The organism is Ensifer sp. Root127 (assembly GCF_001425225.1).
Lineage (GTDB): Bacteria > Pseudomonadota > Alphaproteobacteria > Rhizobiales > Rhizobiaceae > Ensifer > Ensifer canadensis.
Genome location: NZ_LMDX01000023.1, coordinates 574,381 through 689,723 on the forward strand (window position 1 = coordinate 574,381; position 115,343 = coordinate 689,723).

At 61.5% G+C, this 115,343-nt stretch carries 97 protein-coding genes and 1 pseudogene (2 of these 98 only partly in view); 50 read left to right on the top strand and 48 right to left on the bottom strand.

Features of this window, described 5'->3' with window-relative positions; genetic code table 11:
* Positions 1–1,824, bottom strand: partial view of a sigma-54-dependent Fis family transcriptional regulator gene (locus tag ASD03_RS24820; RefSeq protein ID WP_057217122.1) — the 5' portion only. It extends 75 nt beyond the left edge of the window; only the first 1,824 of its 1,899 coding nucleotides appear in the window; the start codon lies at positions 1,822–1,824; its stop codon lies beyond the left edge, outside the window.
* Positions 1,825–2,216: 392 nt separating this feature from the next.
* Here ASD03_RS24820 and ASD03_RS24825 point away from each other — a divergent pair, with 392 nt between their 5' ends.
* A complete protein-coding gene (locus ASD03_RS24825) occupies positions 2,217–2,741 on the top strand; it encodes a BA14K family protein (RefSeq protein ID WP_057217124.1) in 525 nt (174 codons plus the stop codon).
* 111 nt (positions 2,742–2,852) lie between these two features.
* On the opposite strand, the gene ASD03_RS24830 is transcribed toward ASD03_RS24825, so the two are convergent.
* From ASD03_RS24830 to ASD03_RS24865, 8 genes are all read right to left on the bottom strand, one after another.
* Positions 2,853–3,800 carry a carbohydrate kinase family protein gene (locus tag ASD03_RS24830; protein WP_057217126.1) on the bottom strand — a complete coding sequence of 316 codons (948 nt, stop codon included), beginning with the start codon at positions 3,798–3,800 and terminating at the stop codon, positions 2,853–2,855.
* On the bottom strand, positions 3,797–4,315 hold the full coding sequence (locus ASD03_RS24835) for an ureidoglycolate lyase (protein WP_057217129.1): 519 nt from the start codon (positions 4,313–4,315) through the stop codon (positions 3,797–3,799). The genes ASD03_RS24830 and ASD03_RS24835 overlap by 4 nt, the downstream gene beginning before the upstream one ends.
* A complete protein-coding gene (locus ASD03_RS24840; RefSeq protein ID WP_057217131.1) occupies positions 4,312–5,052 on the bottom strand; it encodes a BtpA/SgcQ family protein in 741 nt (246 codons plus the stop codon). Before ASD03_RS24840 ends, ASD03_RS24835 begins: the two co-directional genes overlap by 4 nt.
* Before the next feature lie 26 nt (positions 5,053–5,078).
* Complete coding sequence (locus ASD03_RS24845; protein ID WP_156408066.1) at positions 5,079–5,852, bottom strand: GntR family transcriptional regulator; 774 nt, start codon at positions 5,850–5,852, stop codon at positions 5,079–5,081.
* A gap of 21 nt (positions 5,853–5,873) precedes the next feature.
* Positions 5,874–6,737, bottom strand: coding sequence for an ABC transporter substrate-binding protein (locus ASD03_RS24850; RefSeq protein ID WP_057217135.1), 864 nt, complete (start codon positions 6,735–6,737; stop codon positions 5,874–5,876).
* Between the two features lie 32 nt (positions 6,738–6,769).
* Complete coding sequence (locus ASD03_RS24855; RefSeq protein ID WP_057217137.1) at positions 6,770–7,534, bottom strand: amino acid ABC transporter ATP-binding protein; 765 nt, start codon at positions 7,532–7,534, stop codon at positions 6,770–6,772.
* On the bottom strand, positions 7,531–8,457 hold the full coding sequence (locus ASD03_RS24860) for an amino acid ABC transporter permease (RefSeq protein ID WP_025430118.1): 927 nt from the start codon (positions 8,455–8,457) through the stop codon (positions 7,531–7,533). Before ASD03_RS24860 ends, ASD03_RS24855 begins: the two co-directional genes overlap by 4 nt.
* Before the next feature lie 350 nt (positions 8,458–8,807).
* On the bottom strand, positions 8,808–9,653 hold the full coding sequence (locus ASD03_RS24865; protein WP_057217139.1) for a class I SAM-dependent methyltransferase: 846 nt from the start codon (positions 9,651–9,653) through the stop codon (positions 8,808–8,810).
* Between the two features lie 135 nt (positions 9,654–9,788).
* Between ASD03_RS24865 and ASD03_RS24870 the strand changes: the two genes are divergently transcribed.
* Complete coding sequence (locus ASD03_RS24870; RefSeq protein WP_156408073.1) at positions 9,789–11,783, top strand: transcriptional regulator; 1,995 nt, start codon at positions 9,789–9,791, stop codon at positions 11,781–11,783.
* A 57-nt stretch (positions 11,784–11,840) separates the two neighbouring features.
* Positions 11,841–12,500, top strand: coding sequence for a phytochelatin synthase family protein (locus ASD03_RS24875; RefSeq protein ID WP_057217238.1), 660 nt, complete (start codon positions 11,841–11,843; stop codon positions 12,498–12,500).
* 53 nt (positions 12,501–12,553) lie between these two features.
* Here the strand turns inward: ASD03_RS24875 and ASD03_RS24880 are convergent, their stop codons facing one another.
* From ASD03_RS24880 to ASD03_RS24915, 8 genes are all read right to left on the bottom strand, one after another.
* Positions 12,554–13,870: an SGNH/GDSL hydrolase family protein gene (locus ASD03_RS24880; protein ID WP_063997105.1), complete on the bottom strand. Its 1,317-nt coding sequence runs from the start codon at positions 13,868–13,870 to the stop codon at positions 12,554–12,556.
* Between the two features lie 9 nt (positions 13,871–13,879).
* A complete protein-coding gene (locus ASD03_RS24885) occupies positions 13,880–14,629 on the bottom strand; it encodes a glucose 1-dehydrogenase (RefSeq protein ID WP_057217143.1) in 750 nt (249 codons plus the stop codon).
* An 18-nt stretch (positions 14,630–14,647) separates the two neighbouring features.
* Complete coding sequence (locus ASD03_RS24890; protein WP_057217145.1) at positions 14,648–16,972, bottom strand: DUF4962 domain-containing protein; 2,325 nt, start codon at positions 16,970–16,972, stop codon at positions 14,648–14,650.
* 65 nt (positions 16,973–17,037) lie between these two features.
* The gene (locus tag ASD03_RS24895; RefSeq protein WP_057217147.1) at positions 17,038–18,606 is read right to left on the bottom strand and encodes an extracellular solute-binding protein; all 1,569 of its coding nucleotides are present in this window, start codon (positions 18,604–18,606) and stop codon (positions 17,038–17,040) included.
* A gap of 31 nt (positions 18,607–18,637) precedes the next feature.
* The gene (locus tag ASD03_RS24900) at positions 18,638–19,519 is read right to left on the bottom strand and encodes a carbohydrate ABC transporter permease (protein ID WP_057207292.1); all 882 of its coding nucleotides are present in this window, start codon (positions 19,517–19,519) and stop codon (positions 18,638–18,640) included.
* A 5-nt stretch (positions 19,520–19,524) separates the two neighbouring features.
* Complete coding sequence (locus ASD03_RS24905) at positions 19,525–20,454, bottom strand: sugar ABC transporter permease (RefSeq protein ID WP_057217240.1); 930 nt, start codon at positions 20,452–20,454, stop codon at positions 19,525–19,527.
* Positions 20,455–20,462: 8 nt separating this feature from the next.
* Positions 20,463–21,575 carry a sn-glycerol-3-phosphate ABC transporter ATP-binding protein UgpC gene (gene ugpC / locus ASD03_RS24910; protein ID WP_057217149.1) on the bottom strand — a complete coding sequence of 371 codons (1,113 nt, stop codon included), beginning with the start codon at positions 21,573–21,575 and terminating at the stop codon, positions 20,463–20,465.
* 27 nt (positions 21,576–21,602) lie between these two features.
* The gene (locus ASD03_RS24915) at positions 21,603–22,385 is read right to left on the bottom strand and encodes a GntR family transcriptional regulator (RefSeq protein ID WP_025430107.1); all 783 of its coding nucleotides are present in this window, start codon (positions 22,383–22,385) and stop codon (positions 21,603–21,605) included.
* Between the two features lie 211 nt (positions 22,386–22,596).
* On the opposite strand from ASD03_RS24915, the gene ASD03_RS24920 reads away from it, so the two are divergent.
* From ASD03_RS24920 to ASD03_RS24970, 11 genes and pseudogenes are all read left to right on the top strand, one after another.
* Complete coding sequence (locus tag ASD03_RS24920; RefSeq protein WP_025430106.1) at positions 22,597–23,280, top strand: GntR family transcriptional regulator; 684 nt, start codon at positions 22,597–22,599, stop codon at positions 23,278–23,280.
* A 1-nt stretch (position 23,281) separates the two neighbouring features.
* The gene (locus tag ASD03_RS24925; RefSeq protein WP_156408067.1) at positions 23,282–24,721 is read left to right on the top strand and encodes an aldehyde dehydrogenase family protein; all 1,440 of its coding nucleotides are present in this window, start codon (positions 23,282–23,284) and stop codon (positions 24,719–24,721) included.
* Positions 24,722–24,741: 20 nt separating this feature from the next.
* On the top strand, positions 24,742–25,488 hold the full coding sequence (locus ASD03_RS24930; RefSeq protein ID WP_025430104.1) for an SDR family oxidoreductase: 747 nt from the start codon (positions 24,742–24,744) through the stop codon (positions 25,486–25,488).
* Positions 25,489–25,624: 136 nt separating this feature from the next.
* Entirely contained in the window at positions 25,625–27,100 is a 1,476-nt protein-coding gene (locus tag ASD03_RS24935; RefSeq protein WP_025430103.1) for an ABC transporter substrate-binding protein, read from the top strand.
* Positions 27,101–27,258: 158 nt separating this feature from the next.
* Positions 27,259–28,209: an ABC transporter permease gene (locus tag ASD03_RS24940; RefSeq protein ID WP_025430102.1), complete on the top strand. Its 951-nt coding sequence runs from the start codon at positions 27,259–27,261 to the stop codon at positions 28,207–28,209.
* Positions 28,209–29,069, top strand: a complete 861-nt coding sequence (locus ASD03_RS24945) for an ABC transporter permease (protein ID WP_025430101.1) — start codon at positions 28,209–28,211, stop codon at positions 29,067–29,069. Before ASD03_RS24940 ends, ASD03_RS24945 begins: the two co-directional genes overlap by 1 nt.
* The gene (locus tag ASD03_RS24950) at positions 29,066–30,079 is read left to right on the top strand and encodes an ABC transporter ATP-binding protein (protein ID WP_057217153.1); all 1,014 of its coding nucleotides are present in this window, start codon (positions 29,066–29,068) and stop codon (positions 30,077–30,079) included. Before ASD03_RS24945 ends, ASD03_RS24950 begins: the two co-directional genes overlap by 4 nt.
* The gene (locus ASD03_RS24955) at positions 30,076–31,050 is read left to right on the top strand and encodes an oligopeptide/dipeptide ABC transporter ATP-binding protein (RefSeq protein ID WP_082557397.1); all 975 of its coding nucleotides are present in this window, start codon (positions 30,076–30,078) and stop codon (positions 31,048–31,050) included. The genes ASD03_RS24950 and ASD03_RS24955 overlap by 4 nt, the downstream gene beginning before the upstream one ends.
* Before the next feature lie 57 nt (positions 31,051–31,107).
* Entirely contained in the window at positions 31,108–32,499 is a 1,392-nt protein-coding gene (locus ASD03_RS24960; RefSeq protein ID WP_057217155.1) for an amidase, read from the top strand.
* A 605-nt stretch (positions 32,500–33,104) separates the two neighbouring features.
* Positions 33,105–33,835: pseudogene (gene leuB / locus ASD03_RS24965) on the top strand (3-isopropylmalate dehydrogenase); the annotation flags it as partial.
* Between the two features lie 292 nt (positions 33,836–34,127).
* Positions 34,128–34,817 (top strand): phosphatase PAP2 family protein, encoded by a 690-nt coding sequence (locus tag ASD03_RS24970; protein ID WP_025425270.1) that lies wholly within the window; start codon positions 34,128–34,130, stop codon positions 34,815–34,817.
* 62 nt (positions 34,818–34,879) lie between these two features.
* On the opposite strand, the gene ASD03_RS24975 is transcribed toward ASD03_RS24970, so the two are convergent.
* The 5 genes from ASD03_RS24975 to ASD03_RS24995 form a co-directional block, all read right to left on the bottom strand.
* Entirely contained in the window at positions 34,880–36,769 is a 1,890-nt protein-coding gene (locus ASD03_RS24975) for an MFS transporter (protein ID WP_025425271.1), read from the bottom strand.
* Between the two features lie 171 nt (positions 36,770–36,940).
* Entirely contained in the window at positions 36,941–38,194 is a 1,254-nt protein-coding gene (locus tag ASD03_RS24980) for an FtsX-like permease family protein (RefSeq protein WP_025425272.1), read from the bottom strand.
* Entirely contained in the window at positions 38,191–38,880 is a 690-nt protein-coding gene (locus ASD03_RS24985; protein WP_025425273.1) for an ATP-binding cassette domain-containing protein, read from the bottom strand. The genes ASD03_RS24980 and ASD03_RS24985 overlap by 4 nt, the downstream gene beginning before the upstream one ends.
* Positions 38,881–38,883: 3 nt before the next feature.
* A complete protein-coding gene (locus tag ASD03_RS24990) occupies positions 38,884–39,348 on the bottom strand; it encodes a hypothetical protein (protein ID WP_025425274.1) in 465 nt (154 codons plus the stop codon).
* Positions 39,349–39,457: 109 nt separating this feature from the next.
* Positions 39,458–41,209, bottom strand: coding sequence for an alkaline phosphatase (locus ASD03_RS24995; protein ID WP_057217157.1), 1,752 nt, complete (start codon positions 41,207–41,209; stop codon positions 39,458–39,460).
* Between the two features lie 388 nt (positions 41,210–41,597).
* Between ASD03_RS24995 and ASD03_RS25000 the strand changes: the two genes are divergently transcribed.
* Both ASD03_RS25000 and ASD03_RS25005 read left to right on the top strand, forming a co-directional pair.
* The gene (locus tag ASD03_RS25000; protein WP_025425276.1) at positions 41,598–42,632 is read left to right on the top strand and encodes an aspartate-semialdehyde dehydrogenase; all 1,035 of its coding nucleotides are present in this window, start codon (positions 41,598–41,600) and stop codon (positions 42,630–42,632) included.
* A gap of 207 nt (positions 42,633–42,839) precedes the next feature.
* Positions 42,840–43,661: a lytic transglycosylase domain-containing protein gene (locus tag ASD03_RS25005; protein WP_025425277.1), complete on the top strand. Its 822-nt coding sequence runs from the start codon at positions 42,840–42,842 to the stop codon at positions 43,659–43,661.
* A gap of 222 nt (positions 43,662–43,883) precedes the next feature.
* On the opposite strand, the gene ASD03_RS25010 is transcribed toward ASD03_RS25005, so the two are convergent.
* Both ASD03_RS25010 and pdxY read right to left on the bottom strand, forming a co-directional pair.
* Positions 43,884–44,531 (bottom strand): carbonic anhydrase, encoded by a 648-nt coding sequence (locus ASD03_RS25010; protein WP_025425278.1) that lies wholly within the window; start codon positions 44,529–44,531, stop codon positions 43,884–43,886.
* A gap of 69 nt (positions 44,532–44,600) precedes the next feature.
* Positions 44,601–45,482, bottom strand: coding sequence for a pyridoxal kinase PdxY (gene pdxY / locus ASD03_RS25015; protein ID WP_025425279.1), 882 nt, complete (start codon positions 45,480–45,482; stop codon positions 44,601–44,603).
* Positions 45,483–45,764: 282 nt separating this feature from the next.
* Between pdxY and ASD03_RS25020 the strand changes: the two genes are divergently transcribed.
* Together ASD03_RS25020 and ASD03_RS25025 are read left to right on the top strand one after the other, a co-directional pair.
* Positions 45,765–50,558 (top strand): NAD-glutamate dehydrogenase, encoded by a 4,794-nt coding sequence (locus tag ASD03_RS25020; RefSeq protein ID WP_057217159.1) that lies wholly within the window; start codon positions 45,765–45,767, stop codon positions 50,556–50,558.
* Positions 50,559–50,797: 239 nt separating this feature from the next.
* Positions 50,798–52,231, top strand: a complete 1,434-nt coding sequence (locus tag ASD03_RS25025; RefSeq protein WP_057217162.1) for an MFS transporter — start codon at positions 50,798–50,800, stop codon at positions 52,229–52,231.
* 145 nt (positions 52,232–52,376) lie between these two features.
* On the opposite strand, the gene purH is transcribed toward ASD03_RS25025, so the two are convergent.
* From purH to htpX, 4 genes are all read right to left on the bottom strand, one after another.
* Positions 52,377–53,987, bottom strand: coding sequence for a bifunctional phosphoribosylaminoimidazolecarboxamide formyltransferase/IMP cyclohydrolase (purH, locus tag ASD03_RS25030; RefSeq protein ID WP_025425282.1), 1,611 nt, complete (start codon positions 53,985–53,987; stop codon positions 52,377–52,379).
* 134 nt (positions 53,988–54,121) lie between these two features.
* Positions 54,122–55,807: a heparinase II/III family protein gene (locus ASD03_RS25035; RefSeq protein ID WP_025425283.1), complete on the bottom strand. Its 1,686-nt coding sequence runs from the start codon at positions 55,805–55,807 to the stop codon at positions 54,122–54,124.
* A gap of 334 nt (positions 55,808–56,141) precedes the next feature.
* Positions 56,142–57,554 carry an RsmB/NOP family class I SAM-dependent RNA methyltransferase gene (locus ASD03_RS25040; RefSeq protein ID WP_025425284.1) on the bottom strand — a complete coding sequence of 471 codons (1,413 nt, stop codon included), beginning with the start codon at positions 57,552–57,554 and terminating at the stop codon, positions 56,142–56,144.
* Complete coding sequence (gene htpX, locus ASD03_RS25045) at positions 57,554–58,516, bottom strand: zinc metalloprotease HtpX (protein ID WP_025425285.1); 963 nt, start codon at positions 58,514–58,516, stop codon at positions 57,554–57,556. Before htpX ends, ASD03_RS25040 begins: the two co-directional genes overlap by 1 nt.
* A gap of 125 nt (positions 58,517–58,641) precedes the next feature.
* On the opposite strand from htpX, the gene ASD03_RS25050 reads away from it, so the two are divergent.
* Positions 58,642–58,842 carry a DUF1674 domain-containing protein gene (locus ASD03_RS25050; protein ID WP_038575773.1) on the top strand — a complete coding sequence of 67 codons (201 nt, stop codon included), beginning with the start codon at positions 58,642–58,644 and terminating at the stop codon, positions 58,840–58,842.
* 237 nt (positions 58,843–59,079) lie between these two features.
* Here the strand turns inward: ASD03_RS25050 and acs are convergent, their stop codons facing one another.
* Positions 59,080–61,029 carry an acetate--CoA ligase gene (gene acs, locus ASD03_RS25055; protein ID WP_025425286.1) on the bottom strand — a complete coding sequence of 650 codons (1,950 nt, stop codon included), beginning with the start codon at positions 61,027–61,029 and terminating at the stop codon, positions 59,080–59,082.
* A gap of 223 nt (positions 61,030–61,252) precedes the next feature.
* Between acs and ASD03_RS25060 the strand changes: the two genes are divergently transcribed.
* Positions 61,253–61,954 (top strand): DUF1013 domain-containing protein, encoded by a 702-nt coding sequence (locus ASD03_RS25060; protein ID WP_025425287.1) that lies wholly within the window; start codon positions 61,253–61,255, stop codon positions 61,952–61,954.
* A 63-nt stretch (positions 61,955–62,017) separates the two neighbouring features.
* On the opposite strand, the gene ASD03_RS25065 is transcribed toward ASD03_RS25060, so the two are convergent.
* Complete coding sequence (locus ASD03_RS25065; RefSeq protein ID WP_025425288.1) at positions 62,018–62,404, bottom strand: ectoine synthase; 387 nt, start codon at positions 62,402–62,404, stop codon at positions 62,018–62,020.
* A 137-nt stretch (positions 62,405–62,541) separates the two neighbouring features.
* Between ASD03_RS25065 and ASD03_RS25070 the strand changes: the two genes are divergently transcribed.
* Positions 62,542–63,411 carry a LysR substrate-binding domain-containing protein gene (locus ASD03_RS25070; protein ID WP_025425289.1) on the top strand — a complete coding sequence of 290 codons (870 nt, stop codon included), beginning with the start codon at positions 62,542–62,544 and terminating at the stop codon, positions 63,409–63,411.
* Between the two features lie 122 nt (positions 63,412–63,533).
* On the opposite strand, the gene ASD03_RS25075 is transcribed toward ASD03_RS25070, so the two are convergent.
* Both ASD03_RS25075 and ASD03_RS25080 read right to left on the bottom strand, forming a co-directional pair.
* On the bottom strand, positions 63,534–65,441 hold the full coding sequence (locus tag ASD03_RS25075; RefSeq protein WP_025425290.1) for an AMP-binding protein: 1,908 nt from the start codon (positions 65,439–65,441) through the stop codon (positions 63,534–63,536).
* Positions 65,442–65,554: 113 nt separating this feature from the next.
* Positions 65,555–66,214 carry a YggS family pyridoxal phosphate-dependent enzyme gene (locus tag ASD03_RS25080; protein WP_025425291.1) on the bottom strand — a complete coding sequence of 220 codons (660 nt, stop codon included), beginning with the start codon at positions 66,212–66,214 and terminating at the stop codon, positions 65,555–65,557.
* Positions 66,215–66,438: 224 nt separating this feature from the next.
* On the opposite strand from ASD03_RS25080, the gene leuS reads away from it, so the two are divergent.
* The 3 genes from leuS to holA all read left to right on the top strand — a co-directional run bounded on the left by leuS (position 66,439) and on the right by holA (position 70,728).
* Positions 66,439–69,069 carry a leucine--tRNA ligase gene (gene leuS / locus ASD03_RS25085; protein ID WP_025425292.1) on the top strand — a complete coding sequence of 877 codons (2,631 nt, stop codon included), beginning with the start codon at positions 66,439–66,441 and terminating at the stop codon, positions 69,067–69,069.
* Positions 69,056–69,580: an LPS assembly lipoprotein LptE gene (gene lptE / locus ASD03_RS25090; RefSeq protein ID WP_025425293.1), complete on the top strand. Its 525-nt coding sequence runs from the start codon at positions 69,056–69,058 to the stop codon at positions 69,578–69,580. The genes leuS and lptE overlap by 14 nt, the downstream gene beginning before the upstream one ends.
* Positions 69,581–69,693: 113 nt before the next feature.
* Complete coding sequence (gene holA / locus ASD03_RS25095; protein WP_025425294.1) at positions 69,694–70,728, top strand: DNA polymerase III subunit delta; 1,035 nt, start codon at positions 69,694–69,696, stop codon at positions 70,726–70,728.
* Between the two features lie 153 nt (positions 70,729–70,881).
* Here holA and ASD03_RS25100 read toward each other — a convergent pair whose 3' ends face one another.
* From ASD03_RS25100 to hemE, 8 genes are all read right to left on the bottom strand, one after another.
* On the bottom strand, positions 70,882–71,769 hold the full coding sequence (locus ASD03_RS25100; RefSeq protein WP_025425295.1) for a ParB/RepB/Spo0J family partition protein: 888 nt from the start codon (positions 71,767–71,769) through the stop codon (positions 70,882–70,884).
* Between the two features lie 35 nt (positions 71,770–71,804).
* Positions 71,805–72,599, bottom strand: a complete 795-nt coding sequence (locus ASD03_RS25105) for a ParA family protein (RefSeq protein WP_025425296.1) — start codon at positions 72,597–72,599, stop codon at positions 71,805–71,807.
* 15 nt (positions 72,600–72,614) lie between these two features.
* A complete protein-coding gene (rsmG, locus tag ASD03_RS25110; protein WP_025425297.1) occupies positions 72,615–73,256 on the bottom strand; it encodes a 16S rRNA (guanine(527)-N(7))-methyltransferase RsmG in 642 nt (213 codons plus the stop codon).
* A complete protein-coding gene (gene mnmG / locus ASD03_RS25115) occupies positions 73,253–75,136 on the bottom strand; it encodes a tRNA uridine-5-carboxymethylaminomethyl(34) synthesis enzyme MnmG (protein WP_057217164.1) in 1,884 nt (627 codons plus the stop codon). The genes rsmG and mnmG overlap by 4 nt, the downstream gene beginning before the upstream one ends.
* A 95-nt stretch (positions 75,137–75,231) precedes the next feature.
* Positions 75,232–76,557, bottom strand: a complete 1,326-nt coding sequence (gene mnmE, locus ASD03_RS25120; RefSeq protein ID WP_025425299.1) for a tRNA uridine-5-carboxymethylaminomethyl(34) synthesis GTPase MnmE — start codon at positions 76,555–76,557, stop codon at positions 75,232–75,234.
* A gap of 404 nt (positions 76,558–76,961) precedes the next feature.
* On the bottom strand, positions 76,962–78,227 hold the full coding sequence (rho, locus tag ASD03_RS25125) for a transcription termination factor Rho (RefSeq protein WP_025425300.1): 1,266 nt from the start codon (positions 78,225–78,227) through the stop codon (positions 76,962–76,964).
* A gap of 191 nt (positions 78,228–78,418) precedes the next feature.
* On the bottom strand, positions 78,419–78,961 hold the full coding sequence (gene hemJ / locus ASD03_RS25130; RefSeq protein WP_107028047.1) for a protoporphyrinogen oxidase HemJ: 543 nt from the start codon (positions 78,959–78,961) through the stop codon (positions 78,419–78,421).
* Entirely contained in the window at positions 78,958–79,989 is a 1,032-nt protein-coding gene (gene hemE / locus ASD03_RS25135) for a uroporphyrinogen decarboxylase (RefSeq protein ID WP_025425302.1), read from the bottom strand. The genes hemJ and hemE overlap by 4 nt, the downstream gene beginning before the upstream one ends.
* Positions 79,990–80,395: 406 nt before the next feature.
* On the opposite strand from hemE, the gene ASD03_RS25140 reads away from it, so the two are divergent.
* From ASD03_RS25140 to dnaQ, 5 genes are read left to right on the top strand one after another with little or no spacing between them, the layout of a single operon-like run.
* Positions 80,396–81,217, top strand: a complete 822-nt coding sequence (locus ASD03_RS25140; protein WP_025425303.1) for a pyruvate, water dikinase regulatory protein — start codon at positions 80,396–80,398, stop codon at positions 81,215–81,217.
* Positions 81,218–81,248: 31 nt separating this feature from the next.
* Positions 81,249–81,848 (top strand): Maf-like protein, encoded by a 600-nt coding sequence (locus ASD03_RS25145; protein ID WP_025425304.1) that lies wholly within the window; start codon positions 81,249–81,251, stop codon positions 81,846–81,848.
* Entirely contained in the window at positions 81,841–82,701 is an 861-nt protein-coding gene (locus ASD03_RS25150; RefSeq protein WP_025425305.1) for a shikimate dehydrogenase, read from the top strand. Before ASD03_RS25145 ends, ASD03_RS25150 begins: the two co-directional genes overlap by 8 nt.
* Complete coding sequence (gene coaE / locus ASD03_RS25155) at positions 82,698–83,297, top strand: dephospho-CoA kinase (RefSeq protein WP_025425306.1); 600 nt, start codon at positions 82,698–82,700, stop codon at positions 83,295–83,297. The genes ASD03_RS25150 and coaE overlap by 4 nt, the downstream gene beginning before the upstream one ends.
* Positions 83,290–83,997 carry a DNA polymerase III subunit epsilon gene (dnaQ, locus tag ASD03_RS25160; protein WP_025425307.1) on the top strand — a complete coding sequence of 236 codons (708 nt, stop codon included), beginning with the start codon at positions 83,290–83,292 and terminating at the stop codon, positions 83,995–83,997. The genes coaE and dnaQ overlap by 8 nt, the downstream gene beginning before the upstream one ends.
* Positions 83,998–84,054: 57 nt before the next feature.
* Here the strand turns inward: dnaQ and secB are convergent, their stop codons facing one another.
* Together secB and ASD03_RS25170 are read right to left on the bottom strand one after the other, a co-directional pair.
* The gene (secB, locus tag ASD03_RS25165) at positions 84,055–84,558 is read right to left on the bottom strand and encodes a protein-export chaperone SecB (protein WP_025425308.1); all 504 of its coding nucleotides are present in this window, start codon (positions 84,556–84,558) and stop codon (positions 84,055–84,057) included.
* A gap of 80 nt (positions 84,559–84,638) precedes the next feature.
* Positions 84,639–85,145, bottom strand: coding sequence for an FxsA family protein (locus ASD03_RS25170; RefSeq protein ID WP_025425309.1), 507 nt, complete (start codon positions 85,143–85,145; stop codon positions 84,639–84,641).
* A gap of 130 nt (positions 85,146–85,275) precedes the next feature.
* Between ASD03_RS25170 and ASD03_RS25175 the strand changes: the two genes are divergently transcribed.
* The 5 genes from ASD03_RS25175 to gyrB all read left to right on the top strand — a co-directional run bounded on the left by ASD03_RS25175 (position 85,276) and on the right by gyrB (position 90,609).
* Positions 85,276–85,980 carry a Tim44/TimA family putative adaptor protein gene (locus ASD03_RS25175; protein WP_025425310.1) on the top strand — a complete coding sequence of 235 codons (705 nt, stop codon included), beginning with the start codon at positions 85,276–85,278 and terminating at the stop codon, positions 85,978–85,980.
* Between the two features lie 15 nt (positions 85,981–85,995).
* Positions 85,996–87,102: a murein transglycosylase A gene (locus ASD03_RS25180; protein WP_025425311.1), complete on the top strand. Its 1,107-nt coding sequence runs from the start codon at positions 85,996–85,998 to the stop codon at positions 87,100–87,102.
* Positions 87,095–87,664 carry a Smr/MutS family protein gene (locus ASD03_RS25185; RefSeq protein WP_025425312.1) on the top strand — a complete coding sequence of 190 codons (570 nt, stop codon included), beginning with the start codon at positions 87,095–87,097 and terminating at the stop codon, positions 87,662–87,664. Before ASD03_RS25180 ends, ASD03_RS25185 begins: the two co-directional genes overlap by 8 nt.
* Positions 87,661–88,038 (top strand): helix-turn-helix transcriptional regulator, encoded by a 378-nt coding sequence (locus ASD03_RS25190; RefSeq protein WP_025425313.1) that lies wholly within the window; start codon positions 87,661–87,663, stop codon positions 88,036–88,038. Before ASD03_RS25185 ends, ASD03_RS25190 begins: the two co-directional genes overlap by 4 nt.
* A gap of 135 nt (positions 88,039–88,173) precedes the next feature.
* Positions 88,174–90,609 carry a DNA topoisomerase (ATP-hydrolyzing) subunit B gene (gene gyrB, locus ASD03_RS25195; RefSeq protein WP_057206475.1) on the top strand — a complete coding sequence of 812 codons (2,436 nt, stop codon included), beginning with the start codon at positions 88,174–88,176 and terminating at the stop codon, positions 90,607–90,609.
* A 166-nt stretch (positions 90,610–90,775) separates the two neighbouring features.
* Here the strand turns inward: gyrB and ASD03_RS25200 are convergent, their stop codons facing one another.
* Complete coding sequence (locus ASD03_RS25200; RefSeq protein ID WP_025425315.1) at positions 90,776–91,372, bottom strand: nitroreductase family protein; 597 nt, start codon at positions 91,370–91,372, stop codon at positions 90,776–90,778.
* 276 nt (positions 91,373–91,648) lie between these two features.
* Between ASD03_RS25200 and gabD the strand changes: the two genes are divergently transcribed.
* The gene (gene gabD / locus ASD03_RS25205; protein ID WP_025425316.1) at positions 91,649–93,103 is read left to right on the top strand and encodes an NADP-dependent succinate-semialdehyde dehydrogenase; all 1,455 of its coding nucleotides are present in this window, start codon (positions 91,649–91,651) and stop codon (positions 93,101–93,103) included.
* A 109-nt stretch (positions 93,104–93,212) separates the two neighbouring features.
* Entirely contained in the window at positions 93,213–94,019 is an 807-nt protein-coding gene (gene hpaI / locus ASD03_RS25210; RefSeq protein WP_025425317.1) for a 4-hydroxy-2-oxoheptanedioate aldolase, read from the top strand.
* Here the strand turns inward: hpaI and ASD03_RS25215 are convergent.
* Together ASD03_RS25215 and ASD03_RS25220 are read right to left on the bottom strand one after the other, a co-directional pair.
* Positions 94,013–95,101, bottom strand: coding sequence for a D-mannonate oxidoreductase (locus ASD03_RS25215; RefSeq protein ID WP_025425318.1), 1,089 nt, complete (start codon positions 95,099–95,101; stop codon positions 94,013–94,015). The genes hpaI and ASD03_RS25215 overlap by 7 nt on opposite strands.
* A gap of 20 nt (positions 95,102–95,121) precedes the next feature.
* Positions 95,122–96,000, bottom strand: a complete 879-nt coding sequence (locus tag ASD03_RS25220) for a GntR family transcriptional regulator (protein WP_025425319.1) — start codon at positions 95,998–96,000, stop codon at positions 95,122–95,124.
* Between the two features lie 269 nt (positions 96,001–96,269).
* On the opposite strand from ASD03_RS25220, the gene ASD03_RS25225 reads away from it, so the two are divergent.
* The 9 genes from ASD03_RS25225 (at position 96,270) to ASD03_RS25265 (ending at position 106,945) form a co-directional block, all read left to right on the top strand.
* A complete protein-coding gene (locus ASD03_RS25225; RefSeq protein ID WP_025425320.1) occupies positions 96,270–97,775 on the top strand; it encodes an altronate dehydratase family protein in 1,506 nt (501 codons plus the stop codon).
* Positions 97,776–97,815: 40 nt separating this feature from the next.
* Complete coding sequence (locus ASD03_RS25230) at positions 97,816–98,835, top strand: aldo/keto reductase (RefSeq protein WP_025425321.1); 1,020 nt, start codon at positions 97,816–97,818, stop codon at positions 98,833–98,835.
* A 236-nt stretch (positions 98,836–99,071) separates the two neighbouring features.
* Positions 99,072–100,061, top strand: a complete 990-nt coding sequence (locus tag ASD03_RS25235; protein WP_025425322.1) for an ABC transporter substrate-binding protein — start codon at positions 99,072–99,074, stop codon at positions 100,059–100,061.
* A gap of 110 nt (positions 100,062–100,171) precedes the next feature.
* A complete protein-coding gene (locus tag ASD03_RS25240) occupies positions 100,172–101,725 on the top strand; it encodes a sugar ABC transporter ATP-binding protein (protein WP_025425323.1) in 1,554 nt (517 codons plus the stop codon).
* Between the two features lie 39 nt (positions 101,726–101,764).
* Positions 101,765–102,742, top strand: a complete 978-nt coding sequence (locus ASD03_RS25245) for an ABC transporter permease (RefSeq protein ID WP_057206480.1) — start codon at positions 101,765–101,767, stop codon at positions 102,740–102,742.
* 31 nt (positions 102,743–102,773) lie between these two features.
* Positions 102,774–103,796, top strand: coding sequence for a zinc-binding alcohol dehydrogenase family protein (locus ASD03_RS25250; RefSeq protein ID WP_057206483.1), 1,023 nt, complete (start codon positions 102,774–102,776; stop codon positions 103,794–103,796).
* A gap of 331 nt (positions 103,797–104,127) precedes the next feature.
* Positions 104,128–105,402, top strand: coding sequence for a polyhydroxyalkanoate depolymerase (phaZ, locus tag ASD03_RS25255; RefSeq protein ID WP_057217166.1), 1,275 nt, complete (start codon positions 104,128–104,130; stop codon positions 105,400–105,402).
* A 148-nt stretch (positions 105,403–105,550) separates the two neighbouring features.
* Entirely contained in the window at positions 105,551–105,979 is a 429-nt protein-coding gene (locus ASD03_RS25260) for a DUF2852 domain-containing protein (protein ID WP_025425327.1), read from the top strand.
* Between the two features lie 210 nt (positions 105,980–106,189).
* Positions 106,190–106,945 carry a SprT family zinc-dependent metalloprotease gene (locus ASD03_RS25265; protein WP_025425328.1) on the top strand — a complete coding sequence of 252 codons (756 nt, stop codon included), beginning with the start codon at positions 106,190–106,192 and terminating at the stop codon, positions 106,943–106,945.
* Positions 106,946–106,957: 12 nt separating this feature from the next.
* Here the strand turns inward: ASD03_RS25265 and ASD03_RS25270 are convergent, their stop codons facing one another.
* Positions 106,958–107,158, bottom strand: coding sequence for a YqaE/Pmp3 family membrane protein (locus ASD03_RS25270; RefSeq protein ID WP_025425329.1), 201 nt, complete (start codon positions 107,156–107,158; stop codon positions 106,958–106,960).
* 131 nt (positions 107,159–107,289) lie between these two features.
* Between ASD03_RS25270 and ASD03_RS25275 the strand changes: the two genes are divergently transcribed.
* Genes ASD03_RS25275 through ASD03_RS25295 form a run of 5 tightly spaced genes read left to right on the top strand, consistent with a single transcriptional unit; the run spans position 107,290 to position 112,365 of the window.
* Positions 107,290–107,964: a phosphoribosylanthranilate isomerase gene (locus tag ASD03_RS25275; protein ID WP_057217168.1), complete on the top strand. Its 675-nt coding sequence runs from the start codon at positions 107,290–107,292 to the stop codon at positions 107,962–107,964.
* Complete coding sequence (gene trpB / locus ASD03_RS25280) at positions 107,961–109,181, top strand: tryptophan synthase subunit beta (protein ID WP_025425331.1); 1,221 nt, start codon at positions 107,961–107,963, stop codon at positions 109,179–109,181. Before ASD03_RS25275 ends, trpB begins: the two co-directional genes overlap by 4 nt.
* 5 nt (positions 109,182–109,186) lie before the next feature.
* Positions 109,187–110,026 (top strand): tryptophan synthase subunit alpha, encoded by an 840-nt coding sequence (trpA, locus tag ASD03_RS25285; protein ID WP_025425332.1) that lies wholly within the window; start codon positions 109,187–109,189, stop codon positions 110,024–110,026.
* Positions 110,027–110,076: 50 nt separating this feature from the next.
* Positions 110,077–110,994, top strand: coding sequence for an acetyl-CoA carboxylase, carboxyltransferase subunit beta (accD, locus tag ASD03_RS25290; protein ID WP_025425333.1), 918 nt, complete (start codon positions 110,077–110,079; stop codon positions 110,992–110,994).
* Between the two features lie 27 nt (positions 110,995–111,021).
* Entirely contained in the window at positions 111,022–112,365 is a 1,344-nt protein-coding gene (locus ASD03_RS25295; protein WP_025425334.1) for a folylpolyglutamate synthase/dihydrofolate synthase family protein, read from the top strand.
* Positions 112,366–112,601: 236 nt separating this feature from the next.
* Here the strand turns inward: ASD03_RS25295 and trxA are convergent, their stop codons facing one another.
* Together trxA and addA are read right to left on the bottom strand one after the other, a co-directional pair.
* On the bottom strand, positions 112,602–112,925 hold the full coding sequence (trxA, locus tag ASD03_RS25300) for a thioredoxin (RefSeq protein WP_025425335.1): 324 nt from the start codon (positions 112,923–112,925) through the stop codon (positions 112,602–112,604).
* An 86-nt stretch (positions 112,926–113,011) separates the two neighbouring features.
* Positions 113,012–115,343, bottom strand: the 3' portion of a protein-coding gene (addA, locus tag ASD03_RS25305) for a double-strand break repair helicase AddA (RefSeq protein WP_057217170.1). It continues 1,238 nt past the right edge of the window; the window shows 2,332 of its 3,570 coding nt (coding positions 1,239–3,570); its start codon lies beyond the right edge, outside the window; its stop codon occupies positions 113,012–113,014.

The following is a 115,343-nucleotide window of genomic DNA, read 5'->3' on the forward strand; positions in this document are numbered from 1 at the left end:
CGCTTCGGAGATGTTCCAGCCGCAGGATGAGAGCATGATCTCGAGCGCCGTGCCGTCATCGGTCTTTCCGATTTGGGAAAGACCTTCAGTCTTGCCTGTCGCCGTGAGGTGTTCCGGCAGATCGCCGAGTTCAATCCTGTTTTCGTCGCAGACGGCAGCGGCGACCGCGAGAACGTTGTCCAGCTCGCGAATATTCCCGGGCCAGCCATGCGCCTTCAGCGCGGCCAGCGCGTCCGACGAGATGTGCAAAGGTCGCTCCTCGGTGCGGTGTTTTTCGAGGAGTGTCGCGAGCAGCCATTCGAAATCCGCCCGATCGCGAAGCGGCGGCATATGGAACACGACGGCATTCAGACGATAGAACAGGTCTTCGCGGAAGCGCCCCTCCTGCACCAGTTGCTGCAGCGGCCGGTGCGTTGCCGAGACGATGCGCAGGTTCACCGATTTCGGTTCCTGCCCGCCAATCGGCAGGATCTCCCGTTCCGCCACGACCCGTAGCAATCTTGTCTGCAGGGTGAGGGGCATGTCGCCGATCTCGTCGAGGAAGAGGGTTCCGCCGTCGGCCTGTTCTATCAGGCCCTTGCGCCCCTTGGGCGATGCCCCGGTGAAGGCGCCGGGCAGATAGCCGAAGAGTTCGCTCTCGATCAGATGCTCGGGCAACGCGGCACAATTGATCGCAACGAACTTACCCTTGAGGCCGCTGCAGTCATGGATTGTTCGGGCGAGGTGCTCCTTGCCCGAACCGGTCTCGCCCTGGATGAGGACCGGCAATGCGGTCGGCGCGAGTTTGGTGATCCGATCCTGAAGAGCTGCGATCACCGGCACCTGGCCGCCGAGCCGTCGAGAGGGCGAGGCCGTTGCGATCTTGCCGGCCGACCGGCCGACAGGAAACTGCGGTTCGATCGCGTGGGCAAAGAGAGCATTTCCGTCACGCGCGGTCAGAAGCCGTTCCTCAGTCGGCCTGCGACGGGTCAACTCCACCAGGCCATCAACCCCGATATCGAAGAAACGGGACATCGGTTGCCCGATGAGGTTTTGCGGGTCACGCCAGTCGAGCCCGGCCGAACGCGCCAGGATCCGTGCGCCGCCATGGGTCATGCCGATGATGTGGCCGCGGCCGTCGATCGAGATCGCCGCCTCAGGATCGACGTCGAGAAACTCGGGCGCGCGGGCAAAGCGCAGCACCCATTCATGGCGCGTCCGAGCCATCAGGTTGGCGAGCTCGATACGACGCACGGTGGCGGCCACAAGGTGGCGCGCAAGGTTTTGGCTTGCCTTCAGGATTGGAGAGCTGAGCAGAGAAATGTCGAGAACGGCCGAAAGCCCGCCTTCTGTATCGTAGATCGGCGCTGCGGTGCAGGAGAGCGGCGTATGCGTTGTGTCGAAATGGTCGCTCTGGTGGATCGTCAAGGCTTCTCCGGTCTCGAGACAGGCGCCGACGGCGCAGGTACCCGCCCGCGCTTCGGCCCAGTCGGATCCAAGGTAGAGGCCGGCCCGGCGCAGGTTGTTGTCGAAGGAAGGATCGCCCAGAAATTCGACTGTCACGCCTTTCCTGTCGGAGAGCAGCAGAACGTAGTTCTGTCCGGCGACCTGGTTGTAGAGGTTTTCAAGGCCTGACCGCGCGATCCTGATAAGGTCCTCGGCTTCCTGCCGATGCTCGCGAAGGCGCTGTTCAGGCAGGATGTAGGCTTCGCATGTCTGCGCTGGATCCAGCTTGTGCTGATCAAGGCACCGCAGCCACGACTTGACGACAATGTCGTCGCGTCCCGTTGCCAGGCCCTGTCCCACCCGCTCGATCTCGCGGACATGTTCAGAATGTGAAACCATGGAACTTCAATGGCATTGCTGCCACGCTCCTCCATTCCTCCGAACGCGAATGTGTCCATGGCGAAACGGCTTTGTAAAGGGCCGGCGGACATTTCGTTCAGTTTGAGCGCGATCGCCTGGTCGAAAACACAAACTGCGTGCGAACGGGTCTCAGCGCGACCGGTAGCTGTTGAAGCGGGGCACCTTCCAGGGTTTGCGGAGAAGGCAGGCATTCCCGCATTCGAAGCATTTCATTCAAGCGTCCGTGAGCGGAACGGGATGCTTTCCGGCCGATATATAATTCCTCAACTCAAGTTCGATTTTAGGGTAGAATTAGGCCGCGATTTAAAGGACTGCAGTGTCCTTTGCGCGCCGAATTCGACGTGTGGCGCTGCAGAGGAAAGGTGAAGCCAATGAAAAGGTTTGCAATCGTTGCCTTGTCGCTTGCGACTGCGCTGACAAGCGCTCCGCCGGTCATGGCATTTCCCACAATTGCCGCGCCAGGGATTGAGGCGCCGCAAGCCCAGCTGGTTCAGTACAGGCGATATCGCGGCGGCTACGGCGGCTACGGCGGGTACAACCACGGACATCATCACAACGGTGGTGGTGACGATTGGGCTTGGGCACTGGGTGGGCTTGCCGCCGGCGCCGTTATCGGCGGGCTGCTGGCTCAACCCAGATATTATGGCCCCGGTTACTACGGCGGGAACTACTACGGCAATAACTACTATGGCGGGAACTACTATGGCGGGAACTACTACCGGCAGCGTTATTATGCGCCACGCTATTATGCGCCACGCTACTACCGCCAAGTCTACGGCGGCGGCAGTGCACATATGCGCTGGTGCTACGCGCGCTACCGTTCCTATAGGGCATACGACGATACATTCCAGCCCTATTACGGTCCGCGACAAGCGTGCGTCTCACCTTACTATTGAGCGCGGTTGAGGTACGCCGTTAAACGGATTCATCCGCTATCTGGACGGGTTTGGACTGCTGGCAAGCAATCTGTACCGTCGCCCGGGACGATATATCATCGAAATCCGCGCTCAATGGCGCGGCCGGTGCCGGGTTCTGTCATCGCACCAGCGAAGGATTTCGTCGGCGTTGGCCTTGCCGCCGCGGGGACCATGGACGGTGACTGAGCGGGCTGCGGCAGCCACGGCGAAGTTCAAGGCATCGGCAAAGGGTTGGTTCTGTTCAAGACACCAGGTCAGCGCGCCGCCAAAGGTATCGCCAGCGCCAGTCACGTCGACGACATCGACGGGAAACCCGCTAGCGCGCAGTATCGTGTCACCGTTACGCGCCTCTGCGCCCTCGGCCGCCAGCGTGCGCACCACCCAGTCGATGTCATGATCGCGCATCCAGTCTCCGATGCACGACAGGTCTTCATGGCCGAAGGCGGTACGGAAGCCGACCTGGTTGAAGATGACCACCGCCGCACCTTTGAGATAGGGCATGTCCTCAGGCGTGCAGCCGCCGACGTCGAGATCGAAGATGGCGCGGCGCCCGTGCTGGCGCAGGTCGGCCAGAAGTCCGGCCTGTTTCAGAATGCCGCTTTCCGTCCGCACGTGCAGCCGGCGGACACGATAGAGGGTCGTATACATCAATCCGGGCTGACGCAGCGCCGTCAAACTGTCCGGTGACAGCCACATCGGTTGTTCGCCCATCTCAACAGTCAGCACGATGTGCTCGCCATCGACCAGGAAGATCAGGTTGCGCGATTCGGGAATAGCAGGGTCGGTCAGCATGTGGCTGACGCCGACGCCGTTCTCCACGAGGTCGGCAATCAGCCGTTTTGACAGCGGGCTGTCGTTGAGCAATGAGATGAACTGCGTTCGGCCGCCCAGTGCCGCATGTACCACAGCGGCGTTGGCGATAGAGCCGCCGGTTTCCGCCGGCAGTTCGGCGACCATGCCCTTGTCCGCACGGCCCGGCCAGCGATCGGCGGTGTAATATTCGTCGAGCGCCACGTCACCGATGAAAAAGGTTGTCATGCGCTCAGTCCTTCCTGGTTGGCCGCCTTGATCAGGCGTGGTCCGCCAGCCACAGGGACCCAGGGGCTTTCACCGAGGCCACATATTGCCATCCAATAGTAGGGCGCAGGGCCCGAAACGCCGCGGCAAGCGTCGTGCCAGACGCCACGATGCATCACTACCACTTGCCCCGGCGCAATCACGAATGCTTCAAGGTCATCGCGATGCGGTGCCTCTGCGTCGGATGCGGGCGCGACGGCCAGCACGATCGATTGCGATGCGCAGAACAGCGCCTCTTCGGTTCCCAGGTGCCGCTCCATTGTCGCGCAGAGCCATGGTCCGCCGCCGCCGCGCGTGATGCCAAGGTGGCCAGAGCCCTCAATCAGCGGTGCGGCGGTGAACCCGTCGCGCCAGCCGTCGCCCGCTGTCCATATCGCCTTGGGATCTAAATCGTCGGTCAGGTTGTAGGTCGTACCGAACCGCGAAAAGTTCTCGGCGGTCACCGGCCGGGCGAGGACGGCATCCGGAGCGCTCATGCGGCACTCCTGGCAGCACGCACGACGCGCATCAAGCCGGCGACGTGGGCCGCTTCAACCCGGCCGGTGTCCTTATGGTCGTGCTTGAACCAGCTTCCGACGACGGCGCCGTCTGCGTGGGCAAGCTGTTCGGCGGCATTGGCCTCGGTAAGGCCGGCTCCGATCAGTAGCGGTACACCACCCCCGGTTGCGGCACGGAAACGCGCCACCTTGTCCATGTCGGTCGGCCGGCCCGTCGCATCGGAGGTCACCACGAGGCCGTCGCAACGCGAGGCGCCGATGCGCACGTCCTCTGCTTCCGGCCTGCCGGACAGGACCGGTTGATATTTGAACCGCACGCCCCCGAGCAGCAGCGCCGAGACGCCTTCACGGCGGGTGGCAAGGTCTGCGGCGAAGGGAGCATCCGTCTCGGGCGGCAAATGACCGGCAACGGAATCGACCTGGATGAAGGCGACGGGATAGTGTCGGGCAAGTTCAAATGCGCGCGCATCATCGCGTAGCACATTGACGCCGATGCGCGTGCCGAGATCAAGGCCGAACAGCCGCTCCAGCACCCGCTCCACATCCTCGGCGTGGCCGAAATAATTCTCAACTACCAATCCATCGACACCTTCACCCGCCATGATGCGGGCTTCTTCCTCGGCTTGGGCGAGTTTGCCCTCGGGGCTGTCGCCTGCCAGGTGCAACATGCCGAGAATGGGTTTTGGCGTCGTAAAGGTCTCGCCGAAGCGGCTCATGTTCGTTCTCCTGCGTCGCGCCGCCATCAGGCCGGCGCGGTATCACGCCCCCAACGGGTGGCGAATTTCATCTGGACCGCCGGCGAGTAGACGATCGACGTGCGTTCGACCAACCGATCGTCGGCGTCGAGCACATCCCCGCTGGCGCAAAGATAGCCCGGCACGTCGTGTGCCGGAGCAAACACCTCCCGCAAACGGTCGGATGGCGGCACAACCGTCAAAAGCAATTCCGAGCGAATGGGGCTGCGGTCATAGTCGCGGCGCAATACCTCGTAGAGTGATTGCGCCGCGAAATCGTAGCGATCGATGCCTGGATAGAGAGCGAGATCGAGCTGCGACGTATCGACGTTCAGCCAGTTGACGGTCTCGCCGTTGGCAAGCCCGCGAGCACGCACCAGGAACAGTTCACCGTTCTCAACCCGATGCTCCAGTACCCGCGTCGTCGGGCGTTGGCCTTGTCGGCGGGCGAGTTCCGTAAAGCTGCCGAAGTTCCAGATATTGTGGCTGATCGGCCGGTGCGAAACGATCGTGCCCCGGCCGCGAACCTGCTGGACCAGTCCCTCCGACACCAAAAGCGCCATCGCATTGCGCACCGTGGTCCGGGCGATGCCGAACTGGTCACGCATTTGGTTTTCCGAGGGAATGGCTTCCCCCTCGGAAAAATCGCCGCTCAGGATTGCGGCTCGAAGAGCCCGGTAGAGCTGCCGGTAAAGTTGCTCGCTCGAATAGAGATCGAGGCGCAATCTCGACAATCTGTCGTCGGCGGCGATGGGGGCGTCAGGCATGGAGGGATGGGTCAAGGCGGGCTCCGTTTGGCTCCGTTACTTCGTGGTTCCGTTCACCTTGAACTCTTCCACGGCAGCTTCTTTCAAGCCATGACGATCGAGGATCTGTGCATAAGTACCATCCGCCTTCAGCGCCTCGAGCGCTGCAAGCACCGCATCGCGCAAGGGGCCATTCGCCTTGGCAAAGGCGACGCCGTAGTAATTGATCTCGTCGACCTTGCCGATCTGGTAGAACTTGCCCGGTTCCTGCTTCATCAGATCGAGCAGGCCCTCCAGGCCGATGACCGAGGCCTGTGCACGGCCTTGGCGGATCTGCATGATGTGCTCGGCCTGTGTGGGGATCTGGATGACCGTGATCGGCTTGTCGGCAGCACAATTGGTCTTGCCGACATTTTCCGCCCATGTGACCCAGCTGGTGCCCGTCGCCACGGCCACGGTCTTGCCGCAGAGATCGGTTTCAACCTTGATCTCTCCCTGCTGATCGGCCGTGGAATAAAAGACGTTGCCAGTCTTGAAGTAGTCGATGAAATCGAGCTGTGTCTGGCGTTCGACCTTGTCGGAGAAGGCGGTCATGATCATGTCGGACCGGCCGGTGACGACCTGAGGAATGAGCTGCGGGAATTCGACGTTCTGGAACTCGGCCGTCAGGCCGAGGCGCTCGGCGACGGCCTTGGCGAGATCGATGTCGAAACCCTTCAGGTCGGTCGAGCCGGCATCGCTGTATTCCATCGGCGGATAGGCAAGGCTGATGGTGACGTTTAGTTTGCCAGCGGCGCGCACGGCTTCGGGCAGGGCGGCGGCCAGCTTCTCATCGGCCGCGGCATGGCCCCCTCCGGCTACACACAGGCTGATGAATGTGGTGGAGGCAAGTCCCAGAACTATTGGTAGCAGTCGTTTCATTTTCTGTTCTCCCATTTTTAAGCTGAAATTTCTCAGGCCAGAACGCGGCTGAGGAATGTGCGCACGCGCGGATCAACGGGGTTGCTGAGGACCTGTTCCGGCGCGCCGGTCTCGCGAATTTCTCCGTCGATCATCACCACGACGCGGTCTGCCACCTCGCGGGCAAAGCCGATCTCATGGGTGACGACAATCATGGTGGTACCGCCGCGCGCCAGATTGCGCATGACCTCCAGCACCTCGCCGACAAGCTCCGGATCGAGCGCGCTGGTCGGTTCGTCGAACAGCATCACCCGTGGCTCCATGGCGAGCGCCCGGGCGATTGCCACGCGTTGTTTCTGGCCGCCTGAAAGCTGCGACGGATAGCTTTCGGCCTTGGCCGCCATGCCGACCTGCTCCAGCAGATCCATGGCGCGGGCTTCGGCTTCGGCCCGGCGCAATCCGCGCACGACCATCGGCCCTTCGATGACATTGCCGAGCACCGTCAGATGCGCGAACAGATTGAAGTGTTGGAACACCATGCCGAGCTGACTCTGCTGTGCGCGTAGTCGCTTGACGGGCAGCTCCTGTAGGGCGCCGCGATGGAGCGCGTAGCCCATGATCGCACCATCGACCCAGACATAACCGCCGTTTGGCGTTTCGAGATGGTTGATGCACCGAAGGAACGTGCTCTTACCGCTGCCCGAGGGGCCGAGGATGCACAGCACTTCACCATAGGCGACTTCGAGGTCGAGGTTCTTCAATACCTCGTGGCTGCCGAAACTCTTGCGGATACCTACCGCCTTGACCGCGAGACTCATGCTTCCCTCACAGCGGCGAGACGCCGCGCCCGTCCTTTGAACCAGCTTCGATTGCTGGCAGCGGCAGCGGCATCGCGGCCGAAATGGCGTTCGAGATAATATTGACCGATGGAAAGGACCGTCGTTCCGGCGAGGTACCAGGCGGCGCACACGAACAGCAGCTCGATGACCGCGCCGTTGATGAAGTAGATCCGCTGGGCCGCGTTCAGCATTTCGCCCATGGCGATCGTGGCGGCGAGCGAGGAGAATTTCAGCATGCCGATGGCGCTGTTGCCAAGAACCGGCAGGATCAACCGAAGGGTCTGCGGCAGCATAATGCGCCGCATCGTCTGGCCGGGCGTCATGCCGAGTGTGTGGGCCGCTTCCTTCTGGCCGCGATCGACGGACGAGATTCCGCCGCGCACCACTTCCGTCAGATAAGAGCCCTCGTTGACGCCGAGACCAAGAACGGCAGCGACAAAGGGCGTCACCACATCAACCATGCGCTCGTCGACCAGGCCCGGAATGTAGAGACGGGGAAAGACGAGTGCGATGTTGAACCAGATGAGAAGCTGGAGCAGCACCGGCGTGCCGCGAAATATCCAGACGTAAAGCCAGGCGGCAAAGCGCAGGATTGGATTTTCCGAAAGGCGCATGATCCCGAAGGCGAAGCCGAGGACCACGCCAAGTGCAAGCGCGCAGGCCGAGATCAAAAGGGTCCAGCCGAAACCGGTGATGATGACGCCGGCCGTTAGAAACTGCCCGACGACCGTCCACTGGATTTGACCAACCGCAAAGGCGCGACCGATCACTGCCAGCAGGAGGATGACGGCACCACCGCTGATCCAGCGCCAAGGATGGCTCAGACGGCGAATGGGCACGTCCGGACCTGGCAGGTCTGTCAGCGACAGCGTGGGAGTTGCATTCGAGGTTGATCGGGTCATGATGTCCAAATGTAGGGTTAGGCCTACAACTTACTAGATGCGTTCTAGGGAGGAGTCAAGCGGACCGACCGCCGAAGGAAAAACAAGCGTGTTGTCGGGAAAATGGGCACGTGATCACAGGTCGCGTGCACGTCCGCGCGGCTGCTCGATACAGAAGCACCTCATCAGCAGCCAGTTTGTGGCGCTGGGCTATCCAGTGAGAGGGTGAGTGTCGTCGGCGTTACGTTGATCGCTCGCTTGGGAGGTTCATCGATGACATATCGTCGAAAGGTTGGACCGTTTCGATGTACACCGCCGAGCACGGATCGAGACGCGTGCGCGGCGGTGACATGGTTCAACATAGCCTTGACTCAGAGCCTTGTAACAACGACTTCCTGATACTCGCTCGGCACCACCATGGTGCCGCCATCGGCGCGATTGAAGCGTGCAACGAGCGCCAGCAGATCGGTAGCGAGCGCGTCCTGTCCCGCGGGTTCCAGGGCGGCGAAGGTCTTCAAAACAGGGCCGTAGAAGGTCCGGAAGACCTCAAGCCAATGCTCGGGCGACTTGTAGCGGAACACAAACTCCCGCGGCATTGCCGCAACCGAGGCGGACGTGGCCGGGAACAGTTCCTCGAGACGCGGGCGCGATCCCCAGAGCGCCGGCGAGCGGGCACCTGCCGGCGGTGGGACATGGCGACCGATCGTCTTGAACACCTGCCCGATGAAGCCATCGGGGGTCCAGTTCGCAAGGCCAATGGAGCCGCCGCGCTTGCAGACACGAAGGAGCTCGCCGGCGGCCCGCTCCTGATCGGGCGTGAACATCACGCCGAAAATCGAGAGCACAGTGTCGAACGACTGATCGGCAAAGGGCAGGTTTTCTGCATCTGCCTCCCGGAAGGTGATGGAGAGCCGGTCAGCCTTGGCGCGCTCACGAGCGCGCTCCAGGAGCGCAGGGACGTAATCCGTCGCGGTGACGTCGCACCAGCGCCGGGCGGCGGCAAGCGCACCGTTGCCGTTGCCAGCGGCGACGTCGAGCACCTTGGAACCGGCGCGCAGATCGAGCGCTTCACAGAGGCTCTCGCCAACAATTTGCAGGGTCGTGCCGACGACGGCGTAATCGCCTGAAGACCACGCGTTTTGCTGCCGGGCCTTGAGCGCGCCGAAGTCGACGGCAGGCTGGTGGTTCTGGTCGGCTAGAGCTGCGGATGTGGACATTTTTTCCTCCTTAAGGCAGTTTGATTGGGTCATGGTGCGTCTGTCACAGGCCTGTTTCGAGCATCTGATCTTCCGCGGCTTCTGGTTTAGGCAGAGAGCGTGGGAACCGGCGTGGGAGCCGGCGTGGTAATGACCATGGAACCTTACGGGCGAAGGCAGATCGACATGCCGTCGTTAACGCTCCGACTGCTCGGACCATTGGCAATTCGCCGTGAAGGCGTGGACGTGCCGTTGCCCGGATCGCGCAAGGTGCGTGCTCTTCTTGCCTATCTGGCGCTTTCGCCTCATCCCTCTGGCAGGGCTCAGCTTTGCGACCTTCTGTGGGATGTTCCCGACGATCCGCGCGGTGAACTGCGATGGTGTCTGAGCAAGATCCGGTCGCTGATCGGTGAGCAGCGCGTCCGTTCCAAGGGCGATACGATCGCCCTCGATCTGTCGGATTGCTCGGTCGATGCGATCGAGGTTACCGCAGCCCATCGACACGGCTTCAGGACGCTTGCACCGGAACAGTTGCGATCCCTGGCCGATCTTTTTGTCGGCGATTTTCTTGACGGCCTTGCGATTGAGCGCTGCCCGGCATTTGACAGCTGGCTGGCCTTCCAACGGCGCCGATTGCGCGATACCCATGCGGCTCTCCTCGATCACATCGTACAACGCGCCGGCCATGAGGAAGTGCGCAGCTATCTCGATCGCTGGATTGCCCTTGCCTCCTTTGACCTTCGTCCCCACGAGCTGCTGCTGCAAAGCCTTGCTGCCGACGGGCGCGTTCGGGAAGGAGAGGAGCACCTGGCAGCGACTGCCAAGCTTTTCGATAGTGAAGGCGTTGACAGCAAACCTCTTCGAGAGATCTGGCGCACGGCCAGGGCTCAGGCTGACGAGACGTTCATAGTGCATCCGGGGCCCGTCGCCGAAACGGCGCCGAGCGAAACAGCAGCACCTCAGACGCATCGCCGTGCCTCGATCGCTATCATGCCCTTCGATGACACGTCGCCGATGGCCATTCCGGGTGGGTCGTCGGATGCGCTCGTTCACGACATCATCACACGGCTCGCCCGACAGCGAAGCCTCAGCGTGATCGCCCAGGGCACCATGTTCGCCCTGCGCGACCGCCGGTACACACCGCACGAGGCTGGCCGGATGCTCGGCGTCGACTATGTCGTCAACGGCTCGTTCCAGCGCCTCGGAAGGCGCATCACCGTCTGCGTCGAACTTACGGAGGCGCACAGCGCCCGTATCGTCTGGGCCGAGGTCTTCGAGTACGATGCCGCGGAGACCTTTCTTCTGCTTGACGAGATCGGCAGCCGGATCGTCGTCACCATCGAGCGTGAAGTCGAATCGCTTGAGAGCAACCGGGCAATCCTGAAGCCACCTAGTTCTCTCGATGCGTGGGAGGCGCATCACCGTGGGCTCTGGCACATGTATCGCTTCACCAGGAGCAACAATGAACAGGCCCAACACTTCTTCGAGACCGCGATAAACCTCGATCCGACATTCGCCCGCGCTCACGCGGGCCTTTCCTTCACCCATTTTCAAAGCGCCTTCCAGCACTGGGCGGATCAGGACGTGGAGGTCGAGCTCGCGTATCGGGCAGCCAGCCAAAGCATGATGGCCGATGATCGCGACCCGGCCGCGCATTGGGCAATCGGCCGAGCGCTCTGGCTGCGGGGCCTGCACGACCAATCCGTCGGCGAGCTGGAACAGGCGGTCGAACTCAGCCCCAGCTTTGCGCTTGGTCATTATTCGCTCGCTTTCGTCCAGGCTCAGTCCGGCGATGCGCAGGCAGCTATTGTGGCGGCTGATCTTTCGCGAAAACTCAGTCCATTTGATCCGCTGCTCTTCGGCATGCTGGCAAGCCGGGCGCTGGCACTCGTGCGCCTCGGACGCTTTGAGGAGGCCGCCGGCTGGGCCGTCAAGGCTGCGGCTCGGCCGAATGCCCATGCCCACATTCTGGCGATCGCGGCGCTATCGCTGGCGCTCATCGGCCGGCTCGACGAAGGGCGTGGCTACGTGGCGTCGATCCACCATCGGTTTTCAGGTTACAGCCTGAGCGATTTTCTGACCGCGTTTCATCTGGGGCCCGAACAGCAGACGCTGTTTCGCGAAGGTGCAAGGCAGATCGGCCTCCATTGATGACATCTTGTCCCTGGTTCATTGTTTCTGATCGTCCTTGCCTTGTGGGATCAGACAATGAAACATCGGGTCGTGCTTGGCTTTGCGGCCGCCTTGGGTTTGCTCGTTGCGGCGACATTCGTCGTGCCTTCTCAGACATCCGTTGCTCCCAAAGCGATCGAGACATCTGTCATTCGCAGTTCAGATCTTCTCGAAAAAGCCTGGAACCTCCCGGTCGCTTCTGCCTTTGACAAACGCGTCACGTGGCAGTCGAACGGTTCGCGGTGTGGACCTGCAAGCCTTGCAAACAGCTTCCGCTCGATCGGTGAAGACGAAACGACCGAGGCCGACGTCCTGTCCGGAACAGGTACGTGCTGGACGGGGTACTGCATAATAGGGCTCACTTTGGACGAGCTGGCTGAGCTTGCGCGAAAGAAGACGAGCCGCCAGGTCACCGTGCTGCGGAACCTGACCGCCGAGCAGTTCCGTGAGCACATGACGCACGCTAACGATCCCGACCGTCGCTACATCATCAACTTCGATCGTAGGACGATTTTTGGAGCGGGAGCAGGACACCACTCACCCGTGGCGGGATATCTGGAGGCCGAAGATCTGGTGTTCGTCCTGGACGTGAATGAGCAGTTCAAGCCCTGGCTCATCGAGCGCGAGCGTTTGTTCGCGGCCATGGACACTCTCGACGGTGATAGCAAAAGAGGCCTGATTCAAATCGGCCCCTGACCGCGTTGTCGCTTTCGCAGCGGGCGCGTCTGGATAGGCGGGTCCCTTCGAAGTCACTCGCGGCACCGGGAATGTCCTGCAGACGGCGAACCGGTCAATCGGTTCGGCCTGGGCGGGTCGACCTGGCGTAGTAGCGGCGTGGAGAAACGCATCGTTGCCGGGCGCCCAGATGAGACAATGCGCAGGTTGAGCGCGAGCCGAAGCCTCTGGGATGGCGTTTTGATTTTGATCGGCGGTGTCCTCAGCATGCCTGACCATGCCTCGGTCGGATAGGACGCGAGGTTGCCGTCGCCGAGATCGAAAGGTGCAAGTGCCTGTGCCGTCAGACCTTCCGGGCCACAGTCTTCAAGCACAAGGGAGATGTCCCGCCAGCCGTCATGTGCGTCGACCTCGACCGCGCAGCTCGCCCGGACCCAGGCGCCGGCCGGCAGCGGATTGATGAATCCTTCCGGTAAGATCTCCAGGACGCAATGGCCGCCTTCCAGACTGATTTCTTGCCAGCCTGCCGGATGACCGGTGCTGCTTACGGCACGGCTGGCCGTGACGTCGCAATCGGACGGCGGCCGGGCAAACGCCTTTGCGTTGCCCGGAAGCGGATCGGGAACAAAACTTCCGAGGGGATTGTGAACCGGGTTGAAACGATCGTCCCGCGCCCACCGTTCGGGAACGTGCGGAGCAAGCAGCCCGCGGAGGTACTCGGCCAACGCCTTGCCGACGGCATGACCGCCCGGCACGGAAAAATGCGTGCCGTCATCGGAGAATCCTGCGTGTGGAACGCCGTCCGCGCTATGCCAGTCGACCCAGGCGCCGTTCCAGTCGAAGATGTGGCAACGGGGTCTTCGCGCCGCGAAGGCACGGCTCTTCTGGTTGATCCATTGCGCCTTGGCACGCTCCGATCCGCCGGCCGACCATTTTTGCGTCCCGCGGGCAAGGATCGGCAGCAGGATGACCAGCTTGCCGGCATCGAGCAGGCGGGACACGATCGCCTCGCGGATCGCCTGAATGGTTTCCTTGGTCTCCACCATCATGTCGTTGGTTCCCGCGTCAACGATGATGAGGTCGAAATCAAGCGCAAGGACCTGGTCGATCCGGTTGGCGATATCTAGGGCCTTTTGGCCGGAGACACCGGCGTTAAGGCCACCGAAGCCGCGCGAGTCACCCACCCGCCCGCTCGGCTCCCAGCCAGGATGTACGCGTGGGTCGTGGAAGACGGTGATATCGAGCTGGCCATGGGTCAGCACCTCCGCCCATGTCGACCAGCCCCTGGCCGACGATCGGATATGCCGCTCGCCGGCTTGGTGATTCTGCTGGACGAGCGAGGTCCCGAGCAGGGCGACCCTGCTCCCATGGATCGGAGATGTGACTGTCATGTTCTGGTCCTACGAGAAGAACGTGCCGCCATTGACGTCGTAGCTGGCGCCAGTGATGAAGGCAGCCTCGTCGGAGACAAGGAAGGCGACCAGACTTGCGACCTCGGCCGATTGTCCCTCGCGCTTGAGCGGTGTCGCTGCCGCAACCCGCTCGCGCACTTCCGGTTTCGTGAAGGTGTCGTGGAAAGCCGTGGAGATCATGCCAGGGCAGACGGCGTTCACCCTGATCTTCGGGCCGAGTTCCTTCGACAGGCCACGCGTGAACGTCATCACGGCCCCCTTGGAGGTCGCGTAGGCGACGGCGCCGGGACCGCCGCCGTCACGGCCGGCCTGGGACGCGAAGGTGACGATCGAGCCGCCTTCATTCATGGCGGGCACCGCGGCTTTGGTTGCGTTGAACAACGACGTCAGATTGACGTCGATCACTTCACGGAAGAACGCCTCGTCCATCTCGGACAGCGTCTTGCGGGCGATGATGCCGCCGGCGACGTGCACGAGGCCATCAAGCCTGCCGAATTCCGACAGGGCCTTGTCGACCGCAGCCTGGGCATCCGCCGCATTGGTCATGTCCGCTCTAAGTGCGACCGCCTTGCCGCCCGCCGCTTTGATCGCGCCGACGCTCTGCTCGGCGCCTGACGCGGAGCCGAAATAGGTGACGACGACCTTTGCGCCTTCCTTGGCAAGTCGCTCGGCGCAAGCCTTGCCGATGTCGCGTCCGCCGCCGGTGACCAGCACGACTTTGTCTTTCAGTCCGTTCATGGAAATATCCTTTCGTGATCAGAAGTTCTTTGGGATGACGATGCGCAACTGGTTGTCGTCGACATCGGTGAAGTAGATGTCGGCGCTGAACCCCTGGTCGTCGATGAAGTTAAAGACCCGCCGCGGCTCATCGAGCGAATAGGGAACGAGCAGGGTGACGAGCGTGTGCTTGCTCGCCGAGGGCAGGCTGGCCTCGATATGGTATTGGGTATCCATGCCCTCGACGTCGGCGGGATCGACACCTTCGAAACCTTCGACCAGGCGAACATTGGGCGGGCCGGAGGTCGAGTGCACGAACTGCCCGTAAAGGCCGGCGCGCTCTCCGGTCAGGCGGAAGCTGTTGGTGCCGACGTCCATCGGTCGTGTCGCATGAAACAGCCATTGAACGGGCTTTGGCCCGGAGCACTCGACGCGATCGACCAGAACGACGAAATCGCTTGCGGTGAAGTAGACGTCGCGTTCGGCCCGCAATACGTCAGGATCTGCAGCCCGGTAGGCCGCCGTCGCATCGCCGCTGATGAAGACATGGGACGGCTCCTCGCGCACGGTGACAATCCGTCCCCCGGCCTTTTTTGCAATCGTCTTGTCGCCGTCGGCATACTGGCCCTTGCCGTCGATGAGGATGGCGTTCTTGGAAATGGTCTGGCGTCGCCAGTTGCGGTGCATGGTGGAGTTGAAGGCCACGTAATAGCCGCTCTGGATGGCCAGATCTTCGCCGAAGGCATAGAGCAGGAAAGCGTTCTGGTCGCCATGGCTGTGGCTGAGCGAGCCGAAGGTGCTGCTCTTGAACAGGAACTGGATATGCCGCGCTGGATCGTCCATGTATTTCTGGATGGCGACCCACCCGATATCCTTGAACCATTTCACCGGCGGCAGGTCGCTGGGCGCCTGGGCTGCGATCTGCGGATAGTCGTGGCGGTAGACGAGATCGTCGAAATTGAGGTCCCACCAGCCGTAATTGTAGAACTCCATTTCGGTTCCGGCGGCGTCGGCTTTCAGGCGCTCGTAGTACCACTGGTAGTAGGGATTGCCGGTGACGCCTGCGAACTGGCGGACATTGTAGCCAACCTTCACGCCCGGCGGGTCGCCGAGGGTGGAATCGTCTCCGAAACAGGCGCGACGGGTACCCGGCGCCTTGGTGTAGAGCGGGAAGTCGCCGGTCTTATGGAAGAACGGCCGCTTGTAGAGGTCGACGTCCAGGAAGTTCTTGATGAGGTTGGCGGTCTCCGTCAGGTAGGCGATGCCTGTCATCCAGTAATGCGGACCCTCGGCCCACCCGCCATCCGCGTCGCCCCACGGGGAATAGAGTGTGAACAGGAATTCGATCGTGTAGTCGAGCCAGCCTTCTGCCTCGTCGCTTTCTCCAGCAAGAGCGATGCAGGCGGCCGTCAATGCGGCCGATAGCGAGCGCACGGCGTGACTGTCATAGGGGAAGACATGGATGCGCGCGCGCCACAGGACATGATCGGCAACTTCGCGCGTCCGCGCCAGCAGGACGTCGCGGACCTCCGTCCGTTCCGTGTCGTCGAGATGATCCCACAGCCAGTCGTAGCCCCAGGCGAGTGCGGTGACGACGCGGAAGGCTGCCTCGTCGTTGTAGGAACGCGCGGTGGCGCCCGTACGATCCCATCGCGCGATCGCCAGCAGCCATTCACGCGCCCTGGTGATCAACGCGGGATCGTCGAGAATGACGCCGGCGATCGCCAGATGGCGCACCGCGTAGATGGCTTCCTGGCAATCGATGTACATCTGCCGCCAGAGTTTCGCGACGCGCACGTTGTTGGGATAGAGGGCAGGCTCTGCGATGAAATCGCGCGAGAGCCACGGGGTGACGGACTTGTCGAAAAAGCCCTGCCAACCGCAATGATCTGCGTCTTTCTTCAGGCACTCGCGGAAATCGCCGACCTCGCTCGGACCGAGCCAAAGTCGGGGATGGCGAAGATCCGCAGCCTCCCAACGGGTTTCCGCGCGCGGCAGCGGCGTTTCCGGCAAGCCGGGCAGGATCTCGAATGTGCGAACGCTGCTCCAGGCGGACACAACGGTTTTGGATGCGTTATCCCACAGCGCGAAGCCCCAGTGATAGACGCCGGGTTCGAAGGTTACGTCCGGCGTGAAGAAGTTCCAGGCAAGGTCTTCGAACAGCAGTGTATCGGCCGGCGGAAAGGATGGATCGCGCGACACCTTGAGGGCATAGCGGGCATTGTCGTCCAGCGCCGGCAGCCAGCTGAAACGCGGCGGGTTCTCCTGGATGGCGGAGCCGTTCGGCTGATAGGTGATCGTCAGCGTGCCGGGTTTCGGCTCGTCGAGATAATGCAGTCGTGGGGCTTCGTCAGCTTTGGGCATCGAAAATGACGTCCTTTAACAAGTCGGGGAGTGAATAGGGCGCGGCCGCGCCGCGCCCTGATGTGTCAGTTCTTGGCGTATTGGCGGTCGTAGGCCGTCTGCATGACCTTGATGACCTCGGGCAGGCCGAGCTGTTCGAGGCGAGCCTGATAGGCATCCCAGGAGGCGTCGACATTCTGTGCGCCGAGCACGAAGGTCTGCTGCATCTCGGTCATGTATGTGAGCAGGCTCGGCCAGTACTTGTCGTAGACCGCCCGTTCCTCGGCGCTCATCGAGACGCCGGTGAATTCGGGCTGCAGCAGGCCGGGTTCCTTCTCGTACATGGCGATCCCGTCGAGGGCCATCTTGTTGGTCCACTGCTGTTCGGACGGGTAGGAGGCCCAGTAGCCGCGCGGCACGCCGGCGCCGATCTCCCACATCTGGGCGTTCACCGGCTTTGGGTTCTTGAGGACGCTGTCCTTGTAGACCGGTTTGCCGTCTTTCATGTCGTAGTTGACGCCCTCGACACCCCAGTTGGAGAGAATGCGACCCTTTTCGGAGAACCAGAAGTCGAAGTACTTGATCGTCTCGGCGGGGTGCTGATTGGTGTAGGAGATCGCCCAGCCGGCAGGCTGAACGGTCGCACGCCGACTGTCCTCGAAGCGCTTTCCCGATACCGTTTTCGGTGGCAGCATCGGTGCGAAATTGATACCGGGAACGCTGTCCTTCAGAGCCTCGGTATAGTTCGAGGTGCTGGCGAACCAGTCATGGGTCATGCCGCCGATATTGTTACCGAGCATGTATTCGCGAACGCGTGCGCCGCGAGTAAAGACTTCCGTGTCGATGAGCCCTTCGCCAAACCACTGGGCAACCTTTGAAATCCCGGTCTTGTAGTTTGCCGTCGTCCACGGGTGGACGATCTTGCCGTCCTCGACCATGAAGTCGCCGTAGCGTTCCGACCCCGAGACGCGCGCATCCCACATATTGATGAGCCGCACCGCCTCGATCGGCTCGCGGGCGAAATAGGGAACCTCGTCCTTCTTGCCGTTGCCGTTGGGATCTTTCTCGCGAAATGCCTTGAGCACGGTGTAGAGCTCGTCGACATTTTGCGGCTCCTTGAGACCGAGCTTGTCCAGCCAGTCCCGCCGGATGAACCAGGCGCGCGAATACTCTCCCTCCGGAACATAAGGGATGAAGTAGATATGCCCATCGGGCGCGCTGATGGCGCGGCGCACCACGGGATGATCGTCGAAGAACTTCTTCAGGTTGGGGGCGTTTTCGGCGATCAGGTCGTCAAGCGGCAGGAAGGCGCCTTCCATGCCGTAGCGGATAAAGTCGTCCTTGAGGCCGCCTGTCACATCGCCTCCCACGATATCAGGCAGATCGCCAGACGCCATCAACAGGTTGAAAGCGTCGCGGCTGTTGCTGGTGGCAAGCGAGGCCACGTTCTTGACATGGATCCCGGTCCATTCGGCCGCTTTTTTCTCAACGGGCCAGTTCTCCGTGTAGACGTACTTGTCGCGGAAATGGAAGTGGATCGTCAGTTCGAGCGGATCGTCGACAATCTTCGTCGACGCGTCCTCGGCGGCGGCGCTGCCCAATTGCAGAAGCGCACAGGTGGCAAGTAGCGAAAGCCTTTTCCCAAAACGTCTCATTCCATTTCTCCTCCTTAAACAGAATTGGCCGTTATTCCTTGACCCCACCAAGGGTGATGCCCTTGTTGAAGTATTTCTGGATGCTCGGATAAATCAGCAGCACCGGAATGATCGAGGCGATCATGATCGCGGCTGTGACGGTTTCGAATGAGTAGCGCGAGCTCAGCAGGCTGCTGGCAAACTCGTCGTTGGCGGTGAGGTCGACGATGATGCGCTTCAGGTAGAGTTGGAGCGGGATCTTTTCCTCGCCGCGCAGCAGCACCATGGCCCAGAAGTAACTGTTCCAGCGCGAGACGATGCAGAACAGACCGACGGTGATGATGGCCGGCTTGGACAGCGGAATAAATACCTTCCAGAGCAGCTGCCATTCGCTGGCGCCGTCCATCTTCGCCGCTTCCTCGAAGGATTTCGGCACGGACTCGAAGAAGTTGCGCAGCAGGATGACGTTGAAGGCATTGCAGGCAAAGCCGATGATCAGGCCGAAACGCGAATCCAGGAGGCCAAGGTCGCGCATGTTCAGGAAGAACGGGATCATGCCGGCATTGAACCAGAGGGTGAATGCCACCATCAGGTTCAGGAATTTGCGTCCGCGCAGCCTTGTGCGCGACAGCGCATAGGCGCCGGGGATCATGATCGCCAGGCTGACCGCGGTGCCGCCGAACGTGTAGATGAAGGTATTGCCGTAGGCGATCCAGAACAGGCGGTCGGACAGCACGAATTCATAGGCCGCAAGCGTCAGGTCCTTGGGAAACAGAATGACCTGCCCGGAGGTGACCGCCGCACCTGACGAGATCGATACCGCCAGCAGATAGATGAACGGATAAAGGGTCGACAGGACGAACAGTCCGATCAGGGCCGCATTCGCATATCCGAAAATACGGTCGCCGCGCGAGTATAGGCTGAAAGTGGCCATGACATTCACCAGAGCGAGGTTGATGAGACCTTCCGGCTGATCCGGTTGGCCGTGAAGACGAGGGCAAACGCGATGACCGCGTTGAACAGGCCGGCGGCAGTCGCCAGGTCGTACTGGGTTCCCTGCAGGCCGGTCCGGTAGACATAAGTCGAGACAACGTCGGCGGTGCGGTAGGTGGCCGGTTGGTAGAGTAGGATGATGTATTCGAAACCGACCTCGACCAGGTTGCCGATGCGGATGATCAGCATGATGATGATCGTCGGCAGAATGCAGGGCAGGGTGATGCGCCACATCATCTGCCAGCGCGAGGCGCCGTCGACCCGGGCGGATTCGTAGAGTGTCGGGCTGATACCGGCGATGGCAGCGAGATAGACGATCGATTCGAAGCCTGCCTCCTTCCAGACGTTGGAGCCGATGAACACGGTGCGGAACCATTCCGGCTGTGTCAGGAAGTAGATCGGATCGAAGCCGAGGCTGGACAGCACGAGGTTGACCACGCCCGTGGTTGGCGACAGCAGGTTGATGACGATGCCTGCAACGATCACCACCGAAATGAAGTGTGGAAGGTAGACGACGGTCTGTGAGAAACGCCGGCCGACTTCGCTCTGCAGCTCATTGAACATCAAGGCCAGGATGATTGGCACCGGGAAGGCGAAGATCAGCCCCAGGCCGCTGATGGTGATCGTATTGATGAAGGCGCGGATGAAGATATGGTCATTGAGCAGCGTCCGGAAATTTTCGAACCCGACCCAGGGACTGCCGGCAACGCCACGGAACGGGCTGAAGTCCTTGAAGGCAATCTGCAAGCCTTCCATCGGCTTGTAGAGGAAAAGCAGGAACCAGACGAGCATCGGCAACAACAACACATAAAGCTGCCAGTCTCGGCGAAGATCCTCCGCCAGGTCCTTGATATGCTGGGCGATCTTCGATCCCATCATCTGCCTCACGCCTGTCCGTTGATGGCTTTGCCGGTCTCCACGTCGAAGACATGAAGTCTGGCGGTGGGGATCGCCAGCCTGGCGACATCCGACAGGCTTCTCCCGTCCACGGGCGTATCGACCTTGGCGACGACCGGCTGGCCGCCGATCCTGCAATGAAGCAGCGCTTCCGAACCGAGAGGCTCGACGAGGTCCACGGCCGTCGCTATCTCCTGGGTGTCGGCCCCCGGGCGGCCGACTTCGATATCGAGGTGTTCGGGACGCAGGCCGACGAGAACTTTCTGGCCGGCGCGCATGCCGGCGGCGATTGCAGCCGGCATGCGGAACTGGACCGGACCGTTGCCGTCGACGCAGGCAACGGCAGCGCCGTTTGCCGCTTCTACGCGCGCTGCCACGAGGTTCATGGGCGGCGATCCCAGGAAGCTCGCAACAAACGCATTGGCCGGATTGAGGAAAAGCTCCATGGGCGAGCCGACCTGTTCGACGCGTCCGCCATTCATGACGACGATGCGGTCGGCAAGAGTCATGGCCTCCACCTGGTCGTGCGTCACGTAGATGCTGGTGACGTCCATGCGCTTGTGGAGCCGCTTGATCTCCGCGCGCATCTGTGTGCGCAGCTTGGCGTCGAGATTGGACAGCGGCTCGTCGAACAGAAACACCTGTGGCTTTCGCACAATCGCGCGACCCATCGCCACGCGCTGTCGCTGGCCGCCCGAAAGGTCCGCGGGCTTGCGCTTCAGATAGGGCATCAGATCGAGAATGGCGGCCGCCTCGTTGACAGCGGCTTCGACGACGTCGTTCTTCTCGCCACGGACGCGCAGTCCAAAGGCGATGTTTTCCGCGACATTGAGGTGCGGGTAGAGCGCGTAGTTCTGGAACACCATGGCGACGTCGCGATCTTTCGGCGCGACCCGGTTGACGACGCGGCCACCGATCGAGATCGTGCCATCTGAAATGTCTTCGAGCCCGGCCACCATGCGCAGGGTCGTGGACTTGCCGCAGCCCGACGGTCCGACCAGAACGACGAACTCTCCCGGTGATACCGACAGCTTGATGGAGTGCACGACTTCGAGTGCGCCGTAGCGTTTCACTACGTCGTTCAGTTCAACTGCAGACATTTGATTCCTCCCGCCGGCGCGAACCCCTTAGGTCAGGTTGCGCCGCGGCCTCCGTTTTTCTGTCGTTGTCGCATTGATCGATTCAATGTAGCTCCACAGCTTCGGGTCGCGTGAGAGCTCGGTAATCTTGCTTTCGAGCGAGCCGAGGTGTCGGCTCATTGCCGCCACGGCCGCATCCGGCGAAGCTTCACGAATGGCATCGACGATCGCCCGATGTTCCTCGATGACTTCTGCAGTGCGGCGAACGCCGAAGACCATCTTCAAATGGCGCATGCGATCGATCTCGCCCTTCGCCTGGTTGACGAAGGTCCACACACCGCTCAGACGCGCGGCTGCGAAGATGGCTTTATGAAAGCTCTCGTCGAGCTCGAAGAAATTCGTGTAATCCTCGCCCTCTACGGCTGCAATCTGCTGGTTGAGGCAGAGTTCAAGGCGGCCGAGATCTTCGAACGTGTGGCGCTTGGCCGCCTCTGCGGCCGCTCCGGCCTCCAACCGAAAGCGAATGAAGCACGCCTCGATATAGCGCTGGACCTCGATCGTCGCGACAAACGTGCCGCCCTGCGGCACGACCTTGATCAGGCCTTCCTCCGAGAGGCGGATGATCGCTTCGCGAACCGGTGTCTTGCTGACGTTGAGGATCGCGGCGACCTCCTTTTCCGGCAACGCGCGGCCAGGCAGCAACCTCACCTCGACGATCAGTTGCCGAAGCAGGCGATAGACCTTTGACGTCGTGTTGCCCGCACCCTCGATCAGGGACGGCCGAAGGAGCTCGTCAAGTGGAAGTGCCGGTATGGTGACAATCTCAGACATATCTATCCGCTAACTGATATCTTAGTTGCAAGATTGATGTCTTAGAGTGCGATTGTCAACCGTAAATAATTTTGTCGTTGAGCGAGGGGTCTGCGTCGGAAAATCACGCCTCTTCCGGTCCCGATCCCGCGTGGCGGTTCGCTGGTCCATCAATCGCAATTGACATCGTCTGTATCCTGGATACAATTTGCCTCGATCTTGGGAGGGATCGATGAGTCAAACCTTTGAATGGCGAAGCCAGTCGCGCCTGCTCGACGAAGTTGCCCAGGCGCTTCGCGAGCGCATCTATGCCGGCGTCTATGCGCCTGGAGCGACGTTGCGTCAGGAGCGGATCGCTGCCGAATTCGGCATCAGCCGTACGCCGCTTCGCGAGGCCTTGCGGGTGCTGGAGCGCGACGGGCTCGTTGTGAACAAACCGGGCAGCGGTGTCAGGGTGGCCACCGCCGACCTGCCGAAACTTCTCGATGCCTATGCCGTGCGCGAGGCGATGGACGGCGTGGCGGCGCGCAATGCCGCCGAGCGCGCCACAGCATCCGAAATCAAAGCACTCGCGAAACAGATCGATCAGCAGCAGAAGGTCGTTGAGCGCTGGGATCCCGGCGCCTACACCCAGTCCAACGTCGTCTTTCACGAGGCCATCGTCAGTGCTTCGCGCAATGCGTCGCTGGCGTCGCTCGGGCCGCTTCTGCGGATGACATCGCAGGTCTTCGCTCCGGCCTTTTCGCTTTCCAGCGAACGCGCCAGCACTGCCGTTGCCGAGCATCGGCTCATTGTCGAGGCGATAGCGGCAAGGGACCCTGATCAGGCTGAGAAGCTGGCGCGCGCGCATATCCATGCGACGGCCATGAGATTGAAAACGCTCCTCCCGCAGGGCGAGACTGACAACGAGGCATGATGTGAAGACTTACGGCAATTTCATCGCGAACACGTGGCAGGACGCAATTGGCGGCGAGCACATCGCCGTCAGGGATCCCTCCAACGGTGAGATATTCGCGCGCATTGCCCGGGCAAATCGGGACGACATCGACCTGGCCGTGCGCTCCGCGCGCTCGGCGCTTGGCGGCCAATGGGGGCAGATGACGGCAACCGAACGCGGACGGGTGCTCAGCCGGATCTCGGCAGCAGTGCTGCGCAACATCGACCTTTTGACGGAGCTTGAAGCGCGGGATGTCGGCAAGCCCCTGACACAGGCGCGGGCGGACGTCGTCGCGCTCGCGCGCTATCTGGAGTTCTATGGCGGCGCCGCCGACAAGGTGCATGGCGACACCATCCCCTATCAGAACGGCTTTACCGTGCTGACCATTTACGAGCCGCATGGGGTTACGGGTCATATCATCCCGTGGAACTATCCGATGCAGATCCTTGGTCGCAGCCTCGGCGCAGCCCTTGCCATGGGCAATGCGGCCGTGGTCAAGCCGGCCGAGGAGGCGTGCCTGACAATCCTGGAATTTGCACGCATTGCCGAAGAAGAGGGCCTGCCACCCGGAGCGCTGAACGTCGTCACCGGGCTGGGCGCGGAGGCGGGTGCCGCGCTTTCCGAACACCCTGATGTCAACCACATCTCGTTTACCGGTTCGGTGCGCACCGGTGAGATGGTGCAGGCGGCGGCGGCGAAGAATGCCGTGCCGGTGACGCTCGAACTCGGCGGCAAGTCGGCGCAGATCGTCTTTGCCGATGCGGACCTCGACCGTGCCATGCCATTCCTGGTCAACGCCGGGATCCAGAACGCCGGGCAGACCTGTTCGGCCTCGTCACGCATCCTCGTCGAGCGCGCCATCTACGAAGACGTCGTGGCGCAGATGAGCGAAAGATATCGCGCGCTCAGGGTCGGGCCGGCCAGCGCCGATCTGTCGCTTGGCCCGGTGGTCTCGCATAGGCAAAAGGCGATCATCGAGGGCTTCCTTGCCGATGCCGCCAAGGATGGCCTGAAGATCGCGGCTGAGGGCGAGATCGTCGCCGACGCACCCGCTGACGGCGCCTATGTCGCACCGACATTGCTGCGCGACGTGCCGCACGAGCACCGCACGGTACAGGAAGAAATCTTCGGCCCGGTCCAGGTGATCATGCCGTTCGACAGCGAAGAGGAGGCCGTTCGCCTTGCAAACGGCACCGCCTATGGTCTCGTCTGCGGGGTCTGGACAAACGACGGTGGTAGGCAACTGCGCATGGCGCGCGCCGTCCACGCCGGTCAGGTCTTCGTCAACAATTATGGCGCCGGCGGCGGCGTCGAGCTGCCCTTCGGCGGCGTCAAGAAATCGGGCCATGGCCGCGAGAAGGGTTTCGAAGCCCTCTACGGCTTCGCCAGCATGAAAACCATCTCGGTTTACCACGGCTAGTTCAGCGTCGGGAGGAACAAGTGTCACTAGAAGGTAAGATCGCTCTCATCACCGGTGCAGGCTCCGGTTTCGGCGAGGGCATTGCGAAGCGTTTCATCGACGGCGGTGCCAAGGTGGTCGTTGTCGACCGCGATGCCGCAGGGGCCGAGCGCGTGGCCAAGCAACTCGGCAGCAATGCGTTTGCCGTCGTATGCGACATCTCCAAATCATCGGACGTCGACGCCGCCGTTGCCGCGAGCCTCGAGAAGTTCGGCCGCGTCGACATTCTCATCAACAATGCCGGCATCGGCCACAAGCCACAAAACGCCGAGCTGGTGGAGCCGGACGAGTTCGACAGGATCCTCGGCGTCAACGTGCGTGGCGTCTATCTCATGACGCGCGCGCTGCTGCCGCACATGAAACAGAACAAGACAGGCGTGATCGTCAATATCGCCTCGACTGGCGCCAACCGGCCGCGGCCGAACCTTGCCTGGTACAATGCGACGAAGGGCTGGGTGGTCTCCGCGACCAAGGCGCTGGCGATCGAACTTGCTCCGTTCAACATTCGCGTCGTTGCCCTCAATCCGGTTGCCGGCGAGACGCCGCTTTTGACGACCTTCATGGGCGAGGATACCGAGGAAATTCGCCAGAAGTTCCGCGATTCCATTCCGTTGGGCCGGTTGCTGAAGCCCGAGGATCTCGCCGAGGCCGCCGCCTTCGTCGCATCGCCGCAGGCGTCTATGATCACCGGCGTTGCACTTGACGTCGATGGCGGGCGTTCGATCTGATGACGACAGCGCCGCGCGTCTCAGGGCGCACGAAAGTCGCGGCACTTTGATTGACTGCAGGTTTCCTTCAATCGGATGCGATTAATGGAAACATGCAGTGGGACCATAAACAACCAAACCGCAAAGCGGGGGAACCATGCTTAACTTGACGAAATGGGCACTTGCTTCGTGCTTCATCGCCGCATCGCTGACCACAGCCATGGCCAAGGACACGATTACCGTCGGCCAGGTGCTGGAACCGCCGGGCCTCGACCCGACCGCGGGCGCCGCCGCGCCGATCCGCTACATCACCTACGGCAACCTGTTCGAAGGTCTGGTGCGCGTGGTTGAAGATGGCACCGTCAAGCCGCTCCTGGCCGAGAGCTGGGCTATCTCCGACGATCAGAAGAGCTACACGTTCAAGCTTCGTCAGGGCGTCAAGTTCCACGACGGCACGCCCTTCGACTGCTCGATCGTCAAATTCTCCTATGAGCGCGCCGTCGCAGCGGACTCTACCAATGCGCAGAAGGGCCTCTTCGAGCCGATCGAAAAGACCGAGTGCCCGGATCCGGCAACCGCAGTCGTGACCCTGAAGCGCCCGGCATCCAACTTCCTGTTCAACATGGCATGGGGTGACGCGGTCATGATCGCGCCGTCATCGGCCGCCGACAACAAGACCAAGCCTGTCGGTACTGGCCCCTACGCGTTCAAGGAATGGGCGAAGGGCGACAAGGTCGTGCTGAACAAGAACGCCGATTACTGGGGCGAACCGGCCAAGCTGACGGAAGTCACCTTCAAGTTCATCAGCGACCCATCCGCAGCCGCAGCCGCCGTTCTTGCCGGCAACGTCGATGCGTTCCCGATGTTCCAGGCCGCCGAACTCGTCAGCCAGTTCCAAAGCGATCCCAACCTCCAGGTCGAGGTCGGCAGCACCTCCGGCAAGGTGGTTCTTGCGCTGAACAATGCGCGCAAGCCGTTTGACGACGTCAGGGTTCGTCAGGCGCTTGCCCATGCGATCGACCGGAAGACCCTGGTCGAAGGCACCTATTCGGGCTTCGGCGAGACGATCGGTTCGCATTATTCCCCGGTGGAGCCCGGCTATGTCGATCTGAACGAAACCTATCCCTATGACCCGGGCAAAGCGCAGCAACTGCTGCAGGAGGCCGGTGTCGAAGGTCTGGAAATGACCATCATGCTGCCGCCACCCGCCTATGCCCGGCGCGGCGGCGAGATCATCGCGGCCATGCTCAGCGAAGTCGGCGTCAAGGTGAACCTCGTTCCGATCGAGTTCGCGCAATGGCTCGACCAGGTGTTCAAGAACTCGGATTTCGACGCGACGATCATCGCACACGCCGAAGCCCGCGATCTCGATATTTACGCTCGCGACAAATACTATTTCAACTACCAGAACCCGGACTACAAGGCGCTCTACAAGTCCTTCACGCTCGCGTCGACGGAAGCTGAGCAGCTCGATCTCGTCGGCCAGCTTCAGCGTAAACTGGCGGCCGATGAACCGAACGTTTTCCTCTACGCTCTTCCGAAGATCGGCGTCTGGAACAAGAAGGTGAAGGGTCTGTGGAAGAACATGCCGGTGCCGGCGGACGATCAGACCCAGACCTACTGGGAGAATTGATCGCTTCTCATGAGGTGGAGCGGTATGCGGGCTGAAAACCGCACACACTTTTCCTCATCCCGCTCCAGCATCCGCCCCTCCACAAATGGGGGCGGATGCAGATCAGCCGTTGACCGTCCCCGGCGCCGGTCAACGCTCGCTCATTCCGGGAGGTTGATGTGATTTCCTTTGTTGGCGGTCGCCTTGTGTCGCTCATATTGACGACCCTGGTCGCCTCTATCATCGTCTTTCTGCTGATGCAGGTGCTGCCCGGCGACCCGGCAGTGCTGATGCTCGGCATGAACGCCGACCCGGATGCGATCGCGGCGCTGCACCGGCAGCTGGGCCTCGATCAGCCAATCTGGATCCGCTACCTCCAGTGGATCGGTGGCTTTGTCGTCGGCGATTTCGGCATGAGTCTCACCTATTCGGTGCCGATCCGTGAACTACTCGGACCCCGCATCCTGGTGACATTGCCCCTGGCTCTCCTCTCCATGGCGATCTCGGTCGTGGTTGCGATCGCCATTGGCGTCTATGCCGCGGCCAATCGCGGCAAGGCCGGCGACACGGTCGTCATGGGCATCGCGCAAGTTGGCGTCGCCATCCCCAATTTCTGGCTCGCGCTTCTGTTCATTTTGCTGTTCGCGCTGAAACTTGCATGGTTTCCGGCCTCGGGCTTTGCCGGCTGGCAGGACGGTATCTGGAGCGGCCTCCACTCGCTCATTCTTCCAGCCTTTGCGCTCGGCCTGCCACTCGCCGCCATTCTCGGACGCGTCACCCGCTCGGCCGTCATCGAAACGCTCGGGGAGGATTTCATCCGCACTGCCCGCGCCAAGGGCCTCTCGCGCGCTGGTGCGCTTTGGAGGCATGCGGTGCCGAACGCACTCATCCCCGTCGTCACCATCATCGGCCTGCAGTTTTCGTTTCTGCTTGCCGGCACGATCATCATCGAGAACGTCTTCAATCTGCCGGGTGTCGGCCGGTTGGTCTTTCAGGCGATCGCGCAGCGCGATCTGGTGACCGTGCAGACGCTCGTGACGCTGCTTGCCGCGTCCGTCATCACCATCAATTTTCTCGTGGATCTCGTTTACGGCTATCTGGATCCGCGCCTGTCGAGGGGAGGCCACTGATGAGCACCTCGGCAATCACTTCGGAACCAGGCCTGTTGGCCAAGCTTTTTGGTAGCCGAAGCCTGATGTTCGGCCTGACGGTCACCGCCATCCTCATTGCGATGGCCGTGGTTTCCACCGTCTGGACACCCTTCTCGCCGACGGCGATGAATTTCCGCGACAAGCTTCAGGGACCAAGCCTCGCCCATTGGTTCGGCACCGACAATTTCGGCCGCGATATCCTGTCGATGATCATGGCCGGGGCGCGCAACTCGATCGCGGTCTCGATCGTCGCGGTGCTCGTCGGCGCCGGCATCGGCGTGCCGCTCGGTGCATGGGCTGCGGCCCGCGGCGGCTGGGTCGATGGCCTGGTCATGCGCATGAGCGATCTTGCCTTTGCCTTTCCTGCACTGCTGACGGCGGTCATCATCACGGCCATCTTCGGCCCCGGCGCGACCAATGCCATGATCGCCATCGGCATCTTCAACATTCCGGTCTTTGCCCGCGTGACCCGTGGCGCTTCGATGGGGCTTTGGAAGCGCGAATATGTGCAGGCGGCCCGCTGCGCCGGTCGCGGCGACGTGGCGATCACCTTTCTGCACATCCTGCCCAACATCAACCACGTGCTCCTGGTCCAGGTGACGATCCAGTTCGCCTTAGCAATCGTTGCAGAAGCTGGGCTTTCCTATGTCGGTCTTGGCACCCAGCCACCGATGCCAAGCTGGGGCAAGATGCTGAACGATGCCCAGACCTTCATCTATCAGGCCCCATGGCTCGCCATCTTCCCGGGACTTGCGATCACGTTCGCCGTGCTCGGCCTCAACCTCCTCGGTGATGGCCTGCGCGACATTCTCGATCCGCGCGTGAGGCGACAAAGATGACGGCACCCTTGCTACGAATGGTCGGAATGTCGGTCGAGCTGTCAGCGGGCATGACCCAGGTCGATATCGTCTGCGACGTCGATCTTGAGCTCAATCGCGGCGAACGCCTCGGTATCGTCGGAGAATCCGGCAGCGGCAAATCCATGACGGCGCTCGCCGTGATGGGACTGCTGCCGCAGCGCATGCGGGTGCGCGGCGAGTTGATGTTCGATGGCCGCAACCTCGCAGATCTGCCCGAAGCCGAATTCTGCAGATATCGCGGCCGGCGCATTGCGATGATCTTTCAGGAGCCGATGACCGCCCTCAACCCGGTCAAGTCGATCGGCGCCCAGATCGCCGAAGGGCGACGCCTTCATTTTGGCGAAACCAGAGCCGATGCGGAAAAGAAGGCGCGATCCTTGCTGGACAGGGTTGGTCTGCCGGCGCCGCGCTTCAATCTGGACCTCTACCCGCATCAACTCTCCGGCGGCCAGCGGCAGCGCGTGATGATCGCCATGGCGATCGCCTGCGAACCGGACCTGTTGATTGCCGACGAGCCGACGACCGCGCTCGACGTGACGGTGCAGGCACAGATCCTCGATCTGCTCGACGACCTGATCGAAGACACCGGCACGGCACTGATGCTGATCACCCACGATCTCGGTGTCGTCTCGGAAATGACCGACCGTATCGCCGTCATGTATGCCGGGCGCGTCATCGAAACGGGGCGCACCGACGACGTATTCGCGCGCATGGCGCATCCCTATGCGAGGGGCCTGTTCGCCGCGTCTCCGCACGGAGCTGCTCTTGCTCCGCGCCAGACCGGAGGAAGGCCAAGGCTGAACGCAATCCCGGGCATCGTCCCCGATCCCTTTGCGCGGCCGGCTCATTGTTCCTTTGCTGAGCGTTGCGCCTTCGTTCAGCCCGACTGTCGGCGGGCGATACCGCCACTGGATCTGATCGATACCGACAGTAATGTGGAGCATCGCGCCGCCTGCTTTCATCCACGCGAAAGGATGGTGGCACCATGAGCGATGTCATTCTGAGGACCATCGATCTGGTGCGCGAGTACCAGTTGCCGCGCCCATCGATCTTTTCCAAGCAGACCAGCTTGCGCGTGCTGCACGGTGTCAGCGTCGAGCTTGGCGCCGGCAAGAGCCTCGGCATCGTTGGCGAAAGCGGCTCGGGAAAATCGACCCTTGCGCGCGCCGTCATGGGGCTTGAACGCCCGCAATCGGGGCAGGTTACCATTGCCGGCAAGGATATCTATTCGCTGGACCGATCAGAGTTGCGGGAGGCGCGCAAGGGATTTCAGGCGATCTTCCAGGATCCCTACGGGTCACTCGATCCGCGCCACACGGTGCGGACCATCATCTGCGAACCCATCGTCTCACTGGAACGCGGAACCAGCGCGCTTGAGCGCAACCGGCGCGTTGAGGAGGTGCTGGAGGCGGTCGGCTTGCCCTTGGCGTCAGTCGACAAGTATCCGCACGAGTTTTCCGGTGGCCAGCGCCAGCGTATTGCCATTGCGCGCGCACTCATCACCCGACCGGCGCTGATTGTTGCCGACGAACCGGTTTCGGCGCTCGACGTCTCGATCCAGGCGCAGGTGCTGAACCTGATGATGGATCTGCAGGAGAGGCTCGGGCTCTCCTATCTGTTTATCAGCCACGATCTGGGCGTGGTTCGCGCCATCACCGACCGGGTCGCCGTCATGCATCTCGGGCGGATCGTCGAGGAGGGACCGACCAACGAGGTGTTCGACAACCCGCGTCACCCCTACACGCAGGCGCTTGTCGCCGCCGTGCCGAAACCCTTTGCCGGACGCCGCAAGCGGGTCCGGTCGAACGCCCCGCCGCAAACGCCTGTCCATACCGCCACGACCTCAGAGGGCTGCGCCTATGCCGCCGTCTGTCCGCGCAGGCAGGATATCTGTCTCGCCCAAACGCCCATGGCCAAGCCGGTGACGCCGGCCTGGTCCGCCCGCTGTCACTTTGCCTAGAACTCTTTGAAATTCTGCAATTCTCCGGAGTTGCTCTTGTTGCAGGAATTATTGCCCATGTCCGATCTTGCCGATTTCACCGCCGTCGATCTTGTCGAGGCTTACCGCCTGCGAAAGCTCTCTCCCGTCGAAGTCGTCGATGCTGTCATCGCGCGCATCGATGCATCCGAGCCGAAACTCAATGCGCTTTGGGCCTACGATCCGGACGAGGCGCGCAAGGCGGCGAAGGCGTCCGAGGCACGTTGGGGCAAGGGTGAGCCTCTGGGCGCGATCGATGGCGTGCCGGTGACGATCAAGGAGAACATTGCGACAAAGGGAACGGCTGTGCCGCTTGGCTGCGCGGCCGTGCCGCTGGTGCCGGCCCTGACCGATGCGCCGCCGGCGGCGCGCACCCGCGAGGCGGGTGGCGTCATTCTGGCCAAGACCACCATGCCTGATTACGGCATGCTGTCTTCCGGCCTTTCCAGTTTTCACAAGCTGGCGCGCAATCCCTGGGACCTGTCGACCAATCCCGGCGGTTCGAGCGCCGGAGCAGGTGCGGCCGCAGCCGCCGGCTACGGTCCGCTCCATATCGGCACCGATATCGGCGGTTCCGTCCGCCTGCCGGCCGGCTGGTGCGGCGTCGTTGGTCTGAAGCCTTCGGCGGGCCGGATCCCGATCAATCCGCCGTTCATCGGCCGCGTCGCCGGGCCGATGACCCGCACTGTCGCCGATACGGCGCTTTACATGTCCGTTTTGTCGAAGCCGGATGCACGCGACACCATGTCGTTGCCCTATGCCGATATCCCCTGGCTCGACCTTAAACGCGATGTCAGGGGATTGAAGATCGGCCTCTGGCTCGATGCCGGCTTTGGCCAGGCGGTTAGCGCGGAAACCGAGCAGGCGGTCAGCCAAGCGGCAAAACTCTTCGCGGACGCCGGTGTCATCATTGAGCCTGTCGAGCCCTTCCTCACCCGCGAGATGATCGATGGCCTCGATCGCTTCTGGCGTGCGCGCGGTTGGGAAGACGTCTCGCGTCTTTCGCCGGAACAGCAGGCGCAGATACTGCCCTACATCTTCAACTGGATCGAGACGGCCAAGGATTTTTCCGGCCGCGACGTCTATACCGGCTTCGCCCAGATCGACGCCATGCGCAACGCCATCCATGCGGCGTTGACCGGTTTTGATTTCATCCTCTCGCCAACGGCACCGACCGCGTCCTATCCCGCCGAATGGGCCTCGCCGATCAATGACCCACAGAAGCCGTTCGAGCACATCGCCTTTACGGTCGCGGTGAACATGGGTGGACAGCCCGCGATTTCGGTCAATTGCGGCTATACTGCCAGCGGTTTGCCGATCGGGCTTCAGATCATCGGCCAGCAGTTTGACGATATCGGGGTCTTGCGCCTTGCACGAGCATTCGAGACCCTGCGTCCGCAACAGCGGCCATGGCCGAAGGTCACCGCATGAGCCGCCCTGCACCAACACAAACACTGAAACGACAGGAGTGCAGAAATGGCCGATCGTAAGCTTTTCATCCTTCCCGGCGACGGCATCGGCCCGGAAGCCATGGCGGAAGTCCGCAAAATCATCGCCTACATGAATGCCGAGCTTGGTGCCGGCTTCGTGACGGACGAAGGCCTTGTCGGCGGTTCTGCCTATGACGCCCACGGCCAGGCGATTTCGGAAGGGGACATGGTAAAGGCGCTTGCCGCCGACGCGGTGCTGTTTGGTGCCGTCGGCGGTCCGAAGTGGGATGCSGTGCCTTACGAGGTYCGTCCCGAAGCCGGTCTCTTACGCCTGCGCAAGGACCTGCAGCTGTTTGCCAACCTGCGCCCGGCCATCTGCTATCCSGCGCTTTCCGCCGCATCGTCGCTGAAGCCGGAACTGGTCGAAGGCCTCGACATCCTGATCGTGCGCGAGTTGACCGGCGGTGTCTATTTCGGCGAGCCGAAGGAAATCATCGATCTCGGCAATGGCCAGAAGCGCGGCATCGACACCCAGGTCTACGACACCTACGAGATCGAGCGCATCGCCGGCGTTGCCTTCGAACTGGCCCGCACCCGCAACAACCNGGCGCTTTCCGCCGCATCGTCGCTGAAGCCGGAACTGGTCGAAGGCCTCGACATCCTGATCGTGCGCGAGTTGACCGGCGGTGTCTATTTCGGCGAGCCGAAGGAAATCATCGATCTCGGCAACGGCCAGAAGCGCGGCATCGACACCCAGGTCTACGACACCTACGAGATCGAGCGCATCGCCGGCGTTGCCTTCGAACTGGCCCGCACCCGCAACAACCGCGTCTGCTCGATGGAAAAGCGCAACGTCATGAAGTCGGGCGTGTTGTGGAACCAGGTGGTGACCGAAACCCACAAGGCGAAATATTCCGATGTCCAGCTCGAGCATATGCTGGCCGATGCCGGCGGCATGCAGCTGGTGCGCCAGCCCAAGCAGTTCGACGTCATCGTCACCGACAACCTGTTCGGCGACATGCTGTCGGACGTGGCGGCGATGCTGACCGGCTCGCTCGGCATGCTGCCTTCGGCCTCGCTCGGTGCACCGGATGGTGTCACCGGCAAGCGCAAGGCGCTCTACGAGCCGGTGCATCGCCATGATCGCCTCGTTTGCCATGTGCCTGCGCTACTCCTTCAACCTGGTGAAGGAAGCCGACAACCTGGAAAAGGCGATCGCCACCGTGCTCGACAAGGGCATCCGCACCGGCGACATCATGGCCGAAGGCGCACGCCAGGTCGGAACCGTCGAAATGGGCGAAGCCATCCTCTCCGAGTTCAAGGCGCTGTCTGCCTGATACGAGCATTTCCAGGAAAAGTGCGAAGCGGTTTTCCGCCAGGAAATGCGTAAAACAAAAAGCTTGAACGTTTCCGCGGCATCGTCTGAAGCGGAAACGTTCAAGCAAGAGGCGCGCCCGATCGGGCAGCGCCCCGCAAGTTGTCAGAACACCTCCGGAGCGATCCGGAGGTGTTTTGCATTCGACAGTCTTGAATTCGACGGCCGAACCGACACATGCAGGCAGATGCTGCGAGCAATGAGGGGCGGCGAGGGACCGCATTCTCGCATGCAGACCGTTTGGAAAGGCCGACATGAACCGACCGCTCGCATCAACCGGATGGATCCTGGTGACGACACTGATCCTCGTACTCGCCTTCATTCCGCTCGATCCGTTTCTGTCGACGCGGGCGCAGGAACTGCCCGAGGGCATCGTCGCCTTCAATCGCCTGATTACCGACTTCGGCACCTTCGGCTGGATGATTTATGTCTCGGGTCTGGTGCTTGCCGTCGCCTTCATCCTGCAGCGTGCCGTTGGCCAGGCGCCGTTTCAGCGCAAAGCCCGAACTGTCCGCAACCTTGCTGCCTATTTCTTGCTGACGATCGGCACTGCCAGTGTGCTCGTGCATGTGCTGAAGTTCCTGATCGGGCGGGCAAGGCCCGAGCTTCTGGTGGATCTCGGTGCCTACAGCCTGACGCCGTTTACCGGCGACACCCTGTTCGAAAGCTTTCCATCCGGTCATTCGACGGCGGCGGGTGCTTTTTTCGGCGCCTTTGCCATGCTTCTGCCGAAGCTGCGGCCGTTGTTTTTCGTGATGGCATTGGTCATCGGGGTCTCGCGCGTCATCGTCGGCGCCCACTATCCGAGCGACGTTGCTGCCGGGCTGCTGCTTGGCCTATGGACATCTATGATGGTGGCGTTTCTCTTCGCCAAACGCGGCTGGCTTTTCCGCGCCGACGAGGGCGGTTGGCCTATCCCAAAGCGAACAGGCTCCCGCCCATAAAAAAGCCGGCGCGGAAAGCCGCGCCGGAGTCGGGAGAGCCGTGATGCCTCTCGGGGAAGTCTTTAGTCCATCGCGTGGATGTCGCGATCCTTGGTTTCCGGCAGGAACAACATGCCGATGACCAGGGTGATGCCCGCAAAGACGATCGGGTACCAGAGACCGTAGTAGATATCGCCCTGAGCCGCGCTCATCGCGAAGGCCGTGGCCGGCAGCAAGCCACCGAACCAACCGTTGCCGATATGGTAGGGCAGGGACATGCCGGTGTAGCGGATGCGGGTCGGGAACAGTTCGACCAGCAGGGCGGCAATCGGGCCGTAGACCATCGTCACGTAGATGACGAGAACGGTCAGAACGGCGATGATCATCGTCCAGTTGACGTTGGCAGGATCCGCCACCATTGCGTAGCTGCCGCCCTTGGCGATCGTGTAGACAGCCATTTCGGTGGCGGCGCCGACTTCGTCCTTGGTCAGGAGCTTGTCGGCAATGAGCTTGTCGGCAGGAACCATGGTCTTTTCGCCGCCGCGAACGGCAGCGGCATCAAGCGCCAGTTCCGGATTGGCGGCGACGAAGCCGTCAAGCTTGGATTCCGGAACCTTTGCCGCACCACGAACCAGCGGGTAGCCGGCATCATGGAGAGCCATGTTGGTCTGCTTTTCGAAGCCGGCGTTGGCAGCCTTGGCACCATCGCCTGCAGCGATCGCGTCATAGCTGTTGATCGTCGTTTCGCCGACCTCCACAGTCGCGGCAGTCCCCGCCGCAGCGGTCGTTACCACGTCATAGGGAACCGAGTTCTTGGTCAGGAACGCGGTTGCGATGTCGCACGAGGTCGTGAACTTCGCGGTACCGGTCGGGTTGAACTGGAACTTGCAGTCGCCCGGTGCCGCGGTCACGGTCGCCCGTACCGTTGCCTGGGCCTGAGCGAGCGCCGGGTTACCGGCCCAGGTCAGCGCCTTGAACAGCGGGAAGTAGGTGAGCATGGCAAGCAGCAGGCCGGCCATGATGATCGGCTTGCGGCCGATCTTGTCGGAGAGCCAGCCGAAGAGCACGAAGAAGCCCGTACCGATCAGCAGTGAGGCGGCGACCATGATATTGGCCGACTGGCCGTCCACCTTGAGCACGCCCGTCAGGAAGAACAGCGCGTAGAACTGACCGGAGTACCAGACGACGGCCTGGCCGACGACGGCGCCGAACAGTGCCAGAAGCGCGATCTTGGCGTTCTTCCACTGGCCGAAGGCTTCCGACAACGGTGCCTTGGAACCCTTGCCCTCTTCCTTCATCTTCTTGAAGGCCGGCGACTCGTTCATCTTCAGGCGGATCCAGACGGAAACGCCGAGAAGCACGACCGAGACCAGGAACGGAACGCGCCAGCCCCAGGCTGCAAACGCTTCTTTGCCCACCAGGTACTGGACGAGCAGGATCACCACCAGCGACAAGAACAGACCGAGCGTTGCCGTGGTCTGGATCCACGAGGTGAAGTAACCGCGACGCCCGTGCGGCGCGTGTTCGGCCACGTAGGTTGCAGCGCCGCCATATTCACCGCCGAGCGCCAGGCCCTGAAGCATGCGCAGAGCGATGAGCAGGATCGGCGCAGCGATGCCGATCGAGGCAGCGCCAGGCAGGATGCCGACCAGGAAGGTCGACAGACCCATGATCAGGATCGTCACGAGGAAGGTGTATTTGCGGCCGACGAGGTCGCCGAGGCGACCGAAGACCAGAGCGCCGAACGGGCGAACCAAGAAGCCCGCGGCAAACGCCAGAAGCGCGAAGATGTTTCGCGTCGTTTCCGGGTAGGAGCTGAAGAAGGTCGCGCCGATGTAAACGGCGAGCGAACCGTAGAGATAGAAATCGTACCATTCGAATACGGTACCAAGCGACGAGGCGAAGATGACCTTCTTCTCCTCGCCGGTCATCGGACGTGCTTTTGTGTCGTCCGCTGTCGCGACATTTGCCATTTTGTTTATCCTCCACTCCAAAACAGCCCATTGGAGCGCCCATTGGCTGGCTCGGACAATTCCTCCCTTGAACGTCCGAACGTGGTGCGCCTGATCACAGGATGTCAGAAAAGGAGGGCCGCAGGCAGGGATGCTTTCGGCTTATGACTTTCGTCTAAGAAGCCAGAGACCTCAGGCGCGAAGGGCTGCCGCCGGCGATTGCCGGTAGGCGATCATGGCCGGCAGGACGGCGAGGATGGCGGCGAAGACGAGAATGGCAGAGACAAGAAATCCGTCGCCGGCAGCGAACATGACAGGCATGGCAACGCCGCTCTCACCGGAAAGATATCCGGCTATGAACTTTGCGGCACCGAAGCCAAGCGCGAAACCGGAAAGCACACCGGCGGCAATCAGCGCAAACAGTTCGCTCCAGACGATGACAAACACCGCCGTGCGCGGCGCGCCGAAGGCACGAAGCGCCCCGATCTGCCGTCGGCGCTGGCCGACATGCAGGATCGTGACGAGCAGGATCGCGGCTGCGACCAGAACCTGAGCGCCCGTCGTCACTCCCACGAGCACCCGCTTGGCGTCGCCAAGTGTCGCATAGAGGTTCGTCAGCACCTCGCCGGGAAAAACCGCCAGTGTCGAGTTGCTGCGATAGTCCTGCCGGAGCTTGTAGGCGTCGGCGATCGATTTCGGTTTGACGAGGATCGCGGGCAGGCCGGGCGTGGCCTTGCTCCAATTCTCGTCGAGCGCCGCGTCCGCATCGATATGAGGGTGATCCGCCTCGACACCGGACGCGGCCTCGTCATGCGCGTGATCGTCGGCATCATCGTGTTCCGCCGCTTCCATTCCATGCAGCGCCCAGACCGCCTGCATCGGAACCAAAATGGCACGGTCCCAGGCGGTGCCCGTGGGCTTGAGGCGCCCGACAATGCGATAGGCGAGTTCCGTGTGGGCGTGGCCGCCGAGTTCGGCAAGTCCATGGGTCGGCTTGACCGTATAACCGAGTGGCAAATCGACGGCGGCGCCGGCAACCGCTTCACCAAGGGCGGCAAAGGCGCGGCCTTCGGCAAGCTGTTCGAGTTCCGCAAGCAACCCGGTGGAGGTGCCGACAACGGCATAGCCGCCAAAGCTGTCACCGAAGCCGACCGGTGCTGCGGAGGCGACGCGCGGATCGGCAAGAAGGCGCGGCAGAACCGTGCCTTCCATCAGCGGCAGCGGCGAGGGTTGCAGGAAGATCGATGAAAGCACGAGCTGGGTCTCGCTGCCGGGGGCGCCGATCACGAGGTCGAACTTGTCGGCAGCACGCGCACTGCCGAGCCGAAGCGCCCGTTCCTGCAAGGTGACGGCGACGCCGAGCGCCGTCGCCAACGCAACCAGGAGGACGACGACGAGCGAACCGGCCCAGAGGCGGCGCAGATCCGCAAGGATGAAACCGATCATGCCGCGCGCTCCTCGATGAGGCCATCTTCGACGATGCGCCCGGCGGCAAGCCGGATGCGACGGTCCATACGCCGCGTCAGCGCCAGATCGTGCGTCGCAACGATCAGCGTGCAGCCGCTTTCGCGTGAAAGCTCGAGCAGCAGGTCGCCGACGGTCTCGCCGGCGTCGCTGTCGAGGCTGGCGGTCGGCTCGTCGGCAATGACCACACCCGGCTTGCGCAAAAGCGCGCGGGCGATCGCCACCCGCTGCATTTCACCGCGCGACATGGTTTCGATCATCTGGGTCGGCCGGGTGAGGCCGACACGCAGAAGCAGATGTTCAGCACGGGCGCCGACATCACGGCTCATCGCGCCGGAGAGCCTTGTCGGCAGCAGAACGTTGTCCAGAGCACTGAGGCCGGGGAAAAGATGAAAGTCCTGCAGGACCAGACCGATATTGGCGCCGCACCAACGGTCACGACGGCCCTCGGAGAGCGCGCAGATATCGACATCGCCCCAGAGGATGCGGCCCTGTCCGACCCGCTCGAGCCCGGTCAGGATGCTGATCAGCGTGCTTTTGCCGGATCCTGACGCACCTGTGAGCGCCACACGGCTGCCGGCGGCGACGTCAAGGCTGTCGATCGCAAGAGCGGGTGCGGCAAGTCCGGGAAAGCTGACATCGACGCCTGCGAGTTGAAGACCAAGCATGCCCTAGACCGCGTAAAATTGAGACGAGCGCAGACGCAGCAGGCTGACGAATCCGGTCTCCGGATCGGTCCAGGAGCCGACCTCCAGTGTCCCGCGAACCTCGATCGTCTGGCCGGGCGGCACGAAGGTCTGCTTCTCCCCGAGATAGACGACGACGATATTGTCCGGCCAATCGGAATCCGACGAACAAAACGGGCAAAGCGCCATCGGAACTTCCGTCAGCACGAAGAACGCTGCCTCTGCCTTGAGCGGCGGCGCCATGAAGCCGCGCATGCGGACTTCCTGACCGGCAAGGCTCTTCACCTTTGTCGAGAATTCGAGGCCGAGTACACTGACCTTGCCGTAGAGCTCATCGAAAGTGAGACTGGCGTCGGCCAGGGCCGCATGCCCGTCGAACGCGACAACCGCGCCGGCAATCAGGCCGAGCACAGCTCGACGGCTCAAGGATATGGGTGTCGGTAGGGTCATCGTCTTATCGCCAAGAGTACCCCGGCAGCGCATGGGCGTGATGTGGCCGGGAATGAACGTCAGCGTGAAGCCTCCTCCCCGTTTCAGGGAGGAGGCGGGTTTCAAACGATCAGTTGGTCTGCTTCACGCCGAGGGCAAGCGCATCGACGAGAACGCGGTAGACGTCGCTCTGCTCCATGTAGCCTCTGAAGCCCTCGCTGCCCGGACCTTCCGACTGCAGCACGACGTCGTCGACCGTGTGCTGGCCGGTGCTTTCGTCCTTCGGCAGGATGCCGACGCGCAGCACGGCGCCGGGCATGTCCTTGTAAGCTTCGTTGGCGACATACTCGTCCTTCTCGTTCTTCACCGCCGGCTCGAACGGCCCGTCCAGCTTGGGGCTGAAGGTTTCGTAGTAGTCGGGGAAGTTTGAGACGAACATCGCCAGACGACGGCTCGCGTCGATCTTGTCGGGGAAGCCGTCCTTGTTCTCGTCGGTATAGTTCGGGAAGCCCGCCGAAGCGCCTGTTTTGACCTTGTCGCGGCCTTCCTTGCCCTCGACGGTGTCGTCGATGATGCCGAGCAGTGAGACGCCATGGGTATGGTCGCCGGTCACGACAACCAGCGTATTCGGGTTGTTCTTCGCGAACGCGCGGGCAACGCCGACCGCCTGGTCGAACTCGATGGTCTCGACGACGGCGCGCTCCATGTCGAGCGGATGGCTCATCTTGTCGATCGAGGCGCCCTCGACCATCAGGAAGAAGCCGTTTTCGTTCTTCGACAGCCTGTCGAGCGCGGTCTTGATCATGTCGACAAGGCCTGGCTGGCCGGGGAACTTTTCGACCGTGCCCTTCTTCAGGAACTCGCGATCAAGCGTCACGTCCATGTTGCCGGTGTGGAACAGACCGAGAAGCTTGCCGTCGGCGGGCGCATTGGCAAGTTCGCTCTTGTCGGTCGCAAGCGCATAACCGGCTTCCTGGAAAAGCTTGATGTAGTCCTGGTTGTCCTTGCGCTTGGAGCCGGGCGTCTCCTTGCCGAGGAAATAGGCCGAGCCTCCGCCAAGGATGACCTCCGGCTTGACGTCGTAGATCATGCCGACGATCTCGGCCTTGTCGCTGCGGTTGCGGGTGTGGGCGACGACGGCGGCCGGCGTGGCGTCCTCGATTTCCGAGGTCGTGACGAGACCGATCGACTTCTGCGTCTGGCGGCGCAGCGCTTCGGCAATGGTCTCGACCCGTGGATCGTCGAGGCTGTCGGGCGTGCGGTCGCCATAGACGCCCACGGCGTTGATCACGGTCTTGTGGCCGGTCATGTAGGCCGACATGGTGTTGGCGCTGTCGGTGTCGATCGAATTGGTCGCCGACGTGCCGATGAAGGCCATGCGCTCGAGGTCGTCCATGTTGAGGCGGCCATTGGCCTTACCCTCGGTCATGCCCTTCGACATGATGCGGGCGGCGGTGCGGTGCGCAACCGAAAGGCCATCGCCAAGCAGGAAGATGACGTTCTTGACCTTCGGCTGCTCCGCCGTGGCATAGACGTGCCAGGTCACGGTCTTCGTCTCTCCGCCAGCCGTCACTTCGACCTTGTAGCTGCCCGGTGCGCCAATTATAGCGTTGCGCAGGAGCAGGGCCGAACCGAGCTCCTTGTCTTCCTTGCCCTTTTCCATCGCGACATAGGCGGCTTCGGCACCGAGCGCTGCCTTGTAGTCCTGGCCGTTGACGGTCACCTTGATGTCTTCCGCCTTGACGGCGCTCTTGAGCTCGACCTTGAAATCGAACGGGGAACCGGCAAGAATTGTCGCGCGATCAATGGGATAGACGTCTGCGGCCTGAGCGGCGTGGGCCAGAACCGTCGTGGCAAAGAGGGTGGCAAGAAGCATACGCATGGCAATCGTCCCTTTGAGGTGTCGGATTGCGCGGTCGTAACGCCCGGCGATGACAGCGACATGACATTGCGATCACGTTTGCAGGCGCCAAGCATCGCACGCTTGACTCGCCGATAGAAACAATTATTACGAGCCTCGGAAAGGAAGGCATTCCATGCTTCGCCGCGAACACAACTTCGCTGACAGCAGCGTCCTGGCAGAAATCGCCGGGCAGGATATGCGTTTTCCAGCTTCCTTCAAAACAACGGCCAAAACGACGACGAAAACCGTCTGACGTCTCTGGCCCTCCGCTCTCTCCCCGGTTTGGCCGGGGACAGGAACCCTCGCGGCGGATCGCGCGGTTTCCCCCTCCACCCGACGAGGAGAGACAAAAAAGAGAGCTTAGATCATGGGTTTCAAGATTGCAGTCGCAGGCGCCACCGGCAATGTCGGCCGGGAGATGCTGAACATCCTTTCGGAACGCGGCTTTCCCGCCGATGAAGTGGTCGCCCTTGCTTCCGCCCGTTCCCAGGGCACGGAAGTTTCCTTCGGCGACAAGACGCTCAAGGTCAAGAACCTCGAAAACTACGATTTCTCCGATACCGATATCTGCCTGATGTCGGCCGGCGGCGCGGTTTCGCTGAAGTATTCGCCGAAGATCGGCCAGCAGGGTTGCGTCGTCATCGACAATTCCTCGGCCTGGCGTTACGACTCCGAAGTGCCGCTGATCGTGCCGGAAGTGAACCCGGACGCGATCACGCTCTTCACCAAGAAGAACATCATCGCCAATCCGAATTGCTCGACCGCCCAGCTCGTCGTCGCGCTGAAGCCGCTGCACGACCACGCCAAGATCAAGCGCGTCGTCGTCTCGACCTACCAGTCGGTTTCCGGCGCCGGCAAGGACGGCATGGACGAACTCTTCAACCAGACCCGTGCGGTCTTCGTTGCCGACCCGATCGAATCGAAGAAGTTCACCAAGCGCATCGCCTTCAACGTCATTCCGCACATCGACGTCTTCATGGAAGACGGCTACACCAAGGAAGAGTGGAAGGTTCTGGCCGAGACCAAGAAGATGCTCGACCCGAAGATCAAGGTGACCTGCACGGCCGTGCGCGTCCCGGTCTTCATCGGCCATTCGGAATCGGTCAACATCGAGTTCGAAAACGAGATCACCGCTGACGAGGCGCGCGATATCCTGCGCGAAGCACCGGGTTGCCTTGTTGTCGACAAGCACGAGAACGGCGGCTACGTAACGCCTTACGAGTGCGCCGGCGAAGACGCGACCTACATCTCGCGCATCCGCGAAGACGCAACCGTCGAAAACGGCCTCAACATCTGGGTCGTTTCCGATAACCTGCGCAAGGGTGCGGCACTCAACGCGATCCAGATCGCCGAGCTGCTCATCAACCGCGGTCTGATCCGCGCCAAGAAGCAGGCCGCCTGAACAAACAGACGGTAAAGCACGAATAAGAACCCCGCCTGGCCCGTTATCGGCCTGCGGGGTTTCCTGTTTCACGGATCCGTGCGCAAAATTGATCGGATTCACGTGAAACCGTTAGGAAATTTCCGCCAATGAGGGGCGGGTGACAGAGCCGGCAAAGGCTGGCATCTTCCTAACGGCAACCAGATTTGGGCAATGACGGGGTATTTCATGCACACGGCAAAGTGCGTAGCGATTGGGCTTGCGGCCCTGATTTCAACGGCGATCCTTCCGGCGACCGCGTCGGCGGCACAGTGCGGCAACGACGGCAGCGGTTTCGCGGCCTGGATGACGCAGTTCAAGCAGGAAGCCTCCGGCAACGGCATCAGCCCTGCGGCGCTCGACAAGGCGCTCTCCGGCGTTTCCTACAACAAGGCGACGATCCGCGCCGACCGCGGCCAGAAAAGCTTCAAGCTCTCGCTCAGCCAGTTCATGCAGAAGCGTGGCGGTCAGACGATCATCTCGCGCGGCAAGAAGATGAAGGCCCAGAATGCGGCGCTCTTCAACAGCATCGAACGGCGCTACGGCGTACCGGCCGGCCCGCTGATCGCCATCTGGGGCATGGAAACCGGCTTTGGCGGCTTCATGGGCAAGGAGCATACGCTCTCAGCCGTTTCGACGCTCGCCTATGACTGCCGCCGGTCCGACTACTTCACCAACCAGCTCTATGCGGCGCTCCAGCTCGTCCAGCGCGGCGATCTCAGCCCGGCTGCACGCGGCGCTGCCCATGGCGAAATCGGACAGACCCAGTTCCTTCCGGCAAACGTTCTGAAATACGGCGTCGACGGTGACGGCAACGGCCATATCGACATGGTCCGCTCGAAGGCTGACGCGCTTGCTTCGACCGCGAACTTCCTGCGTGGACACGGCTGGCAGCCGGGCGCCGGATATCAGCCGGGACAGGCCAATTTCGGCGCGATCCAGGGCTGGAACGCCGCCAGCGTCTATCAGCAGGCGATCGCCATCATCGGCGCGGAAATTGACGGCGACTAGAGCATTTCCAGGAAAAGTGCGAAGCGGTTTTCCGTCAGGAATGCGTAGAAACAAGGAGATAGAGCGTTTCTGCGACTCCGCTTAAACCGCAGACGCTCTAACGCATGTTGCGCAAAGGTGCGCAGCGGTTTTGCGATAACGACAGCGCAAAAACAAAAGATCAAAGCTTATGAAATAAAAGAAGCCCGGTTCGAAAGGACCGGGCTTTTTCTCTGGCTTCTATCACATACCTGGACGGGCAAAGTCGCCGCTCTTCGGATCCATCACCCAGAGCTCGCCGGTCGAAATGTCGAACCAGGCGCCGTGAAGCTGGAGCTTGCCCTTCGATTCGAGAATCTGGACGCAGGGGAAGGTGCGAAGATTGGCGATCGAGTTGCGGATGGAAACCCGCTCCAGAGCGCGCTGCCGCTCGGCCTGGGTCATCACGTCATTGCTCTGGATCTGTTCGGCGGACGGTTTCAAGAGGTGCATCCAGCGACCGATGAAGTCACCCGGCGACAGGGGCTCGGCGTCCAGGTCAAGCGCCGCCTTGATGCCGCCGCAGCGTCCGTGGCCCATGACGACGATGTCGCTGACACGCAGAGACTGGACGGCAAATTCCAGAGCTGCCGACGTCGAGTGGTAGTGTCCGTCCGGCTCGTAGGGCGGCATGAGATTGGCGACGTTGCGCACGACGAAGAGCTCGCCCGGGCCGCTGTCGAAGATCGTCTCGGGCGCTGCCCGGGAGTCACAACAGGCAATGACCATGGTCTTGGGCTTCTGCCCGCTATCCGCCAATGTCTTGTAACGCTGCTGCTGTTCGCTGAAGCGACCACTCATGAAGTTATGATAGCCGTTCAGAAGGTGGTCTGGAAAACGCTGCATATCCATCGGTTACCCCGCTGCTGTCGAGAGTTCAATCCACCAAGCCATCCGACGGCGTGCCGTGAACAGCTTCTTCTATTTCCGCCGCATCTGGCTCGGATGCAGCAAGCGCCGCATCTGCACCATCGCCATCGGCGTCGAGAGACTGGACGCATCCTGTTCGAGCGTCAGTTCATCGGCGCCGCGCTTGACCGTGCGCGCGATAATTTCGAACACGCTGGCTGTCGCCATCTGAAGCGCGCGCTCCTCGGAGAGGCCTTCCAGCAGCCGCGCCAGGAACACCGCCGCCAGCAGATCGCCCGTGCCGTTCGGCGGGTTCTCGATCAGCCGGTGTTCGGCGAGCAGCGCATGGTTGCCGGAGAGATAGAGATTTCCCGTCCCGCCCTTCATCATCGGAATCGCCGACGTGACCAGCATGCGCGAGGGACCAAGCCCCAGCGCCGCGTCAAGGATTGCCGCATTGGTCTCGAGCGTCGCGCCGGCAAGCCAGGCCAGTTCGAACCGGTTGGGCGTGGCGAGACTTGCAAGCGGCAACAGCCGGTCGCGGATGGTAATCGCCGTCGCTTCGGGCACGTAGAGCCCTTCGGCATCACCGATCACCGGGTCGCAGGCATAGACGAGATCAGGATTGCGGGCGCGCAAGGCGGTCACCAGCCGGGCAACGCCCTCTGCCTGGCTCGCCGAGCCGAGATAGCCTGACAGGACTGCCCGGACCTCGCCGGCCCAGGGCGCCTGAGCCAGATCGTCGATCACCGACTGGAATTCCGCGTCCGGTATCGTGATGCGCGTCGAATGGCCATGGCCGGGATGCCAGGGCAGAATGACGGTCGGCAGAGCCCAGACGGGATGGCCAAGCGTCTCCAAGGCAAAGACAACCGCCCGATTGCCGACGGTGCCGCGAACCACGTGACTAGAAATGACGATGACGGCACCAGGCAAGGAGGGCATTTCGGGCATCGGCCAGTCCAATCCTTCGATTTGAACTCTGATCACCGACTGTCACCGCCATGTCAACAGGCTATGGCAGACAGGTTCCGCACGAGCCGCTGGCGTTTTCGTGCTTTTTCATCGAAATTCGAGCAATTTTCGCCAATCTGCCTTCGATTTAAATGGATTTGAGCTGTTTTCACGTGAGATTCTCCGATTCTCGGCTCGTTTTTGCCGAAATCGTCATAAAAAGCGGTCGCCATTAGCCAAGGTTCTGATAGGGTCTAGCCTATCATGAATGGGAGAAACTTCATGGGCGTGAAATACAATCCGAAGCGGGACAGACACATCGACGCAGCGAAGGCGGCCGCCATCAAACTGGGCACCGACGCGCTGGCGCCCGAGATCCTCTTCGGCGGGGCCAGCAACGACGACCTCGATCTTTATTCGGCGGACATGCTGGCACTGACGGCGGCCCATGCGAGAAGCGAACTCGCACGCTGGGACGGCGGCAAACCTCAAGTGTCGGTTGAAACCGTGGCCGGCGTTGCGCCTGGCGGCACCGAGGTTTCGATCATTGCCGTCACCGAACACAACATGCCGTTCCTCTTTGATTCGGTCATGGGCGAGGTGACGACCACGCACCGCGATATCCATCTCGCGATCCATCCCATTCTGGTCCAGGAACCGGGCAAGCCCGCCAAGCCGTTCGATCCGGACGAGCCGAGCGATCCGGCACACCGGATCAGCCACATCCAGATCCACCTGAGCAAGTTGACGCCGGTCGAGGCGCAATCGCTCAGCAACCGTATCCGCGATGTGCTCGAACAGGTTCATCAGGCCGTGCACGACTGGCCGGCGATGACGACGCTGCTCGATCACGCGATGAAGGAACTCGAGGACTACAACGCCTCGCGCAAGAAGAGCGACCGCGACGAAGCGCTGGCCTTCCTTCGCTGGCTCAGGGACAACAACTTCACCTTCCTCGGCATGCGCGAATACACCTATTCGGGCAAGGGCGGGAAGGCGACGGTCGAGCGCGGCAAGGGCAGGGGCCTCGGCATCCTTTCCAATCCCGATGTGCGCGTGCTGCGCCAGGGCAAGGACGCAGTTCTGACCACGCCGGAGATTCTGGCCTTCCTCGAAAGCCCGGATTTCCTGATCGTCACCAAGGCCAATGTGAAGTCGGTCGTGCACCGCCGCGCCTATATGGACTACATCGGCGTCAAGCGTTTCGATGCCGACGGCAATGTCGCCGGCGAGCTGCGCATCGTCGGCCTGTTCACCTCCTCGGCCTATACCCGTCAGGCCGCGGAAATCCCGCTGCTGCGCCACAAGATCGAGAAGATCGTCGATCATTTCGGCTACGATCCGCAGAGCCATTCCGGCAAGATGCTGGACAACACGCTCGAATCCTACCCGCGCGACGATCTCTTCCAGATCGACGTCGGCCTGCTCGCCGCCTTCTGCGAACAGATCAACGAGCTCGGCGACCGTCCGCGCATCCGCGTTCTGCCACGCATCGACCATTTCGACCGCTTCGTTTCGGTCATCGTCTTCGTACCGCGCGAGCAATATGATTCCGACGTTCGCGAGAAGATCGGGGACTATCTGAAGACGGCTTATGACGGTCGTGTTTCGGCCTACTACCCGGCCTTCCCCGAGGGCGGTCTGGCGCGCGTGCACTTCATCATCGGCCGGACCAGCGGCAAGACGCCGCGCATCCCCCAGGCCAAGCTCGAGGAGGCCGTGCGAGGCATCGTCACGCGCTGGATCGATCGCTTCGACCTGCTTGCCCGCAAGGATGGCATCGAGCTCAGCGTTGGCGAAGCCTACCAGGCGGCCTTTGCACCGGCCGAAGCCTATGCCGATCTCGCCGATATCGCCGCCTGCAAGGCGGAAGATCCGATCCGGATCTCGTTCTACCACTACAACCGCCCGGTCAATCGTCCTGATACGGCCGAGCTGAAGATCTTCCACGCCGGCGAACCCGTATCGCTTTCGCGCCGCGTGCCGCTGCTCGAAAATCTCGGCTTCCGGGTCATCAGCGAGCAGACCTACGACCTCAACGTCGGCAAGCATGGCGAGGACCAGCATCGCGTCGTGCTGCACGACATGGAGTTGATCCATCGCGACGGCCATGCGCTCAATCTCGACAAGTCGGGTGCGGCGCTCGAGGAAGCCTTCCTCGCCGCCTGGAACGGCACGATCGAGGATGATAACTTCAACAGGCTGATCCTGCTCGCCGGCTTGAACGCCCGCGAAGTGACGGTGCTGCGTGCCTATGCCCGCTACCTCCGCCAGGCCGGCATCACCTATTCGCAGGGCTATATCGCCGACACGCTGAACAAATATCCGGCGATTGCCGCCGATATCTTCAAGCTGTTCGTCACCCGCATGGACCCGGCGATCGAGGAGAAGCCGCGTGCCAAGAAGTGCAACGCCCTGATCGCATCGATCGAGACCGCACTGTCGGCGGTACCGAGCCTCGACGAGGACCGGATCCTGCGCCGCTACGTCAACGCCATCGAGGCGACGCTCCGCACCAATTACTTCCAGAAGGATGCCGACGGAAAGCCGCGTGCGGTCCTTGCCGTCAAGCTCGATCCCAAGCAGCTCGAAGGCTTGCCCGAGCCGCGTCCGTTCCGCGAAATCTTCGTCTACGGCACCGAAGTCGAAGGCGTGCATCTGCGTTTCGGCAAGGTCGCCCGTGGCGGTCTTCGCTGGTCCGACCGCGCACAGGACTACCGCACCGAAGTACTGGGCCTGGTGAAGGCACAGCAGGTCAAGAACGCCGTCATCGTGCCCGTTGGCGCCAAGGGTGGCTTCTACCCGAAGCAGCTGCCGGTTGGCGGCAACCGCGACGAGGTGTTCAAGGCCGGAACCGAAGCCTACAAGACCTTCATCCGCACGATGCTGTCGGTCACCGACAACATTGTCGGCCAGGATGTCGTGCCGCCGGCCGACACGCTGCGCCGCGACGGTGACGATCCCTACTTCGTCGTTGCCGCCGACAAGGGCACGGCGACCTTCTCGGACACGGCCAACGGCCTGGCCCAGGAAGCAGGCTTCTGGCTCGATGACGCGTTCGCCTCAGGCGGATCGGCCGGCTACGACCACAAGAAGATGGGCATCACCGCCCGTGGCGCCTGGGAGACCGCCAAGCGGCACTTCCGCGAGATGGACATCGACATCCAGACCACTCCCTTCACCGTCGCCGGCGTCGGCGACATGTCGGGCGACGTCTTCGGCAACGGCATGCTGCTTTCGGAAAAGATCCGTCTGCTCGCGGCCTTCGACCATCGCGACATCTTCATCGATCCGAATCCGGATACGGATGTTTCCTTCGCCGAACGCAAGCGCATGTTCGCCCTGCCACGTTCGAGCTGGCAGGACTATGATCGCAAGACGCTCTCCGAAGGCGGGATGATCATTTCCCGCGCCGAAAAGTCGGTGACGCTGACACCGGAAGCCATGGCGGCGATCTGCATCGACAAGCAGAAGGCCACGCCGTTCGAGATCATGAACGCGATCCTGAAGAGCCAGGTCGATCTTCTCTGGTTCGGCGGCATCGGCACCTATGTGCGCGGCAGCAACGAGACGGATGCCGAGGTTGGCGACCGCGCCAACGACGCGATCCGTGTGGTCGCCGAAGAGGTCCGCGCCCGTGTCATCGGCGAGGGCGCAAACCTCGGCGTGACCCAGAAGGGCCGTATCGGCTTCGGCCTCAATGGCGGTCGCTGCAACTCCGACGCCATCGACAACTCGGCGGGCGTCAACTCGTCCGACGTCGAGGTCAACATCAAGATCGCGCTGGCCTCGGCGATGCGCGACGGTCGCCTGACCCGGCCGAAGCGCAACACGCTGCTGGCGTCGATGACCGAGGAAGTCGGCCATCTCGTACTGCGCAACAACTACGAGCAGTCGCTGGCAATCTCGCTCACCGAACTGCAGGGTACCGGAAACCGCACGACGCTCGGCCGCCTGATGACGCGACTCGAAGCCGACGGCCACCTCAACCGCAAGGTTGAGACGCTGCCGACCGACCAGGTCATGACCGAGCGCTATCAGGCCGGCAAGCCGCTGACACGCGCGGAGATCGGCGTCCTCCTGTCCTACTCGAAGCTGGTGCTGTTCGACGAGCTGATCGCCAGCGAGCTTCCCGACGACCCGTATTTCACGGCGACCCTGGAACGCTACTTCCCCGGCAAGATGCGCAAGACTTATGCCGGCGACATCCACGGCCACCGGCTGCGCCGCGAGATCATCGCGACGGTGCTGGCCAACGAAACCATCAATCGCGGCGGCCCCGCTTTCGTCTCGACCTTGACGGATGCCACCGGCTTCCTCTCGGCAGACGTCGTCAAGGCGGCTGTTTTGGCACTCGATGGCTTCGACCTGCCGCGGATCTATGGCGAGATCGATGCCCTGGACAATCGCATCAGCGGCGCCCTCCAGAATGCGCTCTACCAGGAAGTCGGGCGCATCTTCACGCTCGTGACGGAGCGGGCCCTGCGCACCCATGCGGCAACGGGTTCGGTTTCGGAAGCCGTGACGCGCCTGCGCGACGGGCTGCAGAAGCTGCGCAGCACCATGCGCACCGCGATTTCAGGCGAAACCGCCGACGAAGCTCGGGTAAAGACCGCAGCCTTCGTCGAGGGCGGCGTGCCGGAGAAACTGGCGGATGAGATCCTGGAACTGGCGCTGATGACCCTCGTGCCCGAAATCATGCAGATATCAGCTGAAACCGGCGAGACGCTGAGCCGCACGGCACAGGGTTATTTTGCCGTCACCGAAACGCTGCGGATCAACCGCCTGCTGGCGGCAGCCGACCGCGTACCGGCAACCGAGCAGTTCGAGGCAATGGCGCTGTCGCGCGCGATCTCGGACATTGCCGGCGCCAGACGCGACATCACCGCAGCGGCGCTGCGCGAGCAGAAGAGCGAGCGCAATCCCGTCCAGGCCTGGCAGGAAAACGACCGCGAACGCGTTTCACGCGCGGGCGGCCAGCTGACGCTCCTGACTGAGAAGGGCGAGACCACGCTTGCCAAGATCACGGTTGCCGCGGGTCTGCTCAACGACCTTGCACGCGGCAGGGTGAAATGACACAGTCCGCCCCGGACTACAGCGCCGGGCGTCTTATTAGACGCGCAAAGGTCGCTGTAGCAGTTTGAATTGCTGCATGGTTTAATCCTTAAATCGAATAGGATTTAAGGAAACATGCAGTAGCGCAAGATCGGGCCGGGGATGCTCCGTCAACCCGGTCTCGATGAGCGAGATATGACGATCTTTCTGCGCCGCGCGTTCATTAGAACGCACGGCGCAGTCATTTCCGGGAGGGGTAATTGGCGATTTCGGCGGACAGGGCTGCAGACAAGCCGGGAACGACCCGTCTCGGCATTGCCGGATGGATGCTGTTCGACTGGGCGGCCCAACCGTTCTTCACGGTGATCACCACCTTCATCTTCGGCCCCTACTTCGTTTCCCGGCTGACTGAGGATCATGCTATCGGCCAGGCGATGTGGGGCTATACGCTCACCATTTCCGGCATCATCATCGCCATTCTCTCCCCGGTTCTCGGCTCGATCGCCGACGCCACCGGACCGCGCAAGCCGTGGATCGGCTTTTTCGCCATCATCAAGATCGTATCGCTGGCGATGCTCTGGTTTGCCGCCCCCGGCTCACCGATCATCTACGCCGTCATCTTCATGGTGCTGGCCACCGTCGCTGCCGAATTCTCGATCGTGTTCAATGATTCGATGATGACGCGACTTGTGGACGAGAAGGACATCGGCCGCATTTCCAACATCGCCTGGGGCCTCGGCTATCTCGGCGGGATGATCGTGCTCATCGCTGTCGTGGCGCTTCTTGCCGGAAATCCGGAAACCGGCAAGACCGCTCTCGGCATCGATCCGCTGTTTGGGCTCGATCCGGCAAAGGGCGAGGACGCGCGCATCACCGGGCCGATATCGGCGCTCTGGTACCTCGTGTTCATCATTCCGATGTTCCTGTTCACGCCGGATGCGACCAAGGCGACCATGTCGCTTGCAGGGGCGACCCGAACGGGACTGCGCGAACTGAAAGGCACACTCGGCGAACTCAGGCAAAGGCGCGGCGTCCTGCGCTTCCTCATCGCCCGCATGATCTTTCAGGATGGGGTCAATGGCCTGCTGGCACTGGGCGGCACCTTCGCCGCCGCCATGTTCGCCTGGCAAACCATGGAACTCGGCATCTATGGCATCATCCTCAACGTCGTTGCCATCGGTGGCTGCCTCTATGCAAGCAAGCTCGATGCCCGGCTCGGTTCAAAGACCATCGTGATCGCCAGCCTGGTCTGCCTGATCATTGCCACGCTTGGCATCGTCTCGACAGGACCGGGCTTCACCTTCTTCGGTCTGCTTCCCCTGCCGACGGACGATTCGGGCGGCATCTTCGGCACTGCAGCCGAGAAGGCCTATATCGTCTACGGCCTGCTCGTCGGTATCGCCTTCGGGCCGGTTCAGGCGTCGTCGCGCTCCTATCTGGCGCGCAGCGTCAGCCTGGACGAAGCAGGGCGCTACTTTGGTCTCTATGCACTTTCCGGCCGTGCGACGTCGTTTCTTGCGCCCGCGTCGGTCGCCACGATCACGCTCATGACCGGCTCCGCCCGCATCGGCATGATGGCGCTCGTCGTCTTCCTCGTCCTCGGTTTTCTGATCCTGCTGCGCACGCCTTATCCGGCGAATGCCGGACATACGAAAGCCGCCGCGTCCTGGGGACGCGACGGCTCTGAGGAATAAAACTCGGACTTTACTACAGCGCCGCGCGTCTCATTAGACGCGCAAAGGTCGCTGTAGCACTTTGAATTGCTGCATGTTTTTATCCTTAAATCGAATAGGATTTATGGAAACATGCAGTAGCAACTGAAAATGCAACCGATCCGGTTTAGTGGCGGAAGTGGCGCATACCGGTGAAGACCATCGCAACGCCATGCTCGTCGGCCGCGGCAATCACTTCCTCGTCGCGCATCGAACCACCGGGCTGGATCACCGCCGTGGCACCGGCAGCGATCGCCGACAGCAAGCCATCGGCAAACGGCAGGAAAGCCTCGGAGGCGACGGCCGAGCCGCGCGTCAACGGCGTTGCGAGGCCGAGCGCCTTGGCGGCTTCTTCGGCCTTGATCGCGGCGATGCGGGCCGAATCGACCCGGCTCATCTGCCCGGCGCCGATGCCTGCGGTCTGGCCATCCTTGGCATAGACGACGGCGTTCGACTTGACGTGTTTTGCCACCTTGAAGGCAAACTTCATGTCTTCCAGTTCCTGCGCCGTCGGTGCACGCTTGGTCACCACCTTCAGCTCCAGGTCTTCGACCATGCCGTTGTCGCGGGTCTGGACGAGAAGGCCGCCGGATACGGTCTTGGCGGAAAGGCCGGGGATGCGCGGATCCGGCAGGGCGCCCGTGGTCAAGAGCCGCAGGTTCGGCTTGCGGGCGATGACGGCCTTGGCCTCATCGCTGACCTCAGGCGCGATGATCACTTCGGTAAAGAGCTTGACGATCGCTTCGGCCGTTTCCGCATCGAGCATCTGGTTGAGCGCGATGATGCCGCCAAAAGCTGAGGTGGAATCGCAGGCAAGCGCGCGTCGATAAGCTTCGACCAGCGTCGGGGCCGTGGCCACGCCGCAAGGATTGGCATGCTTGATGATCGCCACGGCCGGGGCTTTTTCCGGCAGGAACTCGGCGACGAGTTCGAAGGCGGCATCGGTGTCGTTGATGTTGTTGTAGGAAAGCTGCTTGCCCTGCAGCAGCTTAGCTGTGGCAACGCCCGGACGGTTCTCGCCGGTGACGTAGAAGCCCGCCTTCTGGTGCGGATTCTCACCGTAGCGCATCTCCTCCTTCAAGACGCCGCCGAGAACGCGGTGGCGCGGCATCGGCGTGTCGAGCGCCTCGGCAAACCAGTTGGAAATGGCTGCGTCATAGGCGGCCGTGCGGGCATAGGCCTTGGCCGCCATCTTCTGGCGGAAGGCATAGGTCGTCGCGCCTGCTGCAAGTTCTTCGAGCAGGACCGGATAGTCGGCCGGATCGGTGACAATTGTGACATAGGCGTGGTTCTTGGCGGATGCGCGGATCATCGCCGGGCCGCCGATATCGATGTTCTCGACCGTCGTCGGATAATCGCCGCCCTGCGCGCGAACCTCCTCGAAGGGATAGAGATTGATCACCGCCAGATCGATCGCGGTGATGCCATGTGCCGACATCGCCGCCTGATGCTCGGCATCGTCGCGGATTGCCAGCAGGCCGCCATGCACGCCCGGGTGAAGGGTTTTGACCCGGCCATCCATAACCTCGGGAAAGCCGGTGAGTTCGGCGACGTCGCTGACTGGCAACCCCGCCTGCGACAGTGCCTTGTGGGTGCCGCCGGTCGAAACCAGACGTACGCCTTTTTCATGCAGCGCACGGGCAAGCTCGACGACACCGGTCTTGTCGGACACGGAAAGAAGAGCGGTCCGGACTGGAACCTCGTTCGGGGCGGGAATTTTCTTGGAGGCGACAGCCATCAACCATGCTCCTTTGGCGGCGCCGGACGCCCGGGAGGATGCTCCGGCGATTGGGATGGCTGCCCGTTAGCATAGCTTGCCGGCCGAAGAAACCTCGGCAGGCCAACATCCTAAAATAAGGGGCGCAGTTGGCCTCAGTTCGTGCGCGAGAAGGTCCATTGGATCTCCGGCTGCCTGGCAACGGCGAAGGTCACCGTCAGCTGCGACGAGGCGCGAATGCCCGAGGGATCGGCAAAGAAGATGTCTTCCTCGACCGCCAGCTCGCCGTCCTGGCAGGCAAACAGCCAGATTTCACCATCGGGCGCGGTCAGATAGATCTCGCGGCCGTTGTTCTGGCGAATAGTGACGGCCGGGTGGATATGGAAGCGGGCGACTGCCACGGCCAGGTTCGTTTCATCAGGATCGCTGCCGTCGGCGCGCGAAAGCCGGTCACGCCCACGGATCATCCGGCCGCCGTTCAGCACGCCGATGTCGCGCTCGTGCAGGAGCCCAAAGGACGAGAGATAACCGTCATGGTTTGCCATGACGGATTCCTGGCGGCCCGGTTCGTCCTTGCGCTCGACGACGACGCGCGAGACGCCGCTGGTGATGATCGGGCCCAGAAACCGTGACTGCGAGAAGCGTGAGGAGGACGTGTCGTTGACGGTCACGGTGGAGTGGGCGGCGGTCATCCGTGCCATCTGGCGGAATCGTTCGCCGGCAAATTTCGGCGCGCCCGAATTGATCACGAAACGCGTCTTGCCCGAGGACATTTCGAACGAGAGGCAGCCGGCATGGGCGCTACGCGACAGGTCGACTGAAAGCGGCCGGCCGGTATCGACGATGACCACGGTGTTTTCGATCGACAGGCGCTCGTAATGCGCGAGAGGCAGCGAGCGGAATGGCTCGCCGGCGGTTTCATCATAGCGCAGCACCGAGGCAAGCTCATGCGCCAGCACCGAGGTCGCGCCGTTGAAAAGCGCCAGTTCGCCGCCCTGGTGGCGGAAGAAGCGCAGTGCCGGATACATACGATCGATGCAAGGGATCAGGCGCGACGGCACGTCATGCCCCAGATTGACATAGGTCTGGCGCAGCGGCAGCAGGTCGAGCAGCAACTCAAGCCCGGCCCGCGGGCTGCGCGAAAAGTGGCTGCCGTCGGCGAGAATCTGCCGATCAAGCTCGAAATCGAGATGGCGCGACGCCTTGCGGATCGCCGACGGCGTCGACGGCATCGAAACCGATGCCATGGCAAGCGCCATCCGCACACGCAGGCGAGCCTCGCCATCCCTGACCGTTTCGGCAATGTGACGGAGATAACGAACCTGGAAGGCCAGGCTTTTCAGGAAGCGGCGATAAAAGCCGTGCTCGGCATTGCGCAGGACCACCGGCGAATGCGAGAGCCATGCGATGATGCGCTGGGCGATGACGTCGGCATCCCAGGCAATGCCTCCGAAATTGCGGCCGTGGGTGGCAATCCAGTCGTCAACGATCTGCCGCAGGCGCACGAAGCCGGCATCCTCGCGGATCGCCCGCAGATGCCTGAGCCAGCCGAACGAATGCAGGCGGGTGGCAAATTCCAGCGACGGCAGGTCGATCTCGAAGGGCGATTCGCCCTCGGTGTCGAGCACCCGCCCAGCCAGCGGAAAGCGACCCTCGAGGATCTCCTCGGCAACGAAGGGATCGACGGCTCTGAGGTCCGTCGGCGCAACGATCAGGCGGCCGGGCGTCGATCCGGTAAAGCGCAGCGACGAGACGCGGCCGACCGAAAGTCGCCGCGACACGCGGCGCCAACCTTCGCGCGCATACAGATAAGAAAGCCTTCGCCTGCCGGAAAACACCATCAACGCCCGTCGATTTCCTTAATCCTGAAGCAAGCCGTTCGAGACGAACGAACGGCTGCATCGGCTTCGCGCCAGTATCACTCGCGCAGGGTTGCCCGAAAATCCCTATTCGATCTCCGGTACGCACGATGCGCCGTTTCAAAATGTCAGAGCGTTCTTCTCTGTCCGAAAGGACGCGCGGCGCTCCGCGTGAACTCTGGATGGTGCCGGAAAGATCATTAAACTTTTATCAATTTTATCGTCTTTGATAGGCTCATGGCCTTAAAGCGTCAAATGACGCGCCAAAACAGCCCGTGGCCGAGCCTTTCCGAAGAACGAATCGACTTTTCCAGACTTATTTGCGGCGAATCACGGCGGCGTAGAATCCGTCGAGTCCACCGGCAAAGGGTGGATCGAGCGGGAACATCGATGGCGTGGTGCGCACTTCGCCGAGCGGGGTGATCGCATCTTCAAGGCCCTGCCAATTCTCAGCCAGAACCGGCACCCGCTCATAATCATCGCCGGCTGCGACCACCCGGTCGACCACTTCCTCGCCTTCGCGTGGGTCAAGCGAGCAATTGGAGAACACGACGATGCCGCCCGGCTTGACCACCGTCAGCGCGTGGCGCAGCAGGCGCTCCTGAAGCAGCGCAAGCTTCTCGATGTCCTCCGGACCCTTGGTCCAAAGCACATCCGGGTGACGGCGGGTCGTTCCGGTCGACGAACAGGGGGCATCGAGCAAGGCGGCATCGAAAAGTTCGTCCGGCCGAAAGTCGGCCATGTTGGTCTCTTTCATCTGCGCTTCCAGGCCCAATCGCTCGAGATTGCCCTTCAGACGCCTCAGCCGGCTCGACGACTGATCAAGCGCCGTCACCTCGGCACCGGCGAGGATAAGCTGCGCCGTCTTACCACCGGGTGCCGCGCAGAGATCGACGACGGTCTTCCCGGCAATCGACCCGAAAAGACGGGCAGGGATGGATGCGGCCGCATCCTGAACCCACCACTCGCCATCGGAGAATCCGGCTAAGGAGGGGATAGAGCCCGAGAATTCTGCAAGGCGGACTGAGCCTGTCGGCAGCACCGTACCGCCGAGCCGCTCGGCCCAGGCATCCGGATCCGACTTGACAGTCAGATCGATCGCCGCTGGGGTCAGTTGCGCTTCGGCGATGAGATCGGCCTGTTCGCGTCCATAACGCTCGACCAGCCTGTCGAAGAACCAGTCCGGCATCGCAGGAACGGTTCGCAGATTTTCCAGGATCGTGTCCTTCTCGCGCGACAGGCGGCGAAGGATGGCATTGACCAGATTGGCAAACCGGCGGTTTCGCGGATCGGCCTGCGCCTGCTCGACGGCAAGATCGACGGCGGAATGATCAGGAACGTCGAGATAGAGGATCTGCGCGGCAGCCACTGCGAGCACATGGTCGAGAGCGCGCGCGCCTTCCGGAAGCGGCGTCTGCAGCATCGAGCCGATTGCCGCCTGGATGCGCGGCAGATGACGCAATGCCGAATTGAGAATGGCGCGCACCAGCGCCCGGTCGGCCTCGCTCAGTTCGCGGTAGGCCGGATTTCCGTGCTCATGATCGAGCATGCCATCGAGCGAGGTCTTGCGATCGACGACCGCCCCGAGAATCTTGGCCGCTGCCTGTCGCGTGCGCAGTCCGGGCTTCTCCGGACCGCGCTGCTCTTGCGCAGGCCTCTTCGACTTTGCCGGCTCCTTGCGCGAGCGGTTTTGTTTCGGACGTGAATCGTTGTTGTTTTCGGCAGACATCAGGACCAGGGACCTTTCGGCGGTTCGGAACCACCGCGACCCCAACCGGTAGAGGGAACAGAGCGCGATTTGCGCACCGGATTATCAGCCCGAACCGGCGGCGTCGACCCCATGGACATCTCCTGCGCCATCTGTTGCAGGGCCGCAATCCGGTTTTCAGTGTTCGGATGGGTCGAAAACAGGTTGTCCATGCGCTCGCCTGAGAGCGGATTGATGATGAACATATGCGCGGTTGCCGGGTTGCGCTCGGCATCGTCATTGTGAATCCGATGGGCAGCACCAGCGATCTTCTGCAGCGCCGAGGCGAGAGCCAGGGGCTTGCCACAGATTTCGGCGCCACGGCGATCGGCGGAATATTCCCGGGTACGGCTGATCGCCATCTGCACCAGCATGGCCGCCATCGGCGCGACGATCATTGCAATCAGCACCCCGACAAAACCGAGCGGGTTGTTGTTGTTTTCGCGATTGCCGCCAAACAGGAAGGCGAAGTTGCCCAGCATCGAAATGGCGCCGGCAAGCGTGGCTGTCAGCGTCATTGTCAGGGTATCGCGGTTCTGGACGTGCGCCAGTTCATGCGCCATGACGCCGGCGACCTCGTCGTAGGAGAGCGCGTTGAGCAGTCCGGTCGAGGCGGCAACGGCGGCGTTCTGCGGGTTGCGTCCGGTTGCAAAGGCGTTCGGCTGCGGGTTGTCGATGACATAGACCCGCGGCATCGGCAGGCCGGCATTCTCAGCGAGATCGCGCACGATGCCGTAATATTCCGGGGCGCTGCGTTCATCGACCTCCTGCGCACGGTACATGCGCAGCACCATGCGGTCGGAATACCAGTACGAGAAGAAATTCATACCGGCGGCGATGACGAACGCAATCATCATGCCGCCACGTCCACCAATGGCGAAGCCAACCGCCATGAACAGGGCGGTCATCACTGCAAGCAGCATGGCGGTGCGAACGAGGTTCATGAAGAGGCTCCGGGTCGTCGACGTTTCACGTGAATCAGGGTTTCCGTTCGGACAACGGCGCCTTATATGATGGGTGCAAATGCCCCGTTCTTCAATACAGATGCACGAATCCGGATACTGGCGAGATGCAGAACGACAACGACAATGCCCCCGACCGCCCGAAAAAGCCGCTGCCTGCCGCGGCCATGCGCGCGCTGAAGGAAGCGGAGGAGCGTCGGCAGGCTGAAGCGGAGAAGGTTATGCCGACAGAAATCGGCGGCCGCGGCGGCGCCGACCCGGCACGCTTCGGCGACTGGGAAATCAAGGGTAGGGCGATCGATTTCTGAGAATGCTCTCAGACGGGTTTGAAGCGAAGGAACATTTCCTTCTTTGGGATCGTCCGAAAACAACCGTGGGTCATATCGATCTCCTGCTGCCGCCCGGGAACTCCGCTTACCGTCAATCGGAATCCGGCTCACAAACGCCCGTCGATGACCCAGTCGTCTATTCAGTCCACCGCCTCGGTACGAAACATCATACAAAAAAGGGCGGCTCGAAGCCGCCCTTTTTACCGTGCGTTGCTGTTAAGCCTTGTTCTGCCGGTTGGCGATCAGGTCTTCCACAACAGCCGGATCGGCAAGCGTTGAGGTGTCACCAAGCGCACCGAAATCGTCTTCCGCGATCTTGCGCAGGATGCGGCGCATGATCTTGCCCGAGCGGGTCTTCGGCAGGCCGGGGGCAAACTGGATCTTGTCTGGCGTCGCGATCGGGCCGATTTCCGAGCGGACGTGCTTTACCAGCGCCTGACGCAGATCGTCATTGCCGACCTCACCCGCCATCAGCGAGACGTAGCAGTAGATGCCCTGTCCCTTGATCGGGTGCGGATAGCCGACGACGGCTGCCTCGGACACCAGATGGTGCGAGACAAGCGCCGATTCGACTTCGGCCGTGCCCAGCCGGTGTCCGGAGACGTTGAGCACGTCGTCGACGCGGCCGGTGATCCAATAGTAGCCATCCTCGTCGCGACGGCAGCCGTCACCCGTAAAATACTTGCCCTTGTAGGTGGCGAAGTAGGTCTGGCCGAAGCGTGCATGATCGCCATAGATCGTGCGCATCTGGCCGGGCCAGCTGTCGGTGATGCAGAGGTTGCCGTCGGCAGGTCCTTCGAGCACGTTGCCTTCGTTGTCGACCAGCTGCGGCTGGACGCCGAAGAAGGGCCGCGTCGCCGATCCGGGCTTGAGATCGGTCGCGCCCGGCAGCGGCGTGATCAGGATGCCGCCGGTTTCCGTCTGCCACCAGGTGTCGACGATCGGCGATTTCTGATCGCCAACGACGTTGTAGTACCATTCCCAGGCTTCCGGGTTGATCGGTTCGCCGACCGAACCGAGCAGGCGCAGCGACGAGCGCGAGGCGCGCTTGACGAAATCGTCGCCGGCGCCCATCAGCGAGCGGATTGCCGTCGGCGCGGTGTAGAAGACGTTGACCTTGTGCTTGTCGATGACTTCCCAGAAGCGGCCTGCGTCGGGGAAGTTCGGAACGCCCTCGAACATCACGGTGGTCGCCGCGTTGGCGAGCGGTCCGTAGACGATGTAGGAATGGCCGGTCACCCAGCCGACATCCGCCGTGCACCAATAGATATCGCCGTCGCGATAGTCGAACACGTATTCATGGGTCATCGAGGCATAGACGAGGTAGCCGCCGGTGGTGTGCAGCACGCCCTTCGGCTTGCCGGTCGAGCCCGAGGTGTAGAGGATGAACAACGGGTCTTCCGCCTTCATCTTCGCCGGCTCGCAATGCGGCTTCACGGTCGCAGTTTCCTGGTGGTACCAGAGGTCGCGGCCCGGCGCCCAGCCGATCTTGCCGCCGGTGCGGCGCACGACCAGCACCTTGTTGACGATCACGTGCTGCTTGGCGGCGATGTCGATCGCGGTGTCGGTATTTTCCTTCAGCGGCACCGGCTTGCCACCGCGCACGCCCTCGTCACAGGTGATGACGAAGGTGGATTCGCAGTCGACGATGCGGCCGGCGAGCGCGTCCGGCGAGAAGCCGCCGAACACGACCGAATGAATGGCGCCGATGCGCGCGCAGGCAAGCATCGCGTAGGATGCTTCCGGGATCATCGGCATGTAGATGGTGACGCGGTCGCCCTTCTTGACGCCATGCTTCTTCAGGACGTTGGCAAGCCGACAAACCTGCTCGTAGAGCTGGTTGTAGGTGATCTTCTTGTCGATATAGGGGTTGTCGCCTTCCCAGATGATCGCCGTCTTTTCGCCGTGCGTCTTCAGGTGGCGGTCGATGCAATTGTAGGAGACGTTGGTGAGGCCGTCCTCGTACCACTTGATCGAGACCTTGCCCTTGAAAGAGGTGTTCTTGACCTTGGTATAGGGCTTGAACCAGTCGATCCGTTTGCCGTGTTTGCCCCAGAACTTGGCCGGGTCCTCGACACTTTCCTCATACCACTTCAGATAGGTCGCGTTATCGAGCAGCGTCCGGCTCTTGGCAGACTTCAACACCGGATAGATCTTGGCGGACATTCGTTCCTCCCTGCGCATTCCTGTCTGAGGTCCCTCCCGGGGACCCCGCCTCGGCGACGAGTCATAGCAGGTCAAAGCCGCGCCGCAATTAGACAAAAGGACATTTGGAACTGGAGAATTGCAATTTTGAGACAACGACGCTATAGAGGCGCTCAATTCCCGGAAATCAGTGGTAGACTCCACGGCCCGCGACACCGGCGCGGCGGACAAAAGGACTATATCCATGGCTCAGCAACTGCTTATGCCCAAGGCAACAGCCGTCTGGCTCGTCGACAATACGGCATTGTCGTTCGAACAGATTGCAACGTTTTGCAAGCTGCATCCGCTCGAAGTGAAGGCGATCGCAGACGGTGAATCGGCACAGGGCATCAAGGGTCTAGATCCAATCGCAACCGGACAGCTGTCGCGCGACGAGATCGCCCGCGCCGAGGCAAATCCGAACCACAAGCTCAAGCTTTCGGAGCCGAAAGTCCGTGTTCCCGACTCCAAGCGCAAGGGCCCGCGCTACACGCCGGTCTCCAAGCGCCAGGATCGCCCGAATGCCATTCTCTGGCTGGTTCGCAACCATCCCGAGCTGAAGGACGCGCAGATTTCCCGCCTCGTCGGCACCACGAAGTCGACGATCGAGCAGATTCGCGAGCGCACCCACTGGAACTCGACGAACCTGACGCCGATGGATCCGGTAACGCTTGGCCTGTGCTCGCAGATCGATCTCGACCTTGAAGTCGAACGCGCCGCCAAGGGCCGTCCGCTGCCGACAGCCGCCGAGCTCGGCGCGACGCTCGAAGCAGCCCAGGAAACAGAAAAGCTCAACTTCAGCTACGAGCGCGAAGAAGAGAAGGAAATCGATGCGGATGCCGTCTTCGCCAAGCTCAAGTCGCTGAAGTCGGATCGCAAGGACGAGGACGAAGACGATCAATATTGATCGACTTGTCATGACCTGACGAAAGCCCGGATCGCTCGATCCGGGCTTTTTTGTTTGCCAGATTCAGTAGGCCGAACCGGACTGGTCCTTCAGATTGTGGCGCTCGGTCCCCTTGAGCGGTGGATTGAAGACACTGACGAGGATGAGATCCTCATTTTTTCCTCCCCGCAGGAAATGTTTGTCGTGCTGATCGAGCACGTAGATGTCGCCCTGACGAATCGGAAAGACATTGCCCTGCATATCCTCCACCTCGCCCTGGCCGGCGATGCAGTAGCAAGCCTCAAGATGGTTGCGGTACTCCAGCAATGAGACCGTATTGGCGCGAACGACGGTGTGGCAAACGGTAAAACCCATGCCATCTTTTTCCGTCAGCAGTCGGTGGCTGGTGCCGCTCCCCCATTCGACGAAATGATCGGTGGCCTCGATATCCTGCAGGCTGCGCACGAACATGTGCTATATCCTCCTATGAGAAATTCTTACATGACGAAGACCGGAATGCGTTCTCGTGATGTTGAAATCCTTATCCCACGGGACTTTTCGATAGAAAAACAACGATTTCTCAAGAGGTGGTTGAGGAGAATTTGCAGATGCTTCCGCCACTCGGCATGCTTCGCGCATTCGAGGCCGCCGCCCGGCTCGCCAGCTTTTCACGTGCCGCGGACGAGCTGCATGTCACACACGCTGCAGTTAGCCATCAGATAAGGCTGCTCGAGGAATGGTTCGGCCGGCCGTTGTTCCGGCGGGAAAAGCGCGGCGTCGGTCTCCTTCCTGACGCCGAGCGGTTGGCCGACGCCTTGACATCGTGTTTTGCGCGCATCGCGATCGAAACAGAAATGCTGCGCGCCAACGCCAAATCATCGATCACCGTCGCTTGCATCCCATCGATCGCCACGCGCTGGCTGATACCGGCGCTCAGCGATTTCCTCGAACGGCACCCGGACGTCGATGTAAAGGTAATCTACGCGATGGCCGAGCAGAGGCTGCGGGAGACGGGTTGCGACGTGCTCATCACGCTCGGTGCGGACCTATCCGTCGGGACGCAATGCGACCGGCTGTTTTCGCGTGCGAACCGCCCGGTCGCCAGCCCTCGTTACATCGAGCGCAAAGGCGCGCTCGACACACCAGAGGCAATCACCACCGCCGACCTGCTTCACGACGAGACGATCGCGCGGTGGCAAGAATGGTTTGCGACAGCCGGCCTGCCCATGGCTCGACCGCCGCGCCGCGGTCCGGTTTTCCAGGATTTCAACCTGCTGGCGACGGCCGTGATCGCCGGCCATGGCGTGGCGCTCTGCCCGGTCGAAGTCTTTCGCCGCGAGATCGAGCACGGCGATCTCATCGTCCTCTCGCCGATCGCCACACTTGAAGACGAGAGTTACTACCTCATCACCAAGAACCTGCGCAGCAAACCGGTGGCGGCCTTCAGCACGTGGTTCAGTTCCGTCGTTCGAATCTGAGGCATGCTCCTGCATGTTTCCTTAAATCCTATTCGATTTAAGGATAAAAACATGCAGCCATTCAAAGTGCTACAGCGACCTTTGCGCGTCTAATAAGACGCGCGGCGCTGTAGAATGCACGATCAGATGCCGATACCCTTGGAATGAAGCACCGCGGCAATCTCATCGAGGATCGCTGGGTCGTCGATTGTCGCCGGCATTTTCCACGGTTGGCGATCGGCGATCTTCTGGATCGTCGCGCGCAGGATCTTGCCGGATCGGGTTTTCGGCAGCCGCTTGACGCACATCGCCACGCGGAAGGCGGCCACCGGCCCGATGCGATCACGCACGAGGCTGATGACCTCCCGTTCGATCTCGGATGTTTCACGGGAAACATTCGAGTTGATGACCAGAAAGCCGGCGGGGATCTGACCCTTCAGCGCGTCGGCGATGCCGATGACGGCACATTCCGCCACATCCGGATGGCTGGCGCACACTTCCTCCATGGCGCCCGTCGACAACCGGTGACCGGCGACATTGATGATGTCGTCGGTGCGCGCCATGATGAAGACATAGCCGTCATCGTCGAGGTAGCCGGCATCGGCCGTCTTGTAGTAGCCGGGAAACTCCTCGAGATAGGCCGCGCGAAACCGATGGTCGGCATTCCAGAGTGTCGGCAGACACCCTGGAGGCAAAGGCAGTTTGACCACGACGTTGCCCAGCGTGCCCGCTTCGACCGGATGACCGGCGTCGTCGAGGATCTGGACATCGTAGCCGGGTAACGGAACAGCCGGTGATCCGTATTTGACAGGCAGGAGTCCGAGTCCGAGCGGATTGCCGGCAACAGGCCAGCCCGTTTCCGTCTGCCACCAATGGTCGATGATCGGCACACCGAGCGCCCTTTCCGCCCAGCAGATCGTGTCGGGGTCGGCCCGTTCACCGGCCAGAAACAACGCACGAAACCGAGAAAGATCATGGTTCGTCACCAGCGACGCATCCGGATCCTCCTTGCGAATGGCGCGCAGCGCCGTCGGAGCGGTGAACATGACGGCCACGCCGTGTTCCGCGATAATCCGCCAGTAGGTTCCGGGATCCGGCGTGCCGACGGGCTTGCCTTCGAACAGGATCGAGGTGTTGCCGTTGAGAAGCGGCCCATAGACGATGAACGAATGCCCGACGACCCAGCCGATGTCGGACGCCGCCCAGAAGACCTCACCGGGCTGAACGCCGAAGAAATTCTGCATCGACCATTTGAGCGCAACCATGTGGCCGCCATTGTCGCGCACCACGCCCTTCGGCTGGCCTGTGGTGCCGGAGGTATAGAGCACGTAAAGCGGATCGGTGGACGCCACCGGCGTGCAACCGGCCTCGTCGCCCGCATCCTTTGCCGCCGCAAGCGCTGTGGCATAGTCGATATCGCGCACCGGCGTCATATCCGCCTGCAGCATCTCGCGCTGATAGACAAGGCAATGCGCCGGTTTGTGTTCGGCGATCGTCAGCGCCGCATCGAGCAGCGGCTTGTAGGCGACCGTGCGACCGGGCTCGATGCCGCAGCTGGCCGACACGATGAGCTTGGCCCGGCAATCGTCGATGCGAACGGCGAGTTCGTTGGCGGCGAAGCCGCCAAACACCACCGAATGCACCGCGCCGATGCGCGCGGCGGCAAGCATCGCCACCGCCGCCTGCGGGATCATCGGCATATAGATGATGATGCGATCGCCTTTGTCGACGCCGAGCTTGCGGTAGACGGCGGCCAGCGCCTTGACGTCGTCGAGCAACGCTCCATAGGAGATGCGCTCGATGCTAGACGTGACCGGGCTGTCGTAGATGAAGGCGATCTGCTCGCCACGACCGGCTTCGACATGCCGGTCCAGGCAATTGTAGCAGCTGTTGGTCAGCCCGCCGGGAAACCAGTGGCCATAAATGCCCCCTTCAGCCTCGAAGGCGCGCTCCGGCCTCTCGAACCAGTCGATCGCCTCTGCCGCCTCAGACCAGAACCCCTCCGGATCCGTCTTCCACGCGCCGTACACTTCGGAATAGCGGCTCGCCATATCCGTTCTCCTCCCAATGCATGCCGGGCGATGCCCGGCCTCCTCGTGCACAAGGATAGGCTAATGAGAACGAAGGTGAACCCCGACGAAAGCGTAATGCGACGTTTTGGCCGTCAGCGTGATCCGAAAATTGCCGAACCGACGCGCACGCTGGTCGCGCCGAACTGGACCGCCGTTTCGAAATCTCCGGACATGCCCATCGACAGCCTGTCGAGCATGCACGCGCCGGCTAGTTTCGCCAACAGCGCAAAATGCGGACCGGGGTTCTCGTCGACAGGCGGAATGCACATCAGACCCTCGATAACCATATCCAGTTCCTCGCGGCAGAAGGTCACGAACGCGATGGTTTCTGCAGGCGCAATTCCGGCCTTCTGCGGTTCCAGACCGGTGTTGACCTGGACATAGAGACGAAGCGTCCTGTCCTGGCGCTTCATTTCCGCCGAGATCGCCCGGGCAATTTTCTCGCGATCGACGGTCTCGATGACATCAAACAGGGCAACGGCTTCTGCCGCCTTGTTGGACTGCAGCGGCCCGATCAGATGCAGCGCCAGATCGGGGCTTTCGCCCTTCAGCAGCGGCCATTTGCCCTGTGCTTCCTGCACGCGGTTTTCGCCGAACACGCGTTGGCCGGCCTCGATCACCGGACGGATCGCGTCAGCGTCGAATGTCTTGGAAACGGCAACGAGGCTGACGGCATTCTTTGGGCGCTTTGCCGCCCTTTCCGCCGTGTGAATCCGGCTCACGACATCCTGTAACCGCTCTTGAACTTCCATGGATATATTCTCCGACATAACGACCTTCCGGGCGATAACTAGCGGATTAGGCAAACTTGCGCGCCTTGCCAAGGCCATCGCCGCTCGAGCCGGCCCAAATCCGCCAAAGTGTCGCGCCAAACCCTTCGAAAACTTGACCACCAAGCGGTTTCATGATGAAGGTCACCCCAACTATCATGAGGGCGCTCCCTTGCCCCGCAGAACTTCCGGAACACCTAAAAGACATGTCTACCGAACGATATAATCCGCGTGATGCCGAGCCGCGTTGGCAGCAGGAATGGGAAAACGGCGAGGTCTTCAAGACCGAGAACGATGATCCGCGCGAAAAATATTACGTGCTCGAGATGTTCCCCTATCCGTCCGGGCGCATCCACATGGGCCACGTGCGCAACTACACGATGGGCGACGTCGTCGCCCGCTACAAGCGCGCCCGGGGCTTCAACGTGCTTCACCCCATGGGTTGGGATGCCTTCGGCATGCCGGCGGAAAACGCCGCCATGGAGCGCGGCGTGCATCCGGCCAGCTGGACCTATCAGAACATCGCCTCGATGAAGGCGCAGCTGAAGGTCATGGGACTGTCGCTTGACTGGAACCGCGAATTCGCGACCTGCGACCCTGAATACTACCAGCGCCAACAGCACCTGTTTATCGATTTTCTCGAGAAGGGCCTGGTTTACCGCAAGCAGTCCAAGGTCAACTGGGACCCGGTCGACAATACCGTTCTCGCCAACGAGCAGGTCATTGACGGCCGCGGTTGGCGTTCCGGCGCGCTCGTCGAGCAGCGCGAGCTGACGCAGTGGTTCTTCCGCATCACCGACTTCAGCCAGGAACTGCTGGACGCTCTGGACACGCTGGACCAGTGGCCGGAAAAAGTACGCCTGATGCAGAAGAACTGGATCGGCCGCTCCGAGGGCCTGTCCATTCGCTGGCAGATCGTCGAAGGCACCGCCGCCGCCGACACCACGGAACTGACCGTTTACACTACCCGTCCGGACACGCTGTTCGGCGCCTCCTTCCTGGCGATTTCCGCCGATCACCCGCTTGCCAGGCAGGCAGCGGCAAAGGATCCGGCAATCGAGGCCTTCTGCGAGGAGTGCCGGCGCGCCGGGACCTCACTTGCAGCGCTCGAGACCGCTGAAAAGAAGGGCATGGACACCGGCATCCGCGCCAGGCATCCACTCGACGAAAGCTGGGAGCTGCCGGTCTACGTCGCCAACTTCGTCCTCATGGACTACGGCACGGGCGCGATCTTCGGCTGCCCGTCCGGCGACCAGCGCGACCTCGACTTCGCCCGCAAGTATGGGCTTCCAGTCGTTCCGGTCGTCATGCCGAGGGATGCCGATGCCGAAAGCTTCGCGATCGGTGACGAGGCCTATATCGGCGACGGCGTGATGATCAATTCGCGTTTTCTCGACGGCCTGTCGACGGAAGACGCGTTCGAAACCGTGGCATCGAAGCTGGAAAAGTGCGTGTTGGCCGGCGCGCCGCGCGCCGAACGCAAGGTCAATTTCCGCCTGCGCGACTGGGGTATTTCCCGCCAGCGCTATTGGGGCTGCCCGATCCCGGTCATCCATTGCGATGACTGCGGCGTCATTCCCGTTCCCAAGGCCGACCTGCCCGTCATCCTGCCGCCGGACGTCACCTTCGACAAGCCGGGCAACCCGCTCGACCGCCATCCGACCTGGCGGCACGTGGCCTGCCCGCATTGCGGCAAGGACGCCCGTCGCGAGACCGACACGATGGACACCTTCGTCGATTCGTCCTGGTACTTCACGCGCTTCACGGCTCCTTGGGAGGACGACCCGACCGATCCGAAGACGGCCAACCACTGGCTGCCCGTCGACCAGTATATCGGCGGTATCGAACACGCGATCCTACATCTGCTCTATTCGCGCTTCTTCACCCGCGCGATGAAGGCGACCGGCCATGTTGCCCTGGACGAACCGTTCAAGGGCCTGTTCACCCAGGGCATGGTGGTGCACGAGACCTACAGCCGCGGCGAAGGCGCCCAGCGCGAATGGATCACGCCGGCGGAAATCCGCATCGACGAGGTCGACGGACAGCGCCGCGCCGTTCTGCTCGAGACCGGCGAAGACATCACCATCGGCTCGATCGAGAAGATGTCGAAGTCGAAGAAGAACGTCGTTGATCCTGACGATATCATCGCCTCCTACGGCGCCGATACCGCACGCTTCTTCGTTCTGTCCGACTCGCCGCCCGACCGTGACGTCATCTGGTCAGAGTCTGGCGTCGAAGGCGCCCATCGCTTCGTTCAGCGCGTCTGGCGCCTGATCGGCGAGGCGGCGGAAACACTTCGCACAGTCGAGGCGGCGCCAGCCCATGAAGGCAGCGGACTCGTTCTCTCACAGGCGGCCCACAGGACGCTGCGCGCGGTTGAAGCCGATTACGACAAGCTGGCCTTCAACAAGGCCGTGGCACGTATCTATGAGCTCGTGAACGTGATTGCGGCCCCCTTGACCCAGGTTGCTGCCGGCAAGGCCGATGCGGCGCTGGCAGCGGCTGCAAAGGAAGCAACATCGATCCTGGTCAACCTGATCGCCCCAATGATGCCGCACCTGGCCGAGGAATGCTGGCAGGCGATCGGCGGCAAGGGCCTGATCGCCGAAAGCGGCTGGCCGAAGTTTGATGCGGCGCTCGTCGTTGAGAATGAAGTCACGCTGCCGGTCCAGATCAACGGCAAGAAGCGCGCGGATTTGACAATCGCGCGCGATGCAGATCAGACTGCGATCGAGAATGCCGTTCTCGCTCTCGATGCCGTCAAGTCCGTTCTCAACGGCAGCAGCCCCAAGAAAATCATCGTCGTGCCTCAGAGGATCGTCAATGTCGTTGTCTGATAGAGCTGGCTCCAGCATCCGGTCGCTCCCGATGCTGGCTGGTGTTCTTATGTTGACCGCGCTCGCCGGCTGCCAGGTCAGGCCACTTTATTCCGATGCGGTCGGCACATCGGCAGCGCTTGCGTCGATCGAAATCTCCGATGCGGATGACCGTGTTGAGCAGGAGGTGCGCAACGCATTGATCTTCCTGGCCGCCGGCGGCCAGGGAGAACCGGCGAACCCGCAATATCATCTGGCGCTGAACGTCACGACCCGCGTCATGGGCACGCTCTTTGATCAGGCACGGGACCGGGCAGCCGCAGGGCGTATCGTCGTGAAAGCGGACTATAACCTGTCCAGGGCCGGCACGGGCGAAACCATCAAGTCAGGCAACCGCACGGCCGTCGCGCTTGTCGACTTTCCCGTCCAGGAGTTTGCCAAGGTCCGCGCCGTCCGCGATGGCGAGAACCGCGCTGCAAGGGAACTGGCAGAGCTGATCCGGGCCGATATCGCCGCGGCCCTCAGCCGATAGAGCATTTCCAGGAAAAGTGCGAAGCGGTTTTCCGGCAGGAATTGCGTTGAAACAAAGGGATAGAGCGTTTCTGGGAGTCAGTCTAAACTGGAAACGCTCTAGGCGGTGACGGAATGAGCGAAGTCAAGTCGCACGAATTCGACTCTTTCCTACAGAAGTCAGCGGCACTTTATCGCCTCTTTGTCCTCTACGGACCAGACCGCGGGCTGGTTTCGGAGCGGGCAGAGGCGATCGCGTCGCGCAGCGGCGTTGCGCTCGACGACCCATTTTCCATCACCAAGCTCGATGCCGGGGATCTGCAACAGAGCCCCGGCCGGTTGCTCGACGAGGTCAATTCGATCGGCCTCTTCGGTGGCGAAAGGCTCATCTGGGTCCGCGGAGCCGCCAACGAGAAGGCGTTGGTCGATGGTCTGCAGATTTTGGCCGGCGAACCGCCGACCGGTAGCTATGTTGTCGTCGAAGCGGGTGATCTCAAGAAGGGATCGGCGCTGCGCAAGGTGGCCGAGACGGCACGTTCGATCGCGACTATCGCCTGCTACAGCGACGACGCCCGCAGCCTGCAGGCGTTGATCGACAAGGAATTGGGCGAAGAAAAACTCGGCATTACTCCGGCGGCACGTGAACGGCTGATGGAAGCGCTTGGCGGCGACCGCCTGGCATCGCGCAACGAAGTACGCAAGCTTGCACTCTATTGCCGTGGCAAGAGCACCGTCGACGAATCGGATGTGACCGACATTGTCGGCGATGCCAGCGCCATTTCCGTTGATGATGCTGTCGATGCGGTCCTGAAGGGTGACCTTGACGGTCTATTGCATGCGATGCAGAAGATAACCACGTCAAAAACGCCCGCCTTCCTCGTTTTGCAGGGGTGCCTCAGGCAGTTTCAGCAGCTCGATCTGATGCGCGCCGAAATGGATGCCAGCCGCCAGCAGGCCGGCCAGGTTATCGCCACCATGGGCCGGCACCTGCATTTTCGTCGCAAGCCCATCATCGAAGCAGCCCTCAGACATTGGTCTTCGCCGGCGATCCGCCGCGAACTGACACGGCTTCAAAATACGATCTATCAGAGCCGCACGCGCCAGAGCCTCGAGGAGAGCATGGTGCTGCAGAACCTGTTGGCGATTGCCGTGCAGTCAGCCAGACGCTGAGAGCCCGCAAAAGCAGGCTCAAATCAGCCTATCGGGCAATTGGAAGCGCGCTTAAAGCCTTTCCAGGAAAGGTGCGAAGCGGTTTTCCGTCAGGAAATGCGTAAAAACAAAGAGATAGAGCGTTTCTGTAGTTCGGTTTAAATCGAAAACACTCTAGCGGCGCTCGAGCAGGCGGCAGATCTCTTCAAGCTGATCAAGCGTCTTGTAGGAAATCCTGAGGTGCCCGCCTGAAGCCTTGTGACTGACGGTGACTTCAAGCCCGAGGCTGTCGGACAGTGTCCGCTCCAGCGCCAACGTATCGGCGTCCTTCTCGTCACGACGTGCGGCCTTGGCGTAGTGGGGATCGTTCTGGGCGCGAATATCGTTCTGCGCCAGCCGCTCAGCGTCGCGAACGGAGAGACCCTTTGCGACGATGTTGCGGGCGAGCGTTGCCGGATCCGACGTCGGGATCAGCGCGCGCGCATGGCCTGCCGACAGGCTTCCTTCTGACAACATGTCCCGCACCGGCTCGGGCAGCTTCAAAAGCCGCAGGCTGTTGGCGACATGGCTGCGGCTCTTGCCGATGATCTCGCCGAGATCGTTCTGGGTGTAGCCGTGTTCGGCAATCAGCTGCTCGTAGCCAAGCGCTTCGTCGAGCGGGTTAAGGTCGGACCGCTGCACGTTCTCGACGATCGCGATTTCGAGCGCCGTGCGATCGTCAACGTCGCGGATGATAACCGGAATTTCGGTAAAGCCGGCGAGCTGCGCTGCACGCCAGCGGCGTTCCCCGGCGATGATCTCGTAACGGTCAGTGCCGATCGTGCGAGCGACGACCGGCTGGACGATGCCGTGCTGCCGAATGGAACTGGCGAGGTCCTGCAGTTCACCTTCGTCGAACTGTCGACGCGGGTTTCGCGGGTTGCGCGATACGAACTCGATCGGCACTTTCCGATCGGGGTTAACCGGAGCAGGGGAGGCGCCGGCCTGTATCGGCTGATCCATCTCGCCGATCAATGCAGCCAGTCCCCGGCCAAGCCTTCTCTTCGAGCTGTCGTCGTTCATAGTGTCACCCGATTTAAATTCCGGTACCGAAACAATTATGCGGCTTTGCGCTGCCGCTCGCGCTGGATTACTTCCGATGCGAGTTGAAGGTAGGCTTGGCTGCCTGCGCATTTCAGATCGTAAAGGATGGCCGGCTTACCATAGGACGGTGCTTCCGATACACGCACATTCCGCGGAATGAGCGTGTGGTAGACCTTATCCCCAAGATGGGTGCGGACATCGCTCACCACCTGCTGTGCCAGATTGTTGCGAGAATCGAACATCGTCAACACGATACCCTGGATGTCCAGGTTCGGGTTGACCGTTTGGCGCACTTGGTCAACCGTCTCCAGCAACTGGCTCAAACCCTCCAGCGCGAAGAATTCGCACTGAAGCGGCACCAGTACCGAATGTGCGGCAGCCATAGCGTTCATCGTCAGCAGATTGAACGATGGCGGGCAGTCGACGAGAACGTATGAATACTCCAATGCCTCGGGGCTCTCCAAGGCCTTGCGAAGACGAAAGGCGCGATCGACCTCCCTGGAGATTTCCATTTCGACGCCGAGCAGATCCATCGTCGAGGGCACGATAGCCAGATTCGGCACAACTGTCTGCTGGACGATCTCACCTATCGAGTGCGATCCAACCATCAATTCATAGGAGGAGAGATGGCGATCGCGGCGCTGAATGCCGAGGCCGGTGCTGGCATTGCCCTGCGGGTCCAGATCAACGATCAGAACCTTTTCGCCGATGGCGGCCAATGCCGTTGCCAGATTGATCGCCGTCGTCGTTTTGCCGACGCCCCCCTTCTGGTTCGCTATCGTGATGATCCGATTTTTTGCGCCAAACATGTTTCCGCTCGCCAATCACTGAGTTCTTCGCGAAAGATTTGCGATCTCGAGCACAACAGAATCTGGCTCAACGATGCTTGGGTGTTTTACCAGATCAAACGCATAGCGGCCAACGGCTTTGTCGATCTCACGCTGGTAATCCCGCCCTTTGTGGAAGTAGGCGACCGTTTTGCCACCTTCGGCCGTCAGCCAAGGCGATGAATAATCGAGCAGTAGGCTCAGATCCGCCAGCGCACGGGCGGAAATCGCATCGCATTTTGGTGCGACAGAGCTGGCATCTTCGATTCGAATCGGATGAACGGATCCGCGCGCACCGGTCTCCGTCAACGCAACGCGCAGGAAAGCGGCTTTCTTGTTGTTGCTCTCGATCAAATGTACCCAGCCGTCGGAAAATTCCTGGAGGTAGATGGCGGTAATCACTCCGGGAAATCCACCACCGCTACCGAGATCGACCCAGGTCTTCGGACCCGGCGCAAGTTGCGCCAATTGTAGACTATCGACGATATGCCGCCGCCACAGGTCGTCGAGCGTCGACGGAGCAATCAGATTGATGAACTTCGCCCATTTCTGAAACAGCGCTGCGAAGTGCTCTAGTCGTTCCTTCGTTTCACGTGAAACACGCAGTCCGTTCAAGCCAGCGAAGGGACTCGTTTTCATTGCGCACTTACCTTTTCTTCCCGTTCCGCGGAACGACTCATTCGTTTCAACCAAGCCAAGATCAACGAGGCCGCGGCCGGGGTCATCCCATCGACCTTCAGCGCCTGGGCCAGATTCCGCGGCGCCTGCAGCGTCAACTTCTGCTTCAGCTCATTCGATAGACCAGCTAATGCCGAAAAGTCAAAATCGCTTGGAATCGCTAAATCCTCTTCGCGGCGGATGCCAGCAATGTCCGATGCCTGGCGGTCCATATAGACGGCATAGGCAGCATCGATTTCGAGTGCCTCCACCACCGCGGACGGAATGTCTTTCAACTCGGGCCACAGGATCAGCAAGGCACCAACACTCTGGTCAGGATAGGATAGGATTTCGAACGCCGTTCGCCGCTGGCCATCCTGGTTCAGTTTGAGTCCATGACGGTTGCCTTCTGCCGGCGTCACCGACAATTGCTTGAGCAATGCCCGACCGCTGTCAAACTGCGCCTTCCATTCGACAAAGCGCGCCTGCCGCGCTTCAGACACGCAACCGATTTCGATTGCCTTCGGTGTCAGGCGCACGTCTGCATTGTCGGCACGCAGGGACAATCGGTATTCGGCGCGTGACGTGAACATGCGATAGGGTTCGGTAATACCCCGAGAGGTCAGGTCGTCGACCATCACGCCGATATAGGAATCGGTGCGGCTGAAGATGACGGCTTCGCGCGCCGTCGCTGCCTTGGCAGCATTCAAGCCGGCGACCAGGCCTTGTGCCCCGGCCTCTTCATAGCCCGTGGTGCCATTGATCTGGCCGGCGAGGAACAAGCCCGGCATCTTGCGCACCGCCAGCGTCGCATCAAGCTCACGCGGATCGACGTGATCGTATTCGATCGCGTAACCCGGCTGGAGGATCACGACACTCTCAAGGCCGGGGATTGTGCGAATAAACGCGGCTTGAACGTTTGCCGGCAAGGATGTCGAAATGCCGTTGGGATAGACGGTATCATCGTCCAGGCCTTCCGGTTCAAGGAAGATCTGGTGACCGTCCCGTTCGCCAAAGCGAACGATCTTATCCTCGATCGAGGGGCAGTAGCGCGGACCGACACCTTCGATCTGACCGGAATACATCGCCGACTTGCCGATATTGTCGGCAATGATCTTATGCGTGGCTTCGGTGGTTCGGGTCACACCGCAGTCGATCTGTCGGTTGACGATCCGATCGGTCATGAAGGAGAAGGGCACCGGATCTTCGTCAGGCCCCTGGCGTCCGACGCGATCCCAATCAATAGTCTTGCCGTCCAGGCGTGCTGGCGTCCCCGTCTTCAACCGTCCCAAACGAAGGCCGTAGCGCGCCAAGGTGGCGGAGAGGCCAAGCGACGGCTCTTCGCCAATACGACCCGCCGGTATCTTCTGGTCGCCGATATGGATCAGTCCCTTTAGAAAGGTCCCGGTCGTCAGCACCACCGCCGCCGCAGCAAAGGATCTGCCATCCTTCATCACCACGCCGGCAATCTTGCTGTCCTGTTCAAGAAGGTCGAAAGCATCACCTTCGATCACGGTCAGGTTTTCAATGGCGTCAATCTCTCGCTGCATGGCTTCGCGATAGAGTCGCCGGTCGGCTTGGGTACGTGGGCCACGAACAGCCGGCCCCTTGCGCCGATTGAGCAGGCGAAACTGAATTCCAGCCGCATCGGCGATGCGACCCATCAAGCCATCAAGCGCATCGATCTCACGCACGAGGTGGCCTTTGCCTAGACCCCCAATCGCCGGGTTGCACGACATCACGCCAATGGTCGACGCCTTATGGGTAATCAGAGCGGTGCGTGCACCGAGGCGCGCGGCCGCCGCCGCAGCCTCGCAGCCGGCATGACCTCCACCAATGACGATAACGTCAAAATGGACCATTTTTATCATCTCCGATCAAACGCGTTCCGGATTCGAATCGTTTCACGTGAAACACTTCGCATGACTCGCTAGCGTTGTATTGTTTTAGTCGAACATCATTTACCGATACAGAATTCGGAAAATATCACATCCAACAGGTTTTCAACATCCACACGCCCGGTGATGCGTCCGATTGCATCCCCTGCGACACGAAGCAGCTCAGCGCGTATATCCAGGCCGTCTTGGTTCAGGCGCAAACTTTCCGCAAGCGCAATGCTGGCTTGGCGCAAGGCGTCAACATGCCTGCGTCTGGAGGGGATAGAGAGGGCGGTAACCCCAGACAAATCAGGTAGATAGCCCGATATGACGTTCAAGAGCTGGTCCATCCCCGCACCCGTTGTGGTCGAAATCGAAACCTCGGCGCCCGGAATGGTATCGCTGCCGGCTCGGTCGATCTTGGTTGCGACCCGCAAGACCGGCACAGCCGTAAGAGCGAGGTCGTCAAGGGTGTTAAAACCTTCTGTGTTTTCGGAAAGAAGCAGCACAAGGTCGGCGTTTGCAATTACATCGCGAGCGCGGCGAATACCTTCACGCTCCACCGTCTCGTCGGTCTCGCGCAGCCCGGCAGTATCGAACAACTTGACGGAGAATCCGGCTAATGAAAGGTCGACGGAAAGCACATCGCGCGTCGTTCCGGCTATCTCTGTCACGATCGCGATATCACGTTTTGCCAAGGCATTGAGCAGGCTGGACTTGCCGGCGTTGGGTTCGCCGGCAATGACGATCTTCAGGCCATCCCGGATGATTTCGCCAATCGGCGCCTGGGCAATGTGCGCGTCGATCTCGCGACGCAGCAATTCCATATCTTTCCAGATCCGGTCACTGACCGAGCCCGGCACGTCCTCCTCATCGGCGAAATCGAGCTCCGCCTCGATCATCGCGCGCGCATGGGTCAGACGCTTGGCCCAATCGTCATAGACCTTAGACTGGCCGCCGGCGGAATGCTCCAGCGCCAGACGACGCTGCATCTCGGTCTCCGCAGCGATCAGATCCGACAAGCCCTCAATCTCGACAAGATCCATCTTGCCGTTATGGAAGGCTCGCCGTGAAAACTCGCCGGCCTCAGCGTGGCGCAGCCCCGCAAAGCCAGACAACTCATGCAGCAGCATTTGAACAACGGCACGGCTGCCATGCACGTGCAACTCGGCACAGTCTTCCCCTGTAAACGAGGCCGGGCCGCGGAAGTAGATGATCAGGCCGCTATCGATCATGAAACCGTTGCGAGAGCGAATCGATTTCAGTGACGCCAAACGCGGCTCAGGGACGGCACCACACAATGACTTCAGGACAGCGTTTGTTTCTGGTCCGCTTATCCTGATCACCGCTACGCCGGCTGGCAACGCCCCGCTGGAAAGCGCGTATATCGTATCCACCGATGGCATCGTGTCACCTGAGATCCAAAGAGAGTTCCTGCTCTACGCACGCCTGCGCCGGAAACAAGTTCCGGCGGGTGAGGCGGCCTCATATCGATAGCTGAATGAAACGCGTTAGTCGGCGTTCCCGGCGTTCACAGAGGTGTCGAGCGGTTGCGAGCTTATGCCGAATAGTCGGGAGAAGATCAAGCCTTAGCCGCGGGATCGCCCGAATGTGTTTCACGTGAATCACTGAACTGACAGAAGGCGACACCGGATGAGGGGATCCAAGATCATTGCGATAGCGAATCGAAAGGCTCGCCGAGGAAGCCGGTCCATCGTTGAATCCGGCTAATCAACGTGATCGCTGGAAATAAAGAGACCGGGCAAGATCACCTGCCCGGTCTCAATCACGATATCGGCGTTCGGCCGTATCAGGTGTTCATCGAGTCGAAGAAGTCGCCGTTGTTCTTTGTCTGCTTCAGCTTGTCGATGAGGAACTCGATCGCGTCGGTGGTACCCATCGGGGCCAGAATCCGGCGAAGAACGAAGATCTTCTGCAGATCCTGGCGTGGAACCAGCAGGTCTTCCTTACGCGTGCCGGACTTGAGAATGTCCATCGCCGGGAAGATGCGCTTGTCGGCGACCTTGCGGTCGAGCACGATTTCCGAGTTGCCGGTACCCTTGAACTCTTCGAAGATGACTTCGTCCATGCGGCTGCCGGTATCGATCAGCGCCGTGGCGATGATGGTCAGCGAACCACCTTCTTCGATGTTGCGGGCGGCACCAAAGAAGCGCTTCGGGCGCTGCAGGGCGTTGGCGTCGACACCACCGGTCAGAACCTTGCCGGATGAAGGAACAACGGTGTTATAGGCGCGACCGAGGCGGGTGATGGAATCGAGCAGGATCACGACGTCGCGGCCGTGCTCGACCAGGCGCTTTGCCTTTTCGATCACCATTTCGGCGACTTGCACGTGGCGCGTCGCCGGCTCGTCAAAGGTAGAGGAAACCACTTCGCCCTTCACGGAGCGCTGCATGTCGGTGACTTCTTCCGGCCGTTCGTCGATCAACAGAACGATCAGGTAACATTCCGGATGGTTTGCGGTGATCGAGTGGGCGATGTTCTGCAGGAGAACGGTCTTACCGGTGCGCGGCGGAGCGACGATCAGACCGCGCTGGCCCTTGCCGAGCGGCGCGACCAGGTCGATCACCCGAGCAGAAAGGTCCTTCGACGTCGGGATATCGAGTTCCATCTTGAAGCGCTCGTTTGGATAGAGCGGCGTCAGGTTGTCGAAGTGAACCTTGTGACGGATCTTTTCGGGATCGTCGAAATTGATGGTGTTGACTTTCAGCAGCGCGAAGTAGCGTTCGCCTTCCTTCGGTCCGCGGATCGGTCCCTCGACCGTGTCGCCGGTCTTCAGCGAGAAGCGGCGGATCTGGGAGGGGGAGATGTAGATATCGTCCGGGCCGGGAAGGTAGTTGGCATTGGCAGAGCGCAGAAAGCCGAATCCGTCCTGCAGAACCTCGACGACGCCTTCACCGATGATTTCGATATCCTGGGAGGCGAGCATCTTGAGGATTGCGAACATCAGCTCCTGCTTGCGCATGGTGCTCGCATTTTCCACCTCGAGCTCTTCGGCAAAGGCCAGAAGATCGGTCGGCGTCTTGTTCTTAAGTTCTTGTAGCTTCATTTCAGCCATGAAGGATCCATGTTTCGTCTGGGAATGGAAAGACGGCGTGTTTTCTGAAGGGAGCTGCGGCAGGAGGGGCAGGCTCTGGTCTTTGTCACAAGCCATGAAGAGGAGATGGGAGAAAATAGCGATTCACGTGAAACGCCGCAAGGGGCTGACGAAAATTAGCGAGAACTATTACAATTAGCAATCGTTAAAATTCAAAACGGCTTCACCACGACCATGATGACGATCAGGATCATCAGCAGCGTCGGGGCTTCGTTCATCAACCGCCAGTAGCGTGCCGTGCGGCGATTTTCGTCCCGCTGGAACGCCCGAACCGCCCGGCTGAAGCGCATGTGCACGACGGTCAGCATCACCACGAATAGCAGCTTGGCGTGAAGCCAGCCGCCCTGGAAGTCGTAGACGCTCCAGGCGAGGTAAAGCCCGAGCACCCAGGAGATCATCATCGCCGGGTTCATGATGACCGTCAGCAACCGCTGTTCCATCATTTTGAAGGTTTCGGACTGTTCGGAACCGGGTGCTGCGTCGGTGTGGTAGATGAACAGGCGCGGCATGTAGAGCAGCGCTGCCATCCACGACATCACCGCAATCACGTGTAGCGCCTTGATCCAGAGATAGAGGCTGTCGGGCTGCCAGACGAAAAGCCCGATGAGCGACGCGGCAAAACCGCCAAGCGCAATCATTGCTCTGACCCGCGCCCTGTTGCCTGGACCGCGATCCCTCTGGCGTTCATCCATCAGCGTGCTCCGCGAACGCGCGACACCAGCGCCGAGACGTTCTCCGGATCGGCCTGCGGCGTAATCCCGTGACCGAGGTTGAAAATGAGCGGTCCGTTGCCGAGCGCATCGAGAATACGATCTATGCCCTGCTCGAGGGCGGCACCGCCGGAAACGACCCGCATCGGATCAAGGTTACCCTGCACCGGTCCGTCCTTCTGCAAATCGACAGCAAAGGACAGTGGGACGGTCCAATCGAGCCCGATGGCATCGGCACCCGTCTTCTGGCGATAATGCTTCAGGAGAAGCCCTGCGCCCTTGGCAAAGGCAATGATCTTGGCCTGCGGACGTCGCGTCCGCACCGAAGCGATGATTCGCGCGACCGGCTTGACGGCAAATCGTTCGAATTCCTCTTCGCCCAGAACGCCAGCCCAGGAGTCGAAAATCTGTACCGCATCGGCGCCGGCATCGATCTGCTCGACCAGATAGTCCGCCGACACATCGGCCAGGAACGTCAAAAGCCGTTCGAAGGCTTCCGGGTTCTGGTAAGCGAACAGCCGGGCAGGGGCCTGATCCGGTGTTCCCTGACCAGCGATCATGTAGGTCGCAACGGTCCAGGGCGCACCGCAAAATCCGAGCAGCGTCGTCTCCGCCGGAAGTTCCCCACGCAAACGCGATACCGTTTCGAAGACCGGTTTCAGGTGATTGGAGATACCGTCAGCCTTCAGAGCATCGATGCCATCAACGTCGATCGGATCCATTCTCGGACCATGGCCTTCCTCAAAGCGAACGTTGCGCTTCAGCGCGTCCGGGATGACGAGGATGTCGGAAAAAAGAATGGCTGCGTCAAAAGCATAACGACGGATCGGTTGAAGCGTCACTTCGACAGCGAGATCAGGCGTGTAACAGAGATCGAGGAAACTTCCGGCGACGGCACGCGTTGCTCGATATTCGGGAAGGTACCGGCCGGCCTGGCGCATGAGCCAGACGGGAGGAGGACTGACCGTCTTCCCCTCCAAAACCTCCAGAACTTTCCTTCGTGTCTCGGCCACGGATGGTCTCTCCTAATATATAAACAAAGATATTTAGACTCTTTCTATTTCTTAGAGTCGGTGGGTATCAAGGATTAAAAGATGGCCACAGTTCATCCACGGCCACCCGATCGGATTAATCCGAGTGGGAAGCAGAGCAGCGGTCATGAATGCATTTCGTGGATAAGTGCAAAAATCCGATTTGAATCAGAGGATTGCCGTCTTTGAGAGAAAGCGATTTGCTGTGGACAATGAGTCGAAACGCGTGACACTTTGTCATTGCTGTGAGTCTTGTCCACATCCCCCGCGAAGCTTTCTTCGGCGTCGCACCAATTGTGAATAAGTCGGCAGTTTTCCCCTTGCCTCGGCCGTCGCGGCGCCGGTAGCCTCTTTTATCCCGGTTTATCAACAGCACCCGGAGAATTGCGTGGAGAACAAGAAAAACTACTTCCACCTGCATCTGATCTCCGATTCGACGGGGGAGACCTTGATCGCTGCGGGGCGGGCGGCAGCGGCGCAATTCCAGGCGTCGCATGCGCTCGAGCATGTCTATCCGCTGATCAGGAATCGCCGGCAGTTGCTGCAGGTTCTCGATGCGATCGATGGCGCCCCCGGCATCGTGCTTTATACGATCGTCGATCGCGAGCTGGCTGATATCATTGATCAGCGCTGTCGCGAGATGGGCGTGCCGTGCGTCTCCGTGCTCGATCCGATCATCGAACTGTTTCAGTCCTATCTCGGCTCACCGTCGCGACGCCGTTCCGGCGCGCAGCACGTGATGGATGCCGATTACTTCGCGCGGATCGATGCGTTGAATTTCACCATGGACCATGATGATGGTCAGCTGCCGGCCGATTTCGATGATGCCGATGTGGTGTTAATCGGCATCAGCCGAACATCGAAGACGCCGACATCCATCTACCTCGCCAACCGCGGCATAAAGACGGCCAATATTCCGATCGTCCCGGGCGTGCCGCTTCCCGATCGGCTGATGGCGGCAACCAAGCCACTGGTCGTCGGCCTGATTGCGACCGCCGACCGCATTTCCCAAGTTCGTCAGCATCGGGTGCTTGGCACCACGCAAGGCTTTCACGGCGATCAATATACCGATAGGGCAGCGATCGCCGAGGAGCTGAAATATGCCCGCGCGCTTTGCGCGCGCAACAACTGGCCGCTCATCGACGTCACCCGCCGCTCGATCGAGGAAACCGCCGCCGCAATTGTTGCCCTGCGTCCGCGGCTGCGATAGAGCGAATCCGAACAATTCGGGAACTTCGATGATGACACCTTCACTCGTTCTGGCTTCAGCAAGCCCGTTCCGTCGCGCGCTTCTGGAAAATGCCGGCTTGGTGTTTACCGCACGCGCCGCCGAGATCGACGAGCGGGCGCTTGAAAAACCACTTGAGGAAGAAGGTGCAGTTCCTGAAGATGTCGCGATGAGGCTGGCCGAAGCCAAGGCGAGGGATGTCGCCCGGCATTTTCCCGAGGCATTGGTGATCGGTTCCGACCAGACCATGTCGCTCGGCCAGCGTGTCTATCACAAACCGAAGGACATGGTCGAAGCCGGACAGCATCTGTTGTCGCTCTCCGGCAAGACCCATCGCCTGAACAGCGCGATTGTCCTCTTGCGCGGCGATGAGATCCTTTGGCGCCATGTCTCGTCCGCAAATATGTCAGTGCGCACACTGACGCCGGAATTCGTCGATCGCCATCTGCAGCGTGTCGGCAGCAAGGCCCTGTCCAGTGTCGGCGCCTACCAGCTGGAGGGTGAGGGCATCCAGCTGTTCGACAAGATCGATGGTGACTATTTCACCATCCTCGGTCTTCCGATGCTGCCGCTGCTCGCAAAACTTCGGGAATTGGGAACGATCGATGCGTGATTCACGTGAAACATTTGTTAACCACGCCTTCGTCACCGGTTATCCGATCAAGCATTCCAGGTCGCCATTGATCCACGGCTATTGGCTGAAACAGCTCGGGATAGACGGCAGCTACCGCGCGCACGAGGTGAAGCCGGCCGATTTCTCGGCCTTCATCGCAGAGCTGAAGCAAGGCACATCAGGTTTTTGCGGCGGCAACGTCACCATCCCGCACAAGGAAGTCGCCCATCGGTTGGCAGATCGCCCTGACGATCTCTGTCTGGAACTCGGCGCCGCCAATACGCTTTGGCTCGAGGCCGGCGAAGTCCATGCCACCAACACCGATGGCCAAGGGTTCGTTGCCAATCTTGACGAACGGGCGGCCGGCTGGGACCAATGTTCGACCGCGGTTGTGCTCGGTGCCGGTGGCGCCAGCCGCGCCGTCATCCAGGCCGTGCGCGACCGGGGCATTAGCACCATCCATGTCGTCAATCGCACGGTGGCGAGGGCTCAGGAGTTGTCCGACCGTTTCGGGTCGGCCGTGCATGCGCATCCGATGGAGGCATTGAACGAGGTGATGACCGGCGCTGGCCTCTTCATCAACACCACGTCTCTCGGCATGGATGGACAGGATGCACCGCAGATCGATTTCACCGTCATGGCCAGGGGTGCGGTGGTCACCGATATCGTCTATGTCCCGTTGAAGACGCCTTTGCTTCGCCAGGCGGAGGAGCAGGGCTACGCCATCGTCGATGGACTTGGCATGCTGCTGCACCAGGCTGCGCCTGGTTTCGAGCTCTGGTTCGGCCGCCGGCCCGTGGTCGACGCTAACCTCCGGCAACTCGTCATCGATGATATGGGGACGCACGCATGATGATTGTCGGATTGACCGGATCGATGGCAATGGGCAAGTCGACAACGGCGCAGATGTTCCGCGAGTTCGGGGTGCCGGTCAACGACGCCGATGAAGTGGTGCACGCGCTTTATCGCGGCGAAGCCGTCGCACTGGTCGAAGCCGCCTTTCCGGGAACAGTCAGGGACGGGGCGATCGATCGCGCCGAACTGTCCCGCCAGTTGTTGGCAACACCGGAAAGGCTACGCGAACTCGAAAACATCGTGCATCCGCTCGTTCGCCAGAAAGAACGCGAGTTCCTCGACAGGAATGCTGCGGCTGAGGTGCCCTTCGTCGTGCTCGATATTCCGTTGTTGTTCGAGACGGGCGCCGAGGCGCGGGTCGATAAAGTGGTCGTGGTTAGCTGCGCGCCCGAGATTCAAAGAGAGCGAGCGATGAAACGCCCCGGCATGACTGAAGAGAAATTTGCTATGATCCTGGCGCGTCAGGTGCCGGACAGTCAGAAGCGTGAACGCGCCGACTATATCATCGATACCAGCGACAGCTTCGACAACACACGCCAACAGGTGAGGGCGATCGTCGATGACCTCACCACGAATGGAGCGCCCGATGCGTGAGATCATTTTCGATACGGAAACGACCGGCCTCGACAATCGCGAGGACAGGGTGATCGAAATCGGTGGCGTCGAGTTGGAAAACCAGTTTCCGACCGGCCGTACGCTGCATATCTTCGTCAATCCCGGCAATCGCAAGGTTCATCCGGATGCGCTTGCCATTCACGGCATCACCGATGATTTCCTGAAGGACAAGCCGCCTTTTGCCGATGTTGCCCAGCAGATCCTCGACTTCTTCGGCGATGCCCGCTGGGTGGCGCACAATGCCACCTTCGACATGGGCTTCATTAATGCCGAATTCGGTCGCATCGGGTTGCCGGTCATTGCCGGCGAACGGGTGACGGATACGCTAGCGCTTGCTCGCCGGAAGCACCCGATGGGCCCGAACTCGCTCGATGCGCTTTGCCGTCGTTACGGCATCGACAATTCTCATCGCGCCAAGCACGGCGCCCTTCTCGACTCCGAGCTTCTTGCAGAAGTCTATATCGAGATGCTCGGCGGTCGTCAGGCCGCCTTGGGTCTGGTGTCGAGCAACAAGGTCGCGGGACAAACCGTCGCACACGACGATGCGCCGATCGTCATTGCGCAGCGCCCAAGGCCTTTGCCGAACCGATTGTCCGAAGCGGATGAGGAGGCTCATGCCGCGCTGGTTGCGAAGCTGGGGCCCAAGGCAATCTGGGCCAAATACGATCTGCAGGAATGAAAAAAGCCCGGCTCGACCGGGCTTTTTACTAATAATTGCGATCCAGACCGAACAAGATCAGTTGGCGGTCTCGTTGGTGTTCGACACCTGAGAACGGACCTTTTCTTCGGCCATGCGCTGGGCGAACATCTGAGCGAAATCGATCGGGTCGATCATCAGCGGCGGGAAGCCGCCGTTGCGGGTCGCGTCGGCAACGATCTGGCGCGCGAACGGGAACAGCAGGCGCGGGCATTCGATGAACAGCAGCGGCAGCATGTGTTCCTGCGGGAAGCCGGCAACACGGAAAACGCCGCCGTAGGAAAGTTCGACGTTGAACAGAACGCGCTCACCGTCCTTGGCTTCCGCGTTCAGCGAGAGAACGACATCGAAATCGTTCTCGGCAAGCGGATTGGCGTTGACGTTGACGTTGATGTTGATCGACGGCGCATTGTCACGGGCCTGCAGCGAACGCGGTGCGCCCGGGTTCTCGAACGAGAGATCCTTGACATACTGGGCGAGGATGTTGAGCGACGGGCTCTGCTGCGCGCTGCCGTTGCCGTTGGATGCGGTATCAGTCGTCATAAGGGTTTCCTCGACTTCAATTCGGTGAGGCCATCTAGCATTTCGTCATAGGGCTTACAACCCTGCGCCACAGGCCTTTGCTATTGCCGCCGGCGCTCTTCGGACGGGTTTGGTTCGTCATCATCGGTCCTTGAGAACTCGCCTTCGCCAAGGTCGATGACGCGCGGTTGGGCGCGCTCTTCCGGTGAATGGCTCGGTCCGCGCCAGGACTGGCTCGAGGCAGCGGTTACAATCGTCATTTTTGACCTCAGATAGCCGGCCACGGCCTGCCGGACAGGCGGCACAAATAAAAACAGACCGAAGATGTCGCTGATGAAGCCGGGCACGATCAACAACAGGGCTGCGACGAACATCAAGGCACCGCCGAGGACCTCGCGGCCGGGATCGCTGCCAGTGCGCGTTGCTTCCTGCATGCGCCTGATCATGGCGAAACCCTGGAAGCGAAGGAGGACGACCCCGGCGATTGCGCTCGACAGAACGAGCAGCAGCGTCATCGCCAGGCCGATTTCGCGGCCGACGATGACGAAGCCGGCAATCTCGGCAAGGGGCAGTCCAAGAACGACCAGGGGAATTAACATTGAGCGCATTAGCGGTGCCTGAAAGGGTCTTCGCATCGTCACCTCCGATCTAAGGGTGCGACAACGCTGTTTGAATGATCTATCCTTGCGGACTATATGGAATAGCTACGAGAAATTCTAACAGCGGTTTCAGGTGGAAATGGGCTCTTTCGACTTCATCACGTTTTTTTTCTTGATCGCCGCAGTGGTCATTTTCCTGCAGTTGCGCAGCGTTCTCGGTCGCCGGACCGGCAGCGAGCGGCCACCGTTTGATCCCTATTCTCCGAGAGACATGAGTCAGGGGCCTGAAAAGGCCGACAATGGCAAGGTCGTCCAGCTGCCGCGCCGCGACAATGTCGAGGACGATTCGGCCCGCTATGCCGCGATTGACGCCTTTGCCAAGGCGGGGACGCCGCTCAACGATCAGCTCCGTTCGTTGACCGACGCCGACACCGGCTTCGACCCGAAGGAGTTCGTCAACGGGGCGAAGATGGCCTACGAGATGATCGTTATGGCTTTTGCCGACGGCGACCGAAAGACGCTGAAGAACCTGTTGTCGCGCGAGGTCTATGAAGGCTTCGACGCCGCGATTGCCGAGCGCGAGCGCAAGGGCGAGGTGGTGAAATCTACCTTCGTCGGCATCGAGAAGGCCGACATCATCCACGCCGAGGTCAAGGACAGCGAAGAAAACATCACGGTCCGGATCGTCAGCCAGTTGATCTCGGCGACCTACGACAAGCAGGGCGCCATCATCGATGGAGACGCGGAGTCGGTGGCCGAAGTCAACGATCTCTGGACTTTCTCGCGCGACATTCGTTCACGTGATCCGAATTGGAAGCTGATCGCTACCGAATCCGAAAACTGATCGGAAGGGGCGACCATGACGCTTCGACTTGAGCCTGTCACCTTCTCCGATCTACCGGGGTGGCAGGACGACGATCCAACGGCGGTGATCGACGCGCTGCGCCGCTGTCACCACCATGTCTCGACGGCAAAGCCTTACCGCACCGGTTCGCTGGGCATTTCTGTCGATGATTTGGTGCCCGCGTTTTCGGCTGCAAGCGCAGATGTTGCCGACGCGGCTGCAGCCCGCGCATTCTTCGAGCAACAGTTCGTCGCCTTCAGGATCAGGCCGGAAAACGCCAAGACCGGTTTCGTGACGGCGTTCTACGAGCCCGAGATCGACGTGCGAGCGACACCCGACGAAGTCTTCCGCTATCCGATCTATCGGCGCCCAATCGATCTCGTCGACGTCGACGACACCAACCGGCCGGCCGATATGGATCCCTATTTCGCCTTCGGCCGGCTGCATGACGGCGTGGTTGGCGAATATCCCGACCGTCGCGCGATCGATGAGGGCTTTCTGGCGGGGCGCGGTCTGGAGATTGCCTATGCCAGATCCAAGGTCGATGTGTTCTTCGTCCACGTCCAGGGTGCTGCCCGGCTCGTCTATCCCGACGGTTCGCGCCGGCGCATCACCTATGCCGCCAAGACCGGTCATTATTTTTCCCCGATCGGAAAGCTGCTGATCGATCGCGGCGAGATCGATGCCGCCACCGTGTCGATGATGAGCATCCGGGGTTGGCTCGCCGCCAATCCGGATAAGATCGACGAGGTACTTTGGCACAATCGTTCCTTCATCTTTTTCCGCGAGGCGGACGTCGAAGACGAGCGGCTGGGGCCGGTCGCTGCCGCCAAGGTTTCGCTGGAGCCGGGACGATCGCTTGCCGTCGATCGGCTGATCCATACCTTCGGCGTGCCGTTTTTCATCTCAAGCGACAGCCTGACGCGTCTCGATGCCGGGCGGCCGTTTCGGCGGCTGATGCTGGCGCTTGACACCGGATCGGCGATCGTCGGCCCGGCCCGCGGCGACATCTTCACCGGATCCGGTGACAGGGCGGGCGAGCTTGCGGGTGCGGTTCGCAACGAAGCCGATTTCTACATCTTCATCCCTCGTGCGGCCGCGGCAAGATACGGCAATGGCTAGGGGCAAGAAGCTTTCGGCCGAAGAGCGGATCCTCTGGGGAAAGGTGGCACGCACGACCAGGCCCATGCCTGGCCGTCTCGACGATCTCCGGGAATTCCTCGGCGAGGATGTTCCGGCCGAGCCCAAGGACGAGCCGCAGAAGACGCAGGCCACGGCCTCGCCGAGTGGTGCCGACGACCAGCAGGGAATTGCCCTCAGCAAGACCGCGAACGGCAGACACCACTATCCGCTTGAAAAGCCGGTCAAGCGCAAGCTGTCGAAGGGGCACCTCGCGCTTGAAGCGCGGATCGATCTCCACGGCATGATCCAGAGCGAGGCCCATGGCTTCCTCCTGCATTTTCTTTTGAGAGCGCATGAGCGCGGGCTGCGCCACGTTCTTGTCATCACCGGCAAGGGAACGTCGATCGGCAGCGACGGCGCCTTGAAGCGTGCCGTGCCGCTCTGGTTCTCGCTGCCGGAGTTCCGGCCATTGATCTCGAGCTACGAGCCCGCGGCCCGCAATCATGGCGGCGATGGTGCGCTGTATGTCCGCCTGGCGCGCAGCAAGGGAAGCACGACGTGACCCCCTTTGGCGTGGCGGTGCGCGCGTTGCGGCGCAAGAAGGGGGTGTCGCAGAAGCAGATGGCCGCGGCGATCGGCGTCTCTGCCGCCTATCTCTCAGCGCTCGAACATGGAAAGCGCGGCGCGCCGAGCTTCGATTTTCTGCAAAGGGTCGCCGGCTATTTCAATGTCATCTGGGACGATGCCGAGGAATTGTTCCAGATCGCCCAGGTCTCCGCGCCGAAAGTGGTGCTGGATACGTCCGGGCTGGCGCCGGAATACACGGCCTTCGCCAACCGCTTGAGAGGGCAAATCCGCTATTTGTCCATCGACACGATCCGCGCCCTGGAAGATGTTTTGGAAAAAGCCACATTTCCTGCTAATGACAGGGGATGAACAGCTGTTTTCCGGCCGCTGCGCGCGGTCCGGGATTTGGAACCGTGGACAAATTTTCTATAGTCCGCGAGGCGTCCGAGACGTGATTCGCAACGAATCACCCCGTCCGAAGAACCTGGAAAGACCCGAAGCCGAATGACCGATATTCCTGAAACCGATACCGGCGCCGCCGCCGAATATGGTGCCGACTCCATCAAGGTGTTGAAGGGCCTGGATGCCGTACGCAAGCGGCCGGGCATGTATATCGGCGACACCGACGACGGCTCCGGTCTGCATCACATGGTGTACGAGGTGGTCGACAACGCCATCGACGAGGCTCTCGCAGGCCACGCCGATATCGTCACGGTGACGCTCAATGCCGACGGCTCGGTGACGGTAACCGACAACGGCCGCGGCATCCCGACCGACATCCACAAGGAAGAGGGCGTCTCGGCGGCCGAGGTCATCATGACGCAACTCCACGCCGGCGGTAAGTTCGACCAGAATTCCTACAAGGTTTCCGGCGGTCTGCACGGCGTTGGCGTTTCGGTGGTCAACGCGCTGTCCGTCATGCTGCGGTTGAAGATCCGCCGTGCGGGCAAGATCCATGAGATGAGCTTCACCCACGGCGTGGCTGACAGCCCGCTGAAGGTGATCGGCGACGCCGGCACCGATACCGGCACCGAAGTGACGTTCCTGCCGAGCACAGACACCTTTACCAAGACGGACTTCGACTACGGCACGCTCGAGCATCGCCTGCGCGAACTCGCCTTCCTGAATTCCGGCGTGCGCATCGTCCTGACCGACAAGCGCCATTCGGACGTGCGCCAGGACGAGATGATGTATGACGGCGGCCTTGAAGCCTTCGTTGCCTATCTCGACCGGGCCAAGAAGCCGCTCGTGCAGAAGCCGGTTTCGATCCGCGGCGAAAAGGACGGTATCACCGTCGAAGTCGCGATGTGGTGGAACGACAGCTACCACGAGAACGTGCTCTGCTTCACCAACAACATTCCGCAACGCGACGGCGGCACGCACATGGCCGGTTTCCGCGGTGCGCTGACCCGGCAGATCACCTCCTATGGCGAAAGCTCTGGTATCACCAAGAAGGAAAAGGTCACGCTGACCGGCGACGACTGCCGCGAAGGCCTGACCGCCGTTCTCTCGGTCAAGGTGCCGGATCCGAAGTTCTCATCGCAGACCAAGGACAAGCTGGTTTCCTCGGAAGTTCGTCCGGTGGTCGAAAGCCTCGTCAACGAAGCCTTGAGCACCTGGCTGGAGGAGCATCCCTCCGACGCCAAGATCCTTGTCGGCAAGGTCGTCGAAGCGGCCGCCGCACGCGAGGCGGCGCGCAAGGCACGCGAACTGACGCGCCGCAAGGGCGCGCTCGACATCTCCTCGCTGCCGGGCAAGTTGGCGGACTGCTCCGAACGCGATCCGGCAAAATCCGAAGTCTTCCTGGTGGAGGGTGATTCGGCAGGCGGTTCGGCCAAGCAGGGACGCTCGCGCGAAAACCAGGCGATCCTGCCGCTGCGTGGCAAGATCCTGAACGTCGAACGCGCGCGTTTCGACAAGATGCTTTCGAGCCAGGAAATCGGCACGCTGATCACCGCGCTCGGCACATCGATCGGTAAAGACGAGTTCAACGCCGACAAGCTGCGCTACCACAAGATCATCATCATGACGGACGCCGACGTCGACGGCGCCCACATCCGCACCCTGCTGCTCACCTTCTTCTTCCGGCAGATGCCGGAGCTGATCGAGCGCGGCCACCTCTATATTGCCCAGCCACCGCTTTATAAGGTGACGCGCGGCAAGTCCGCCCAGTACCTGAAAAACGAGCAGGCGCTGGAAGATTACCTGATCTCGATGGGCCTCGAGGAAGCTACGCTGGAGCTTGCTTCCGGTGAGGTTCGCGCCGGTCAGGACCTGCGCGAAGTCATCAACGATGCGTTGCGCGTGCGTAACCTGATGGATGGTCTTCACTCGCGCTACAATCGTTCGATTGTCGAACAGGCAGCCATTGCCGGCGCCTTGAATGTCGAACTCAACGGCCAGCGCGAACAATACGAGCAGGTCGCGATCGAAGTGGCGCGCAGGCTTGATGTGATCGCCGAAGAGACTGAACGCGGCTGGACCGGAGCGGTCACCGCCGAAGGCGGTCTCAAGCTTGAACGCATGGTTCGTGGCGTCAAGGAAGTCGCCATCCTCGATATGGCGCTGATCGGCTCGTCCGACGCCCGCCACATCGACCAGCTGACATCGAAGCTCAAGGAGATCTATTCCGCGCCTCCGGTGCTTCGCCGCCGCGATGGTGGGCAAGATATCAGCGGCCCACGCGCGCTTCTGGATGCAATCTTCGCAGCAGGCCGCAAGGGTCTGTCGATGCAGCGTTACAAGGGTCTTGGCGAGATGAATGCCGAGCAGCTCTGGGAGACGACGCTCGATCCGAACGTGCGTTCGCTGCTGCAGGTTCGGGTGAACGACGCGACGGACGCGGATGGCCTGTTCTCGCGCCTGATGGGCGACGAGGTCGAGCCGCGCCGCGACTTCATCCAGGAAAACGCGCTGAGCGTCGCCAACCTCGATATCTGATCGCAATACGATCAGCCGCACTTCTAATGATCCCGGTGCCGCAAGGCACCGGGATCTTTTTTGTCTGGAGTGTCTCCGGCTTAAACTGAGACGCAGAAACGCTCTATCTCTTTGTTTTTGCGCACTTCCTGGCGGAAGACCGTTCCGCACCTTTCTTGGAAAGGCTCTATTCCCCCTTGAACCGGCCTTCGAAGGCCAGTTCGGCAAGCGGCTTGCGTTGGCTCGGCTTTTCCCGCTCACGCAGATCGTCCGGAAGCGTCGAGGGGTCGGCAAGCCGGCCGATTGCTACCGCCGCCTCGACCCGGTAGTGCGCGGGCACGCCAAGGCTCGTCATCGCCTTGTCGCGATCAATGCCCGCCATTGCATGCGCGTGCCAGCCGGCAGCGGTTGTCTGGAGCGCAAGGCTGAACCAGGCGGCGCCGGTGTCGAAGGCATGGGTGTAGGCGGCCCGCATCTCGCCGGTGGCTGCCTGCGTGTGCGTCTTGGAGATAACGATCACCAGGGCTGCGGCATGCTTCGCCCAGCGCTGATTGCTCTCGTTGAGAATATCCAGCAGGCGCGCGAAATGCTCGGTGCCGCGGCGGGCATAGACGAACCGCCAGGGTTGGCTGTTGCTCGCCGAGGGTGCCCAGCGGGCGGCTTCGAGCAGTGAGAGCAGTTCTTCTTCGCTGATCTCCTCCTGGGTGAACGCACGTGGCGACCAGCGTTTCAGGAACATGGTGTCGATCGGGTGGTCGGCGGTTCTGTGATTGCTTTCCGTCATGAACATACCTCTTTTATCGTATCGGGAATCCCGTGGGAGGAGCGCGCCGCCGTCGATGACGATTGCCGTCGTTAGCGAGACGTAGGGCGAGATTCGCTGCGGACGCTACATGGGATCGAGGAGCGATGAAACCGGCTTTGCGCGCGGATCGTCGGTCCTTTTGTCGGCCCGATCCGGTGCTAAAACGGAATATGCAGAAACGGCGTTTCGGGTGATTGTCGAGATCGATAAAAAAGTTGTATAAGTTCTGTAGATTTTTCTGAGAGAGGACGCGCGATGACTTTTAAGGACCCGTCACTGTTTCGCCAGGCTGCCTTGATTGGCGGCGAATGGATCGAAGCGGATGCCGCCAATGCGATCGATGTGGTGAACCCGGCAACGGGCGAACTCGTCGGCCGCGTACCGAAGCTTGGAGGCAAGGAAACCAAGGCGGCAATCGAAGCGGCGCGTCTGGCGCAGAAGGGTTGGGCTGCCCGCACCGCCAAGGATCGCGCCGGTGTGCTTCGCCGCTGGTTTGAGCTGATGATCGAGAACAAGGACGATCTCGGCCGCATCCTCACGCTCGAACAGGGCAAGCCGCTGGCAGAGGCGACCGGCGAAATCGTCTATGGCGCCAGCTTCGTCGAATGGTTTGCCGAAGAGGGCCGTCGCATCTACGGCGACCTGATCCCAGGCCATCAGCCGGACAAGCGCATCATGGTGATGAAGCAGCCGATCGGCGTCGTCGCTGCGATCACGCCCTGGAACTTCCCCAACGCGATGATCACCCGCAAGGCCGGCCCGGCCTTTGCCGCCGGTTGCGCCATGGTGTTGAAGCCGGCGTCGCAGACGCCGTTCTCGGCCCTTGCCATCGCCGTTCTTGCCGAGCGCGCCGGCCTGCCCAAGGGGCTCTTCAGCGTCGTGACCGGCTCGGCCCGCGAAATCGGTGCCGAAATGACCGCCAATCCGGTGGTGCGCAAGCTGACCTTTACCGGCTCGACCGAGGTCGGCGCCGAGCTCTATCGCCAGAGCGCCGGCACGATCAAGAAGCTCGGGCTGGAACTCGGCGGCAATGCGCCGTTCATCGTCTTCGACGACGCCGATCTCGATGCGGCCGTGGAAGGCGCATTGATCGCCAAGTTCCGCAACAACGGCCAGACCTGCGTCTGCGCTAACCGTATCTACGTGCAGGACAAGGTCTATGATGCCTTCTCCGACAAGCTGGCGGCGGCCGTTGCCAAGCTCAAGATCGGCAATGGTCTCGACCAGGGCGTCATCCTCGGCCCGCTGATCGACAAGGCGGCACTGGAGAAGGTGGAAGAGCATATCGCCGATGCCACCGCCAAGGGCGCGCGCGTCATCCAGGGCGGCAAGCGCCATGCGCTCGGCGGCACCTTCTTCGAAGCAACGGTTCTGGCCGATGTCACCCAGGCGATGGCAGTCGCCCGCGAGGAAACCTTCGGCCCGGTCGCGCCGCTGTTCCGCTTCAAGGATGAGGCCGATGTCGTCGAACAGGCCAATGACACCGAGTTCGGGCTGGCCTCCTATTTCTATGCCAAGGATCTGGCGCGGGTGTTCCGCGTGGCCGAGGCGCTGGAATACGGCATGGTCGGCGTCAACACCGGGCTGATCTCCACGGCGGAAGCACCGTTCGGCGGCGTCAAGCTCTCGGGCCTCGGCCGCGAAGGTTCGAAGTACGGGATCGAGGAGTTTACCGAGATCAAATATGTCTGCCTCGGCGGCATCGCCTGACGCATTTGCAGTCCGATACAATCTGATCGCGAAACCGGCCGGAAAGCTCTGGCCGGTTTTTTCGTTTGCCGGTACAGAAGTTGACGTCGTGAAAAGAGGAGATGACGCGATGCCGGCACCAACCAACCCCTTCAAGGCCGCCCTTCGCGAGCAGCGCTTTCAACTCGGGCTTTGGGTCGCGCTGGCGAGCCCCTATGCGGCCGAAGTCGTCTCCAACAGCGGTTATGACTGGCTGTTGATCGACGGCGAGCATGCGCCCAACGACCTGCCGCTGTTGTCGGCGCAGTTCCGGGCAGTGACGGCATCCGCCAGCCACCCGATCGTTCGCCTTCCTGTCGGCGATACCGCGCTGATCAAGCAGATCCTCGATGTCGGCGTCCAGACGCTGCTGATCCCGATGGTCGAAAGCGCCGAGCAGGCCAGGGAACTTGTTCGAGCAACCCGCTATCCGCCGCATGGCATTCGCGGTGTCGGCGCGGCACTGGCGCGTGCATCGCAATTCGGCCGGATAGCCGACTATCTCCACACCGCAAATGACCAGATCTGCCTTCTCTTGCAGATCGAGAGCCGCGCCGGCCTGGCGGCGATCGATGAGATTGCCGCTCTTGAAGGCGTCGACGGCCTGTTCATCGGACCGTCGGATCTCGCCGCGGATATGGGCTATCTCGGCAGCCCAGGACACCCGGATGTACGGGCGGCGATTGTCGATGCCTTCGCGCGCATCGACAAGGCCGGAAAAGCGCGCGGAATCATGACGCTCGATCTCGCGCAGGCACGCGAGTATCGCGATCTCGGGGCCGATTTCATGGCGATCGGCACCGATGTCACATCCCTGGTTCGGGCGACACAGGCGCTGCGCCAGGAATTTACCGACGAGCAGGGGCATAAACCCGACAAGCTGGAATCCGGCTACTGATCGCAGATCGCGCTGAGCATCGGCATGGCAACTTCAGGGCTCCAGCGCCGGAGCTCGGCAATCCGTCGCACGATCTTTTCAGTGTGATGGTTGGCGATATCGCCCATGCGATGGTCAAGGAACGGATTTCGGAAGCGGTCGAGCGTCGTTGCGACATAGGCACTCGCCTGTCGCCCGAGGCCCTTGGCGGCAAAGGCAGGAACGACTTCTTGTGCGTAGATATCCTCGAGCCGCCTGGCGACGTCCGCATCGGCAAGGATCTGCCGGACTGTTTCGTCGGGATCGCGGCCCTGCCTCAGCCAGATATCCGCGAGCACCGTGTGGCCGAGGTTGAGGATATGAAGCTTCAATTTTTCGTAGTGCGTCAGGTCGTCGACCAGTATCACGCATTCGTGCGCGCAAGGCGCTCTCAACCCCCGCTGTTTCTCGATCGCCCATAAAGCGTAGGGTTCGGCCACGGCGCCGGCGGGCTCGATCGGTTCCGAGACGATCCGGTCCACCAGCGTGTTGGCCCAGATTATCGCGTTCGCCAGCCAGAACACGAATTGCGGGTCGCCGAGGCGCTCGCGCGCGAGCTCCAGCACGATGGCTTTCAGCACGTCGCCATTGCGCGACACCAGTTCGCACGGAAGGATGGTCAGCGGTTTGCCGCCGGCATCGAAGCGGGCTTTCAAAAGCAGGAGAAGTTTGCCGGGAAAAGACAGCGGCACGTATGTCGACAGGTCGTCGCCGGAAACGTCGTAGCCGGTATCACCGGTGTTCGAGATCAGGAATTCGGCCTCGTCCGCCACGATATGGCAAACAGCATCCCAGTTGTCGTTTGTTGACACGGCCCGGACGACGCTCTTGACCCGCTCGATCTTGTCCACCGGCTTGCCGTCGGCAAGGCCACGGATCATCACGGGATAACCATCGGGTTGCGTCAGTGCCACCAGGCGTCCCGACCGTTCCGCTGAGCCGGTCGTCTGTACCACCGTGATCCGCCCCGGTGCTTCCTGCCTTTCCAGCGCCTCGCTGATGAAGAGATCGGCATGCGCCTGAAGAAAGCGGCTCGTTCCAAACTGCACAAATGGGGTCTTCATGCCGGTGCTCCGGTAGCTGGCTATGGAATGGATTGCAGCAGGGTCTCGCGTGCCGAGCGCAGGTGTCGCCGGCAGGCTTCCTCGGCACGTTTTGGATCGTGAGACCTGAGCGCTTCGATGTAAGCAAGGTGCTCTTCAAGCGCGCGCGCATTTCGCTGCCGCGCGTTGGTCTTGTTCCATTGGTAGTGATAGTGGAACACGATCGAGATGATGTCGTAGAAATCGACGATGAAACGATTGCTCGACGACTTGTGCACCAGGAGGTGGAAGCGCTCGTCGAGTTCGGAGAATTCCTTGTAGCGGTTGTCGATGTCGGCCAGGATTTCGTGGTGCAGCGCCTCGATCCTGTTCAGCTCCTGCCAGGCCGGATGGCTGTCCGGCAGCGCAACGAAACTTGCAGCCGAGCGAAGCTCGAACATCTCGCGGACCTCGGTCAGTTCCAGCGCAAACTCGCGGGTGAAACCTTTGAGGATCCAGTGGCTGTTCGGTCGCTTCTCGATCAGCCCGAACCGGCTGAAGCGGATCAGGAACTCCCGCACGCTCGTGGTACCGGCGCCGATCTCGCGTGCCAGCTCCAGTTCGTTGATCTGCATGCCAGGCTCGGCGCCGCCGGCCAGAATCCGGCGCATGAAGCTGCGCTCGATGATCTCGGCCAGCGAATCCGTTTCCTCCGTCGGGAAATAGTCGTCCGGTTGCGGCTGGCGCAGCACGATCTTCTTGCGCTTGTCCCAGGTGATCAGCTTCGCCTCTTCGAAGCGGCGGAGAATGGCACGCACCGTCGTCCGGCTCACGCCGAGCACCTGACCGAGTTCCGGCTCGGAGGGCAGGGAAGATGTCTCCGCCAGCACTTTCAGGCAGCGGTTATAGGCATCCTTGAAGACGGTGTTCTGTTTTGCCATTGCCAGGATCCGGACGGTTGGGGTTGCGCGAGCGATGAGCCGCTGATCGGAAGATCAGCTTTCGTCGGCCGCCGATCTAACCTGCCGGCGCGCGCTTGTCTTTGGCTCTCGCACCAAAATCATGACGTTTCTCCCCTGTTGCTGCTGTGCCTGCGGGCGGGCGGCGCTGTCTCGTTTCATAATACCCATTGACGGCGATCTGTCTATTGTGGATAAAAGACAAATAGACCCTTCTCAAAATCGCAGCAGTTTTCACGGAGAAATTCAGAGTGTCTGTGCCGTCTTCAATCCTTCTGGCTCCTGAGGACAATGTGGCCGTGGCGACGTTGGCAATCGCTGCCGGCGAGGCCCTGCCGGGCGGAGTTCGCACCGCCACGAAGATCGATCTGGGGCACAAGGTCGCCATACGGCGGATTCGTGCGGGCGACCCCGTGGTCAAATATGCCCAGGCGATCGGACGCGCGACCAGCGATATAGAAGCCGGCGAGCATGTCCATTCCCACAACCTCTCCTTCGATCAGGATCGCTTGGCCATCAGTCCACAAGGCGCGCCGGAAGAGGCGAGCGCCGCCGACAGGGCGCGCACCTTCATGGGCTATCGGCGCAAAGACGGACGGGCGGCGACGCGCAACTATATCGGCATCATTGCCAGCGTGAACTGTTCCACCACCGTCTGCCGGGCAATCGCCGAGGAGGCCAACAGACGCATCTTGCCGAAATATGATGGCATCGACGGATTCGTGCCGATCGTGCATGACCAGGGTTGCGGCATGTCTTCGACCGGCGACGGCATGATGAACCTGCACAGGACCTTGGCGGGCTACGCGCGCCACGCCAATTTCGGCGGGGTGCTGATGGTCGGGCTCGGCTGCGAGGTCAACCAGTTGACGCTTTACGGGCAGAGCGGAGCCGGGCAGGAAAAGCGCCACTTCAACATCCAGGAGGCCGGCGGATCCCGACGCTCGGTCGAGCGTGCACTCGGCATCCTCGATGAAATTGCCCAGGAAGTCGGCAGGCAACGTCGCGTCGCCATTCCGGTCAGCGAAATCATCGTCGGTCTGCAATGCGGCGGCTCGGACGGGCTGTCTGGCATCACCGCTAACCCGGCGCTGGGAGCGGCGGTGGATATCCTGGCGGCTGCCGGTGGTACCGCCATCCTTTCCGAAACGTCAGAAATCTACGGCGCCGAACATCTGTTGCGCAGCCGTGCCGCCAGCGCGGCGGTCGCCGCAAAGCTCGACGGGCTGATTGTCTGGTGGGAAAACTACGTCGCGCTGCATGGTGCATCGCTCGACAACAATCCTTCGCCGGGCAACAAACGCGGTGGCCTCACAACCATTCTGGAGAAGTCGCTGGGTGCGGTCGCCAAGGGCGGGCGCTCACCGCTCAATGCGGTTTACGGCTATGCCGAACGCGTCACTGAACACGGGCTCGTCTTCATGGATACGCCCGGCTACGATCCGGTGTCGGCGACCGGCCAGGTGGCCGGCGGAGCCAATGTCATCGCCTTTACCACCGGCCGCGGCAGTTGTTTCGGCTGTCGGCCGGCACCGTCGATCAAGCTGACCAGCAACACCGCGCTGTTCCGCGCGATGGAAGAAGACATGGACATCGATTGCGGCGTGATCGCATCCGGCGAGGCGACGATCGCCGACCTCGGTCGCGAGATCTTCGATCTCATCATCGATACCGCTTCGGGAAAGAAGACCAAGAGCGAACTCTTCGGCTACGGCGACAACGAATTCGTGCCCTGGCATCTCGGGGCAACACTCTGATGATGTGAGCTTGCGCATCCTAGGAGGGAGGAGACAGGGAATGCAGACGAGAAAGATCGGTCGAACCGACCTGCCGGTGACCGAATACAGCTTCGGCGCCGCCGGACTTGGGGGGCTCTACCGCGAATGCACGCGCGAAGCGGCGATCGAAACGCTGGACGCCGCTTGGGGCTCTGGTTTGCGCTATTTCGACGTCGCACCCTATTACGGGCTCGGTCTTGCAGAGCGGCGGGTCGGCGATTTCCTGCGCGACAAGCCGCGCGGTGACTATGTGCTGTCCACCAAGGTCGGACGGCTGCTGCATCCCGTGCCTGAAGGCGCCGTGCCGGACTATTCCTACGTCAAGGCGCTGAACTTCGACGTGCGTTACGACTACAGCTACGATGCCATCATGCGTTCGGTGGAATTCAGCTATGCGCGCCTCGGCCTCAATCGCATCGATATCCTCTATGTCCATGATATCGGCGTCTACACGCACGGTGTCGCCCGCAACGCCGTCTATCTCAGGCAATTGCTGGATTCCGGCCTTAAGGCGCTGGAGGAACTAAAGGCTGGTGGCGTGATCGCGGCCTATGGGCTTGGCGTCAACGAGGTTCCGGTTTGCCTGGAGGTGATGCGCCGTGCCGACATCGACTGCATCCTGCTTGCGGGGCGCTATACGCTGCTTGATCGTTCCGCAGTCGCCGAACTCCTGCCGCTCTGCGAGACAAAGAAGACGTCGCTGATCGTCGGCGGTGTGTTCAACTCGGGCATCCTGGCGACTGGCCCGGTCGATGGCGCGCATTTCGACTATATGCGAGCAAATGCCGAGGTGCGCGAAAAGGTCGGCGCGATGGAACGCATTGCCCGGGAGCGTGGTGTGCCGTTGGCCGCTGCCGCCATGCAGTTCCCGCTCGACAATCCGGTGGTTGCCTCGGTCCTGCTTGGGACAGCGAAACCGGAAAGCTTGAGGCGCAACATCGATGCGCTGCGGCATCGTATGTCAAAGGACGATTTCTCGGCTTTCGAGCCCTACACGCTTGTGGCGCCGGAGCTTGGATTGGAGGCAGTCCGGGCCTGATGCTTGAGGGTGCCGAGCCCGCGGGTCCTTGCAGGCACAACCCGAATTTCACATAACGAAACGTAATCTGGGAGGAGACAGTGCAGTCACGTAAATCGCAGCAACGACTGCTTGCAAAGCGGACAGCGTTGTATTAGCGTTTCAATATGTTTTTTATCGATAAAAGATCGATATGCAAGCACCTGGCGAATCGATCTCCATAAGGTGGAACGAGGTGCACTGAGAGGAGAACCCCAATGAGCATAGCCAAGCACATTCTTTCCCGCCGTGCCTTCACTGCCCTGGCCGGCGCGACGATGATCGCCGCGATGGCACCCGTCGCGTCCTTCGCGCAGGATGTCACGATCCCGATCATCGTCAAGGATACCACGTCCTTCTACTGGCAGATCGTGCTGGCCGGTGCGCGCGCGGCCGGCAAGGATCTCGGCGTCAACGTTCCCGAGCTCGGCGCCCAGTCCGAATCCGATATCAACGGTCAGATCAGCATCCTCGAAAACGCCGTTGCCGGTTCTCCGGCTGCCGTGGTGATCTCACCAACCGAGTTCAAGGCGCTGGGCAAGCCGATCGACGAAGCTGCCAAGGCGGTTCCGATCATCGGCATCGACTCCGGCGCCGATTCCAAGGCGTTCTCCTCGTTCCTGACGACCGACAACGTTCAGGGTGGCAGGATCGCGGCCGATGGTCTGGCTGCAGCGATCAAGGAAATGTCGGGCAAGGAAGAAGGCGATATCGCCATCATCACCAGCCTGCCGGGCGTCGGTTCGCTCGATCAGCGCCGCGAAGGCTTCCTCGACCAGATCAAGACGAAATATCCGGGCTTCAAGGTCGTGGCCGACAAATATGCCGATGGCCAGGCAACCACCGGTCTCAACATGATGACCGACCTGATCACCGCCAACCCGAATCTCGTCGGCGTCTTTGCCTCCAACCTGATCATGGCACAGGGTGTCGGCCAGGCGATTGCCGAAAACAAGCTCGGCGACAAGATCAAGGTGATCGGCTTCGATAGCGACGAGAAGACTGTCGGCTTCCTCAAGGAAGGCGTGCTGGCCGGCCTGGTCGTTCAGGATCCCTACCGCATGGGTTATGATGGCGTGAAGACGGCGCTTGCGGTCTCGAAGAAGGAGAAGGTCGAAGCCAATGTCGATACCGGCGCCAATCTGGTGACCAAGGCCAACATGGCTGAACCGAAGATCGACGCACTGCTGAACCCGAAGGTCAATTGACGGCAATCGGCGGCAGGCGCGAGCATTGCCTGCCGCCGAGAATACGGTTGCCAGCGGCCGGATACGAGGACCGGCCGCTGGCAGTCTGTGCGATTGGGAGGAGTGCGCAGATGCCAGGTCTCGATGAGGTCAGCGATAACAAGAGCGACGGTTTGAGGACGGCTGCCCGCCACCCAGTGCCGAGGGGCGAACCGATCCTGGAAATGCGCGCGCTTCAGAAGAAATATGGCGCCGTCGAAGCGTTGAAGCCCGCTTCCATCACCTTTCTATCAGGAGAAGTTCACGCCATCGTTGGTGAAAACGGTGCCGGAAAATCGACACTGATCAAGCTTTTGACCGGCGTCATCCGGCGCACGTCTGGCGAAGTCTATTGGTGCGGCAAGCCGGTCCAGCTCGACAATCCTCAAGAAGCGATTGCGCGCGGAATCAACGCCGTGCATCAGGAGGTGGTGCTATGCCCGCACTTGAGCGTCGCCGCCAACATGTTCCTCGGCGACGAGATCAACAGCGCCGGCCTGATGCGCAAGCGCGCCATGACCGAGGCGGCCCAGAGCGTCCTTGACGATCTCGGTTTCAACCTGCCGGCCGCGGCGGCGCTCGGCAGCCTGACGATCGGCCAGCAGCAGTTGGTCGCGACCGCTCGCGCCGCCATGCGCGGCACCCAGTTTCTGATCTTCGACGAGCCGACCGCCTATCTGACCCGTCAGGAATCCGCGCAACTGTTCCGACTCATTCGCCGGCTACAGGGCGAAGGTGTGACGATCGTCTATATCAGCCACCGCATGGAGGAAGTCTTCGAGCTGGCCGATCGTGTGTCGGTGCTGCGCGACGGCACCCACGTCGGCACGCGAAAGATCGGCGAGACCAACGACGCCGAACTGATCACCCTGATGATCAATCGCACCATCGAGCAGATCTACCACAAGGAACACTTTCCGGCCGGCGAAGTGATCGTCGAGACCCGGGGCTTGAGCGGCCCCGGTTTCGCGGATGTGTCGCTGACCGTTCGCGCCGGCGAGATCGTCGGCCTCTACGGTCTGATCGGTGCCGGACGCAGCGAGTTTGCGCTCGGCCTCTATGGTCGCCATGCATCGACTGCGGGCGAGGTCTACTGGCAGGGGCGCAAGGTCAATATCGCCAACGAGCGGATCGCGATAGACCTCGGCATTGCGTTGGCACCGGAAAGCCGGCGCGATCAGGGCCTCTGCCTCAATCTGCCGATCGGCCTCAACATCAACCTGCCGATCTTCAGTCGGCTGACGCGCGGGCTGACGATCAACCGTCAGAAGGAAATCGAGAATGCGGATCGGCAGATCAGGGATTTGAAGATCAAGACGCCATCGCGCCGCGTGCTTGTCTCGGCGATGTCCGGCGGCAACCAGCAGAAGATCGTCATCGGCAAGTGGCTGAGCCACGGCGCCAAGCTTTTCATCTTCGATGAGCCGACGGTCGGCGTCGACGTCGGCACCAAGGCGGAAATCTACCGGTTGTTCGCCCGGCTTCTGGAAAACGGAGCGGGGATCATCCTGATCTCCTCCTACCTGCCTGAAGTCTACGAACTGTCCGATCGCCTGCACGTGTTTCGCCGGGGACGGCTGGTCGCCAGCCACGACTATCACGCGGCAAGCCACGAGGAAGTGCTGACACAGGCGATCGGTGTCTGATCGCGACAATGACAATCAAGAAGAAGCAGGAGGACGACGATGAGTGCTGATACGGTCGACAGCGGAGCCGGCCCCGCGCCGCGGAAAGGCGTGAGCATCCTGTTCGGGCTCACGCTTCTCGGGCTCCTGCTTTTCCTCTGGCTGCTCTTGGGGCTTGCCACCAACAGTTTCTGGACGCCGAACAACATCAGCAACCTGTTGCGCCAGGGCGCCATGACGGCGATCCTTGCGGTCGGCCAGACCTTCGTCATCATCACTGCGGGCATCGATCTTTCCGTGGGTGCCGTTGTCGGCTTCACCAGCGTGATCGTCGCCTGGCTGCTTGCCGCCGGCGTGCCGCTCTGGATTGCGATCATCCTGACGCTCGCCTTCGGCGTGCTGATCGGCGCCTTCCACGCCTTCGGTATTGTCCGCATGGGTCTGCCGCCGTTCATCATCACGCTTGCAACCCTGACCTCGCTGCGCGGCATCGGACTGTTGATCACCAATGGCTCGACGATCTCGATCACCAACGAGGCCTTCACCAATTTCTCCCGCGCCAACTTCCTCGGGGTACCCAGCCTGTTCTGGATGGTGATCGTGGTGGCGATCCCGGCCTATGTCTTCCTGCACTTGAGCCGCTTTGGCCGCTATCTCTTCGCCGTCGGCTCCAACAGTGAGGCGGCCCGCCTTTCCGGCGTCAACGTGCATCGCACGATCTATCTTGCCTATATCCTGTCCTCGACCTGCGCGGCCTTTGTCGGCCTGCTGCTCGCCTCCCGCATCGGCATCGGCAACGCCACGCAAGCCGAAGGCTGGGAGCTGCAGGCGATCGCCTCGTCGGTCATCGGCGGCACCAGCCTCTTCGGCGCGGTCGGCTCCGTGCACGGCCCGCTGCTTGGCGCCTTCATTCTCGCCACGATCAACAATGGCGCCAACCTGCTCAACGTCAATTCGTTCTGGCAGCGCATTATCACCGGCGTGCTCATCATCGTGATCGTCTATTTTGATCAGCTCAGGCGGCGCGGCGCGCGCTAGGCGCCGGCCCTGACAACATGCGGAAAATGACATGAAAGCCGTCCTCTGCCCGGAACCCGGCCGCCTGGAGATTGTTGAACGCGCGCCCGCGCCCGCCCCATCGGCCGGGTGGGTGCGGGTTGCCGTCAGCCATGTCGGCATCTGCGGCACCGACTACCACATCTTCGCCGGCAAGCACCCGTTCCTGGAATATCCGCGAGTGATGGGGCATGAGATCTCCGCGACGGTAATTGCCAACGGACCGGCGACGACGATCGCGCCGGGAACGCCTGTGGTGGTCAACCCCTACCTTTCCTGCGGCGACTGTGTCGCCTGCCGCCGGGGGAAGCCGAACTGCTGCACGGCGATCAAGGTGCTCGGCGTCCATACCGACGGAGCCTTCTGCGAGGAAATCCTCGTTCCCGAGGGCAATCTTTATCCGGCGATCGATCTGTCGCCAGAGGCGGCAGCGACGGTGGAATTCCTCGCTATCGGCGCCCATGCCGTGCGCCGGGCTGCGGCCCCTGCCGGCGTTCGTGCTCTGGTGATTGGCGCCGGGCCGATCGGGCTTGGAACCGCCATCTTCTCGCGCATCGCCGGCCATGCGGTGACGCTGATGGATACCAGCATCGAACGGCTGGCGTTTGCGACCGACCGGCTCGGTTTCGGTTCCGGCATCGTTGCCGACGAAGCGTGCGTTCGGCGCGTCGCCGAGGCGACCGGGGGCGATGGTTTCGATGTCGTCTTCGATGCCACCGGCCATGGCGGTTCGATGGAGGCTTCCTTCGGCCATGTGGCTCATGGGGGAACACTGGTGTTCGTCAGCGTCGTCAAGGACAGCATCCGTTTCTCCGATCCGGAATTTCACAAGCGGGAAATGACGTTGATCGGCAGCCGTAACGCCACGCGCAAGGATTTCGACCATGTCGTAAATTCGATACGCGAGGGGCTGGTGCCGGTGGAGCGGTTGATCACCCACCGAACGACGATGGACGCGGTGGTCCACGATCTGCCGCGCTGGGCGCATGAGAAGTCGGGCCTGGTCAAGGCGATCGTCCGGATAGCGGCGGCGTGACGACCCGTTCTGCTGCGATGCGAGAAAGCGGATCGGCGGCCAGATATCGAAAGCCGGCCGGAGAAAGTAAGACGCCTTCGCCGAAATCCGCGATTTTTGACGAAAACGCGACTTTTCGGCCAGCTCCGAGCAAGTCCGTTTGTTAATTGTCAGTAATCCGGGCGCATTCTCGCAGAAGTCGCTTGTCTAGAACCGAAACGGGTATACTTGTTGCAGTGCACAAGAAACATGGTAGTCTGGCAGGGATTGCGGACACCAAGACAAACAATCGCAAGCTTGCGTCCGACTGGGAGCGGCGTTGTCGTTGATTGAACCAAGGGGTACGCTTCCTATGTTCTACCAGCTCTATGAATTGAATCATGCCATGATGGCGCCGTGGCGAACGGCGGCGGATGCCATGCGGCTTGCTTTCAGCAATCCGATGAACCCGATCTCGCACACCTATTTCGGCCGCGCGACGGCGGCTGGCCTCGAGGTCTTCGAGCGGTCGACGCGCCGCTACGGCAAGCCGGAATTCGGCCTTCCCGAAACGCTGATCGACGGCGAGCCCGTTGGCGTTCACGAGCGCATCGTCTGGCGCGAGCCGTTCTGCAATCTGATCCATTTCGAGCGCGCGCTTCCCAAGGGGCGGGCTGCCGATCCGAAGGTGCTGATCGTCGCGCCGATGTCGGGCCATTATGCCACGCTCTTGCGTGGAACCGTTGAGGCCCTGCTTCCCCATTCCGACATCTACATCACCGACTGGATAGACGCGCGCATGGTTCCCTTGAGCGAGGGCACCTTCGATCTCGACGACTACATCGACTACGTCATCCAGATGCTGCACTTCCTCGGACCCGACACCCATGTCATCGGCGTCTGTCAGCCCGCCGTTCCGGTGCTTGCCGCCGTCGCCCTGATGGAAGCGGCTGATGATCCGCTGTCGCCGGCGTCGATGACGCTGATGGGTGGGCCGATCGATACGCGCATCAACCCGACAGCCGTCAATCTGCTGGCCAAGGAACGGCCGATCGAGTGGTTCCGCGACAACGTGATCATGCCGGTGCCGTGGCCGCAGCCGGGCTTCATGCGCATGGTCTATCCCGGCTTCCTGCAACTCTCCGGCTTCATGTCGATGAACCTCGACCGGCATCTGATCGCCCATAAGGAATTCTTCGCCCACCTGGTGAAGAACGACGGCGATGCGGCCGAGAAGCACCGGGATTTCTACGATGAATATCTTGCGGTGATGGATCTGACGGCAGAGTTTTACCTGCAGACCGTTCAGGTCGTCTTCATGCAGCATGCCTTGCCCACGGGCGAGATGATGCATCGCGGTCGCCGGGTTGATACCACGGCGATCAAGAAGGTGGCCCTGCTGACGGTCGAAGGTGAGAATGACGACATTTCCGGTCTCGGCCAGACGAAGGCGGCGCAGACGATCTGCACCAACATCCCCGAGCACATGCGGATGCACTACATGCAGCCGGACGTCGGCCACTACGGCGTCTTCAACGGTTCGCGTTTCCGTCGCGAGATCGCGCCGCGCATCGTCGCCTTCCAGCGCGAGCACGCACGCCACGCAAAGCCGGTAAAGCAGCTGATCAAGGGCGGCAAAACCGCCTGATCCCCGTAAAATGCGGGCTTTTGCCCGCTTAGAGTCAAGGGTTTGTCCGATTCCGGGGAAGGGCGTCTTGTAGTCGAAAGCCCGCCTTCCCACATCGTTTTCACCGGGCCGCAATGGGTGGCCCGGGTGATTGCGAGGAATCCTGAAGATGAACCAATCTGCATTGATCCGTCCGGATTGGACGCCCGCGACCATTGCATTGATGGTGCTCGGTTTCGTGGTCTTCTGGCCTCTCGGCCTGGCCATGCTCGCCTACATCCTCTTCGGCGAGAAACTGAAAACGTTCAAGAAGGACGCCAACAGCACGGTCGATGGCATGTGCTCCGCCTTCAAGCGCGGCAATCGCGCCAACTGGACGCAGCATCATCGCACCGGCAACGTCGCCTTCGATGACTGGCGCCAAGCCGAGCTTACCCGCCTCGATGAAGAGCGTCGCAAGCTCGATGAAATGCGCGAGGAATTCGATTCCTACGTGCGCGAGCTTCGCCGCGCCAAGGACCAGGAAGAGTTCGACCGCTTCATGCGCGAACGCCGCAACGGCGGTTCCGGACCGGTAGCCCCGTTCGAGGCAAACTGAGTGACGAAAAAGACATCCGGTGTTTCACATGAAACGCCGGATGTCGCGATCAGCCATGCGGGCCACGTGTCTCTCTCGATGAGAAAACGGGCCGATCCTTATCGATCATCAGGCGCTTCGACCATCAGGCACTGGCAATTCCCTGGATCGTTGATGCCTTAGGGAATTATGCATTAGCCGAAAAGACCGCGAATCGGATAGAAAGCCGTCATGTTCCCTTCTTTCACGCGGCGGCGCATTCCCCCGGCTCCTGTCGACACGACCCGAGAAATCGAAGTCGCGGGCAAGATGCTTCCGCTAACCATCCGCCAGAATTCGCGCGCCACACGAATGACGCTGCGCATCGAGCCCGGCGGTCGGGCGCTGAAGCTGACGGTTCCGCAAGGGCTGGCCGATCGGGAGGTAAACGCCTTCCTCAACCGCCATCAGGGCTGGTTGATGACAAAGCTGGCGCGGTTTTCCGGCGAAAGCCAACTGGAAGAGGGCGGCTCGATCCTGATCCGCGGTATCGCGCATCGGATCGAAAGGTCAGGAAAAATCAGAGGTTTGACCGAGGCAATCATCGTCGGCGAAGACGCGATATTGCGTGTCAGCGGCGGCGAGGAACATCTGCGCCGCCGCATCGTCGACTTTCTCAAGAAGGAAGCGCGGCACGATCTCGATCGCCTGGTCGCGGTCTATGCCGGCCGGATCGGCCGGCGGCCCAAATCGCTGAGCCTGAAGGACACGCGCAGCCGCTGGGGCTCCTGTTCGGCCGATGGCGCCCTGAGCTTCTCATGGCGCATCGTCATGGCGCCGCCGAAGGTCATCGCCTATCTCGCAGCACACGAAGTCGCGCATCTCCAGGAGATGAACCACGGCCCTCAATTCTGGGCGCTGTGCGAAAAGCTTTGCCCCGACACCAACGATGCCAAGCGCTGGCTAAGGCGCAACGGCACGATGCTGCACGCCATCGACTTCGACTGATTTGCTTTGGAATTAGCCGCGGCTGGGGCCGGCGAGTGCCGCCTGAATTTTCTCGTCTGTCTTGTACTGGCTAAGCGCATAGACCGACCAGATCGCTGCCGGTACCCAGCCGATCAGGGTAATCTGCAGAATGAGGCAGATGATGCCTGCAAAGGGACGGCCGATGGTGAAGAACTGAAGCCAGGGAAGAATGAGGGCAAGCAGCAGACGCATTCGTCTCTCCGTTGTGATAGAATGCATATGGTGAGCGCACGCCGACACCGCAATGCCGCACCCTCTGGACGACGGTGTGCAGGGTGGTTTTTGGCTCGACTCCAGCGACATTTCATGCAAGGTCGCTTCTCATGAAAACCGAAGTGAAGATATGCGGGCTGAAGACCGCGGAAGCGGTGGATCGCGCAGTTGCGCTCGGCGCAACGCACACGGGGTTCATCTTTTTCGCCAAGAGCCCGCGCAACCTGGAACCCGATGACGCTGGCCGCCTGGCGGAAAGAATCCGAGGCAAGGCGAAAATCGTCGCCGTGACCGTCAATGCCGACAATGACGATCTCGATGAAATCGTCGCCGCGCTTAATCCGGACATTCTGCAGCTGCATGGCAGCGAGACGCCCGACAGGGTGCTCACCGTCAAGGCGGTCTACGGCCTTCCGGTGATGAAGGCCCTGTCGATCCGCGACGCCGACGATCTGAAAAAGGTCGAGCCCTATATCGGGATCGCCGACCGCTTTCTCTTCGATGCAAAGCCCCCAGCAGGATCGGAATTGCCCGGCGGCAACGGTGTTTCCTTCGACTGGAAGCTGCTCGATGCGCTTGACGGCAGCGTCGATTACATGCTTTCCGGTGGTTTGAACGTGAACAACATCGGTGAGGCCCTGGCGCAGACGCGCGCCCGCGCCATCGATACCTCCTCCGGCGTCGAGAGCGCGCCGGGCGTCAAGGATCTGAAGCTCATGGAATCGTTTTTCGATGCCGTTCGCCAGGCGGAGGCGGTTACGGCACGGTCAGGGAGCAAGACGTGAACGAGGCGCCAAAACTGAATTCCTTCCGGGCGGGCCCTGACGAAGACGGCCGTTTCGGCATTTTCGGTGGCCGCTTCGTTGCTGAAACCCTGATGCCGTTGATCCTCGATCTGCAGGCCGAGTGGGACAAGGCAAAGAACGATCCGGCCTTCAAGGCCGAACTCGACAATCTCGGCGCGCATTATATCGGTCGCCCGAGCCCGCTCTATTTCGCCGAACGGCTGACCGCAGAACTCGGCGGCGCCAAGATCTACTTCAAGCGCGAAGAGTTGAACCACACCGGTTCGCACAAGATCAACAATTGCATTGGCCAGATCCTGCTTGCCAAGCGCATGGGCAAGACGCGCATCATCGCCGAAACCGGCGCCGGTCAGCACGGCGTGGCCTCGGCCACCGTCGCCGCCCGCTTCGGCCTGCCTTGCGTCGTCTACATGGGCGCGACCGACGTCGAGCGTCAGGCGCCGAACGTCTTCCGCATGAAGCTTTTGGGTGCCGAGGTGAAGCCGGTGACCGCCGGCAACGGCACGCTCAAGGATGCGATGAACGAGGCGCTGCGCGATTGGGTTACCAATGTCGACAACACCTATTACCTGATCGGCACGGCTGCCGGTCCGCATCCCTATCCGGAAATGGTCCGCGACTTTCAGGCCGTCATCGGCCAGGAGGCGAAGGAACAGATGCTTGCGGCCGAAGGCCGGCTGCCCGATCTCGTCATTGCTGCCGTCGGCGGCGGTTCCAATGCGATCGGCATCTTCCACTCGTTCCTTGACGACGAAGGCGTGAAGATCGTCGGCGTCGAGGCTGGCGGCAAGGGGCTCGACGGCGACGAGCATTGCGCGTCGATCACGGCCGGTTCGCCGGGCGTGCTCCACGGCAACCGCACCTATCTGCTGCAGGACGGCGACGGACAGATCAAGGAAGGCCACTCGATTTCGGCCGGCCTCGACTACCCCGGCATCGGCCCGGAACACTCCTGGCTCAACGATGTCGGCCGCGTCGAATATGTGCCGATCATGGACCACGAGGCGCTGGAGGCATTCCAGATGCTGACCCGCCTTGAAGGCATCATCCCGGCGCTGGAGCCCTCGCACGCCTTGGCCGAGGTCATCAAGCGTGCGCCGAAGATGGGCAAGGACGAGATCATCCTGATGAATCTCTCCGGTCGCGGCGACAAGGACATCTTCACCGTCGGCAAGATTCTGGGTATGGGGCTATAACGATCATGACCGCACGCATGGACAGAAAGTTCGCCGATGTGGCGTCGGAAGGACGTCCGGTCCTTGTCACCTATTTCATGGGTGGCGACCCCGATTTCGAAACGTCCCTTTCCATCATGAAGGCGCTGCCGAAGGCCGGTGCCGACGTCATTGAACTCGGCATGCCGTTTTCGGACCCGATGGCCGACGGACCGGCGATCCAGCTTGCCGGCCAGCGCGCGCTGAAGGGCGGCCAGACGCTGGCAAAGACGCTGGAGATCGCTCGCCGTTTCCGCGAGGAAGACCAGCGCACGCCGATCGTGCTGATGGGCTACTACAATCCGATCTACATCTACGGCGTCGATCGCTTCCTGACGGATGCTTTGGACGCAGGCATCGATGGCCTGATCGTTGTCGATCTGCCACCGGAGATGGACGATGAACTCTGCATCCCCGCCTTGCAGAAGGGCATCAGTTTCATTCGCCTGGCGACGCCGACGACGGATGACCGTCGTCTGCCGAAGGTTCTCGAAAATACCTCGGGCTTCGTGTACTACGTCTCGATGAACGGCATCACCGGCTCGGCACTGCCGGATCCGTCGTTGATTGCCGGTGCCGTTCAGCGCATCAAGGCCCATACGAAACTGCCCGTTTGCGTCGGTTTCGGCGTCAAGACGGCGGAACATGCAAGAGCCATTGGTGCTTCCGCCGATGGCGTCGTCGTCGGTACGGCGATCGTCAATCAGATCGCGTCGAGCCTGACCGAAGAGGGCAGGGCAACGGACGCGACGGTACCGGGTGTCGAAGCGTTGGTAAGGGGCCTTTCGGCTGGCGTGCGGTCCGCACGGCTCGCAGCAGCCGAATAATTGCCTATATTAGCGCGCACAACCCGAAGAAAATCTTCAGGAGTCTATAAGTGAACTGGATCACAAACTACGTTCGGCCGAAGATCAATTCGATGCTGGGCCGCAGGGAAGTTCCGGAAAATCTCTGGATCAAGTGCCCGGAAACCGGCGAGATGGTGTATCACCGCGATCTCGAGGAAAACAAATGGGTCATCCCGCAATCCGGCTTCCATATGAAGATGCCGGCCAAGGCGCGACTGAAGGATCTGTTCGACGGTGGCATCTATGAAGCCCTGCCGCAGCCCAAGGTGGCGCAGGATCCGTTGAAGTTCCGCGACTCCAAGAAATACTCCGATCGCCTTCGTGACAGTCGCGCCAAGACCGAGCTGGAAGATACGATCGTGGCCGGTGTCGGCCGCGTCCAGGGCGTCAAGCTCGTCGGCGTCGTGCATGAGTTCAACTTCATCGGCGGTTCGCTCGGCATGGCCGCAGGCGAAGCGATCGTGAAGGCCTTCGAGAAGGCGATTGCGGAGAAGTGCCCGCTGGTCATCTTCCCGGCCTCCGGTGGCGCCCGCATGCAGGAAGGCATCCTGTCGCTGATGCAGCTGCCGCGCACGACCGTTGCGGTCAACATGCTCAAGGAAGCGGGCCTTCCCTATATCGTCGTTTTGACGAACCCGACCACCGGTGGTGTAACCGCCTCCTACGCCATGCTTGGCGATGTCCATCTGGCCGAACCCGGCGCCGAAATCGGCTTTGCCGGCAAGCGCGTGATCGAGCAGACCCTGCGCGAAAAGCTGCCGGAAGGCTTCCAGACCGCGGAATACCTGCTGGAGCACGGCATGGTCGACATGGTGGTCAAGCGTCATGACATTCCCTCGACGCTGGCCCGTGTGCTGAAGATCCTGATGAAGAAGCCGGCCGATGCGGTAAAACTCAACGGCGGCGGTGCAGAACCAGCGGCTTTGCCGGTTGCGGCAAGCGCATAGCATACGATCCTATCGGGGCAGGGCGAGATGACAGCGGTGGAAGCCAGCGAAGCAGGCTATGAGATCGAAAAACTCCTTGCCTTGCATCCGAAAGGCTTCGACCTGTCGTTGGACAGGATAACCCGGCTTCTGGCCGCGCTCGGCAATCCGCAGGATCGGCTGCCGCCGATCATTCACGTGGCCGGCACTAACGGCAAGGGCTCCGTCACCGCATTCTCGCGGGCGGTGCTTGAAGCCGCGGGCTTGAGCGTTCACGTCCACACCTCGCCGCATCTGGTCAACTGGCACGAGCGCTATCGGCTTGGCGTCAAGGGTGGCAAGGGCAGGCTCGTCAGCGATCCCGTGCTTGCCGATGCGGTTCGGCGCGTCGCGGAAGCCAATGGCGGCGAGAAGATCACCGTCTTCGAAATCCTGACCGCCGTTACCTTCGTTCTTTTCGCCGAACACCCGGCAGATGTCGCGATCATCGAGGTCGGTCTCGGTGGCCGCTTCGACGCGACCAATGTCATAACCCGCCCTGCGGTCTCCGTGATCATGCCGATCTCGCTCGATCACCAGGCCTATCTCGGCGACCGGGTCGAACTGATCGCAGCGGAAAAAGCCGGCATCATGAAGCGTGGCTGCTCCGTCGTCATCGGCCAGCAGGAAGAAGAAGGCGTCCGCGACGTCCTGACCTCGACCGCCGAGCGTCTCGGCTGCCCGATGTCCGTCTACGGGCAGGACTTCATGGCGCATGAGGAATTCGGCCGCCTTGTCTATCAGGACGAGCGGGGTCTGTCTGACCTTCCCCTGCCGAAGCTGCCCGGCCGTCACCAGTATGCCAATGCAGCCGCGGCCATCCGCGCCGTCCGCGCCGCCGGTTTCGACGTGCCGGATGCGGCCATCGAGCGCGGTGTCGCCGGCGTCGAGTGGCCCGGACGCTTGCAGCGTCTTGCCGGTGGCAAGCTTGGTCACTACGGCCCGCAGGATGCGGAAATCTGGGTCGATGGCGGGCACAATCCCGGTGCCGGCCAGGTGATCGCCGAAGCCATGGCGAATTTCGAGGAGCGGGAGTCCCGCCCGCTGTTCCTGATCATCGGCATGATCAGCACCAAGGATCAGCTCGGTTACTTCCGCGCCTTCCTTGATCTGGCCGAACAGGTCTTCACGGTGCCGATTCGTGGCTCCGATGCCGGTCTGGATCCGGTGGCCCTGGCGCAGGACGCGGCCTCGGTCGGCTTCGAGGCGTCCGCCGTGTCATCGGTGGCCGAAGCGTTGACCGTCATCGCCAATCTCGTCGACGAAGACCCGATGCCGCCACGCATCCTGATCGGCGGTTCGCTCTATCTCGTCGGCGACGTGCTTGCCGATAACGGTACGCCACCGAAGTGATCGGTTGCCTGCGACAAGGATCGCAACAGGCCGCCATTTGCGCTGGCGCCCGAAAATTGGCAGCCGGGCAATTTCCTCTAGAGCATTTCCAGGAAAAGTGCGAAGCGGTTTTCCGTCAGGAAATGCGTAAAAACAAAGAGATAGAGCGTTTGTGCGGTTCCGCATAAATCGGAAACGCTCTTGACAAGAAAAAAGCCCGGCAAGCCGGGCTTTGAAGTCACTTCGATGTGGTGGCCTTAAGCGGCCGCAGTCGAAATCCAGGACGTCAGGGCCGTCTTCGGAGCAGCGCCAACCTTGATGTCGGCAACTTCACCGGCCTTGAACATCGCAAGCGTCGGGATCGAGCGCACGCCGTATTGCGCGGCCAGCTCCGGGTTCTCGTCGATGTTCAGCTTCACGACCTTGACCTTGCCGGCGAGCTCGTTGGAGATTTCCTCAAGGCTCGGCGCGATCATCTTGCACGGGCCGCACCATTCAGCCCAGAAATCGACAACCACCGGCTCGGCGGCGTTCAGCACTTCCTGCTGAAAATTGGATGTATCGACTTTTACAGTAGCCATCGGCTGCTCCTTGCGTTCGAAATGTCGGTGTCCAGATGTTGTGTCTCATGTGAGGCTGTCCCACTGGATTTTCAATATCGGGTATCTCACTTTGTCGCGAGGTCTTCAAGGCTCCTGTCCAGTGCCGCATCCTCGAGCACGTGGATGACGGGGCCTTCGGTGAAGATCAACGCACACTGGAAGCGGTGCGCGGGATAAAGTGGCCGCAGCAGCTCGCGATAGATCGCAAGCTGGGTTTTATAGGCGGCGGGGACGTTGTCGGCTGACGCGGGCACGCTGCGATTGGTCTTGAAGTCGGCAATGGTGACGACGCCATCCGCCACCGACAGCCGGTCGATCCGGCCGGAAACGGCAAATTCGCGGTTTGCGAGCTTCAATGTGCCCATGACCGAGACTTCTGCGCGGCTGGCGCCGGAAAAGAGCGCGCGCAGGTCACCATGATCGAGGACCTGCAGGACGGCATCACGCAGGCGCTTGCGTTGCGTTTCGGGCCAACGCGGCACCGAGCGGGCGAGATATCGGTCGGCCGCCGCCAGGCGCTCGGACGGGGCGATCGACGGCAGCACCTGCAGCAGCCGGTGCAGGATGGCGCCGCGCAGCATCGAGAAATTTGCTGGCGTTTTCACGGAAAACAGCGCCGAGCTGACGATCATGTCGCCGTCGTCCTCATCGACCGCAATGCCGACGCCCGATGGGCTCAGCGGCCGCGGCAACCGCCGTGGCGGCGGCAGCGGCGTCGAAAGAGCAATCGGCAGGCCGGTCTTCGCGGGGGCCATGAGGTCCGATAGCTCGTCACCTGACGGCACTTCGCGCGGCACATGCGTTTCCCGCCAGGAGTGCCCTGGCCATTCTTCGTCACCCGCCTTGAAGGTGACAGGGGTGCAGCGACCATTCTCGTCCTGCGAAAGGCTCGCCTGCACGATGGCGTGCCAAGTGTCCGCACTTGGCCGCTGCCCGCGATACCCGCAGACGACCAGCCGGTCGGCAGCCCGGGTCATGCCCACATAAAGCAGCCGGCGGTATTCTTCCTCGGCCAGCGTCTTCAGCCGGTCGCTGTCGGCGGCGATGAGTGAATTCGAAGCCGAACCGGGCGCCCGCCAGACGGGCAGCGGGTAGCTCGAGCCATCGGCGAGTGGCATCTCGAGGAAGCGAAGATCGGGCACGTGCTGGGAGTTGAAAGGCTTGCCGCCGCCGTCGACCAGAAACACCACCGGCGCCTCCAGCCCCTTGGCCGCATGCACCGTCATGACCCGGACTTCGTCGCGCTCCTTGTCCTGCTCGCGCTTGACGGTCGGCGCCTCGATTTCGAGCGTCGAGACGAAAGCCTGCAGGCCGGGCAGGCCGCTTCTTTCGTGTTCGAGCGCAAAGGTCAGGAACTCGTCGAGAATGTCGCTCACTTCGCTGCCGAGCCGGGCGAGAAACGCCGCGCGCCCACCATGAACGCCAAGCACGCGGGCATAGAAATCATGCGGGGCCAATTGTTGAGAAAGGGCGGCATAACGAAGAAGCGCCTTGACGGTTCCCTCATGTGGGGAGCCTTCGATGGCGCCGGATTCCTGCAGCCTCTGCCAGAGGCTAGCGCCTTCGTCCCGTCGGGCAGCGAGTTCGAAAAGCATGTCTTCGTCGAGGTTAAACAGCGGGCTCTTTAACAGCGCCGCGAGCGACAGGTCGTCCTCCGGCAGCAGCATGAAGCGCCCGAGCGCCAGCAGGTCCTGGATGGCGATATGGCTCGTCAGAACCAGCCGGTCGGCACCGGCGACGGGGATGTCGCTGCGCCGCTTCAGGGCGCGGGTCAGCGCATTGACAAAGGCGTCGCGCTTCCGGACGAGCACGATGACATCGCCCGGGCGCATGGCGCGGCGCACGCCCTTTTCGATGATGGTCTCGCGCCCGATCCAGCTATCGAGTACGGCGGCAATGCGCCGTGCCAAAATGTTGACCGGTGCCGTTTCCGGCGTGGCATCGAAGGGGGCCGTCCATTCGTCGTCGGTCGCCGTCGGCTCGGCCGCGATCACATCCCAGATGTCGACGGCGCCGGGATGGCCGATGCGGTTCGAGGCGTGCACGACCGCTTCGTTCCGGGCGCTCAGCCCACGCGCATGCGCCGGGTTGGCAAAGACGGTATCGACGGCGGAGAGCACGTCGACGGTGGAGCGGAAGGAGAGCTGCAGGCGGATCGGACTGAACGCCTTGCCGCCGTCTCGCACGCGCCGCTCGGTCTCGATGCTTTCGCGCGAGAAACGCTCGGGGCGTGCGCCCTGGAACGAGTAGATCGATTGCTTCTCGTCACCGACGGCAAACATGGTGCGCTCGTTGCCGCGCGCACTGTCGCCCGAGAAGAATTCCGCCGCCAGCGCCTGGATGATCGTCCATTGCGTCGGGCTCGTATCCTGGGCTTCGTCGACAAGGATATGGTCG

Coding starts and splice junctions, on each gene's coding strand:
- ASD03_RS24825 (WP_057217124.1), top strand. CDS start 2,217: ATGAAAAGGTTTGCAATCGTTGCCTTGTCGCTTGCGACTGCGCTGACA.
- ASD03_RS24830 (WP_057217126.1), bottom strand. CDS start 3,800: ATGACAACCTTTTTCATCGGTGACGTGGCGCTCGACGAATATTACACC.
- ASD03_RS24835 (WP_057217129.1), bottom strand. CDS start 4,315: ATGAGCGCTCCGGATGCCGTCCTCGCCCGGCCGGTGACCGCCGAGAAC.
- ASD03_RS24840 (WP_057217131.1), bottom strand. CDS start 5,052: ATGAGCCGCTTCGGCGAGACCTTTACGACGCCAAAACCCATTCTCGGC.
- ASD03_RS24850 (WP_057217135.1), bottom strand. CDS start 6,737: ATGAAACGACTGCTACCAATAGTTCTGGGACTTGCCTCCACCACATTC.
- ASD03_RS24855 (WP_057217137.1), bottom strand. CDS start 7,534: ATGAGTCTCGCGGTCAAGGCGGTAGGTATCCGCAAGAGTTTCGGCAGC.
- ASD03_RS24860 (WP_025430118.1), bottom strand. CDS start 8,457: ATGACCCGATCAACCTCGAATGCAACTCCCACGCTGTCGCTGACAGAC.
- ASD03_RS24865 (WP_057217139.1), bottom strand. CDS start 9,653: ATGTCCACATCCGCAGCTCTAGCCGACCAGAACCACCAGCCTGCCGTC.
- ASD03_RS24870 (WP_156408073.1), top strand. CDS start 9,789: ATGGAACCTTACGGGCGAAGGCAGATCGACATGCCGTCGTTAACGCTC.
- ASD03_RS24875 (WP_057217238.1), top strand. CDS start 11,841: ATGAAACATCGGGTCGTGCTTGGCTTTGCGGCCGCCTTGGGTTTGCTC.
- ASD03_RS24880 (WP_063997105.1), bottom strand. CDS start 13,870: ATGACAGTCACATCTCCGATCCATGGGAGCAGGGTCGCCCTGCTCGGG.
- ASD03_RS24885 (WP_057217143.1), bottom strand. CDS start 14,629: ATGAACGGACTGAAAGACAAAGTCGTGCTGGTCACCGGCGGCGGACGC.
- ASD03_RS24890 (WP_057217145.1), bottom strand. CDS start 16,972: ATGCCCAAAGCTGACGAAGCCCCACGACTGCATTATCTCGACGAGCCG.
- ASD03_RS24895 (WP_057217147.1), bottom strand. CDS start 18,606: ATGAGACGTTTTGGGAAAAGGCTTTCGCTACTTGCCACCTGTGCGCTT.
- ASD03_RS24900 (WP_057207292.1), bottom strand. CDS start 19,519: ATGGCCACTTTCAGCCTATACTCGCGCGGCGACCGTATTTTCGGATAT.
- ASD03_RS24905 (WP_057217240.1), bottom strand. CDS start 20,454: ATGGGATCGAAGATCGCCCAGCATATCAAGGACCTGGCGGAGGATCTT.
- ugpC (WP_057217149.1), bottom strand. CDS start 21,575: ATGTCTGCAGTTGAACTGAACGACGTAGTGAAACGCTACGGCGCACTC.
- ASD03_RS24915 (WP_025430107.1), bottom strand. CDS start 22,385: ATGTCTGAGATTGTCACCATACCGGCACTTCCACTTGACGAGCTCCTT.
- ASD03_RS24920 (WP_025430106.1), top strand. CDS start 22,597: ATGAGTCAAACCTTTGAATGGCGAAGCCAGTCGCGCCTGCTCGACGAA.
- ASD03_RS24935 (WP_025430103.1), top strand. CDS start 25,625: ATGCTTAACTTGACGAAATGGGCACTTGCTTCGTGCTTCATCGCCGCA.
- ASD03_RS24945 (WP_025430101.1), top strand. CDS start 28,209: ATGAGCACCTCGGCAATCACTTCGGAACCAGGCCTGTTGGCCAAGCTT.
- ASD03_RS24950 (WP_057217153.1), top strand. CDS start 29,066: ATGACGGCACCCTTGCTACGAATGGTCGGAATGTCGGTCGAGCTGTCA.
- ASD03_RS24955 (WP_082557397.1), top strand. CDS start 30,076: ATGAGCGATGTCATTCTGAGGACCATCGATCTGGTGCGCGAGTACCAG.
- ASD03_RS24960 (WP_057217155.1), top strand. CDS start 31,108: ATGTCCGATCTTGCCGATTTCACCGCCGTCGATCTTGTCGAGGCTTAC.
- ASD03_RS24970 (WP_025425270.1), top strand. CDS start 34,128: ATGAACCGACCGCTCGCATCAACCGGATGGATCCTGGTGACGACACTG.
- ASD03_RS24975 (WP_025425271.1), bottom strand. CDS start 36,769: ATGGCAAATGTCGCGACAGCGGACGACACAAAAGCACGTCCGATGACC.
- ASD03_RS24980 (WP_025425272.1), bottom strand. CDS start 38,194: ATGATCGGTTTCATCCTTGCGGATCTGCGCCGCCTCTGGGCCGGTTCG.
- ASD03_RS24985 (WP_025425273.1), bottom strand. CDS start 38,880: ATGCTTGGTCTTCAACTCGCAGGCGTCGATGTCAGCTTTCCCGGACTT.
- ASD03_RS24990 (WP_025425274.1), bottom strand. CDS start 39,348: ATGACCCTACCGACACCCATATCCTTGAGCCGTCGAGCTGTGCTCGGC.
- ASD03_RS24995 (WP_057217157.1), bottom strand. CDS start 41,209: ATGCGTATGCTTCTTGCCACCCTCTTTGCCACGACGGTTCTGGCCCAC.
- ASD03_RS25000 (WP_025425276.1), top strand. CDS start 41,598: ATGGGTTTCAAGATTGCAGTCGCAGGCGCCACCGGCAATGTCGGCCGG.
- ASD03_RS25005 (WP_025425277.1), top strand. CDS start 42,840: ATGCACACGGCAAAGTGCGTAGCGATTGGGCTTGCGGCCCTGATTTCA.
- ASD03_RS25010 (WP_025425278.1), bottom strand. CDS start 44,531: ATGGATATGCAGCGTTTTCCAGACCACCTTCTGAACGGCTATCATAAC.
- pdxY (WP_025425279.1), bottom strand. CDS start 45,482: ATGCCCGAAATGCCCTCCTTGCCTGGTGCCGTCATCGTCATTTCTAGT.
- ASD03_RS25020 (WP_057217159.1), top strand. CDS start 45,765: ATGGGCGTGAAATACAATCCGAAGCGGGACAGACACATCGACGCAGCG.
- purH (WP_025425282.1), bottom strand. CDS start 53,987: ATGGCTGTCGCCTCCAAGAAAATTCCCGCCCCGAACGAGGTTCCAGTC.
- ASD03_RS25035 (WP_025425283.1), bottom strand. CDS start 55,807: ATGGTGTTTTCCGGCAGGCGAAGGCTTTCTTATCTGTATGCGCGCGAA.
- ASD03_RS25040 (WP_025425284.1), bottom strand. CDS start 57,554: ATGTCTGCCGAAAACAACAACGATTCACGTCCGAAACAAAACCGCTCG.
- htpX (WP_025425285.1), bottom strand. CDS start 58,516: ATGAACCTCGTTCGCACCGCCATGCTGCTTGCAGTGATGACCGCCCTG.
- ASD03_RS25050 (WP_038575773.1), top strand. CDS start 58,642: ATGCAGAACGACAACGACAATGCCCCCGACCGCCCGAAAAAGCCGCTG.
- acs (WP_025425286.1), bottom strand. CDS start 61,029: ATGTCCGCCAAGATCTATCCGGTGTTGAAGTCTGCCAAGAGCCGGACG.
- ASD03_RS25060 (WP_025425287.1), top strand. CDS start 61,253: ATGGCTCAGCAACTGCTTATGCCCAAGGCAACAGCCGTCTGGCTCGTC.
- ASD03_RS25065 (WP_025425288.1), bottom strand. CDS start 62,404: ATGTTCGTGCGCAGCCTGCAGGATATCGAGGCCACCGATCATTTCGTC.
- ASD03_RS25070 (WP_025425289.1), top strand. CDS start 62,542: ATGCTTCCGCCACTCGGCATGCTTCGCGCATTCGAGGCCGCCGCCCGG.
- ASD03_RS25075 (WP_025425290.1), bottom strand. CDS start 65,441: ATGGCGAGCCGCTATTCCGAAGTGTACGGCGCGTGGAAGACGGATCCG.
- ASD03_RS25080 (WP_025425291.1), bottom strand. CDS start 66,214: ATGGAAGTTCAAGAGCGGTTACAGGATGTCGTGAGCCGGATTCACACG.
- leuS (WP_025425292.1), top strand. CDS start 66,439: ATGTCTACCGAACGATATAATCCGCGTGATGCCGAGCCGCGTTGGCAG.
- lptE (WP_025425293.1), top strand. CDS start 69,056: ATGTCGTTGTCTGATAGAGCTGGCTCCAGCATCCGGTCGCTCCCGATG.
- holA (WP_025425294.1), top strand. CDS start 69,694: ATGAGCGAAGTCAAGTCGCACGAATTCGACTCTTTCCTACAGAAGTCA.
- ASD03_RS25100 (WP_025425295.1), bottom strand. CDS start 71,769: ATGAACGACGACAGCTCGAAGAGAAGGCTTGGCCGGGGACTGGCTGCA.
- ASD03_RS25105 (WP_025425296.1), bottom strand. CDS start 72,599: ATGTTTGGCGCAAAAAATCGGATCATCACGATAGCGAACCAGAAGGGG.
- rsmG (WP_025425297.1), bottom strand. CDS start 73,256: ATGAAAACGAGTCCCTTCGCTGGCTTGAACGGACTGCGTGTTTCACGT.
- mnmG (WP_057217164.1), bottom strand. CDS start 75,136: ATGGTCCATTTTGACGTTATCGTCATTGGTGGAGGTCATGCCGGCTGC.
- mnmE (WP_025425299.1), bottom strand. CDS start 76,557: ATGCCATCGGTGGATACGATATACGCGCTTTCCAGCGGGGCGTTGCCA.
- rho (WP_025425300.1), bottom strand. CDS start 78,227: ATGGCTGAAATGAAGCTACAAGAACTTAAGAACAAGACGCCGACCGAT.
- ASD03_RS25145 (WP_025425304.1), top strand. CDS start 81,249: ATGACACCTTCACTCGTTCTGGCTTCAGCAAGCCCGTTCCGTCGCGCG.
- ASD03_RS25150 (WP_025425305.1), top strand. CDS start 81,841: ATGCGTGATTCACGTGAAACATTTGTTAACCACGCCTTCGTCACCGGT.
- coaE (WP_025425306.1), top strand. CDS start 82,698: ATGATGATTGTCGGATTGACCGGATCGATGGCAATGGGCAAGTCGACA.
- dnaQ (WP_025425307.1), top strand. CDS start 83,290: ATGCGTGAGATCATTTTCGATACGGAAACGACCGGCCTCGACAATCGC.
- secB (WP_025425308.1), bottom strand. CDS start 84,558: ATGACGACTGATACCGCATCCAACGGCAACGGCAGCGCGCAGCAGAGC.
- ASD03_RS25170 (WP_025425309.1), bottom strand. CDS start 85,145: ATGCGCTCAATGTTAATTCCCCTGGTCGTTCTTGGACTGCCCCTTGCC.
- ASD03_RS25175 (WP_025425310.1), top strand. CDS start 85,276: ATGGGCTCTTTCGACTTCATCACGTTTTTTTTCTTGATCGCCGCAGTG.
- ASD03_RS25180 (WP_025425311.1), top strand. CDS start 85,996: ATGACGCTTCGACTTGAGCCTGTCACCTTCTCCGATCTACCGGGGTGG.
- ASD03_RS25185 (WP_025425312.1), top strand. CDS start 87,095: ATGGCTAGGGGCAAGAAGCTTTCGGCCGAAGAGCGGATCCTCTGGGGA.
- gyrB (WP_057206475.1), top strand. CDS start 88,174: ATGACCGATATTCCTGAAACCGATACCGGCGCCGCCGCCGAATATGGT.
- ASD03_RS25200 (WP_025425315.1), bottom strand. CDS start 91,372: ATGACGGAAAGCAATCACAGAACCGCCGACCACCCGATCGACACCATG.
- gabD (WP_025425316.1), top strand. CDS start 91,649: ATGACTTTTAAGGACCCGTCACTGTTTCGCCAGGCTGCCTTGATTGGC.
- hpaI (WP_025425317.1), top strand. CDS start 93,213: ATGCCGGCACCAACCAACCCCTTCAAGGCCGCCCTTCGCGAGCAGCGC.
- ASD03_RS25215 (WP_025425318.1), bottom strand. CDS start 95,101: ATGAAGACCCCATTTGTGCAGTTTGGAACGAGCCGCTTTCTTCAGGCG.
- ASD03_RS25220 (WP_025425319.1), bottom strand. CDS start 96,000: ATGGCAAAACAGAACACCGTCTTCAAGGATGCCTATAACCGCTGCCTG.
- ASD03_RS25230 (WP_025425321.1), top strand. CDS start 97,816: ATGCAGACGAGAAAGATCGGTCGAACCGACCTGCCGGTGACCGAATAC.
- ASD03_RS25235 (WP_025425322.1), top strand. CDS start 99,072: ATGAGCATAGCCAAGCACATTCTTTCCCGCCGTGCCTTCACTGCCCTG.
- ASD03_RS25240 (WP_025425323.1), top strand. CDS start 100,172: ATGCCAGGTCTCGATGAGGTCAGCGATAACAAGAGCGACGGTTTGAGG.
- ASD03_RS25245 (WP_057206480.1), top strand. CDS start 101,765: ATGAGTGCTGATACGGTCGACAGCGGAGCCGGCCCCGCGCCGCGGAAA.
- ASD03_RS25250 (WP_057206483.1), top strand. CDS start 102,774: ATGAAAGCCGTCCTCTGCCCGGAACCCGGCCGCCTGGAGATTGTTGAA.
- phaZ (WP_057217166.1), top strand. CDS start 104,128: ATGTTCTACCAGCTCTATGAATTGAATCATGCCATGATGGCGCCGTGG.
- ASD03_RS25260 (WP_025425327.1), top strand. CDS start 105,551: ATGAACCAATCTGCATTGATCCGTCCGGATTGGACGCCCGCGACCATT.
- ASD03_RS25265 (WP_025425328.1), top strand. CDS start 106,190: ATGTTCCCTTCTTTCACGCGGCGGCGCATTCCCCCGGCTCCTGTCGAC.
- ASD03_RS25270 (WP_025425329.1), bottom strand. CDS start 107,158: ATGCGTCTGCTGCTTGCCCTCATTCTTCCCTGGCTTCAGTTCTTCACC.
- ASD03_RS25275 (WP_057217168.1), top strand. CDS start 107,290: ATGAAAACCGAAGTGAAGATATGCGGGCTGAAGACCGCGGAAGCGGTG.
- trpA (WP_025425332.1), top strand. CDS start 109,187: ATGACCGCACGCATGGACAGAAAGTTCGCCGATGTGGCGTCGGAAGGA.
- ASD03_RS25295 (WP_025425334.1), top strand. CDS start 111,022: ATGACAGCGGTGGAAGCCAGCGAAGCAGGCTATGAGATCGAAAAACTC.
- trxA (WP_025425335.1), bottom strand. CDS start 112,925: ATGGCTACTGTAAAAGTCGATACATCCAATTTTCAGCAGGAAGTGCTG.